Raw genomic sequence first — 115,343 nt, forward strand, 5'->3', positions numbered from 1 at the left:
GGGTGACCAGCTTGGAACGAAAGGCAGTGGTTACTTTCAACGAAATCTACACACTACAATTCAATCTTCAAAAGAAGAGCCTAAAACAGCTGTTATCGGTAAAGCCACCACGAGCAATATCAGACAATCTGAATCAGATTGAAAAGAGAAGGGCATTGAGGAAACCTACGCAGAAAGTGTTGGAAATGAAAACTCGGGAAGATGAAAAATTTATCGAATCAATTACAGAAATAATAGTCGAGATATAAAATCCAATCCTAAAACATAGTAAGGTGTTCAAAGCTAACCCGCCTAAGGCATCGCAAATAAGTGATTTCTACTAAAAAACAATGCAAATGTTAAAAAATTGATAGTCAAAACGATACGAAAAAGCAACTATCGAACACTCAAAAAACAGCAATTTTGAAGCATCTGAAAATCAAAACATTGAGAAATCAACAAGAAATTATTTTGATAAAAAAAGCCTTAAAAACGGCAACACATAAAACACAAACAGCTAACAATCAAATTGTTAGCTGTTTAAAAGTGTACCCAGGGCCGGGATCGAACCGGCACGGTTTCCCACTGGTGTTTGAGACCAGCGCGTCTACCAATTCCGCCACCTGGGCATTTCCTCGTAAGCGGGAGTGCAAATGTATGTATTAAGATTTAATTCGCAAATTTTATTTCTTCTTTTTTGCGGTTTTTTAGGCATTAATAAAACCTAGAGATCGGGCAATATTGCTAACAATAATTGGTTCAATTGTTTAGCTTTATTTTTACCCATGGTGATATCCATAGGCAAGTAGATCAAATTTTCAAGCATCAACTCGTTTTCTGTGCCAAGGATTGAATTTTCTTGGTTGAACTTTACCAAACTAGATGCCTTTGAAGTTGCATCAAACCCTTCTCCCCTTAACTTCTCTATAAATAAAGCCGGGTCTGGCACTTCGATGGGCAATACCCAGTGCGTGTGCCGTACATTGGCAGCCCCAATCAAATAGCGTTTATTCAACCCTTGCAGCAATTGTGCGGCCAATGCTTTTCTTTGCTTAATTTGGCGGCCAATATCTTGGGAGTATTTGTCATGCAACATCCACAAATTAGCAGCACAAGGCCGGTGTCTGATTTTTCTCATCAATGCTGCTCCCGGAAAGCCGCGGGTGAAGCCCGATAGCCATGCATCGAAATCTTTGTTTAAATGCCTGCACAGCCAGTAAGCTAAGCTAAAAGGTACTCTTTTGGTAAACAGCTTAATCAAAGTAGCATTTAAAATCTTCTTAAAGTAAACTTTAGCAGGCTGTACAGGCAACTGGTGATTTAAGGCAGATGCTCCGTTAAAGAGCGCCTGGTTATTAAAATGCAAAAGTGCCCCGGTAAGGGCCGTATTGGTTTTAATTAGCCCAAAGCTAAACATGCCCACATCCGCTTGCGGATTGCCGCTGTAAATACCATCATAGGCCTGCGCACAATCTTCAATCACGGTAAGCCCTCGTGCTTTGGCAATTTGTAACAAGGCTTCGATGTTCATTACCGCTCCAAACAAATGTGTTATGAGCAACAATTTTGTTTTGGGGGTAATTGCGGCCTCCATTTCGGCAACGGATATTGCCAAAGTATTTTGATCTATCTTTAAGGGAACTGCTTTTAGCCCGTGTTCAGCCATGATAGCAAACATATCCGGAATATTAATATTGGCTACCAAAATTTCGGTACCTCGCTCCAATTTCAAGGCACTTAAAAGCAAATCAAAGCCAGTACGCACAGATAAACAAGGCAAAGTTTTATCCGGAAAACGGGCTTGCTTTTTGTTTAGGCCAAGGGCATTCTCCACCACATACCATGCAGCTCTAAAAAGTTCGGGGAAACGGATATCTAACCTGCCTCTGGCAATCATTGCTTTGTTTGCAAATAAATGCTAAGATAACGACTTAGGTGAAAGGCTAAAGTTAGGCTGTAGTTTCTTCAGCTTTGAGCTTCTGATCAACCCAAAAAGGCACAAAAGGCAACAAGGAAGCAACAAAAAGCAACAGCACTTTACCAAATCCCCATTTTTTCTCTTGCCAGGCCATCACCAAACATGCTATGTAAGCCACAAACAATAAACCGTGCGCCCAGCCTACATATTTTACAGCTAAGGGCATATTGGCCCAGTATTTAAGCGGCATGGCAATAAACAATAGTACAATATAGGAAATTCCTTCGGCTAAAGCTACTTTTCTAAAAAGGTGTAATGAGGACATCTTATTTTATTGAGTTTTCCCAAAAATAATCCGATAATTTTAGTAGAACTACCTAATTTATCTTTTTGACATTATATCTACTTAGAAGATCCGTTTTATGGATTGCAGTTAAACTTTAAGTTTCAAAAACTTTATCTTTTTTAATCTCTAGGATTCTGTTGCTTTGCGGGCAAACTTTCATGAAGTAGTTTATGGTTGTTTTTGTGCATTCCGAACGGGCCAAGGCCAATTTAGCAGCCCGAAGAGATTTTGCTGAACCCCTAGCGCTTACCTGAACTCACCTTAATTTAGCCTAAAAGCTAAAATTATCCAAATACTTATAAGCAGAACCCGTATTGAGCAGTAGTACTTTATGATGTTTTTCGATCTTGTTCAACTTGAGCAAGCGTTTTAAACCCGCCAAAAGCGCTGCGCCTTCAGGTGCCACCAGCAAACCTTCCACTTTAGCCATTTCTTTAAGGTTCTCGGCAATCTCTGTTTCACTAATCCCTAAAACATCGCCGTTTGATTGGGCCAGTACCTTTAACATCATGCGTTCTGCAAAAGGCCGTGGCACGGCCAAACCATTGGCTATCGTGGCTGATCCTTCGTAGCTAGCTGCACTTTCTTGCCAACCGTTTACCGTAGCCACTAAAGGCTGGCAGTTCTCGGCTTGTATGGCAATCATTTTGGTAGGGATATTTTTTACCCAGCCCATTTGTTTCATTTCCTGAAAAGCCTTCCAAATGCCTATCAATCCTGTTCCCCCGCCTGCTGGATACAAAACCACGTCAGGGAGCTCCCAATTGAGCTGTTCGGCGATTTCATAACCTAGGGTTTTCTTTCCTTCCAAACGATAGGGCTCTTTCATGGTAGAGATATCAAAACAATTGATTTCCTGTTTAATGGCAGCTACTTTCCTGGCACAATCATGGATTAAACCATCTACCAAAATCAGCGCCGCTCCAAAAGCTAAACACTCTTTTTGAAAAGCCACAGGGGTGTGACTGGGCATTACCACTATAGCCTGCATTTGGCCCTTGGCGCAATATGCACTTAAAGCACCGCCTGCATTTCCCGCAGTGGGCACAATGCAGGTCTCTACGCCCAATTCTTTAGCTTTGGAAACGGCCATGCTCAAACCTCTAGCTTTAAATGAGCCAGTAGGATTAAAGGATTCATCTTTCAACAACAGATTTTCCAAGGATAATCGTCTAGCTAAATTAGACAAGGGTAAAATGGGGGTCCATCCTTCACCCAAACTTATCCTGTTTTGCGGATTAGCCAGTGGCAGTATTTTCGAATAACGCCACATAGACCTTTCGGCTGGCTCAATTACTTGTGCTGACGAGGTTATTTCCAGGGAATATTTAACCACAATAGGTGATGACCCGCACTGTGTGCAAAAGGTTTGCAGTTGATTTTTTGGATATTGCTGCCTACAATTGCTGCAACTCAGCACATAATCATTGGTTATAGGCATTTGGGATTTGGGATAGCATATATTTTCCATCACACTAAATTAGGGTAAAGAAAAGCCTACCGTATATCACATATTGCCATAGGATATAACTAAATGTTATAGTGGTTTTTTGCGAATTTAATAAATGCTTTATTAACGCCTAGGTTTTCATCGCCCAGCCTCTGGATGAAATAGAAATGGCGTTGGATGTTAAGCTGTTCGATGTTCAATTTAACCAGATCGCCTCTTTCCAGTACTTTTTGCACCGCAGTAAAAGGCAAGAAAGCCATACAATCATCGGCCATTACAAAATTTTTGAGTACTTCTGTTCCGCCTAACCTGATACAGATATTAAGGTCGCTGATTTTTAAATGATGTTCCTGCAAAGCAGCCCCTACCGCAGCCAGGGTACCTGATCCTCTTTCACGAATGGCTAAAGGCAAGGCCTTAAATTCTTCCAAACTATAGCTCAAACGTTTTGCCAGACAACTTCCAGGCGCACAAACGGCAACCACTTCCTCCGTAAGGAAAAACTGGCTATTGATGCCATCCATCTTGTGCTTTCCTTCTACTATTGCCAAATCAATCTCGTGGTTTAATAAGGCTATCGTTACATTTTCGGAGTTCCGGTTCACCATACTGATGTTGATTTCTGGGTGAAGTTTTCGAAAAGCCGATAATACCGAAGGGATGACATACAGTGCCACCGTTGTGCTGGCACCTAGTTTCAGATCGCCCCGCAAACTGTTTAATTGACGAAACCCTCCCACATCAAACACCATTTGACTGGCCAGGGTACTTGCAGTTTGCAGGTGCTTTTGTAAAATTAGGCCTGCTGGAGTGAGTTTTACCAAGCCTTTGTTTCTATCAAAAAGAGAAACACCGTATTGTTGCTCCAGCTTTTGTATATGTTTGCTGATGGCAGGCTGGCTGATGAACAATACCTCACTGGCCTTGGTGAAACTCAAGTGCCTGGCAACTTCTATAAAAACCAAATGATTAAAGGAAATCATACTACATCAAGCAATATGTACCAATATAACTAATTATTTATTTTAGCTAGGCTTTGTTGTAGCCGATGAAGGTATTTACTTCTGTAATGGATGTCTTTGATTTTGGCTAACTGTACAGCTTGCTGCTCGGCATCCAGTGTTTCAAATCCCTGGGTATATTGGAACAACTCCTGGTCTATTTTTTTTGCGAAATCATTAATCTGTTGCCTAATTTGCAGCATTTTTTCTGGGTCTGGATCAAACTGCAAGTCCATAACAGCTTCATTTACATCCATCATTTCCATTAAAAAAGATTGTGGCAAAGTGTAATTTTCGCCTTCGGTAATAACCTCTTTTAAGGTAAGTACATACTGCAAAACCTTTTGGGGATCTTTTAAAACTTGAAAAGCCTTGTTGTTAAGGGTAGAAAGTTCCAAAACCTCTTCTTGCTTGGCTGCACTTTCGTTGATGTAAAAATCTGGATGGTACTTTTTGCTCAGTGCATAAAACTGTTGTTTCACCACATTTTGATCTGGATGAAAGCTCACTGGCAAGCCGTAAAGTTCGAAATAAGTCATGAATTAGCTGATTGGCTAATTAGCTGATTAGCTAATTAACCTCTATTTCCCAAAAATCTTTAAAATATCGTTTCCGAAAGCAAATACCATCAAACCCAGTAGGATTACAAAGCCCACTACTTGTGCCTTTTCCATAAATTTATCGCTTAAAGGCTTGCCCTTGATCATCTCGATAATCAGAAACACCACGTGGCCACCATCTAAAGCCGGAATTGGCAATAAATTCATAAAGGCCAAAGCCATAGAAATTAGCCCTGTTAAGCGCCAGAATTTTTCCCATTCAAACTCACTGCCATATACTTTGGCAATACCAATTGGGCTACTAATGTTACGGGCGCTTACTTTACCGGTAATCATTTTCCAAATCCCTTTTGCGTTATCGCTAAAGGTGGTCCATCCTTTGTCAATACCAATAGAAAACGACTCCAAAAAGCCATAGTTAATGGTTTTTAAAGGCAGATCAAAGCGGTCAAAAATTAGTCCAACGGTACCATCGGCTGATACTTTGGGGTTAAGCATAACCTCTTCGCCTGCTCTAACTATTTTCACGTGAATGGTTTTGCCAGCATTTTTTTCTACTTCCGAGGTAAAATCATCCAAGAAACGTACTGCCTTACCATTAACGGCTAATACACTATCTCCTTTTTTAAGGCCTGCCTGGTAGGCAGGGGCTACAGCTTTTACAGTATCAGGTTTAACAAAAATGGCCTTAATCTTTCCAAACAAACCAACTTTCGGCTGAAGGTCTTGCGGAGTAACTACCGAGTCAATTTTTTTAGCCACAAATCTAGGGCTTACGAACTCTTTAATGCCATATTTGCTAATGTCGTCCAATACAGACTCGGGCACTTTAAGGTCCACTGCCTTACCATTTCTGATCACGGTAAGTTTTGTATCTCCTAATAATACTTTTGAGCTTAGCAGTTCATCAAAATAAATAAGTCTTTGGCCATTAACCGCCCACACCCTATCCCCGGTTTTTAATCCAATTTCTTTACCAATAATACCCGGGCTAACGCCATTTACCAATTTATCGTTAGGAATAAAGGTTTCGCCATATTTAAAGGTGATAATCCAGAAGATTAAGATTCCGACAATAATATTTACAATAATACCGCCAAGCATCACAATTAAGCGCTGCCAAGCTGGTTTAGATCTAAACTCCCAAGGCTGGGCGGGCTGAGCCATCTGTTCGGTATCCATAGATTCGTCTATCATACCCGAAATTTTCACATAGCCGCCTAGTGGCAGCCAACCCACCCCATATTCTGTATCGCCTACCTTGAAGCTGAATAGTTTAAATCCCCAAGCGTCAAAAAAGAGGTAAAATTTCTCTACTTTAATTCCGAAAGCTCTTGCTGCTAAAAAATGTCCTAACTCGTGTAAGATTACTAATATCGATAATCCCAGCAAAAGCTGGCCCGCCATAATCAGTCCGTCCATATTATATTGTCGTGTGTTTCTATTTTAGATGTGTTATTCTTTGTTTTGTTACCAATTGGTCCGCAAATATACGGGTAAGCTGGTCTGTTTCTAAATAATGGTTCAATGATGGCTGGGCTACAAACGTCATTTCGTTCATACACTGCTCAATCACGTCGCTCATTTCCAAAAATCCTATCTTATCTTTCAAAAATGCGTCTACTACTATTTCGTTGGCGGCATTTAAAATGCAAGGCATATTCCCCCCTTTTTGCATAGCAATGTAAGCCAGCTCAAGGTTACGAAAACTTTTTGTATCTGCCTGAGAAAATGTTAATTCAGGATATTTTAAAAAGCTAAAACGCTCAAAATCTGTTTGTAGCCTATTGGGATAGGCCAATGCGTAATGTATGGGCAGTTTCATATCCGGGACGCCCATCTGTGCCTTAATTGAACCGTCGGAAAACTGTACCATAGAGTGGATAATAGATTGTGGATGTACCACTACTTCTACCTGTTCAGGCGCTAAATTGAATAACCATTTGGCCTCAATAGCTTCCAAACCTTTGTTCATCAGTGAGGCAGAATCGATGGTGATTTTTGCGCCCATTACCCAATTTGGGTGCTTTAAGGCTTGATTTTTGGTCACCGAGGATAGATAACTCCGGTCTTTCCCTCTGAAAGGTCCGCCTGAAGCCGTAAGTAATACCTTTTCAATGGAACTGTGCTCTTCACCTACCAAACATTGGAATATGGCCGAGTGCTCCGAATCTACCGGAATGATGTTTACGCCATGTTGCTTGGCCAAATTCATCACCAATTCACCAGCCACTACCAGTGTTTCTTTATTGGCAAGGCCGATATCTTTTTTGGCCTCAATAGCGGCAATGGTTGGCTTTAAACCTACCGACCCCATTACTGCAGTAAGCACCAAATGGGTTTGCGGCAATTGGACTGCGGCCAGTAAAGCTTCTTCGCCCGCCAAAACTTTAGTGTGAGGTAAGGCTCCTTTAACTTGCTGGTATTGGGTTTCGTCGCCAATTACCACGAGTTCTGGTTTAAATTCTAATGCTTGTGCAATGAGCAAACTGGCATTCTGTTGTGCAGTAAGGGCATCAACCTTGTATAAGTTCGGATTTGCCCGCACGACTTCCAATGCTTGTGTCCCAATGGACCCTGTAGCACCTAGTATTGAGATATGTTTAAATTGCAAAATATCTTATTTCTTATTGTTTTTGTATCAATATCTAACCTTTTCAAGGTTTTTTGTCCATTTCCCCTCATCTATTCCCACCATCAAAGGGATGACATATTTATAGATTCCATGCCGTTCTGGATGCGACCCAGACTGGGTCGTACCCCACCCCAATCCCTTGAGATTCCTCGTTCCTCGGAATAACAGTTTATTTTACGTAATCCTTTAATCCTTCTGCTATTTTTCTATCGTTACTTAACCTAGGCACTTTGTTTTGTCCACCAAGCTTCCCTTCGGCTTTCATGTAATTTACAAAGGCATCTTTAGTGAGCATTCTTATTTGTAAAGGCTGGAGGATATTCCCCTCGATGAGGTCAAAATAGTAAATGTTTTTCTGTTGTAGGGCCTGATCTACCTTTAAACTAAACGCATCCAAATCATAAGGAGGCTTAGAAAACTCCACAAACCATTCGTGGTAAGGCAATTCACCAGCCGCAGGATTAACTTGAGGCGCTACGGTAAATTCAGTAATTTCTACCCCCTCTTCGTTAGCTACCGAGAGCAGGGCGTGTTCCACCTCTTCTCCAATAACGTGTTCACCAAAGGCAGAAATGAAATGCTTTATCCGTCCCGTAACTACAATTTTGTAAGGATTAAGGGAAATAAATTTCACGGTATCGCCAATACTGTAACCCCAAAGGCCGGCATTAGTATTCAAAATCAACGCATAGTTTTTATCGATTTCTACCTCTGCCAGGCTCAAACGAGTTGGCTTTTCGTTATAATATTCATCAGCAGGGATAAATTCGTAGAACATTCCAGCATCGGCCAATAGCAATAATCCTTTTTCGTTTTGACTATCTTGATAAGCAATAAAACCTTCCGAAGCTGGATAAGTTTCGATAGCCGCTACCTTTTTTCCTATGCTGGCTTCGATTTTAGCACGGTAAGGTTCAAAATTCACGCCGCCGTACACAAACAGCTCAAAGTTTCTAAAAATATCCTTAATGGCCTTGCCACCTGATTTTTCCGACAATTTATCGAAATACATCTGTACCCAGGGCGGAATGCCTGAAATGAGCCGCATATCTTCATGCATGGTTTCATCTACTATAGCTTCTACTTTTTGCTCCCAATCTTCAATGCAATTGGTTTGATAGCTTGGCATTCTGTTTTTCTGCACATAGGCGGGCACTAGATGCGCCACAATGCCCGAAAGCCGGCCTATCTTGATGCCGTGTTTCTCGGTCAATACTGGGCTTCCCTGTAAGAAAATCATTTTTCCATCTACAAATCTGGCGTTTCCAGTTTCGTGGATGTACGTTAAAAGTGCATTTCTGGCGGCTTTGATATGCTCAGGCATCGATTCCTTTGAAATAGGGATATACTTAACGCCCGAGGTTGTACCTGAGGTTTTGGCGAAATACTGCGGCTTGTTTTTCCATAAAATATCAGGCTCTCCTGCAACAACCCTTTCAATATACGGACGGAGTTCTTCGTAATCCCTTACTGGAACCCGCGCTTTAAAATCCTGATAGTTCTTGATCTCTTGAAAGTGATGATCAATGCCGAAAACGGTATGTCTGGCCTCTGCAATCAGCTTTTGCAAGGTGCGTTCCTGGGCGGCTACCGCATTAAATTTCCAAGCTTCTATGTTTTTAACTACAAAAGATGCAAATATCTTGCTCAGTGATGATTTGATTCCCATAATATCTTCCCTAACCTAAAGGCTATTTTTCTTGCTATCGCTAAACTCAAACATGTTTACGGATTTTGGCTTAAACAATATTGTGTATAATATCCGGATGCTCATCTCCCTTGTATTCGCTCATGATTTTGCGGTAAGCCACCGCAAAAAAGGCGGTAGAAAATGGCACGATCACAAATGAACTGAAAACCACCACAATAAGTGAACTGTATTGGCTGATATCATAGTCCAATAAAAGATTTACCAACCTGAAGCCCATTAAAATCACGATGTAAAAGAAGCCAAAAACAATAGCCTGTACAATCACCAAGCCCAATAAAATCATCAAGAGCTTAATGAAATTGCCCTTGGTGGTAGCTAGGCTCAATTTAATTGATTCAAATGGAGAGCTATGTTTATCAATAATGAAAAACGGGAAAAAGATGATCCTTACGAACGTGAAGAAAATACTAAGTATGGCAATGCCTACGGCTACGTTTACAATGATGACTCCCGTTTGCGAATAGCCATCAATGATGCCTTGGTTTACCATGAATTTAAGGATCATATCAAGCAGATAAAGTACGGGCATTAACAGTACTCCTACAAAGAAAATGCTGAGCCCAAAATACACGGTAGCGATCAAAAACTTGATGATTTCCGTTCTGGTAGGCAAGGTTTCAATAATCTGGATATCCGCATTCTCGGTATCCAAAAGCTTGAAGATGTACTTGATCAGGCATAGTTCGACTACGCAGTAGCTCATCATGAAGATGAAAAGCATCAATAACTTTATCCCCATATTTACTTCTTCCATAAAGAAAGCCATAAAGGTTGAGGTTGATGCCGTTAGAAAAATCAGGAAGCATAAGGTGGCAATGGAAAAGTAATTTTCTTTAGTTACTTTCCAGGCCTGCATAATTACATCCTTTACGGCAAACGTACTCTCTTTTAAATAGTTGATCATTTTGCTGTTTTTAATCATCTGGCGATAAGTATTTTGCGTTGTTGTTAATGCCAAACGCCTATCGCTTACCTCAATTTCTAAATATTACTCTTTTAACGAAATCCTGTATAAAACCTAAGCCATAGGCCGTTAACTGGATAAACGACGCAATAACACTCAAAAATGCGATTTTTATTGATTTGTTGAGCTGCCAGGCATGAAAAAATATCAACAGAAAATATAGTAGCACCAGGAAATTGCAGACATAGGCCAAAGGCAGGTAAAAAAAGTTGCAAAGTATGGTAAAACCCAATCCAAGTGTAAAAACAGCAGGAAAAAAATGTACTAACTTCAGCTCTGCCGGAAAATGTTTGTAGATGTTGATGCGTGCCCTACCAAAAAAATGTAGCTGCTTGTAAAATTGTTTAAAACTGGTACGACGTTTATGGTAAACTTTTGCTGCTGGAATAAGCCCTATTTTAAATCCGTTTTCGTGGATACGGATACTGTATTCAATGTCTTCGCCCAAACGCGTTAAGATAAAACCGCCCAGTTTTTCGTAAACTTCCCTGGAAATACCCATGTTAAAGCTACGCGGATGAAATTGGCCAATGTGCTTTTTATTGCCCCTGATTCCGCCTGTGGTAAAAGGCGAGGTCATGGCATAACTGATGGCCTTTTGCACGGGCGTGAAGCTATCGTGTGCCGCATCAGGCCCCCCAAAGGCGTCTAGTTGATGTTCATAAAGATAATCTTTTACAATCTCCAGATAATCGGATGGCACTAAGATATCCGAGTCGAAGATGATGAAATAATCACCCTTGGCACGTTCAAAGCCAAAGTTACGGGAAAAGCCCTGGCCCGAGTTTTCTTTGAAATAATACTTTACGTCAAGCTTATTTTCAAAGGAAGTAACGATATCCTTGGCATCATTTACAGAACCGTCTTCTATCACCAACACTTCAAACTGCATGTAAGTTTGTTTGCACAAGGTGGATAGCAGTTCCTTAATTTCCTGCGGCCTATTGTATAAAGGGATGATGATGGAGAAGAACATGCTTTAATTAGCTGATTTTCTAATTAGCTAATTTGCTAATTAATCTCTTTTTCAATTAAATACTGATTTCTTTCAGGGGCGTTACGGCCTACCAATTCGGCCACAAAGCCTGCCAAAAACATTTGCGATCCTACAATAATGGCCACTAATGCCAAATAAAACAAAGGCTGGTCGGTGGAGTTTCTATATGGCAGGTTATTCCAAATGAGCACCTGTTTTTCAATCATGATGTACAGTGCCATGATGATCCCCACAAAAAAGCTCAGCACGCCTAATGAGCCAAAAAAGTGCATAGGTCTTTTACCAAATTTGCCTACGAAGAAAATAGACATCAAATCTAAAAAGCCATTGATAAAGCGGCTTAGTCCAAATTTGGTTACGCCATATTTGCGGGCCCGGTGTTCAACTACCTGCTCACCAATTTTGGCAAAGCCTGCCCATTTGGCCAATACCGGAATGTAACGGTGCATTTCGCCATATACTTCTATGGTTTTCACCACGTCGTTGCGATAGGCTTTTAAACCGCAGTTAAAATCGTTCAGCTGTATGCCGCTCATTTTGCGGGTGGCAGCATTAAACAATTTGGTAGGAATTGTTTTGGTAATTGGATCGTAGCGTTTCTTTTTCCAGCCTGAAATTACATCGTAGCCTTCTTCCTTTATTTTACGGTACAGCTCGGGGATTTCATCGGGGCTATCCTGCAAATCAGCATCCATGGTGATAATGACCTCTCCTTGTGTGGCCGCAAAACCAACATTCAGCGCAGCCGACTTACCATAGTTGCGCCTGAATTTAATGGCCTTAATGCTGGCAAATTGTTGCTTCAATTCGGCAATTACCTGCCAAGAGCGGTCGGTACTACCATCATCCACAAAAACTGCTTCGTAAGAAAAATGGTGCTTTTGCATCACATCGTCTATCCACGCGATCAATTCAGGCAACGATTCTTCTTCGTTATATAAAGGTACTACTACTGATATATCCATTTTTTAGTATTGAGTGTTAGTGCCGAAGCACTAAAATTGAAAGCAAGTGCTTACAAAAAACAACGTGCAAATTTCATCAAATAAATTGAGAAAAATGCACGTTTGAATAATATTTCGAATTGGTTTAACTCCCCTCGGTGTAGGTCTCGGCTGGGTTGGCAAACGGGTTAGGGTTGCTTCGTTTAAATATCAGGGCAAAAATTAATGCGCCAATAAAGTACATGACCGCCGAAATACCAAAACCTACCACTGCCTGTCCAAAACTAGGTGTAAATTGTTGCTCCAGGTTGTCGTTGGTTTTTTCCATCGCTTTGCTTACTTCTTCGTCGCTTAGGCCAAATGATTTCATGGTGGCTTCTGATTTGGTCAATACCATTTCCTTCATTTTTTCAGGATAGCTTGGATCAATAAATTTCCCAAAAACGATATTAAAGACAAATACCAGTCCCATTGCCAAAACAAAGGTGACAAAGATTGGCCATAGGGCTTGGCCGAAAGTCCAATAACCGCCTACTTTTTTTCGCATATCGATGCAAAAGAAAATGGCAAAGGCAATTCCTATCAAAAAGCTGATAGCTGCATACCAATAAGAGCTCATGAGGTCTGGCACCAAATACCAAGTTACCAAGAACAATACAATGTTTACTGCTCCCCAAATCAGTCCATTCTTTAGGGCTTCGTTTTTAATGTTTACTGTACTCGTCATAAATTAAGTTTTAGTTATCTACTTTGGTTAAAGTTAGCAATTAAGCAATAAACAGACACATCAAATGCCTTATTGTTACTATATTTCTCTAAATCTTTATAAACCTGTTCGTTGGTAGTTGGATGGAGGAAAAAAGTCATGAAAGGCACAAACAGTTCTTTCATTTCATCAACCAGGTTTAAAATTTTCGAGTTTTCGCAAATATCCTGCACACTGCTTTCGGCCAATTGTTGGTTGCTGATCAAATCTTCGTAGATGTGATATTCATCCTGAAATTCATCCTCTTCAACCAATAGGAATTCTTTTAGGAAATCTTCCAAACCTGGCTTAATCTGTTCGTCGTGACATTCATTAATGTACAGCAGCAAATTTAACAGCTCGGTACCTCTGTCAATGGTTTCTTCTTCAATTCCTTCCCATTCCTTCGATTCCAGGTAATCTTCTTCCAACTTGGCTACGTCGCTGGTAAAGAAGTTGATCATCAATAAATCGAAATATACTTCCCTAAGTTCCTCAAATTTGGGATGTTCGTCAAAAACAGCGTCAAATTTCTCTACTTTGTCCATAAAATTGGCATCGGTTTCAAACACCTCAACCAATTGATGGCTTAGCTCTACACTGGCGGCTTTTTGTATTTCCGCAAATTTTACCAAAGAAGCTGTTAAAGCCTTTTTTACGATTTTGTTCATGGTTTCTCCATTTCCGTTGTTGCCGAGGTACAAAGCAAAGTCTCTTTTTAAGACATTACATTTTTCAGGTGGCTTGGTGCCTCGCAATAACGATTAGTATATTTTATATTGTTTATTGTTATAAACCAATCCTACCTTTCCTTTCAGCGTTGTATTGAATAAAGGCGAATTGGCCGATTTTGATTGATTGGTTTCACTATCAAAACGCCATTCTTGAGTTGGATTAAATACGGTAAAATTAGCGGTCTGTCCAACTTCAATTTGGGGCACTTCCAATTTTAATAGGGTACGGGGTGCAATGGCTAACTTATCCACAATTAAAGCGGTATCCAAGCCCGCTTGCAGGAGCAATGGCAATACCGTTTGCAGGGCAATAATTCCATAGCTGGCAATTTCGAACTCTACATTTTTAAATTCTATTTCATGCGGGCGGTGTTGGGAAGAAACGGCATCAATGGTACCATCTTTTAATCCGGCAATAAGTGCTTTGTTATCGGCTTTGCTACGTAGTGGCGGTTTTACTTTATAATTGCTGTCAAAATCGTTCAACAATTCTTCGGTAAAAACCAATTGGTGCGCAGCCACATCGCAGGTGACTTTTACGCCGTCCTTTTTAGCTTTCTTAATTAATGCCACCGCACCTGCGGTAGAAATATTGCTGATGTGAAGTGGAGCATTGTGATATTGGGCCAAGAAAATATCTCTGGACACCTGTAGTTCTTCGGCCAGGGCCGGTATCCCTTTCATGCCCAGCAAAATGGTGGTTTTGCTTTCGTTCACCTGTGCCTTTCCTGCCAGCGCTTTATTCTCGGGATGGGTAAACAGCAGTCCGTCAAATCCCAAGGCATATTGTAAGGCCCTGCTCATGAAACCGTCATCGGCAATGGCTTTACCTGCTTCGGCAAAGGCAACCGCACCTGCCTGTTTCATATCAAACATTTCGGCCAGCTCTTTTCCTTCCAAATACTGGCTAATGGCTCCAATTGGCTTTACATCAACCAAATTACCTTTTGCCCTGTTCAAGATATATGCTACCTCGCCTTTGCTTTGCACCACAGGTTTGGTATTTGGCATTATGGCAATTCCCGTAAAACCTCCGGCTGCTGCTGCTGCGGTTCCTGTATGGATATCTTCCTTGGTTTCTAACCCTGGATCGCCTAAAACGCAGTTCAAATCAAAAAAACCCGGAGACAAAATTGCTCCCTTGCCATCGTATACCTCTACTGTCCCTGAGTTTTCCAACTTACTTGCGATAGCCTTGATGATTCCTTTTTCAACACTTACATCACAAGTTTTCCCGTTAAAAACACTGTTAGGATCGGCAATGGTAATTCCCTTAATTAAGAGGTTCATGAGTTTTATATTTTATTGATAGAGTATATTTATTTATTTGTTACATCAATGTGCTGAGCTCGGTTTTTGGGTACGATAAAATCTGACCAATAATATTTCTGCCGCTATGAAAAGTAAGCTCAAAATTAGGCAAAGTTTCCATAACTCGGTTCCGTTATTTTTTTCGGCAATGGCCGAAGACAAATTTTCTTTTTTGGCATCGATAAAGTGTACTTTTTGTGCACCAAACAGCCCTTCCAATTCCGTTTGGCTGTTATACTTCATATCCGACTCTGCCCTATTGTCGTTATAAGCGGCAACAGCAATTGTGGTATCTCCATTTTTAATGGCATAAAAACCAGCTTTCTGTATCTGATCGGCAATGTAAAGCAAGGTTTTACCATTTTGATGATTTACATCGGGGATTACTTCAAAGCCGTCCCCTATCAGTTTAAGCGATTGATTTGCACCGAGTTTTACCGCAGGCACTTCGATCACATGATCTTTTCCAATGGTATAAAACAAGGGCTGATCTTTAGCGCTTTCAAAAGCGATTTTATACATTAGGGGTACAAACAGAGGGTGTTTGGCCAAATTGCCATCCTGCTCATCTAAACCCGTTGCGGCTAAAAAAACCTGTCCGGCATTAATTGGATAACGTGCCAAATAAAGTTTACCGGCCGGAAATTGCAGTAGATTTTCTTTGCTGGTCGTGCTGCGCTCGGCATACGTAAAATACCTATTTGCCAATGGCAAGTCCATGTTTTTGGGCAAGGCTTCAAATACATCCTTAAACAATGGATGTTTTAATTCTATTTGGGCAACTTTAATAGGTTCTGTAGTTAAATTTTCGACCGATGGAAGTTTTAATGCCATTAAAAAAGAAGAATAGGCTGCCTTATCGGTTTCCGTAGATGGAAAAATAACTAGCGAACCACCATTGTTCAAATAGTTTTTAAGCTCCTGGGCCAATCCGCTCGAAAGTTGGCTAATGCCATTTAAGACGATCAGGCTATAATTGGCAAAACCTGCGTAATTGATATTATTTTCGGAAACTGAACTTAACTTAAAATAGGGATCGGCATTAAAAAGTGCTTCGATGTACTTAGCGGTTTGGTTACCATTGATGCTCAGCACTTGTTGATTGGCATTTACGTTAAAGCTAAAGTTAAGTTGGTCGTCAAAAGTAAGTGGAAAGTCTTTAATGCTCAATACGCCCCGTTGCCAACCTAAATTTAAACCACTATAAGAAAGCGTATCAATAGCCGTTTCGCCCGCTTTTACGCTAATACTGCCTACTGCTTTTTGTTGATTGTTGATCAAAAGTTTAAGGGGTATATTCAGGGCATCATGATTACCGAAGTTTTTTAGCCTGACGATGATTTTTTCTGAAGTATTGGCCTGATGCACCGGCGAAAGAAACCAAACGCTATCTACCGAGATATTGGGCAGCTCGTTACCGCTGAGCTTTACCAATGCCAATTGTGTTTGTTCTTCCTTTCTTAAATCGGCTTTCCCCACAAAATTTTGTTGAAAATCAGAAATGACATAGGCAAATCTATGGCTATTTCCCGTGAAAACGCTTTGCTGCCTGTTGATTACCTGTTGCAGGTTTTTACTGGCTGGAGATATTTTTACTTCATCAATGGCCTGTAAAAATTCTTCGGCATTTAGCAATCGTTGATGCCGGCCTTCAAAATCATTGGTTAATAGCTGAAACCGATCGTTTAATGCATAGCTTTTTACAATTTCTTTTGCTCTGCGTTTAGCCTCATCCAGCAAACTTCCTTCTTTGTTTACTGCATCCATACTGTAGGAATTATCCAAATAGATGCTCACGATATTTCCATTAGCTTTATTAGCTGCAGTATTTGAACTGATGAATGGCCTGGAAAAAGCCAATACCAAAAATATGATGGCCAAAATACGTGCGGCCAAAATCAACAGGTTTTTAAGTTTTTCTCTAGACGAATTTTGTTCCTGAACTTCTTTGAGGAAAGCTACATTGCTAAAGTAAACTTTTCTGAATTTACGGAAATTGAATAAATGAATAATGACCGGAATAAGGATCGCCAAAAGTGCAAAAAGAAAGCCCGGATAGAGGAAATTCATTAAAAACCAAAGGTACAAAATTTATAAGATAAAATAAAGCGTACTTACCTCGTGGTATTTATACCTGATGTTAAAAAAACCGGTGCCTGGCCTCAACAAAAACAAAGCTAGACTGTTATGCTCATAAAAATTTTACAACAATGAAAACTCCAGTTAAAAACAAAAAAGAGCCCGATCAAAAAAACAAAAAACCCATGTTAAAAACCGAAAAACCTTTGGCCGAAAAGGATGAGGTTAAACAGGCTGAGGCCAAACAAAGAAAGAAGTGATTAATGAGATGACGTACGTTTATATCCACTGATTTAACTGCTGATTTGAGTATATAGTGATCTGCGGAAATCTGTGCAATCTGCGGGAGACAAACAACAATGATCCATTTCCCACTTACCCGCTGACATTGAAATATTCCCGTAAAAAAGAACAATCAATCAATCCACTTCAACTCCCCCATTATTTCGGCAATCGAAAACTTAGCTCCGCAAATGAACTCATCGGCAGCGCCATAATAAATGGTCAATTCATCGTCATTAATCAAATGGCCGTTGGTAAACACCACCGAGCCGAAAAAGCCGCTCAGTTCATAGCTTTCCATGGGTTCCATGATGGGACTTTCAGTACGGGCCAATACTACAGCGGGATTTTGGAGATCGAGCAGTGCGGCTCCTAAACAGTAACGATGTTGGTAATTAGCACCATGGTAAATCATCAGCCAACCCTTTGCCGTTTTAATGGGCGCCGCTCCGGCACCAACCCTGGCGCTATCCCAATGTTTGGCCCTGCTTTTAAGGACACATTGATGATTTCCCCAATGAACGCCGTCCAATGATTGGGCCAGCCAAATATAATTGCCCCCAATTTCTTTACTGGTGGGTCGGTGAAGCGCATAAAATTTCCCGTTTATTTTTTCTTCAAACAAGGCCACGTCCTTATTGTGCGGCGGAAAAATGAGGCCCAGGTAGTCAAATTGCTGCCAGTTTTTGGTGGTACGCAGCCCCACAGCTACTCCATTTTCTGAAACTGCAGTATAAGTAAGATAGTAAACATCCTCTATTTTACTTACCCTACAATCTTCGATGCCGTATCTTTCTGATGCGCCGATGCCATGTAGCTGCAAAGGCTCAGGCCTAAAGCTGATGCCATTTTCAGTGCTAAACAACCTTAGGTAAGAAATGGTTGTTAAGTAATCTAAACCTTTATAGTTAATGATACGGGCATCGGTATTGATCAAATCGGGATCGTCCAATTTAAGTTCTATTATCTCCAAAAGATTGTTGGCCATGCGCATGGGAATAAACAATTTACCTTCTTGTGGCGCAACACTTTCGGCCACCCTTACCAATAAATAAATTTTGTGCTGATAGGTAAATACGGCGGGGTTAAGCAAACAAATAACCTGAAGCTTAGCCCCACTTCCCGCTAAATCCTGCGGTTTTAATAATGGATTTTCCTGAAATCGTTTGGCAATATCCATGAAAGAACTTAAAAGTTAAAAATTTAAAATCTTTTTCATGCTCCTTTTTTGCTCAGGCTTTGCATAAGCTGTTCGTATAAATCGTCACTTACACGCTTTTCTGGCTGCATTTTTTTAACCACAGTTTTTTTGCCTTTGGCTTTGGCTTTAATAATTTTCAGCAATTCCACGGAGTATTCGTCTTTAAAGGCCGAGATATCAAAATCAGCGCTGTATTGCTTGATCAAAGCCATGCCCACCTCCAGTTCCTTAGGTTTTACGGTAGTAGCTTCCATTTCGAGGTCTTTGGTAGTTCTAATTTCCTCTTCAAAACGTATTCTGGTAATTACGATGATATTGTTTAACGGATGGATTATGCACAAATGTTCTGTACTGCGCAATACAAAACGGGCTACTCCGGCCTTCTTGGTTTTCTGCAAAGCCTTTAAAAGTAGCGCATAAGCTTTTTTGCCTTGCGGTTCGGGCTGGGTATAGTAAGAAGTTTCATAATAAATAGGATTGATCTGCGCAATGTCCACAAAACTTTCCAGTTCTATCAGTTTATTTTTTTCGGGCATGGCACTTTCAAAATCCTCGTCTTCTAAAATCACGTAATTTTCTTTAAGCAGATAGCCCTTTACAATGCGCTCAAAGGGCACTTCTTTGCCGGTTTTATCACTTACCCGTTGGTATTTGATGCGAGACAAGTCCTTACGGTCCAGCATATCCAAATCAAGGTTACTATTTTGCACTGCAGAATATAGTTTAACCGGAATATTAACCAAACCAAATCCAATAGCGCCTTTCCAAATCGATCTCATTTTTTTTAATTTATAATGATGGCAAAGTGCCTCTAGTTTTACGCTTAATAAAACGTTAGCGAGATGAAATGGTTTGTTTAAGATTTAGCCACATATGCACATATTTTAAAATCAATACATATCTGCAAAACAACGGTGTGCCCATGGCTAAAAAAAAAGCTGCTATTGTATGAGCCCGTGAAGTACCCCATAACGAATTAACGCGGCCGAATTTTTAGAACCAGTTTTGTCCAAAAGGCTTTGCCTATGTCCTTCTATTGTTCTTTTGCTCAAAAACAGTTTTTCAGACATTTCCAAATTGGTTAAACCTTCGGCAATGAGCTGTAATATTTCCAGCTCCCGCAGCGAAAAATCAACCTCATTATCAGGCATAGAAACAAGATACTGTTTACTTTGCAACAGGTTGTCCATCATGGCCATGGTAAGCTCGGCACATAGATACTTACGCCCCTGTTGTACAAACTTTACCGCAAATAGAAGTTCGTCGGCACCAATGTTTTTTAACAAATAGCCATCGCTGCCATTTTTAAAAGCTTCCATAACATATTTTTCATGATCGTGCATAGAAAGCATTACTACTTTCACGCCGGAATACTTTTCCTTCAATTCCCTCAACAACTGCATTCCGTCCATTTCTGGCATATTGATATCCACCAAAATCATATCTATGGTTTTATCGGCCATTTGCCTCAATACTTCAAAGCCATTCACCGCTTCGCCAAGCACTTGTATTTCCGGATCAGATTCAAGTAGCATTTTAATGCCGTTCCTTACAATATTATGGTCTTCTGCCAGTAGGATATTTATCATTTGTTTTTTAAAGATTTGTATTGATTAAACAAGTGGTATGCCAAAATAGATGTACCTAACCCATTAAACAAGTCCTGCGCTTCATCTGCTTCTATTTTTATAAAATCAAGTATTATTTGAACAGCCTTGGGACAAACTACTCCTGCTGTTGATGCCAAATACCTGTGCGTTGAATTGTATATTCGTTATCCGCTAATCTTCCTGGTTTCCCCATCACTTTTAAGATGTTTTCCTGCTGATATTTTTATCCAAAGCAACTTCAAAATCACCTGTTTTATCAGTATCATGAAGCGTATAGTTTTAACTTATTGTAATAAGCTAGTGTGCCAAGCTTTTGTTTTAAATATTTTGAAAACGATCCGTTGAAGGAGCAACACGCCTACAACCAAGTAGAGATAAATGTTTTAACACACACATAATCAGCAATTTTGACTCTAAATATTAAATTAATTTGATTAATTTGGCACTGCAACCTCTACCAATTTAAAATGAAAAACCTAAAGCTTAATTGCCCTGGGACTTGTCCTATTGGTCAAAAAATTCTCCTAAAATTTATCAGGAACTGCTCCAGTTTCTTTGGTCTTTTCCCACAAAGTGGATTGTTTTTTAGGCGCCAGCTCTGTTGCTTATGCCAAAAGATCAGTTGCCCACAGGCAATTTATGCGCATGTACCATTCAAACTATCCCGAGCGTCAATCATCAGCGGGGAAATCGCTTTATAAAATCAACCAAAACCTATAAAAAACATCATGCAAAAAACAAATCCCTTTATCGTTACAAACGATTCTGATACACTATTGATCTTAATAGGTGCCGCAGGCATCATATTGATCGTATTGCACCTATACCTTGCCTACCACTTGATCCGCAAATATTTTAAAAATTAATGCGATAGTTGGCACGTTGATGCACATCCTTTTTTCAAATCCATCATTTTTTATCGAACCAAATACACATAATTATGTTTTAAGAGGACAAACCCATTTTAACATGGCTGAATTTCCGGATGTTTCACAAATATTAAATGCCATTCCGCTGGCCTGCTACATGCTTGATCACCAAGCCAATTTCATCTATATCAACCAAAAAGCAGAGCAATTCTTTAAAAAAGACAAAAGTGAAATGCTGGGCAAAAACGTGTGGTCGCTATTTCCCGAATCAAAAAACAGTGCTTATTACCATGAAATTAATGAGGCAATAAATGAAAAAAAGGCTGCAACATTTGAATACGTTTCTGTATTTAGCCAAAGCTGGATCAAATTGACCATCAGCCCTGTAACCGAGGGCATAGTGGTGAGCTTTAACTGCATTGAAAAAGATAAACAACACGAAAATCTTTACCAAACCCTGGTAGAAAACACTCCCGACATTGTAACCAAATGGGACAAAAAAGTACATTTGATATATGCCAATACTGCGTTAACCAACAAAACAGGTATTTCATTAGCGCAGGCATCCGGAAAAGCGCCGCAGGAAATTTGGCCCTACGCTGATGTATCTACCTTTATTAAGAAAACCAAAAAAGTATTTAAGGATGGACATGCGCATACCCTTAATACCTCGTTTGCCACACCAAATGGAACTATTTTTTACGATATTAAACTGGTACCAGAGCTTACCCTGAACGGACAGGTAAAAAGTGTAATTGCCATAGGAAGAGACATCACTATTCTGACCAAAAACCAGGAAAACTTTAATGCCCAACTTAGGCATAAATACCGCTCTCTTTTCAATTCTATTAACCAGGGCTTTTGCATTATCGAAATGATTTGGGATCAGCAGGGCAACGCTATCGACTATCGTTTTATTGAAGCAAATCCAGCTTTTAAGGCCCAAACCGGCATCAACGACTATGAAGGGAAAACCATACTCGAGATTTGGCCACAACATGAGCCTCATTGGTTTGAGATTTATGGCAACATTGCCAAAACACAAACCTCCGCTCATCTTGAACTGCCCGCAACGCTTATCAACGGCTGGTATGAAGTAGAAGCATTTTCTATTGGCGAGCTGGGCAAAGATATGGTAGGCATATTGTTTAACGATATCAGCGAAAGAAAAAATGCGGAAGAAGTGCTCCGCAAAAATGATGAGCGACAAAGCTATCTGCTGAAACTAATGGAGAATGTGCGCTTTTTGTTACAGCCCCTCGAAATTCAGGAAGCTGCAGCCAGAACCATTGGCCAACACCTGCAGGCGGAGTACGCATTTTATGGCCACGTGGTTGATATTGACAACGTTCCACATCTACAGATAGACCGGCTTTATCAAAAAAACAAACGCAGGCCCTTTAAACCTAGCTTACATCCACTTGCTGATTTGGGCATAGAACTAGCTGAAATGAACGCTGGTAAAACTTGTATCAATTCCAATAACCCCTCTGGAAAATACAGGCCAACCAACCGTATATTCCTGCGCCAGATTTTGGACAACTGCGTTTGGGTCGCCGTTCCCCTCATTAAGAATGGCCATTTAGTAGCAGTTTTAATGGTACACCGTGTACAACCCCGTCAATGGCTAGATAGTGAAATTGTTTTGATCGAAGAAACTGCTGAACGAACCTGGGCCTACATCGAACAAAGTAAAATAGCCAATGCCCTTAGCCATTCGGAAGAGCAGCTTAGTGTTGCATTAACGGCCTCTAACATGAGCACCTTCCATTGGTTGGCTAAAAATGGCGACGTGGTGGTTTCGCCACTTTCAGCAACTATATTTGGACTAAAAGAGCACGACCTTTCCTCTAATGAAAATGAGGGTTTCAGCATGGTGCACCCCGAAGACCGCGAAAGACACCTACAAACCTTAAAAGATGCCTGTAAGCATCAAAAGGAATTTCACCATACCTATCGCATCATTAGGCCTAACGACCAAAAGATAGCCTGGATTGAGGAACGGGGCAAAGGTATTTACCACCCCATTATTGGCATTTCGGAAATCAGGGGAATCCACTGGGACATTACCTCTCAAAAAAATCAAGAAAACGATATTAAACAGGCGGAAGAAAAATATTTGGTTAAACTGGAAGAAGATGTCCACCAAAGAACCAAGGAACTTAAAGAAAGCCGTGACGAGTTAGCCGCCATTTACAACAATACCTTGATGGCCATATCGGTTTTAAAAGCTGTTAGGGACAAAAATAATCAGATCATCGACTTTAAGATTACACTTACCAATAAGGCCCTGGAACGGGAAACTGGACGTACCGATTTAATTGGTAAACGATACTTGGAAGAATATCCGGGAGTTAAAGCAGTGGGTTTGTTTGACATGATGGTGAAGGTAATGGAAACCGGAGTACCCGTTAGCACCGAATATTTCTATCCTTACGAGGATTTCAATAAATGGTATGCCTGCATGTTTGTGAAGATGGACGACAGCCTGCTAGCCACCAATTTAGATATCAGCGAGCGTAAAATTGCCGAACAGCTTTTCAATGATAACTCGGCCATGATCCAAGGGATAGCCAATTCAGCCCCGGATATGCTGTATGCCATTAATTTAGACAACATGCAGCAGTTTTATTCCAACTACCGCATTGAACAATTGGTTGAAAAAAACCAGCTGGAAATCAAGAAAATGGGTACAGATTTTTTTGAAAGATTTATCCATCCAGAAGATAAAGCTAGCTTTTATGCCAGTTTAGATGAGTTAAGAGGCAAAAATCATAAAAAAATCAAATCGCTTGTTTATCGTTTGATCGATGCACAGGGGAAAACACATTGGATCAGTTCCAAAAGTACCGTTTATATCAGGGATGACGAAGGAGAATCAACGCATGTTGTTGGGATTTCGCAGGATATCACCCAACAAAAGGCCCTAGAAGAAAAAAATATTCAATTAACCAATGAACGCCGGGAACTGGAAAAAAAACAACAAAAAGAAATTTTAAAAGCTACGCTAAATGCACAAGAGGAAGAAAGAAAACGCTTTGCCGAAAGCTTGCACAACGGCCTGGGCCAGGTGCTTTATGGCATTAAGGCCACGTTGGAGCGCATTAACTTAAATAAGGGCTCTATCAAAGATAATGCCCAGGTACTTCATCGTTCCAAAGAATTATTAGGCATGTGCATTCAGGAAAGCCGTCGTATCTCACATGAATTAATGCCTTCTATCCTAGAAGATTTTGGACTAAAAGCAGCCATTAAAGATATTTGCACGCAGTTAAAAGGCGAAACCCATTTTAACTGTACATTTTCGGGAACTGATATACCTTTAGATAAATATATCCAGCTTGCAATATACAGAATAGCGCAGGAACTGGCGCAAAATATTGTGAAGCATGCTTCGGCAAAAATAGCGCACATAGATGTTTCTATCCAAAACGGACAAGCTAATATCTTGGCGAAGGATAACGGGAGGGGCTTTGAAAAAGGTGAAAGAAAATCTAAGGGAATTGGGCTGAAAACCATCGAATCAAAAGTGAAGCTGTTAAACGGTTCTATTACAATCAATTCGGTTCCCCAGCAAACGGTAATTCATATCCAGTTTCCTATTTAGGGACATCGTGATGAACTATGCAGGCACTAAGCCACCGAAAAACTCATCGGCTTCAAAATCAATGGAGTTCCAGGGGCTATGCTTTCTTTTAATGCCCGGAATAATTTTTTCATCATCAATGCCTTTCAGGTCTGGTTGGTTTTTTGGCATTCTGTTGCCCGATTTTTGCTGATCGGATTCCTTTTTTTCGGCTTTTGGTACAGGCACAATGCCATATTGATCACCACTTTCCTGCTTGTTGGCCGCATCGGCATTTTCATAGTGCTCATTTTTTTGAGTCTGACGCTGCACCGAGCCTTGCTCCTTTTGCAGGTTATGTTTTTTTTCTTTCATCACATCTATGGTTTAAATTGATCGGCAAGCAGGCTGCCTGCCGATCAAAATTTTATCTTTCTAAGCTAATACGGTAGCTTTCCACTTCTTTCAGCGCCTCTAAAATTCCGGTACGCTGCTTTTGCAGCAAATTAACATGTTGCGCATGTGTCTCCTCGTCTTGGAGCACTGCATCGTATTTATCCAGTGCAGCTTGCTCCCCGCTTTCCACCGTCGCTAAAATCGCTTCATCTTCCTTATTGCTAAGGGCATGTTTAAAATCGACCCAAGTTTTATGCAACAAACCTAAAATACCCCCACTTTCGTTCTCGTTGCTGCCACCATGCAAAGCGATTAGGCTTTTAAGTTCGTTAGCGTAACCAATGCGCTGAGAAGCCATACGCAAAAACAGTTCTTTTAATTCCAAGCTGCTTACTACCTCGCTGGCCGACAGGTAGCCTTCCTTACCATCATCTACGATATCCAACAAGCCTTTTAAATCATCAATTAGTTTGCTCATGGTCTATCTCCTTTTTCAAGTTCTTCTTGATCTTCCTGGTTTTCTCTATCGGCATTTACATTGGGATCTTCGCCCAAAGGCTTACTACTATTGCGGGTACTGTTTTGCGAGTCGCTTTGTATTCCTGGCACAGCCGATGAAGCTTTATCATCATTATTGCCAGCTTCTCCATTGGATACATCGGCAGGCCTGCGGTCCAGAGTTTTTTCTTCAGTATCCAGTGCTCTGCTATTCACCAAATGCTGTTGGGGATCTCCTTCTTTTCCTTGTGGTTTACCCTTGTCCTTTTGGGTGGTTTGGGTAACCGATGGATCTTCCCTATGCGATTGGTTAAAATTTCTATTTTGCTCAAATTGGATTTCCATAATGATTAGATATTAAATGTTATTACTTTAGTTATACCTACCTAATCGTGCATAAGGCCAAAAAGTTCCAATTATCTTCAAATCAAGTATTTTAACTGGTAAAAGCAGTATTTAACGCAGCCTACCCTACAGCTATTTTTTTACCAATAAACAGTTTTTTCAACTTTCGATTTAGGTAATTTCCCTTGGAAACAGCTGCTTTAAATTCTTTGTAGATTTTTTCAGGCACGGGCTGATATAAATAAACATCACCTGAATTAAACACCACGGTTAAAGCTTTGTCCTGTGCCCTATAGCTGATATGTGCAATAACTGAAGAAGGCATAACATAAATTTAAACAAGTTAAAACGGCTAAGTGTTTATACGCAAGCGTTCCAAGTACCCGGCTCCCCAACTACCTGTTTTAATAATAATTAAGATAACACCTTTAGTTTTGGCTATATTTGGGTAAACACGATTAGCATGGGCAACAAAACGGATAAGAATAGGGAAGAAACGCAAAGCTTATTGGAAAAATCAAGGGCTTTACGCGAAAAATCAAAAGCTACCGAAATCAAATTGAACAAGCTAAAGGCTCAGGTTGAGGAGTTTATTCATCCAGAAAAAACTTCTGATAACTTGAAAAATACCGAATCCACCCCATCATCAGAATGATAAATTAAGCCCCAAAGTTTATTCATAACGCTCTCCTCGTAACGCTCTCCCATAACGCTCGTTTTCCTGGTCCATACCATTTTATCAAGGTTTTTTCTTGGGCACTTTTGCTCCGGCATCCCTTGCTTCCGATAAGCCTATAGCCACCGCCTGCTTTTTAGAAGTTACTTTTTTGCCGGTACCTGTTTTTAATTTACCTTCTTTCATCTCGTGCATAGCTCTTTCTACTTTTTCGCCTGCCTTTTTTGAATATTTTGCCATTTTAATACATTTTGGTTAACAGTACAAAACAATATCCGGCAAATTTGTTTTTTCGACCCTGTAAAACGGGTATTTGTACTCAAAAAAAGCAAACAAAATACGGCATTACCAAAATCCAATACTTATTTTATTAAAAAACACAAACAAAACTATTGGGCTTTCGCTTTTATAGATATTCAATTTTACTAAATATCCAATAACCCTAAATTACCAAGATAATGAAAAGTGAAAAAAATCGTAATGCTATGCCTAACGCTCATTTGCACGACCTCTTTGTTGATGAACTAAGAGATATTTTGGGCGCCGAAAAGCAACTATTGAAAGGATTAAAGCAAATGGCCGCTAAAGCCACAAATGAAAACCTAAAAGAAGCTTTTACCGCACACCATACCGAAACGGAAGAACAAATTGAAAGGCTCAAGCAAGTGTTCTCGAGCATTAACCTGAGCCCTAGAGCCAAAAAATGCAAAGCTATGGAAGGCCTCCTCCAGGAAGCTGAGGAAATTATGGACGAATTTGAGGATAACGAAGCCTTGGATGCTGCCCTAATTGCCGCAGCCCAAAAGGTGGAACATTATGAAATTGCCAGTTATGGTTGCTTAGTTACCTACGCAACTTTAATGGAGCATGAAGAAGCAAGAGAGCTGCTGGCCACCACCCTAAACCAGGAAAAAGAAACGGATAGTAAGCTTACCGACATTGCCATGTCGGAAGCCAACGTAATGGTATAAGTTTTCTGTTTGCGTCGGCGTTAACAATAAGGTAACGCCGGCTTTTTTTAAATCAGCTATTGCTACATCAAAATGATAACAATGCGCTGAAATTTAGGCTCCATTGTATAAAAACATTTGTTTAACTAAAATTTTAAGACCATGAAAAATCTCGTCTTTTTAGCGTACAGCATAGCGTTTACGGTAATGATAGCCTGTAACTCGCAACGGAAAGATGCCAAGGAACTGGCCGATAGCATTAACCAAACCAAAGACACTTCAACCGTAACCGCAGATATGATTACTGTGCGGGATAATGAGGCGGAATTTGCCACCAATGCGGCTGATGCAGGACTGGCGGAGATCAATTTGGCCAATTTAGCCATTAGCAAAACGAGCAACGAACAGATCAAGTCCTATGCCAATATGATGCTAAAAGAACACGGCGCCGCCAATGATGAACTGATGGCTTTGGCCAAAAGCAAAAACATTACACTTCCTGTTGCCATGAGCAAAGAACACCAAAAAAACAGGGACGAGCTGGATCAGAAAACAGGCGCAGATTTTGACAAAAAGTATGCGAGCTTAATGGAGGAAGACCATGTAAAAGTACTTGCCTTTATGGAGCATCAGGCCAGAAAAGGAACCGATCCAGACCTTAAAGCCTTTGCCGTAAAAATGGTACCCGTAATTAATGTCCACTTAAATGCCATCAGAAAAATTAAAGACAGCCTTAAATAGGTCACAAACCTTTTAAGCCCGTTGGTTGTTGCTTTAAAATAAAATGCAGTACCTCTCTTACAAAATAAATGACGATGAAAATAGCTTATATCAGCACCTCACTACCTCAAGAATGTGGCATTGCTACCTTTAACGCTAACTTGGCAATGGCTATTAACCAACACAACAATATTTCCAAAGACAGTTTTGTAATTGCTTTAAGTGATGCTGAGGACCTCAAAACCTACCATTATCCCAATGAGGTAAAATATATTATCAGGCAAAATAATCAAAAGGATTATTTAAGGGCCGCTAATTACATTAACACCAGCCAGGTGGATGCCTGCGTAATTGAGCACGAGTTTGGCATTTATGGTGGCGAAAGCGGTTTGTACTTACTTACTTTAATGGCAAGGCTCAACAAGCCCATCGTTACAATTTTGCACACGGTACTCAAACAGCCCAATTATATCCAACAAACCATCATCCAACAAATAGCAAAACGCTCGGCCAATATTGTGGTGATGAGCCAAAAAGCCATTGGATTTTTAACCAGTATTTACCATATACCCAAAGAAAAAATTAAATATATAGAGCATGGCGTACCTGATTTAGAACCACCTAGCCATAACCCAATTAAAGCGGCCTATCCTTTTATAGACAATAAGGTGCTGTTAACCTTTGGCTTAATTAGCAGGGGAAAAGGGTTAGAAACCGTGGTAGAGGCCCTACCTAAAATTGTAGCCAAGCATCCGAATGTGGTGTACGTGGTTTTAGGCAATACCCACCCAGGAGTAGTTAAAAGTGCTGGCGAAGAATATCGGGATAACCTAAAACGCCTGGCCAAAAAACTTGAGGTAGAGAAACATTTAGTGTTTGTGAACAAATTTGTAGACGAAAATGAGCTGCACCAGTACTTATCTGCAGCCGACGTATACATTACCCCCTACCTGAATGAAGCTCAAATTACCAGTGGCACACTTTCTTATGCCATTGGTGCCGGTGCCGCCGTAATTTCAACCCCCTATTGGCACGCCCAAGAATTATTGGCCCAAAAAAGAGGCGTGTTATTTGATTTCAAAAACAGCGATCAATTGGCACTAAGGGTAAACGAACTGTTGGAGCAGCCCGAAAAATTAGGCGAACTCAAGTATAATGCCTATCAATATGGGCTCTCGTTACGTTGGCCCAATATTGGTAAAAAATACATCAAGGTGCTTCAAAGCGCCATACTAGCCAAGGAAAAATCTATCCTAGAAAATAAAAGCATTATTGATGTAGATAGTATCCCAACCTTTAACTTAAGCCATATTCGCCGCCTAACGGATGACACGGGGATTGTACAGCATGCCAAATACGGCATTCCAAATTTAAAGGAAGGGTATTGTTTAGATGACAATGCAAGGGCCTTGATTATGGCCTTAATGGCCTTTGAACAATATAAAAGCAAGGAAGCCCTGGATTTGCTCCCCATTTATTTGAGCTATATCCAGTACATGCAAAAGGAAGATGGAAATTTCCGCAACTTTTTGAGTTTTAGCCGAAATTACCTGGATGAGGTGGGCTCCGAAGATTCATTTGGTAGAACGATATGGTCTTTAGGCTATCTGATCAATCATGCTCCAAACAATTCGTACAAAGAGTTTGCCGATGAGCTTTTCTTAAAATCGGTTCCACATTTTGCTAAACTCAAGCACCTAAGGGGAGTTGCCAATACGATGATTGGGGTGCATCACTACCTGAAAGTTAACCCTCATGATGAGCGTATTGTAAACGAGCTTAACCAATTGGCAGTTCCGTTGATTGATGCTTATTTAGATACCAAAGCAGGCGATTGGCATTGGTTTGAACAAAAACTAACCTACGACAATGCCATTTTACCTTTGGCACTGCTTTGCCATTACGAAATCAACCACAACAACCAGTCGTTAAACATTGCGCTGGAAGCTTTGGATTTCCTTACCAACAAGACCTTAGCTTTTGGATTTTTAAATCCGGTAGGCAATGATGGTTGGTTAGAGAAAAATCATCCGATGGCCTTATATGACCAACAGGCAATTGAAACCATGGCTATGGTGTTGGTTTATTTCAAGGCCTACGAAATTACCAAAAACGTGAAATACATGCACCATTTGTATCAAAGCTATCTTTGGTTTTTGGGCGAAAATAGCCTCAACCTCCCACTATACGACCACGAAACCAAAGGTTGTGCCGATGGATTGCAGCCCCATGGTGTCAACAGAAATCAGGGGGCGGAAAGTACCTTGGCCTATCTAATCTCGCACCTAGTAGTATTTAAGGCCTTGGAAATTGAATACCGTTACTTGGCGGGCAATAACCAGCTACAGGCAGACATTCTGGAAAAATAGTTTAACCTTTGCGAATATCTATTCATCCTCCATGATTTAAAAAATCGTTGAGGATGAATAATATCAGATAATTTTGCCCCCTGAACCTTTGGAGCGGCGATGATTAAACTGCCGTACCGTTGTTATGTTCTAAAATCCGTTCCAGCAAACGCTCTAAATTTACGGTAGCAAAAGAGGAACAATAATCAGACAGGCCATAGGGAATAATCAGTTCGCCATTATGGATGATAGAGCCACAGGAATACAGCACATTGGGCACGTAACCTTCGCGTTCGTCGGGGTTAGGCACCAACAATGGCTCATGCAAACGCCCAATTTCAATGGAAGGATCATTTAAATCCAATAAGCTTGCGCCCAGGCAGTACCTGCGCATAGGCCCTACGCCGTGGGTAATGATCAGCCAGCCCGCTTCTGTTTCTATAGGCGATCCGCAATTACCTATCTGTATAAATTCCCAGGCATATAGCGGCGACTGTAGTTTAACAGGCTGGTCCCACACGGTGATCCTATCCGAGTACATTAAATAATTGTTCCAGCCATCTATACGCGACATCATGGCGTATTTACCATTGATTTTTTTGGGAAACAAGGCCAAGTTTTTGTTTTGCGCTCCTTTTCCATGCAAAGGACTTACCTTAAAGTCATAAAAATCGGTGGTTTGCATTAACTTTGGAATAATGAACGAGCCATCAAATGCCGTGTAAGTGCCATAGTAAATCACGCTGCCGTCATCTTTGGTAAAACGTACGAAACGGGCATCTTCAATTCCTTTGCGTTCAAATTCAGAAATGGGAAAAATTACCCGATCGGAAATGTCAGTATCTTTAGAAAAACAGATTTCGTGATAGGTATCCGAGAGCCATAGGATACGGTCGTATTCCAACTTGCCAACATCGTCCTCCTGCTTTTCTTTGGCGTCAAGCACCAGTTTACGCAGCTGTGCATAGTCAAATTTCTCGCCCAAATTAGCATTCACGTCGGTAATCACATTCATTGAAATGCTGGCATCCGCAGCTTTTTTAAGGAAAAGACGTTTATTGTAGATGGCATTTTTTACCACTTCAGCCTCGTCAATATAGTTTCCGGCAGGCAATACGTGTATGTTATTGTGGCAATCAATGAGCGCCCTCCTAAATACCACTGATGAGATATGCCCTTCGCCAACAGCCCTAAAACTAATGATCACCCGCTTTTCACCCTCTACCAAATTGGTCTGGTCGGGATCTTCTACTATGGAGGGATTAAAAAACGCTGCCGATTCGATAGAGTATTCATGTGTAAAGTACGAGCCAATGAGGTATTTGGTAAACTCGTCCATATTTTTATAGTCGATACCCATTTCCTCAATAAGCCATTGTATTTTTTTGCAATGCTTTAAGAAAACCTTGGTAATATTCCTATGCCGCTTGGAGAATTCCTGCAATAGTGGCGAAACGATCTCAAAAACCTGCTTTTCGCTAAGGCTGGTTACTTTTTGCACAACTTCCTTGGCTCGTTCATCGCCATTGTAAAAAAATCTGGCAATTACCCTTTTGGGATCCGGATAAACCTTCACCGGTTTTCTGCTAACTGTTATCCTCATTGTAAAATTTGTTTTAAAATAAATAACAATTTTTTGGAGATTGGGTTTGATAAAAACCAATGGGCATAGCTCAAAACTAAATTAATTGCGAGTTGTTATCCTTGGAAAGAACTTGTTATGAACTCTTCCCACGTTGACTTTTATATTGTTGCCAACATTAATGGCAGCGAAAAGCATATTAAGGTGATCACACTGGAAACTACCGATGGTGTTCCTTATTATTCCTGTTATATCGGTGAAAATGAAATTACCCAACTAAGGAACGAGATTTATGGGAAATGGGAGCAGCTATGGGGCAACTTACCCCAAGAAACGGTCAATGACATCGGTGAAAAAATTCTGGAAAAAATCACTCCGCCCTAAACTAATCAACTATCTTTAAGGATACCATTCACCAAACAGTATTTAACCAGCGCGGCAGTATTGCGCACACCCGTTTTGCTTATCATCTGCAATCGATGTCCTTCTACAGTGCGTTTGCTCGTAAATAGTTTATCTGCTATCTCCAAGTTTGTATATCCGTCGGCAATGAGCTCTAATATCTCGATTTCCCGGCTCGAAAAATCAACTTTAACTTGCCGATTTTGTTTACCGCTTACCCGCACCCCCATCAAACTCCTGCTGAGCAGTTGATAGGCAAGTTCTGTACAGACGTAAAAAGAGTTATGCATCACCTGTTTTATCGAAAAAATAAGCTCTTCTTCGTTTACGCTTTTAAGCAAATACCCTTTTGCACCTACCTGTAGTGCCTGCGAAACGTATTTTTCGTGATCCAGCATCGACAGCATAATGACTTTAGTTTTAGGATAAAGCTGGTTAACTTCTTTACAAAGATCCAGGCCGTTCATTTCCGGCATGTTAATGTCCGCCAATACCAGATCTATCGGTTCTTCGGCATGTTTCATGATTTTTAGGGTTTCGATCCCATTCGCACCTTCGCCCACCACGTTAAAATCACTGTACTTCAGCAACAGCGATTTAATGCCGTCCCTTACCAAATGATGGTCATCTGCCAAAAGGATATTTATTTTTTTGAGATTATCTTGCGCCATTTAAAGGAATGTTCATTAATACTTTGGTTCCACTTTCGGGGTTGGAAAAAACTTCGAAAACGCCATTTAAGATATGCAGTCTATTGATAATACTTTTGATACCAAATCCTTTTTTTGGATCACCAAGCACGCTTTTATCCAGCCCTTTACCATTATCTGTTTGGCTGATGTACAGATCGTCGCCTTTTTGGAATACGAGCACATTGACATGGCTTGCCGAAGCATGTTTGATCGTATTGTTTACAAGCTCCTGCAAAATGCGGTAAATGATCACTTCAAGGCTTTTATCGAGGTGCAGCACCTTGATGTTGAAACTCAGGTTGAACGAAATCTGATTTGCGTCGAGCTTTCTCTCCAACATATCTTTCAATGCCGCTTCCAGGCCCATATCATTGAGCAGTACCGGGGTTAGTTCAAAGGAAATTTCGCGTACTTTTTTAATAGCGGCATTTATCAAATTCCTGCTTTCCGTTTCTGAAGAGCTTAACTTCAACTGTGCGGCAAATAGCAGCTGCCCTATCTCGTTGTGCAGATTTTCGGCAATATTTCTGCGCTCCTCCTCTTGTGCATTGATAATCGCCTCAAACAGTTGTTGCTGCTGTAAAACCTTCAGTTTCGCCTGCTCATCAAGCAGTTTCTGACGCTCCTCTACAAGCGCAATTTGTTGGGTAACATCCTGTGAAATGCCAATTATCTGTAGGGGCATCCCAAAACTGTCTCGTTTCAGTATTTTTCTTTTGGTTGAAAGCCAACGTACCTTGCCTTCAAAATCTATGATGCGGTACCTAAATTCAACCACATGATCGTTCTTGGCGGTTTTTAAATGATCAATTTCCTTAAAATAGTTGTACTGATCAGCAGGATGTATTGTTTTTTCAAAAAAACGAAGCCCCATATCATTAATTTCCTTTTTGCTCATCTTGAACAAATGATGCACGTGGGCATTGGAATAAATTTTCCGCATCTGTTGAATGTCAGTTACACAAATCATATCCGGAATTGCGTCTGCCATTTTAGAGAACACTAGGGAATCTATCTCAAAATCACTAATGAGGATATCGTCTATTTCCTGGGCCGCAGGTTCTAAATCTTTGCTTTCCTCCATAATTCACCTTTTTAGAACAATTAATCTAATATAGGATAAAAATCTATTGCTTATATGTTACTAATCCGTAACTAAACAACTATCTACACCGTTTAGGAAATAGCTCAGATCAAAAGGCTTTGCTATAAATAAATCAATGTATTGCTGATGATTACCAAATTTATTTAAAGGATATGCAGAGATTACTACGAGCGGTACCGATGGATAAAGGGATTTGATTTGACGGCAAAAGTCTTCTTGTTCTGGCATAGGAGCCACTACCTGGTCAAGCAATATTAAATCTGGATTTAATAGCTTTGTTTTGCCCAGCATTTCGGTAGAAACAAAGGTAAGTTCATATTTTTCAGGTAAAAGTGCAGCAGTTAGGATAGTTTGCATGCTATCCTCATCTTCAAAAATCAATAGTTTAGGTTTTTCCGAAATATCGGTAGATAGGTAGGCCATATTAGGTAATTTCATCGAGCATCGTACCAGTGTCGGCCATGGCAAGCTGCTCTTCTTCTTGTTGTTTATGGTGTATAATAATTTTTAATAGGTTAACCACTTTTTGCTGGCCCAGTTCCATGGCCTGCGCCAAAAGGGAGGTATAGGCAGTTACCTGGTATTGTTGTACCTGCTGCATGCCTACAATTAATCCCGCATCGCGGATAAAGCTTAGGCGCGGAGTAACATCAATAATATCATAGCATTCTTCAATCAAAACTTCCATGTCCTGGTTTTCCGCAGCAAAAACATTCACTCTTAGCGCTTCAAAACAACTTTCCAATCTGTGTAGATGCTCTTTTCCGTCCTTTTGAAACTTGTCTAACAATTCCAGCAAATCCTCGTTGCCTACAGCCAATTGCAAAATGGGCAATACGGTTAGCCATTGCCTTTCGGCATGGTACACGAGCTGTAAGCTTTCAATCAAAGATTTACCTCTTAAATCTTCTTTGTTGAGCGTTTTCTCTTTTGAAGTATTAGACTGAATTACATTAACCATAACTAACTCATTAAAAATCAAAGAATAACCACCTCACTAAATGATGATTTACAACAACTAATATCCGATAACATATTTATCTGCCCAAAGCGATTTATACTCGAAAACAACGTATAAATACCTATTTTAAAACCCCATTTTTTCAGTAGCAAAATCATAAACAATTATCGTTGGCATAGTGTTTTGATCATGATGAATATTACGGAATTAACTTTAAAAGAACTGGCATCTTATTGTGCCCACAAGCAGCTGTCCATAGGAGTAGCGGAAAGTGTAACTGCAGGTTACCTGCAATTTGTATTAAGTCAGATGCCAGATGCGATGCATATTTTCAACGGTGGAGTTACGGCCTACAATATTGGACAAAAAGTAAAACACCTGGGCGTTGATTACACTCAAGGCATGCGATGCAATTGTGTTTCGGAAATTACGGCCCAAACGATGGCCGTTAATGCCTGCAGGCTTCTAAACAGCAGGATGGGCATCGCAATTACGGGCTACGCAAGTCCGGTACCAGAAGAAGGGATTACGGATTTACATGCCTATATGGCCATAGCTATAGATGGTAAGATTTCGCACACGCACAAGTTGTACAGCAAAGAAACTTCAGCTGCCCAAGCACAGCAAGATTATGTGCAGCAGGTTATGGCAGAAATGCTTTTACATCTACAACGGCTTAACCGTTAAATGGTTAACCGCCCTCCAGTTACCGGTAAAACTGCTCCTGAAACAAAGCTCGCATCGGCGGAAGCCAAAAAAAGAAAGGCTGGTGCAATTTCTACGGGCTGCCCCGGGCGCTCCATTGCCGTGTTTTGGCCAAAGGTTTTCACATTAAACTTTGTAGCTGGGATTAAGGGTGTCCAAACTGGCCCCGGAGCTACGGCATTCACCCTAATCCCCTTCCCTTGTTTCAACAAAATCTGGCTTAGGTTGGAAGTAAAGTTGATGACCGCACTTTTAGTGGCCGAATAGGGCAACAGATCTTCAGAAGGTTCAAAAGCGGTTACAGAAGTGGTATTGATGATGCTGCTTCCCTTAGGCATATAAGGTATTGCGGCCTTACAAAGGTAAAAGATGGCTTTTACATTGGTATCAAAAGTGAAGCACCATTCCTCATCGGGAATATCTTCAATTTTTTCTCTGCTAATATGAAAAGCCGCATTGTTAACCAATACGTCTATGTGCCCAAATTCTTGTACTGCCTTAGCTACAATGGCCTTACATTGCGCTTCCTTGCTAATGTCACCTTTCATCAAAACTGCAGTCCTGCCCGCTTCCCTAATGTATTGCGCTGTGGTTTCCGCATCTTCATCTTCTACATCGGCCAAGTAGCTGATCAGCACATCGGCCCCCTCTCTGGCAAAGGCAATGGCTACTGCCCTGCCAATTCCCGAATCGCCGCCGGTAACGATTACTTTTTTATCCTTAAAACGTCCGTAGCCAATATAGCTATCTTCACCGTGATCTGCTTTGGGCTTCATTTGGCTTTCTGTTCCCGGATGTTCTTGTTTAGGGGTATTAAATGGTGGTTTAGGAAACAGTGTTTTAGGGTCTTTATTTTCGTTATTCTTGTTCATTTCAGTCCTTATAATGATATAAGGCTGAACGATTGACACGGAGAAATGTTCGCAGGTTTTTACTTTAGCGCAGAAATACCTAAAGTACATTGCGTATTTATACGGCAAAAAAAAGCCGCAAACGTTTGGGTTTGCGGCTTTTTTGTTTTTTTAGGCCAAATTAGTTGGTTGCCTTTACAAAGTTCATGACTACGTAGGCAACTTTACCACCGTATTCAATGGGCGATTTGATAGTCATCGTGTTATCATTAGCACTGCTTAAAACTAAGCGGTAACCTTCGGTAACATTTTTGGCTTTCTCTCCTTCGTACAATTTTTTGAATTGGAAAGTTTCATCAGCGGTACTTACCGACCAGAAAATGTTTTGGGTTTTGGCACCACAGCTTGCACTGCTTGGCAAACTGTAACTTCCGTTACCACTATTGGTTAATCTCCATGAACTTCCCACAAAGCATTTGTAGGAACTTTCTCCCAAAAATGATCTTACGGCTACATCAGGAATACCTTCAAAGGTAATGTTGTTCAGCATCCAGTTACCTGTTACATTTCCCCTACGTACTGCTGGGGCACCAGTGGTGGTTTTTGGAGAGCAGCTTTCTAACACCACCAACGATGTTAAGCATAAAGCGATAGCTAAAATTAATTTTTTCATCTGTTTATTTTTTATTTTCCATTTTAACAGAGCGATGGCTGGTTTTTTCACCCCGTCTTCGTCTATGTATAATTTTCGTGAAGCATTAAACATAAATCCTGCCAAAAATAAACTATCTAAAACATTTCAGCTACATTTGTTTATTAACTTATTAACCTTCCATTTTTATGAAAGCCGAAACCACTGCTATACACGCATCTGACCTCGTAAAATCAACTACGGGCGATGTAACCATGCCCATCCACCTTTCCACTACCTATTACAGGGGCGAAGATGGTGGCTATCCAGGTGGTCACATGTATAGTAGAGTGAGCAATCCAAGCCGCTCCGCTTTGGAAAAGGTCATTAGCGAATTGGAAGGCGGTGCAGATACCTGTGCTTTTTCTTCCGGAAATACTGCAGGCATGGCTGTTTTTCAAGCTTTAAAGCCTGGCAGCCACATTATCGCCCCCGATGATATGTACTGGGGCTTTAAAAAGCAATTATTGACCATTTTTGCAGATACGCTAAGCTTTGATTTTATTGATTTAACAGAAATAGACAAAGTAGAAGGCTATGTAAAGGCCAATACCGTTTTGATATGGGCCGAAACTCCTTCCAACCCTTTACTGAAGGTATCTGACATTGAAGCCTTAAGCAACATAGCCAAACAGCACCAGCTAATTTTTGTGGTGGACAGTACTTTTGCCTCTCCTATTTTACAAAATCCTATTGCCCTAGGGGCAGATATCGTAATGCACTCTACCACCAAATATATTGGCGGGCACAGTGATGTTTTAGGAGGTTCGCTTACGTTTGCGACCAAAGATGAGTTTTGGGAGAAAATTAAAAACATACAGGAAACAGGTGGCGCCGTGCCTTCGCCTTTTGATTGTTTCCTATTGCTAAGAAGCATCAAAACCTTGGCTTACCGAATTAAAGGACATTGCGAAAATGCTGAGAAACTGGCCGACTACCTAAATAAGCACCCAAAAGTAGAAGCTGTTTTTTATCCGGGTTTGCCTTCGCACCCTCAGCATGAAATTGTGAAAAAGCAAATGCGGGGCTTTGGCGGGATGCTTTCTATTTTAACCAAAGGTGATGCAGAAAACGCCCGAAAAGTAGTGAACAGCGTAAATATTTTTACACAAGCCACCAGTTTGGGCGGTGTAGAAAGTTTGATTGAGCACCGTGCTTCGGTAGAAGGTCCTACCACTAAAACACCACAGAATTTAATCCGTATTTCCGTTGGTTTGGAACATATCGATGATTTAATTGCCGATATGGAACAGGCATTGGGTTAGGAAAGTCCAAAGTAAAGAGTTGAAAGTGAAAAGTTGAAAGTTGTAATAGCTACCATAACCGTCATTTCGACCTTGTGGAGAAATCTAACGACTTGTCATTGTGGAGTAGAATCTGAAGTGAAACGCAGCGAAAATAGAATTGAAAAACCAACAAGTTAAATCTAACGATATACATTAAACAACCGCTAGATTTCTCGTCGTTTCTCGTCGAAATGACGAAAGGCATTATACCAGACTTACGAAGTTTTAGAAACTTCGTAAGTCTCAATTCCGATATCCTTCATTGCGAAGCGCAAACAGACTCGACTTTTCGGGAGAGAAATCTCATGAAGTAGAATGAAAATCAACGAATTTAAATCTAGCAATATGCCCTAAATAATTGCTAGATTTCTACGCAAGGTCGAAATGACGAAATAATCATCATTAAAAATTACCCAAACAAATCACTGCTCAAATACCGGTCTCCCCTGTCGCAAGTAATAAAAACGATGAGCCCGCTTTCCAATTCCTCCGCCAATTGCAAGGCACAATGTAAGGCACCGCCGCTACTCATGCCAGCAAATATTCCTTCCTTACGAGCCAAAGCTCTTGCCGCAAGGGTGGCATCGTGCTGCGAAACATCCATAATCCGATCCACACGTTCAGGCTCATAAATTTTTGGTAAATATTCAATGGGCCAACGGCGTATTCCAGGAATAGAAGATTCTTCGGTAGGCTGACAACCCACAATTTGAATATCAGAATTCTTTTCTTTCAAGTACCTCGAGTTACCCATAATACTGCCGGTAGTTCCCATACTGCTTACAAAATGGGTGATTTTCCCTTCGGTATCGTTCCAAATTTCAGGGCCGGTGGTTTTATAATGCGCTAAATAATTATCAGGATTGGCAAACTGGTTCAGTAAAAAGTAGCCCGACTGTGTACCTTTTTCCTCTGCATAATCTCTACAAACTTCTATCGATTCCAGCAAAGTTACTTTAGCCCCAAAGGCCTCCATGGTTAGTGTACGCTCGCGGGTTGAACTTGCAGGCATCACCAATTCGATATCGATACCATAAATAGAAGCAATCATGGCCAAGGCTATTCCCGTATTGCCGCTGGTTGCTTCAATTAGTTTGGTGTTTTTATCTACCTCTCCTCTTTCCATCGCACTGCGAATCATGTTCAGCGCAGCCCTATCCTTCACACTGCCACCAGGATTATTTCCTTCCAGCTTGGCATAAATTTTAACATTAGGATTGGTATTCAAATACCTGATTTCTGCCAAGGGCGTATTTCCAATGCAATCTATAATGGTTTTCATATCTATATTTAAAATTCGTTATGCTGACCACGAAGTAGCTGCGAAGCAAATTTATTTTCAGCATCAGCTAAACAGCCCCTGAAACGAGTTCAGGTTGACGAGCAGTAAGTGATTATTCTTTTTTACTTTCCTTAATTTTAACTTCCGCCTGGTGGTATACTGTCGACCCTTCGGGCACACTTTTCGTTAGCCAAACGTTACCGCCAATCACACTATGGTCGCCAATGATAGTTTCGCCACCCAAAATAGTTGCTCCCGAGTAAATGATCACATGGTTTCCGATCGTAGGATGTCTTTTAAAATTAGCCTTTGTTTTATCTACACTTAATGCGCCCAGAGTTACACCCTGGTATAATTTCACATGATTTCCGATCACGGTAGTTTCTCCAATCACCAAACCAGTACCATGGTCAATGTACAGGTACTCGCCAATTTGAGCTGCTGGATGAATATCTATTCCCGTGGTGGTATGCGCATATTCTGTAATGATACGTGGGATATGCGGCACATCCAACAAATGCAGTTCATGCGCAAAGCGATACATGGCAATGGCAAAAAAACCTGGATAGCACCTAATGATCTCAAACTCGCTTTTTGCCGCGGGATCACCTTCCACAATAGAAATTAAATCGGTGTTCAACTTTCTATATACTTCTGGCAATACCTCAAAAAAAGCATCTGATATTTCCTTGTACTGATTTTTATTACAAGCTTTTGTTGATTTTAAAATCAGTTGCAGTTCTTCCTTCAATTCAAAGAAAATACCTTTCAGCACCTCCTGATTATAGTTAGTGGATGCGCCCCGCTCCGGAAAAATCAAATTCAACAATGATTGTGCCCAATTGGCAATGGTCTGATTAGAGGGCACTACCTGTTGTTGATTTTGGCGTTGTATAATGCTATTTAGAAATTCAGTATTCAAAATTCAGAAATATATAGTAAGTCCACAAAGTTACTATACTTTGTATCACATTCAAGTTTTCTACTGTCAAACAACTGCCAAAATAAAAAACATACGCAAATAATGTACTGAAAGTCAAAACTATAAATATTTTTCAAAATTTTATTTTGCATAAAAAGAAAAAACACCCTACATTTGAAACATTATTTGGAGCACCAAATAAAAGTCAATCACCTGTTAGGTTATTGATTTATAAAGAAGTGGCGAGAGACTGGCTCAATGACCCACTGGCAACCCTCAAAAAGAGAAGGTGCCAATTCCTGACCAAAATGCATGGTGCATTTTGGAGATATAAATTAATAAGATGAAACTAATTAATTCTATCCCAGTAAGCAACTTAGTATCCGAGCAGGTCGGCAAAAACATGTTTTGTAATACCATTATTGGCAATTATTGTAACATGCCATCGATTTGTATGTGCCATGGCATGTACCAATCATAAAATCTTCCATTTTGTAATTCTTTAACAACTCGGAAGGCCCTAAGAAATTAGGGTACGCACATCAGTATATGCAGCAGGCCACTTTCTGCTAACAAGCCCCATTTATTCATCATTCAAAATCGTAAAACAACATGTCATCACATAAATTCGAAACACTACAAATACACGCAGGACAAGAAATAGACCCCGCAACTGGTTCAAGGGCAGTACCTTTATACCAAACCACTTCTTATGGGTTTAAAAACTCGGAACATGGCGCTAATCTTTTTGCCTTAAAAGAGTTTGGGAACATCTACACCCGTATCATGAACCCTACTACCGATGTTTTTGAAAAACGCATTGCCGCATTGGAAGGTGGTGTAGCAGCACTTGCCGTAGCATCAGGACAAGCAGCACAATTCATCGCCCTAAATAACATTTTACAGGCAGGCGATAACTTTATTTCGTCTAACCACTTATACGGCGGTTCATACAACCAATTCAAGGTAGCTTTTAAACGTTTAGGCATTACCGTAAAATTTGCCGATGCGGATAATGTCTCAGATTTTGAAGCTAAAATTGACGAAAATACCAAAGCCATTTATGTAGAAACCATTGGCAACCCGTCATTCAGCATCATTGATTTTGACCAGATTGCGGCCATTGCCAAAAAACACGACCTTCCTTTAATTGTAGACAATACCTTTGGTGCTGCTGGTTACCTGTTCAAACCTTTGGAACATGGGGCCAATGTAGTGGTTGAATCGGCTACCAAGTGGATTGGCGGACACGGCACCAGCATTGGTGGGGTAATTGTTGACGGCGGTAACTACAATTGGGGCAATGGCAAATTCACTCAATTTACCGAACCATCTGAAGGCTATCATGGCCTGGTGTTCAATGACGTTTTTGGACAAAACGGTCCATTTGGCAATATACAGTTTATCATTAGAGCCCGTGTTGAAGGGTTAAGAGATTTTGGCCCATCGCAATCGCCTTTCAACTCATTCTTGTTATTGCAAGGTCTGGAAACCCTATCACTAAGGGTTCAACGCCACGTAGAAAATGCACTGGCATTAGCAAAATGGTTAGAAAGCCATCCAGCGGTTACCAAGGTAAATTACCCTGGTTTGGAAAGCAGCCCTTATCATGCTAATGCAAAAAAATATTTATCCAATGGCTTTGGTGCCGTACTGAGCTTTGAGGTAAAAGGCGTGAAAGAAAATGCCACCAAAGTAGTTGACAACTTAAAACTGGTAAGCCATTTGGCCAACGTGGGCGATGCAAAAACGCTGATTATCCAGCCCTCTGCAACCACCCACCAACAATTAAGCGATGCCGAGCAATTAGCTGCTGGAGTTACACCAAACCTGTTAAGAGTTTCGGTAGGTATTGAACACATCGACGATATTAAGGCTGATTTTGAACAGGCTTTAAACGCTCTTGCTTCCTTGAACTAACAACCACAACACAACCACAACAACCCAACAATGAGTAATTCGTTAACCTATAAATACCCCAAGATATTCAAGCTCGAAAGTGGAAAAAAGCTTCGCAATTTGGAAATTGCCTACCAAACCTACGGTACGCTAAACGCCAATAAGGACAACGTGATTTGGGCGTGCCATGCTTTAACAGCCAATGCTGATGTTTTAGATTGGTGGAAGGGCCTTTTTGGGGCCAAAGATTTATTTAACCCAGAGGAGCATTTTATTGTATGCGCAAATATTTTGGGCTCTAATTATGGTACGACCAACCCCTTGAGCATTAATCCAACCACAGGACAGCCTTATTACTTGGCTTTCCCTGAGTTCACCATCAGAGACTTGGCCGCCATACATCAATTACTGGCCGACCATTTGGGCATCAAACAGGTAAAAACCTTAATTGGTGGCTCATTAGGTGGCCAACAAGCTTTGGAATGGTCTATTTTAGGAAAAACCGAAATCGAGAATCTGATTTTGGTAGCGACCAATGCGGCACATTCTCCGTGGGGAATTGCCTTTAACGAAAGTCAGCGCTTGGCCATTGCTACCGACAGGACATTCTTTGCCAACAAGCCCGATGGAGGTTTAAAGGGTTTGAAAACTGCCAGAAGCATTGCCTTATTATCGTACAGAACTTACGAGGCCTACAACGAAACTCAATTGGAAAGTGTGAACGATAAAGTGGGTGATTTCAGGGCTTCCTCCTATCAAAACTATCAGGGAGAAAAACTTTGCAAGCGCTTTAACGCCTACAGTTACTGGTATTTGAGCAAAGCGATGGATAGCCACAATGTGGGCCGTGGCAGAAAAAGCATTGTAGATGCCCTTAAGTTGGTAAAAGCAAATACTTTGGTGGTAGGTATCGAAAACGACATCCTCTTCCCTATTACCGAGCAACAGTTTTTGGCTCAACACATTGCTGATGCTCAGTTCAGCAGCATTAAATGTGCTTATGGCCACGACGGATTTTTAATAGAAACCGATAAGTTGACCAACATTATTGGACATTTTTTAAAGGAGCGTAAAAACAAAAAAATAATTAAACTACAACACATCGCCTAGCGAAGAGCGTGAAGAGCGTTGAGCGAAGAGCGTTGAGCAATACATCTCGATACGCTATACGCCTATCACAACACTAATTAAAAACAAGAAAAAATAAAATCGGTGAAATCCCTTCATCATTTTAATCATCAATAAAACATGAGCAAAAAACTTAAAATAGGATTATTTGGATTTGGTGTGGTTGGACAAGGTCTACATGACATCATCAAGTCGCAAAACCTAAACTTGGAAATCGTAAAAATAGCCATCAAAAACCCTGAAAAGAAAAGGACTTTAGATGCGCATTTGTTCACCACTTCGCACGATGAAATACTGGACAATCCAGAAATCAATACCATTGTAGAACTGATTGACGATGCCGATGCGGCCTATCAAATCACCAAAAAAGCACTTAGCAGTGGAAAGCATGTAGTATCTGCCAATAAAAAAATGATTGCAAACCACTTAGAAGAGTTGGTACACCTACAAGAAGAGCACGGTACTTCGCTACTTTACGAAGGGGCGGTATGTGGCAGTATTCCAATCATCAGAAACTTAGAAGAATATTACGACAATGAGTTGTTGCACGGCATTAGCGGTATCTTCAACGGCTCGTCAAACTACATTCTTTCTAAAATATTTAACGAAGGGGCAAGCTATGATGCGGCTTTGAAAGAAGCACAGGATTTAGGCTTTGCAGAAACCAACCCTATTTTAGACGTGGGCGGTTACGATCCTAAGTTTAAGCTGACCATTGCTACCGCACACGCTTACGGGCTTTTCATCAATCCTGATAAGATATTGAACATCGGTATCCAAAACCTGGCCGATGCCGATATCCAGTACGCAAAAGAGAAGAACTACAAGATCAAATTGGTACCTACCACCAGAAAAATCAGCACCAAACAGGTCATTACCTTCGTATTGCCAAAGTTTGTAAAAAGTGACGACTTCCTTTACAACGTAGAGAATGAGTACAACGGCGTTACCGTACAAGCGGCATTTGCCGACAAGCAGTTCTTCTTTGGCAAAGGTGCTGGAGGTCATCCAACAGGTGCGGCCGTACTTTCGGACATTGCTGCCTTGCGTTACGACTATCGCTACGAGTACAAAAAATACCACCAAAAAAATGGCTTAATACATACCGATAAAGTAAGCTTAGAGGTTTACCTGCGCTACCAACACGAGTACACCGTAGAAAAACTCCAGGTTGAGAACATCTCTGAGCGCTTTTCCCGTCACGACTATAAATATGTGATCGGCAACGTAAGCCTAAAAAGCCTACTGGAAAACAAAGATTTACTTGTAAAAAAAGACGTTTTTATTGCTCAAACCGGAAGAATCACCTACAGCGAGCAAGACATTAAAGCTATTGCCGAAGAAGAAATACTTGTGAATTAAATTTTTATATTGTTTTGTTTTGATGGTAAAACGCCCAGATGGATGTCTGGGCTTTTACTTTTTAGGGCATTTGTTTTTTTTCCCTTAGCTTGAATCTCTTTTTTTGAAGAGCAGTAACACTGCTCCTATTTCCCGAAAGTCTGGCTGTTCGTTACAACTCCTCGCCTGCGTTACACTTGGCTGTGGGGTTTTCACTTCCATCCAGTCTATTTAACTTATTGTAGTGCATTAACCGCCATGCAAATACAATAAAACCTGTGCGTCATTTCGACCGCAGTGAAACGAGTGGAGAAATCTTTAGACAATCCACTAAATATAGCCAAAGATTTCTCCACTACGGTCGAAATGACGCAATGATGAGCGTAACTACCAAATAAAAAACAAAAAGCTCCGCAAGTTTACCCTGCGGAGCTTTTTGTATAATGGTCAATACCCGTTTAAGACACTTCTCTGTTGATGTCCCAATTCTCTAAATAATCAGCTACACGGCGAACGAATGATCCGCCCAGCGCACCATCTACCACCCTATGGTCATAGGATAAAGATAGGAACATCATGTGCCTGATCGCAATCACATCGCCATGTTCCGTTTCCAAAACAGCGGGCTTCTTTTTAATGGCTCCCACGGCCAAAATAGCCACCTGCGGTTGGTTAATGATTGGCGTACCCATTACATTGCCAAATGAGCCAACGTTAGTTAAGGTAAAAGTACCATTTTGCGTTTCGTCTGGTTTTAGCTTCGAAGCACGAGCTCTATTGGCCAAATCATTTACCGCTTTGGTTAAACCTACCAAGTTCAATTGATCAGCATTTTTAATTACGGGAACAATTAAATTACCCGAAGGTAAAGCTGCAGCCATACCAATATTAATATCTTTTTTCTTGATAATCTGTGTACCATTTACAGACACATTGATCATTGGAAAATCTTTGATTGCTCTAGCCACGGCTTCCACAAAAATTGGAGTGAAAGTAATTTTCTCGTTTTCGCGTTGTTCGAAAATCTTTTTCACTTTATTGCGCCACAACACCAAATTGGTCACATCAGCCTCCACAAATGAAGTAACGTGCGGCGAAGTATGCTTACTCATCACCATATGATCGGAAATAAGCTTGCGCATCCTGTCCATTTCTATAATTTCGTCGCCACCACTTACGCTTGCAGCTGTTGGAGCAGGTTTTGCTATTTTTTCTTCTTGAACAGGAGCTTCCTTTACTGAAACAATGGTTTCAACTGTTGTGGTAGCACCACCTTTTTTGGCTTTGATGTAATTCAGAAGGTCTTCTTTGGTCAAACGCCCATCAGCACCAGAACCTTTAATGGTATCTAATTCTTCCAATGAAACTCCCTCCTCTTTGGCAATATTCTTCACCAAAGGAGAATAGAACCTATCAGATGCTTTAAAATCAATATTGGCAGCAACTGGTTGACTTTCAGTAGGCAATTGGCTAATACCAGGAATGGTAGTTTCAGCAGCAACTTTTAGTTCTGGTTCGGACTGTGCTGTTTCTACTTTTTCTGATCCTGCATTGGCACCTTCTGTTTCTATGATCGCAATCACAGCACCAACTTGCACCACGTCATCTACTTTAAAAAAGTGCTCTACCAATTTTCCTTCCACCGGAGAAGGTACTTCAGAGTCAACCTTATCAGTAGCAATTTCTAAAATGGTGTCATCTAAATTGATATGGTCGCCAGGTTGCTTAGTCCATTTAATTATGGTTGCTTCGGCGACACTTTCACCCATTTTCGGTAATAACAATTCGTATCGGGCCATATTTTTATAAGTTTATGTAATTTGGTTTGCGCCAAAAATACGTTTTTTAATGCTTTACATTCAAATCTTGTTTCAACTGTAAAAACAGCATCATTAAAGCTGCCATTGCTGAGCGTTCAATATTTTGGAAGCGCTGGCTGGCGAATTTAAACATTTTAGTTTTTACTTCAGTTTTACTGGCAACGGCAATCCAAACGGTACCTACTGGTTTTTCCGGCGTACCACCGTCAGGTCCTGCTATTCCAGTAATAGCCACCGCATAATCAGTCTTAAAGTTCTTTACTGCGCCCTGGGCCATTTCTTTAGCGGTTTGTTCACTTACTGCTCCAAAGGCGGCTAAAGTAGCTCCACTTACACCCAACACCAATTGCTTTAAATCGTTTGAATAAGTTACCGCTCCACCTTGAAAAACCGAAGAAGAACCTGGATGTTGCGTAAATAAATGGGAAACATACCCTCCGGTACAGCTCTCGGCTAGTGAAAGGGTCAAATGATGCTTGTCCATCAAATCGAGGACGGCTTTTTCAAAGGGCAGGTCTTCGGTAAGCACCACATATTTTCCAAGCCGTTCAACAATTTGTTTCGTGTAAAATGCAACATCCGTAAGTATCTGCGCTTGGTTGGCGCCTGATGCGCTCAGCCTTAACCTCACTTGACCTAGCTTAGGCAAATAAGCTAACTTGATGTAATGGGGCAAGGCGTGTTCAATATCCGAAATTTGTTCGGCCAAAAACGATTCGCCCAAGCCGGCCGTTAAAATACTCTGGTGAAAAATAAACGGCATCTTAAATCGCTCCTTGATACGGGGAATGATTTCATCTGCCATCAGATATTTCATTTCGAAAGGTACGCCAGGCATTGAAACAATAATTTTTTCCTGGTGCTCAAACCACATACAAGGAGCAGTACCATTTTTGTTCTTGATTACGGTACAGCCGTTGGGCACTTCGGCCTGTTTTATATTGGCCTCAATCATTGGCCTATTGAGCTTTACAAAAAAGTCTTTTACATGTGCAAGCGTATCTTCATCAAGGCGTAAAGGCATATGGAAATACTTTGCGAGCGTTAGCTTGGTCACGTCGTCCTTGGTAGGTCCTAGGCCGCCTGTAATCAAAATAATATCGGCACGATTTTGCGCTTGGTCCAAAGCCTTAACAATATGTTCCGCTTCATCAGAAATAGAAGTAATTTGCTTTACGGTTACTCCAATTTTGTTCAGCTCTGCGGCCATCCATGCCGAATTGGTATCTACAATTTGACCGATGAGAATTTCATCGCCTATGGTTATAATTTCTGCTAACATATTTCAAATGAGTAAATGACTGAATTTTGAATAATTAAACAGCAACTTTCATTTCCTGTTGTTCCCTGTACTGCGCTACTCCTAATATCTTGTCCAGAATCCTTTGCGCTTGCTTAGCTTCAAATCCTGTAATACCGAAGCTCGCACCCTGATATCAATGGAATAACTTTGATAGGCACCAAAAGGAATCCAGCTTGCGCTCAGGTCCCAGCAGTGCAAATCTCTATAAATAGAAAATGAGGTTTGGGACAAATTCTTGGCCTTAAAATCGTAACCCGAAGTATATTGGATTTTCCACTTTGGCGTAAGGTTAAAATCGCCGCTAAAGTTTAGGGTATTGGTCACGTTCCTACTTTCGGGCCTACCCAGCGGATTGCTATAATTAAAACTATAGGCAAATGAAAAATTCCAAGGAATGTTAAAATCAACAAAGGCATTGGGGTCCCTACTCACCGCATTTAGCGCATCTATCTGCTCCTGCGTTCTGGTTGCCGGTGCAGTTTGATTATTGAGCTTGTCTAAATTTTCATTCCGCTTTTTGAAAGCTTCGGGGTTTAAACTGTAATCAAAAGAAAAACTAAAGTTGGTTAAGCGTGGAAGTTTGCCGTCTTTCCACACGTATCGGTCAATTTCCTGGTATGAGTAGGTTGTAATAGCATTGCTTCCTGTTCCCGAAGTGTAAGGCACCAAACCCACAACATATGGGCTAAATGAACCATTAAAGTTGATCCCGAGCTTTTCAGTGAATTGCGAACGGCCGCTGAAGCCAATATTGGACATTTTTTTATTCGCCCTAAAAAGATCGTAACTGGCATTGAAGGAAAGTCCCTGCAAAATAGCCAATTTACGTTCACCTGTACCTGTGGTATCTTTACGGTTTCTTACTTTCAGTTCCACGTTGTTGTCCATGGCAAAGTTAATGCTCCCACTTCGATATTGCGGTGGCCCGCCATTCATAAAAACGGAGTATAAAAGGGGATTTCCAAATTCGTCCTTTACCACTTCTTTTGTATTTTCGCTCTTTCCAGGTCGGATATCGTCCGTGTAAAACTCGGCCACTTTATAATAGCCATATTTTTTGTCAGCAAAGCCCGGGGCATAACTAAAGCCAATGCTAGGTGTCATCACGTGGCGCATAGCCCTAATACTACCGTTGCCGCTGAACTGCTTAATTCCGTAAATTTTGGTTGTCATGGAAGTGCTTAAGCTGTATTGCGCCCCTCTTTTAAAACCGTTGATCGTATCCTGACGAATTTCATAGCCTGTTCCCGTAGCAGTGCGGATATATCTATTTTCCAAGGTTTTAAAATCCCACTTTTCGCTATAGTTCATGCTCGATGAAAAGTTCAGATATTTAAACAATGTAAATGGTAAACTAATGGGAATGTTGTGCGAAACACTATTGGTAAAACTATTTAAACCGCTTTTTGAAAACAGAACGTCTTCGGTAGTGCTTACCCTGTTGTAGGCCGTCATGCTATAGCCTACGGTAAGCTTTTGATACCACTTAGCCTCGCCAACCCTTTTTTTAGAATCAAACGGACTGATGGTAGACATATTTAGGCTCACATCTGGCAAGGTTAAACTAATATTGCTTGTTTCTCCCTGTGTTTGTTGATTATGGGTTAAGGCCGAAGTAAAGTTGAATAACCCATTGCCAAAAACCTTTCCGTAAGCGATACTGGAGCTCATGTTGTTTTGTAGAAACCTGTTGGGATCATAAGTACCATTACCCGCAGTTACGGCGTTATGCCTACTAGAACCCGCGTTTACCGAAGCACTAAAAGTTGTACCTGGTTTCGCATTTGCGGCCTGGCTGTGGGTCCAGCCAATCATAACGGTTTTTACCGGGGTGTATTCTGGCGTTCCCTCCAAACCATTACGGGTGCTGGAGTAGGTTAAATTGATATTTCCGGTGTACTTGTAGCGTTTGGTATAATTGGATACTAAATTAAGATCGTAAGAGCCATTAGTGTAAACGTTTGAGATCAAACGAGCATCCATATAATCGTTAAAGGCCATATAATAACCACCACCCAATAAAGAAAAACCTTTGGTGGCATCTTCTCCGGGGGTTGGCAAAATAAATCCGGATGCTTTTTTATTTGGCTTAGGGAAAAAAGCAAAAGGCAAGCCCAATGGCATGGGTATATCCTCAAACTTCATGTAAACGGGGCCGGTAATGATGTGTTTTTCGGTTGCAATACCTTTGGTAATAAAAATACCAAAATGCGGATGAGGGAGGTTACAGGTACTATAGGTGGTGCCATGAACATGAAACTCGTTGTCGGGCTGCATTTTTGTTTTCCCTCCGGAAAAAAATCCGCCTTCCTGTTCCGTAAAAACCCCATGCACTACCCCATTTTTAACATTAAGGTTGTATGTCAATGAATCGGCCATGGATGAACCTTGGCCTTCTGTTTTAAATATCGGACGGCCATAATATTTTCCCTTATCATTGGTACTTCCCCTAGCAAAAACAATCTTGCTTTTATTATCAAAGCGAATAAAATCTGCATCTAATTCCAACCCTTCATATTTTACACGAGCGCCCCCGTACAGATATTGAATTTCGTTATCTCGATCTACCACGGCCGAGTCCTTTGCATAATATTCCAGCTTCGAATCAAGACTACTTTTTCGCATCACCTTTTTGGTAGTGTCTCTTTTTGACGTATCGATCTGCTGAGGTTTAGTTTGAAATAAAAACGTAGATGTTGATGCAAAAACTTTAGTATCAGCCGATATGGCCAACAACACTAAAAAAAATGAGAAAATGAGTGTCTGTAAAAGTTTCAAATTTGTGCCCGAATGTTTATTTTGCAATAATCTTTACCACAAAACGTTCAAAATTAATGAAAAATATACCATTGAACAGCGCAAAAGGAATATTGATCCTACTATTTTCGATTTTATCATTATTAAATATTGATAATCAATTATTTGCGCAACAATATAAAATTAAAACAATTGTATTAGATGCGGGCCACGGCGGGAAAGATGGCTCAACCAGAGGCAACTATTCTACAGAAAAAGATGTGGCCCTTAAAACGGCTTTGCGTTTAGGCAAGCTCATTGAAGAGAACCTGAAAGACGTTAAGGTGGTTTATACCCGCACGGAAGACGTTTTTATCCCACTTTACGAACGAATAGGTTTGGCAAATGAAGTAAAAGCAGATCTTTTTATCTCTATCCATTGTAACGATATGCCGGTTTACCCCCAACGCTACATTAGTGGCTATACCCGCAAAAAAGGCAAAAAAGTCCCTATTTATAAAACCCGATATTCAAAAAGTACTTCTACAAGAGGTACAGAAACATTTGTATCGGGCAGTGGCAGGATAGATGAACAGGATGAGGCTATTAAAAGGGAAAATGCCGCAATATTTTTGGAGGAAAACTATAAGGAAAACTATGAAGGTTTTGATACCAATGATCCTGAAAGTGCCATTATCCTATCTTTAATGAAAAACACCTTTAGAACACAAAGTTTAAAATTTGCCAAATATATTCAAGACCAATATGTGGCCGTTGGACGAATCAATAGAGGCGTACAAGAAAAAAGCTTGGCGGTTTTAGCCAGAGCGGGCATGCCCGCGGTACTTACGGAAATTGGATTTATTTCCAACCCAAATGAAGAAGATTACATGAACTCTGAAGCTGGACAGGCAGAGATCGCCAATTGCCTATTAAAAGCCATTCAAGCCTATAAATCTAGCGTAGAAATTTAAATTTTGTACTTTTGCAGAAAACACAACTAAATGCAAGCAAAAAAAGTCTTTTTATTCCTATTTTCTTTACTGTTCATTTTCTCATTTTTTAATGCAAATGCCCAAGGATATAAAATAAAGACCATTGTAATTGATGCTGGTCACGGTGGCGTTAAACCAGGAGCTAAAGGCTCTTTTTCGTGGGAAAAAGATGTGGCCCTAAAAGTGGCGTTAAAATTGGGTGCCAAACTTCAGGAAGAACTCCCTCATATCAAGATTATACAAACCCGCAAAACCGATGTAGATGTAGATTGGTACCGCAGAGCCGAAATTGCCAACGATGCTAAGGCCGACCTATTCATTTCCATCCACTGTAACTCTATGCCAAAGGGCAACAACTATACAAAAGGTACGGAAACTTTTGTGGGAGCTTACCGCCGTATCAATGAAATGGATGCCGGGCTAAAGGAAAACGAGGAGATCATGAAGGACAAGAACTACAAAAAGCAGGGTGCCTACGATCCCACCGACCCAGAGGAAGTCATCTTATTATCACTTTATAAATCACTTTACCGTTCAAAAAGCTTAGCTTTGGCTAGTTATATCCAAAAAAATTATACCGAAGTAAACAAAAGAGTGAACAGAGGTGTTAAAGAGCAAGGATTACTGATTTTACAAAGGGCTGCAATGCCGTCGGTATTAACTGAAATTGGCTTTATCTCTAATCCTGAGGAAGAAAAATACATCAACTCTGAAGAAGGACAGGCAGAAATAGTAACCGCCATTGTAAATGCTGTTAAACAATATAAAAAAGAAGTAGAGAACTAAATAAACCAAAAACAAGTGAAACACTGCCGGTGCAGGCAAATGCCAAAGCATTGTTTTACTACCACTAAAAATCGCTACAACATCAATGAAAATAAAGAACGAAACCAAAGTAGGCATTTTAGCGGCATTTGCCATTGCCCTGCTTATTATAGGCTACAACTTTTTAAAAGGAAACAGCATATTTTCTAGCGAGACCATTCTTTATGCCAAATATTCACATGTAGATGGTTTAACCGTATCAAAACCCGTATTGATCAATGGTTATCAGATTGGACGTGTAGCCGCATTGGAACTACAAACAGATGCCACGATCCAGGCTACCTTAAAAATCAATGGAAAATATGAAATCCCCAAAAACACCATCGCTCGTTTAGAAGGCACCGATCTTTTGGGCAGTAAAGCCATTGTTTTAACGCTTGGCAACGATAAAAACTATGCACAGGATGGCGATTTTTTACAAACTAATGTAGAAAAGGGCTTGATGGAAACTTTCCAACCGGTACAAAAGAAAGCCGAGCTCATTATTACCAAAATGGATTCGATCCTTTCTAGTATCAATACTATCTTAAATCCCAACCTTCAGAAAAACATCGATCGTAGTTTTACAAGTATTGCGGGTACTTTAAGCTCTTTAGAATCTACCTCTAAAAAAGTTGACGCTTTGGTAGGTTCAGAAAGTTCTAAGCTTTCTTCTATCTTATCAAATGTGGAAGCTATTACCGCAAACTTTAAAAACAACGGAGCTAGAATTGATGCGGTAATGAAAAATCTAAATACCATGACCGACAAGGTAGCGGCCTTGAATTTTGAGCAGACCGTAAATAATGCCAACAGGGCAATGGCCGATTTGCAGGGCATGATCAACGATATGAAAAATGGTAAAGGTACCTTGGGTGCTTTGCTAAATGACAGGCAGATGTACGACAACCTGACCAATGCTTCTAAAAATTTAGACGCTCTGATGATTGACCTAAAAGCCAATCCTAAGCGTTACGTACATTTCTCGATATTTGGTGGCGGAAACAAGAAAGATAAATAGCACAAATCAGAACCTCTATACAACAGGCGAAGAATTTTTATAATTCTTCGCTTTTTTTATGCCTAATCACCTTATCGGTATGCCGTTTTACTTCAAGGCGAAAGACCAAGGCATTACAAAGTATAGATTTGTTGCAGACCTACCAAGTTTTTAAAATTTCGTAAGTCTTACTTTTCGCATATTGCCAGATTTAGTTTCGTTGAGCTTTGGTTTTCGGCTCTGCTCCAAACGATGATGGATCAGATCATTTCCCTATATTTCAAAAGTCCTACCTTCTGTAGCCAGCACTGTGTTTTCGAAACCAGCCTGTGCCTCCTCCAGCAAACCTTCCAATGTTTTATATCTTGAAGAAAAATGGCCAATCAATAATTTTTTGGCACCTACCTTTTGGGCAATTTCGGCTGCTTGTTGTGCGGTAGTGTGATGGGTTTCCAAAGCACGTTCCAGCATATCATGCATAAAAGTAGCTTCGTGGTAAAGTGTATCGGCACCTTTAATCTGCTCAAAATAGCGCTCGTCGTACATTGTATCCGAGCAGTAGCAATATACTTTAGGGGTGGCAGAGTCTACGGTGTAATCCAAATAGTTTATTTTTCTACCGTTTGGCAAATCAACATCCAAACTGCGTTTCAGCATGGTGTAATATTCTACAGGAACGGCATCCTGTTCCAATTTCTCAACAATTAGCTTCCTTAAGCGTTTCTTTTCGGTAAACTTAAAACCTGTGCAAGGGATACGATGGTTCAGTATAATTGTTTCCACAACGATATCATTATTTCTAAATATCACTTCGGGTTTAGAAGGATCTATAGCATAGAAATTGATCTGATAGCGCAAATGTGTATCAGAATGGAGAAACTGCAAGTCTAAAATTTCCTTTAAGGGAGCGGGAGCAAATAAATGCAGTGGCTTTGTGCGGCCATTTAAATGCAGGCTAGACAATAGTCCTACCAAACCAAAAAAGTGGTCGCCGTGTAAATGGCTAATAAAAATAAAATCAATTTTAGAAGCTTTGAAACCATAGCGTATCAACTGTTGCTGAGTACCCTCACCGCAATCAATCAAATAAAAACGTTCGTTGCAATTTAGTAATTGCGCTGTTGGATTTCGGTTGTAAATTGGTGTGGCCGAACTGCTCCCTAAGATCGTTACTTCAAATTTCATCAATAAATTTACCCTTTGTCTACTCCGCCGCGAAGCTCTTTTTCGATCTCTTCCATAAAAATGAGATCGGTTGCTTCGTCTAGCTTATTAACAAACGTAACAGACTGATGAAGGTTTGACATTTGAATAATTTGTGCAATATTTTTATTAACCCCACATACAATAAAAAGGCCATCGGCAGCTTTGCAAAGCCTATCACCGGCTAATAGGGCGCTTAAATCCTGCGCATCATTACATTCTTTAACGGCTGATAAATCCAATACAATATTGTGGTAGCCCTCTGTATTTAGAAGAACAAATTCCGATTTTAAAGCGGGGGTATTGTCATTAGTGAATTTCGGCTCCTCTAATTTCAACACTACATATTTCTCGTGCTTATCTACACTAAATTTCATATTTTTTTGTTTTTTGATGGTTTGGTTTTTCGGTTGGTTAGTTGTTTAGAAGCCAAGCCTAAAACTTGCATCGTAGCACTTATTACCCTAAATCTATAGGTTCAATAATTTCTCGATAGCCGCTTTGGTATTTGCTTCTATTCTATTTAAAATATCTGAAGAAGGGCTTTTTACAAATTTTTCTCCAGTGATTTGCTCATAAAGTTCAATATAGCGTTCTGAAATGGATTCTACAATTTCTTCGGTCATAGTTGGTACTATTTGCCCATCTTTACCCTGAAAGCCGTTCTCTATTAACCACTTACGCACAAACTCTTTAGACAGCTGTTTTTGGGCTTCATTGTTAGCCTGTCTTTCGGCATAACCTTCGGCATAAAAGTAGCGGGACGAATCTGGTGTATGGATTTCATCGATCAAATAAATATCGTCTCCAACTTTACCAAATTCATATTTAGTATCCACCAAAATCAGGCCTCTTTCAGCGGCCATTTCAACGCCCCTTTGGTATAAGGCACGCGTATATTTTTCCAATTTCTCATAATCTGCCAAAGAGACGATGCCTTTGGCCAAAATATCTTCTCTGGAAATATCCTCATCGTGGCCTACAGCGGCTTTGGTGGTTGGCGTGATGATGGGCTCTGGAAGTTGATCGTTTTCCTTTAACCCTTCGGACAAAGCAACACCACAAACTTGGCGCTTACCTAATGCGTATTCGCGTGCGGCGTGGCCGGCCAAGTATCCTCTAATCACCATTTCTACCTTAAAGGGTTCGCAAATGCGGCCAATAGTCACCATTTCATCTGGCGCAGCCAAAACCCAATTAGGAACGATATCTTTAGTTGCCGACAAAAATTTAGCAGCAATTTGGTTCAGCACCTGGCCTTTGTATGGAATTGCTTCGGGCAAAACTACGTCAAATGCCGAAATTCTATCGGTAACTACCATAGCCAGTAATTGGTTATCAATGGTATATACATCGCGTACTTTGCCTTTATAAAAACTACTTTGTTTTGGGAAAGTAAATTGGGTTTCTTTTACTGCTTTCATGAGGGCATAAAAATAGTAAAAAAGTCGGGAAAGTCCGAAAGTTGGAAAGCTAACTGGCGCTAAAATATAAAGTCCGAAGACAGCATTAAAAAATTCATCTTCGGACCCATTTCAAAAATATGCTACTGCTAGCGGTTATCCACCAGCCATGAACAACTATCCCTACTGAATATCTCCGTAAGCTTTCAGGATTTGTTTTACCAATTTATGGCGCACTACATCTTCGCCGCTCAGGTAAATAATATCTATCCCTTTAATATCTCCAAGTATGCGCAGGGCATTTTGTAATCCTGATTGAGCTTTTTTAGGGAGGTCAATTTGGGTAACATCGCCGGTAACGATAAACTTAGCGGTTGGGCCCATACGGGTCAGGAACATTTTCAGCTGTAAATCTGTAGAGTTTTGTGCTTCATCTAAAATCACAAAGCAGTTATCCAATGTACGGCCACGCATAAAAGCCAAAGGAGCTACTTCGATGGTTCTGTTTTCCAAGTATATCTTCAATTTTTCTGGCGGGATCATGTCATCCAAAGCATCGTATAAAGGGCGTAAATAAGGATCTACTTTTTCTTTCAGGTCGCCGGGCAAAAAGCCTAAGCTCTCCCCTGCCTCCACTGCGGGCCTGGTTAAAATGATACGCTTAATTTCCTTATTTTTCAGTGCTCTTACCGCTAGCGCTACAGCGGTGTAGGTTTTACCTGTTCCTGCCGGACCAATAGCAAATAGCACATCGTTTTTATTAATGCTATCCACCATTTTGCGCTGGTTGGCCGTACGGGCTTTCACCATTAGGCCATGATTGCCATATACAATTACCTCGCCACTGCTTACAGGAGTACTGCTTGAGGTTTCCGTAGTGTTTTCGGTATTTTTTTTGGCTCCTAATATTCCATCTACATCGTTGCTCGTTAAAGTGCCAAATTTATCCAAATGAGCCACCAGGGCGTTGATCTTTTGTTCAAACAGCTTAAGTTCAGCTTCGTCGCCTAAAGCTTTCACCTCATTGCCCCTAGCTACAATCTTCAGCTTTGGAAAAGCCGCTTTTATTTGCTCGTAGTGTTCATTATTAGCCCCCCAGAATTGTATCTGATCGGTAGTTTCCAGTATCAATTTTATTTCGCTCAAAATATTGTTTTTTTAGTTGCGCCCTGTGTAATTCGATTTAAAAATTGAATATTTGTAGGCAATTTGCCTATACGCAAGAATAAGCATAAATATTTAATTTTTAATGGCTATAATCACATTAACGACAGATTTGGGTTCGAAGGATTTTTATCAGGCTGCGCTTAAAGGCAGTATCCTGAATATCTTCCCAAGCGTTAATATTATAGACATTACCCACGAAGTACCGGCTTTCAATATTTCCTATGCGGCTTTTGTGCTTAAAAATGCCTATATCTATTTCCCAAAAAATACGGTTCACCTAATTGGTATCGATTCGGTATTTAACGAAAACACGAAGTATATCGCCCTGCGCTATAAAGACCATTATTTTGTAGGTGCCGATAATGGTATTTTCTCGCTACTTTTTGAGGAAAAACCTGATGAACTGGTGGAACTGAACATTATGCAGGATTTGAAATTTTTGCATTTCCCGTTAGTGGATATCTTGGTGAAAGCTGCAGTGCATTTGGCAAAGGGCGGAAAGCTAAAAGAAATTGGCATTGCTGCTGATGATATTGAACAAAGGATGTTGCTACATCCGGTTATTGAACGTGACATTATCAGGGGCAGTGTAATTTTTATAGACAGGTTCAGCAATGTGATTACCAACATTACCAAAGATCTGTTTACCAAGGTACAACGCAATAGAGATTTTACGCTATATTTCCGGAAAAGCGAAACCATTACCCAGTTGAGTTGGCACTATAACGAAGTTCCAGAAGGCGAAAAACTGTGCCTATTTGGGATCAGCAACCATTTGGAAATTGCCATCAACAAAGGTAAGGCAAGTGGGCTGCTGGGCCTGCACCTCAATGATATTGTGCGGGTCGAATTCCATCCTTAAACCAATCTTTTTATGATCACCAGACTTGTTAAATTGGAGTTTTCTGAATCATTCGTTGAAAACTTCAAATGGCTATTTACGCAGGTTAACACCAAAATTTCCAGCTTTGAAGGTTGTGTGGGAGTAGATTTGCTACAGCACGAAACCGACAAGAATGTGTTTTTCACCATCAGCAAATGGCAAAATGCCGATGCGCTTGAAAACTATAGGCAATCTGATTTGTTCAAACATACATGGGCACAAGTTAAGCCTCACTTTGTAAAAAAAGCTGAGGCATGGAGTTTGTTAGATACGATGTAAAGTTTTAACTATGATTAGAAAAGCCATTTTTTTTACGCTCTTTATTGGAACTTTTACGGGCGTAGCTTTTGCGCAGGACAGTTCTGCTTATGAACTGCAACGTAATAAAATTAACACCTTGCTGGCCGAACGAAGTGCTCGCTTTGGCCAGTATGAGGAAAGTTTGAATGCCCGCACAGGAATTTTTGGTTTCCAAACCAAAAGGGATATCAAAAATTCCAATGAGATTTTAAGGCAAATTGCCATCAACGACAATAATATATTCACTGAACTAAAGGTGCTGTTGGATTATAAAGACTTACAATTCCAGGAAGTAAAATCGAACGTAGACCATAGCCAAGTGCGTATTGACAGCTACAAGAAAACCATTAGGGATTTGCAGGTAAAGAATGATGAATTGCTGGAATACAACCAGAAAATCAGTAAAAACATGAATTATCTGCAACTTTTTCTGGGCCTTTTTGTTGTGATATCGATCGTATTGTGTTTGATCATTTACAGAAAAAACAAACTGATGAGGTCAAAGGAGCCTCAAAGTGGCATTAAAGTTTTATGACATGAAAAGAGCGTTTTTTAAGGCACTGGTTAAATTGAACAAACTGGTGCTTCCATCTTATTACCAAAAAGACCCAATGAGGCTGAGCACCTTTCAAAAGGCTGTGCTGGGTTTTAGATATTGGGCTTTGACAAATTCCATGGAATAAGCACTTTCGTGATTTCGACCTTGTGAAGAAATCTTAAAGCGCTACGAAGTAAAATCTTTCGCCATATTCAAAGATTTCTCCGCTCGCTACGCTACGGTCGAAATGACGGGCTATGAACGCAACTACGTCATTGCGAGGCACGAAGCAATCCTAAAGCGAAATTAAACAATGTTGTTCTAAGAGATTGCTTCGTGCCTCGCAATGACGCATTATTAACGGCAATGGCAGTCCAAACATAAAACGCCCAAGATTTAAATCCTGGGCGTTTTATAGGATGCAGTTATTTGAAATTAACCTTTAAAATGATCGATGATCAAATTAGCCAATTCAGTACCGATACGCTCTTGTGCTTCGTTGGTTGAAGCTCCAATGTGAGGAGTTAACGAAATTTTAGGGTGCGACAAAATTTCTGCTGCTGGTGTTGGCTCGTTGTCAAAAACATCCAAACCTGCAAAAGAAACCTTACCCGAGTTTAAAGCCTCAATTAAAGCCGCTTCGTCAATGGTTCCTCCGCGTGAACAGTTTATCACACCTACGCCATTTTTCATGGCAGCAAATTCAGCGGCACCTAAAATTGGCTGATCAGCAAATGGCGTATGCAAAGAGATAAAATCACTATTGGCAATCACCTCTTCTAAGCTTACCGTAGTTACCGGAATTTCAACCTTGATTCCCAAAGTTAGGTTCAACGTAATGTTGCCACTGAAAGGGAATAAATCATAAGCTAGTACATTCATGCCCAAACCTAAAGCTACCGCTGCAGTTTCTCTTCCAATTCTACCAAAACCAATAATACCGATCGTTTTGCCTCTCAATTCAACGCCTTTAGCATAAGCTTTTTTCAAATCGTTGAATTTGGTACTTCCTTCTACAGGCATTTTACGGTTAGCATCTTGCAAGAAACGTACCCCCGTAAACAAGTGAGAAAATACCAACTCGGCAACAGATAACGATGAAGCAGCTGGTGTATTTACCACTGTTATTCCTTTTGATCTGGCGTATTCTACATCGATATTATCCATACCAACCCCACCTCTACCTATTAATTTAAGGTTAGGGCAAGCATCAATCAGTTCTTTTCTAACTTTGGTAGCGCTTCTAACGGTTAAGCCATCGTAATTTTGCAATGCCGCTACCAATTGGTCTTGGGGTACGGTTTGGGTATCAACGGTAAACCCAGCATCTTCTAATAATTTTTTTCCTATCGGATCTATGCCATCATTGGCAAGTATTCTAGCCATCTTTTATTTTTTGTGTTTTTCTTCGAAACTTTGCATTAAATCAATTAGCGCGTGCACGCTGGTAATTGGCAGGGCATTGTACATAGATGCTCTGAAACCACCTACGCTCCTATGTCCTTTTAGGCCCTCAAAACCATTTTCATCCGCATACTTAGCGAAAGGCTTTTCCAACTCAGGGTCTTCCATTACAAAGCAAATGTTCATGCGTGAGCGGTCTTCTACGGCGCAAGTACCCTTAAATAAAGAGTTCCTGTCAATTTCAGCATACAAAGCTTTTGCCTTTGCAATGTTTTCTTTTTCAATTTCGGCAATGCCGCCCTTAGATTTTAACCAACGCAAGTTTAACATTGCGGTATAGATGGAAAATACGGGTGGGGTATTGTACATTGAGCCACCATCCACGTGAGATCTGTAATCCAACATTGAAGGGATAGCCCTGTCTGTTTTGCCTAAAATCTCATCTTTAACAATTACTACGGTTAATCCGGCAGGGCCGATATTTTTTTGTGCCCCAGCATAGATCAAATCATATTTGGATACATCAATTACACGGCTCATAATATCCGACGACATATCGCAAACTACCGGCACCTTGCTTGTTGGTAAATCAAACAGCTCGGTCCCGTAAATAGTATTGTTAGAGGTGTAGTGAAAATAGGCACTGTCTGCCGGAATTTCGAAACCCTTAGGGATAAAGGTATAATTGGAATCTTTTGAGGATGCTACAACATTGGCCTTACCGAAATATTTAACTTCTTTGATTGCTTTGCTTGCCCAAACCCCCGAATCTAAATAGGCGGCACTTTTGCCCTCAGGCAATAAGTTCATGGGCACCATTGAAAATTGTAGGCTCGCTCCTCCTTGCAACAACAGTACGGAATATCCCGAAGGAACATTTAAAAGCTCCTTTACCAATCTAACGGTCTCTTCAACCACTGCCTCAAATTCGGGCGAACGGTGGGAGATTTCCAGGATTGATAAACCGTCTTTAAAATCAAGTACTGCGCTAGAAGCTTGCTTAAAAACTTCTTGCGGTAAAATACAAGGACCAGCTCCAAAATTATGTCTCATTTTTTCTGTTTTTTATTGCTCGTAAAATTAACATTTTGACACTAATTATTTAGGTTTTTTATCAACCAAATAATCAACATGACAAACGTTTGAGAAAACGACAAAAATATTGCTAGTATATTAACCTAAAGTGGTAGCATATTAACCTCTGCTAACTTCCTTTTATCTTAAAGATCAGCTTAAAATTCAACTGCCTGCCAGTTAAATAATTAGGAATGGCATAATTCACATTATTTACATCCTTTAGCCACAAATACGACACCGTATTATTGATATTCAACAAGTTGAACACTTCTACGTAGGCCATAACAGCTTGGAAGTATCTACGCAAAAACTGTGGCTTTCTTTTCGCACTTGCATCCAAAAAGTCATTAGAAAAGCCAATATCAACCCTACGGTAAGCAGGAATGCTAAAATCGTCGGTATAAGTTTTAATTTGAGGAGCACCAATAGGCAAGCGAGAACCGTACAGCAAATTAAGGTGTACTTTGTAGGTAGGACTTTTGAATAATCTATCCTGAAAAAACATGGAAAAATTTACTTTCTGGTCGGTTGGTCTTTTCAAATAGCCAGGATAAATGGTTTGGTTTTGCCCATTGGCATCTTTGGCAACATAGCTATCGTTAATCACATCTTGGTTAGCGCTTAAGATTGAAACCCTAAAAAAGGACATCAAATCCTTGACCAACTCGCCACCTAATGAAAAATCTGCGCCATAAGTATGCCCTTTGGCTACGCTTTCCGCCAAATATTTGATTCTTACGTTATCGATCGTGTAGGGAATCATCCTGTCGGCGTATTTATAGTAAAGCTCTGAGGTAAATTTCAACCGAGTTCCCAATCCATTGAAAGCAAAATCATAGCCTGCCGACATATTATAGGAGCGCTGTGCTTTTTGGTCGAGATTTAACGCACCGTCCAATCCTCTGATACTACGGTAGCTGGGTGCCTGGCGGTAAACACCCGCTGTAAATCGCCAAAGCTTATGTTCATCCGGGCGGTACAACATCAATAACCTAGGACTTAGCAATAATTCGCTACTTAAATCATTATAACTTGCTCGCAAACCAAATTGCACATCTGTTTTTGGAGAAATAGCGTAGCTGTTTTGCAAGTATCCAGAAATGGTATTGATTTTTAAATGATTATTGGTAAAAACAGCATCTTCAAATGTAAAGGAATTGGTATTTGCTGGTAAAATATAGCCGGCAGAATCCAGATAGCTGTATTCATTGATCTGATCTGTGTATTTTGCCTGTTCAAACCGTGCTCCATAGGTAAAATTATGCTTACCCACACGTTGTTCTACCTTAAGTTCAGTGCTTGCCGTACTGGATTTTAGGGTATTTCTAGCGTAGCTATAATGATTACCCAAGCCTCTGTTTTTACGGATTGGGCCAAAGCCGCCACCAGCATAATTGTTATCCACCTCTTCAAAAACATAGTTGCCATCAATATCAAAGCGTTCTCTTTCTTTAATCTCGAAATAGCTATTGATCCACTTGACAGATACATCCTTATCAGGGCTGAACAAAGCCGTTACTGCACCTCCGTAAGTATAATAATCATCAACTTCTTGTCCCTCGTAGTCTACTTTTAAACGCATTGGCGTACTGATGGTGCCAAACTGCGTTTCCCTGCTTTCCGGAATAAGTTTAAAGCTTCCAGAGTTAAAATTGAGCAAGGTATTGATGCTAAACTTTTGATTGAAATTATATTGATAAAGGCCTTGGAAATCATTAAAGCTAGGCCGATAGCTACCTTTTTGATCCTGCGTTCCCAATACATTCCGGTTATCTTTCCGCCTAAGGCCAAACAGCAAATGGCTATTTTTAAAATTGGCTTTTGCCGTGGCCGAAAACCCCATCAGGCCTGCGGTAAGCACATATTCGTTACTGTCGGGCTTATCATATCTCACATCCAATACTGAGGAAAGTTTATCGTTATATCTGGCATTAAAACCACCTGCGGAAAAGCTTGCCCTGCTCACAAAGTCAGGATTGATGAAACTTAATCCCTCCTGTTGCCCATTCCTGATTAAAATAGGCCTGTTAATTTCGATATCATTTACGTAAATCAGGTTTTCGTCGAAGTTACCACCACGCACACTGTACTGCGAACTCAGCTCGTTGTTGGTAGAAACTCCTGGCAGGGTCTTCAAAATGGCTTCAAAGTTCATGGAAACCGTAGGCAAACTTGCCAAATCAGCAACATTAATACTTTGCGCATTGTTCAGTTGATTTTGTTTGCCCGTAATTTTAACGCCTTTAAGCTCTTTTACGTCAGGCTTTAGGAAAACATCTCTGGTCAGCTGCGCCCCTTTTTGCGCATTGAATTTTATGGTTTCGGTTTGATGACCCACCAATTTAAACCGTAAACTGAAATTAGACAAGCGTGATTGGATCGTATATTTCCCGTGCTCATCACTAATGGCACTGCCTGATAGTCCCACTAACGTTATCGTCACCTTTGGCAAAGGCTGGTTTTTCTCGTCGTAAACCACACCGCTAACCGTAACCAACAATTGTGCATTGGCGCAAAGCGATAACAAAACCAAACATAAAAGGAAAAGCGTTTTCTTGCCCATTAATTAGATGTGCTGAATAGAAGTCTGTACATTTTTAAGCTCGGCTATCATTTGCGCAGGATTTGGCGCTGCGAAAACAGCATTGCCAGCTACAAAAACATTGGCACCAGCTTCAATTAACGAAGCGATATTTTGAATGCCCACGCCGCCATCAACTTCGATATATAGATTTGGGTTGATTTGCTGCGACATTTGTTTCAGCTCCCTTACCTTATTTAACGTTTGGGGAATAAAAGCTTGTCCACCAAAACCCGGATTTACCGACATGACCAAGGCCAAATCAATATCCTGTAAAATATCTTTTAAAAAACTTACCGGCGTATGAGGATTTAAAGCCACTCCCGCTTTACAGCCTACGGATTTAATTAACTGGATGGTACGATGTAAATGGGTGCAAGCTTCATAATGTACCGTAATAACATCAGCTCCAGCCTTAGCAAAGTCAGTAATGTACCTATCTGGATCTATAATCATTAAATGCACATCAAAAGGCTTTTTAGCATATTTCTTTGCTGCTGTAATAACTGGAAAACCAAAGGAAATATTGGGTACGAAAACGCCATCCATTACATCTACATGGAACCAATCTGCTTCGCTTTGGTTAATCATTTCTACATCACGTTGCAGGTTGGCAAAATCAGCCGATAAAATGGAAGGGGCAATTAAGTGTTTCATTTAGTTATTTGTATCTCTTAGTTTCTTAATATTTTCTAATGCTATCACATCAATCTGATCCTTTGGCCTATTAGATGCTTTTTTTGCCTCAATTAACTGATTAATATGTAAAAATGGAATCTCTAGATCATAAATCGTTGCAATAGATGCATAGGATAAGCTTTTGTCAAATCCATATGCTTCCAATCCTTTCACAAAGGTCATGATGTCCATCCTCAAATGGTTATCCAAATGAAAATCAGTCCAACCTGGAATAAACTCAATAGTTTCAAGCAACTCAAAATCTCCCAATCCGTATTCTATAAAAGCTTTTCTTAATTTTTTTCTGTTTTCTAGGTCATCTTTAATCCAAACATCAATATCTTCTGTTGTTCGATGAAAGCCATGAAGATTAGTCGCAACACCACCTATCATTATAAACTTCACTTTATTTTCGATAAGTGCTCGCCATATTTTTAATATTTCATCGTCAAAAACATCCATAGTTAATCCATTTTTTTATGGAGTATCTTGGCCGATTTTAGCATCATATTTAACTTCATCAACCTTGTCATTGCATGAAAACGCTCTGTATACGAACTGGACAAAGCCTTACGCAGTAAATCCTCCTCAGCCTTTTTATAAGCTACCTGAGGCTCTTCTACTTTATTTTGCTTACCGTTCAATTTCATCAAATGCAAGTTACAAATTCTTTTATAATACCACTTATCCCAAACAAAAAACCCTTCCAGTAAAACTGAAAGGGTTGATATTCTTGTCCTCTTTTCCGACTTGCGGACTTTCGGATCATTGTTATCCTTGTGGGGCAGCAGGTGCCGACTCAGGTTTTGGTGGACGAGGCAATAAAACCTTACGAGAAAGTTTCATTTTGCCTTGCTTGTCGATATCCAGCAATTTCACCTCAATGATATCACCTTCTTTAAGTACACCGTCCATGGTTTCTAAACGTTTCCAATCAATTTCAGAAATGTGCAACAAACCATCTTTACCTGGCATAATTTCTACAAATGCACCGAAAGGCATGATAGATTTTACCTTACCAGTGTAAACCTCGCCAATTTCTGGCTTAGCAGCAATGGCACGGATACGGCCAACAGCAGCGTCAATAGCGGCTTTATTATCGGCAAATACCTCTACAATACCTTTACCGTCAACTTCTTCGATAGAGATAGAAGCACCTGTTTCACGTTGCATTTCTTGGATAATTTTACCACCTGGGCCAATTACCGCACCAATAAATTCTTTATCAATGGTTAATGAAACGATACGTGGAGCATGTGGTTTCATGTCTGCTGCAGGCTCGCTGATGGTTTTGTTCATTTCGCCTAAAATATGCAAACGACCATCTTTAGCTTGCAACAATGCTTTCGTCAACACTTCGTATGAAAGGCCGTTGATTTTCAAGTCCATTTGGCAAGCTACGATACCATTTTTAGTACCTGTAACTTTAAAGTCCATATCGCCCAAGTGGTCTTCGTCACCTAGGATATCCGATAAGATGGCATATTTACCCGTTTTTTCATCAGTAATTAATCCCATGGCAATACCAGATACTGGCGCTTTGATTTTGATACCGGCATCCATTAACGCTAAGGTACCCGCACAAACCGTTGCCATGGAAGAAGAACCGTTTGATTCTAAAATATCTGATACAATACGGATCGTGTAAGGATTATCGGCACCTGTAGGCAATACTTTCTTTAGTGAGCGCATGGCCAAGTTACCGTGGCCCACCTCTCTGCGGCCAACACCTCTGTTCGGGCGAACCTCGCCAGTTGAGAAACCAGGGAAGTTGTAATGCAACAAGAATTTGTTGTAGCCATTGATGAAAGCACCATCAATCATTTGCTCATCATCTTTGCTACCTAGGGTAACAGACGTTAAGGATTGGGTTTCGCCACGCGTAAATACCGAAGAACCGTGCGCTGCAGGCAAATAACCTACCTCGCTCCAAATTGGACGGATTTGAGTAGTGGTACGGCCATCTAAACGGATACCTTCATTTAACAACAAGTTGCGTACCGCATCATACTTCACATCATGGAAATAATGTTTAGCCAACGCTTTGGTTAAATCTTCTGTATCTTCAGGGAAAGCATCTAAAATTTCGTTGATGATGGCTGTAAAACCTTCAGAACGCTCGTCTTTACCTAACCCAGATTTAGCAATGGCATAAACCCTGTCATAGGTTTCGGCATAGATTCTTTCTTTCAAAGCCTCATCATGATCTTCGTGGTTATACTCACGTTTTACGGTTTTACCAGTAGCCTCGGTTAATTCCAACTGAACAGCACACTGAACTTTGATGGCGTCATGGGCAAATCTCAAAGCTTCAACCATTTCCTCCTCTTGGATTTCATCGGCTTCACCTTCTACCATCACGATATCGTTGGCAGAACCAGCAACCACAAACTCCAAGGTGGCTCTTTCCAAATCGCTTAAATAAGGGTTAATCACCAACTTACCATCAATTTTAGCTACACGAACCTCGGAAATAGGACCGTTGAATGGAATATCAGATACTGCTAAAGCTGCAGAAGCTGCTAAACCTGCCAAACAATCTGGCATGATATTTTTATCCGCCGAAATCAAAGAGATCATCACCTGTGTATCAGCATGATAATCATCAGGGAACAACGGACGTAAAGCTCTGTCCACTAAACGAGAGATCAACACTTCGTAGTCAGACAATTTAGCCTCACGACGTAAGAAACCTCCCGGAATACGGCCAGTAGCCGCATATTTTTCTTGATAATCTACCGATAACGGCAAAAAATCTGTGCCTGGTTTAGCACCTACAGTTGATACTACTGTTGCCAACAACATGGTATCGCCCATTTTAACAACTACGGATCCATCGGCTTGTTTGGCCAACTTACCTGTCTCAATTTCTACAATTCTTCCATCGCCCAAATCGAACGATTTTTTTATTACATTCATTTACAAATTGTTGTGACCTGTTTTTCCTCTTTCGAACAGATCGAGTTTATATTTATTTTTCGAGTATTAAACTAAAAAAAGCCACTCTAAAAGAATGGCTTTTACTTGATAAAAGCTTTTATTTAATGATATCTCTAAGCGATAAAGCTTTGATGATAGCACGGTAGCGCTCAATATCTTTTTTGTAAAGATAAGCCAAAATACCACGACGCTTACCTACTAATTTTTGTAGAGCTAATTGCGTTGAAAAATCTTTACGATTTTTTTTCAAGTGCTCTGTTAAGTGGGCAATACGATAAGTGAATAATGCTACTTGACCTTCTGCAGAACCTGTGTTAGTTGCTGCACCGCCGTGTTGATTAAAGATTTCGGCTTTCTTTTCTGAACTTAAATACATTACCTGAATAATATTAAAGTGTTTTTAAAATTAATTAATTGCGTGCAAAGATAAAGTATTTTTCTGATTAGAAAAACTCTTAAATCGTTTAATTGTCAAATTGTTTGACCGGTTAATGGCGGAGCAGGCCAATGGTTTCGCTGGTGTTTTATTTTTGAAAGTGAACGCTACCAACACTGGGCAAATGTGGCCCTGCTATCCGTTGCAATCTTTTTGCCTCTTCCGGCCATTGCAAGGTACGGAGCAATTTCAGGCAAAAAGTATTTTCACTCCTATCAGGCTTATTTAACAACGCTTGCAGGTTTTAAACGGCTAGCCCCCTTTTAACTACCTAAAGGCAATGAACACATCAAATTAAACCTGCTAGGTTTTGCGCTATTGCTTTTGGCACGGCGGGCACATGGCTTTTCCAGAAGTATTACGGGTGTTGGTGGGCTAAACCTTATTGAAGCGGCAGCTCCAAGGCGAGTTTACGAGCTTTGGACTATAGCGGAAAGAAGGGCTTTCGGGAAATAGCTGTACGGCAATTGATTTTCAGGAAAAAGTACTGGTCAACCCCGTAACGTGGCAAGGCATTGCACAACCTTGCCAATCGGAAAAATCCAACGCAAAAAATCATTGTGATCTGCGGGCACACCACAATTAACGAGATCCTTTGCTGCTCTCAGGACGACAAGAACAAAGCGCCAGCCCAATTAACCCGCCATCAAATCATCTAACCAAAAATATACCTGCTATTTTTAAACAGTTTTTTGGAACTGCCTTCCCAATTATTTGGCGGCATGGTTAAGTTCTTATTGTTTTCGTAAGCTTTGGGCTTGGTGTATAAAAAAACAACTACCACGGTAATGGCCGCAACCACTACATACACTTTTCTTTTGATATTCCTTTTGCGCCCCCAAGTAAAAAAGCTTAGCGGAAACAGCCACAAAAAAGTGGTTAAAAAAAGCGCAGCAAAAAATTCGACATATTTTTCTCTGTAGAGGTAAATGGGAAGGACCTCGAGCAGCAATACCCCAAAATAGCTAAGTATGATCCAAATTATTTTTTTTCTGTTGAGCTCGCCAAACACCCCCAGGTTAACCAAAATGACATTGACGAAAAAAGGATTTAACAGGGCAAATATAACAAAAACACCTGCCGCTCCTCCTACACCACCTCCTACCATAAAGAATGAAATATGCTAAAGTTAGTTATTATTGCTTTTGAGGCTGATATCTGTACAAAGTTGTGCTAGCAGAAGAATTTTCATCCTCATAAAGGGTGATGGAATCATCGCCTAAAACAAAATACCCCGGAATATTGGGAGCATCATAAAAAAATCTTCTTTCTTTATGCTGAATCTTAATTTTTAATGGCACCACCCTATCAGGCATCCCTTTTTTTATACTTACAAAAGTAGCGGCACTATCACTTACGCCATATATTTCATATTTGGCTTCGGCGTGGGTATGCACAACCTCCATCAAAAGTTTTTTTCTATCAAAACCTTTCGCTTTAAGTAAGCCCAATTCTTCTGCTGGGACAAATGTTGTCCAAACTTCTCTAAATTCAACACAAACGCCATCCTTGTCTTTCATATTACATCCCCGTTCATTGCTCTTATAACTCACCGATACCCAGCAGATATCCAAACTCATTCCGGGCTGATAGAAGTAGAAGGTAGCATTTTCGACCTTTTTCGCTTCCTTCCTCAATGTTCTGGCAATTTCAATTACACTATCCGGCGATATAATTTTTGAAAGCAATACACTGTTATAGCTATCCTCTCCACTGATTTGAGAAGAGATTACCTCATACCCATTTTTTTCCATGGGGCTTTTGCACATCGCTAGAGCGAGTGCTGAAAATAAAATGATGCAAACGAACTTATTCATACGCTAACATACAATTTAATCAATCATCTATCAAATAAACGCCATGCCGAATGAAATATCTGTGCATAAATCAAATCCCCCAAAACAACTTCCAGGTATCGTCGTTATAAAAACGGATTGTACAAAAAACTATACATTTCACAAAAAATAATATATTCGCAGTACAAACACCCAATACAGATATGGCAAAACTGCTCATAATTGATGATGAAAGAGCGATCAGGAGCACTCTTCGCGAAATACTAGAATACGAGAACTACGAGGTTGACGATATAGACAACGGCATTGATGGCCTGGAAATGATCAAAAAGAACGATTACAATTTGGTTCTTTGCGACATTAAGATGAACAAAATGGATGGCATGGAAGTGTTGGAAACTGCACTTGGCCTAAAGCCCGACCTGCCATTTATCATGATTTCTGGGCACGGAACTGTAGAGACCGCCGTAGAAGCTAGCAAAAAAGGTGCGTTTGATTTTATTTCCAAACCACCTGACTTAAATCGTTTGCTGATTACCGTACGCAACGGCTTGGACCGCGGCTCTTTGGTGACCGAAACCAAGGTGCTGAAAAGAAAGGTTAGTAAAACCCGCGACATCCTGGGCAACTCGGACACCATTGGAAAAATCAAGGAAACCATTGAACGTGTAGCCCCTACCGAAGCGAGGGTATTGATTACCGGGGCCAATGGTAGTGGTAAAGAACTGGTTGCCCGTTGGCTGCACGAAAAATCAAACCGCTCTGACGGCCAATTGATAGAGGTAAACTGCGCTGCAATCCCTTCAGAGTTAATTGAAAGTGAACTTTTTGGACACGAAAAAGGTTCTTTTACTTCGGCAGTGAAACAACGTATCGGCAAATTTGAATTGGCCAATGGCGGCACCCTGTTCCTAGACGAAATTGGCGACATGAGCATGTCGGCACAGGCAAAGGTGCTACGTGCCTTGCAGGAACATAAAATTACCCGTGTTGGCGGCGAAAAGGAAATTGACGTAAACGTAAGAATTGTGGCCGCTACCAACAAAGATCTTTTAAAAGAAATTGAAGAAGGTAATTTCAGGATGGACTTGTACCATCGCCTCAACGTAATCAACATCCACGTACCCCATTTAACCGAGCGTACCGACGATATCCCCGTAATTGCCCAAAGCTTTTTAGAAGAAATTTGTGGCGAGTACGGCATGCCCGCCAAAAAAATTACAGATGGCGCCATGGATGCCCTTAAAAGACTGCCATGGACAGGTAACGTACGTGAACTACGCAATATGATTGAGCGTTTGATTATCCTGAGCGACAAAACCATTACCGAACAGGATGTAGTGGCCTTTGCCAACCCTAGCGGAGGTACCAATGTTGGTGCCGGCCACTCAGGCGGCAATAGCGGCAACCAGGGCAGCAGCTTTAATTATGATAGTTTCAGCAATTTCCAAGAATATAAAGACTTTGCAGAGAAAGAGTACATCAAGTTCAAGCTGGAAAAAAACAACTGGAACGTATCCAAAACGGCCGACGATATTGATATCCAACGCAGCCATCTTTACAGTAAAATTGAAAAGTTTGGACTGAAAAGAGCAGAATAACAAAACAAAGCGGAGCCCACAAGCCCCGCTTTGTTTTTTATAGCCCCTAAACCTCATCATTAAATAGCTTTACAGCCAACAAAGCTGATATCGAAAGAAGAAAAGCACAAATACTTTAAAACTTTATTTACTAATATTTTTACTATATTTGCTAAATATATTAGTAAAATAACATGCAAAAAACCCTTCATAAAACGATCATTGAACGCCTTCAGCGACAAATTCTCGATTTAGAGGGCTATAAAGCAAATCCAAAACAGCAACAGCAGAAACTTGGTTTTGCACATATCGAAAAGCATTTTCCCAATCAAGTTTTTCCTACGGGCACTATCCATGAGTTTATCAGTATCCAGCCAGAGCATGTGGCCAGCACCAGCGCTTTCATCATGGGCTTGCTGGCTAAGCTAAACACCCATCAGGGCATTTATGTATGGATTGGAAAACAACGCCAACTATTTCCCCCTGGACTAAACTATTTTGGTATTCCGGCCCATCAAATTATCTTCATTAACCTTGCAAAGCCAAAAGATATCCTTTGGGCTACCGAAGAAGCCCTTAAATGCCAAAGTTTGAACGGCGTTATTAGTGAGCTGGAAGCCATTACCTTTGCCCAATCTCAACGTTTACAGCTCACGGTAGAAAAAAGCAAAGTGACTGGCTTTATACTGCGCACCCAAACCGGACCTATCCATGCCACGGCCTGTGCCGCCAGATGGCAAATTAGCCCAATAACAAGCCATAACACAGAACAGCTCCCAGGCGTTGGTTTTGCCAATTGGAAGGTACAACTGCTCAAAGTGCGCAATGGCAACACAGCAAGCTTTAACATTGCATGGTATAATGGGCAGTTCCAAACTATCAACAATACTGTTTCACCAGCCTTTATACCCCATGCTGTTGGTTCATGAACAAGCGTTATGTTTCCATATGGTTTCCGCATTTGGTAGCCGACCAAATGGCTATTCAGCAAAAGGAACTGAATGGGCAGCCCTATGTCCTAGTGGCACAAGAGCACAATAAGCAAATGGTTATGGCGCTTAGCCATCAAGCTAAAAAGCTAGGTTTAAAACCAAATATGCCTTTGGCCGATGCCAGAATTGCCCTACCCGCTTTACAGGCTTTCAAATATCAACCTATGCGGCAGCAAAAGTTGCTAAAAATGCTAGCCGAATGGTTTATTCGCTACAGCCCCAATATAGCCCTAGCTCAGCCAGATGGCATATTTTTAGAGGTTGCTGGCTGTACCCATCTATGGAAAGGCGAGATGCCTTACCTACAAGAAATTAGTGCCAGGCTAAAGAAAGCAGGCTATCACTTTAAAATAGCCATGGCCGATACCCTGGGCGCAGCTTGGGCCCTTACCCATTACGGACAAAACCAAATTGTTGGCAAGGGCCAACAGTTACAGGCTTTGCTCTCTTTGCCTGCCAAAGCCTTACGCTTGGAAGAAGACACCATACAGCGCTTGGCCAAACTGGGCTTCCACCATATCGAAAGTTTTATACACATTGCGCCCTCTACGCTTCGAAGGCGTTTTGGCGAGCAAATCAATTGGCGTATTGGGCAGGCCCTAGGGCATTGGCCCGAGGCATTTGAAGCCATTTCTGAACCTCATACCTACCAAGAAAGGTTACATTGCATTGAACCCATACAAACGGCCAAAGGCATTGAAATTGCTTTGGAGAACTTGCTGGAAAAGTTATGCAGGGTTTTAGAAAAAGACGATGTAGGATTTAGAAATGCAACCTTAAAATGTTATCGCCTTGATGGCAAACTACAACAGATCAGTATTGGCACCAACCAGCCTTCTATCCATGTCAGGCATCTTTTCAAATTGTTCGAGCTCAAGATCAAACAAATTGAACCTGATTTGGGCATTGAACTATTCCTGATGCAGGCCACCAAGGTAGAAACACTGCCTAAACAACAGGAAGCACTATGGCAAATCCAGGAACAGCAAAATCTTTCGGAAATATCGGAACTGCTAGACCGTATCAGCATCAAGGCCGGAAAAAATGCCATCAGAAGGTATCTGCCCCAGGAGCACCATTGGCCTGAACATAGTGTAACCCCCGTAAATGACCTGCAACAGCAGCCAACAAGCCAATGGCCAAGCCATAAACTTAGGCCTACGGTATTACTTAACCAACCAGAGCCTATACAGGTAAGTGCGCCCATTCCCGATTATCCGCCCATGAACTTCACCTACAGGGGCCAGCTGCACCGTATCACTAAAGCCGATGGGCCTGAAAGAATTGAGCGTGAGTGGTGGTTAAACGAAGGAAAGCACCGCGATTATTACTATGTAGAAGATGAAAAAGGGCAACGTTACTGGCTGTTCAGGCTGGGCCACTACCATAGCAAAATTGCCGCACAATGGTTTATTCATGGATTTTTTGCCTAACCGATGTACGTAGAACTACAAACCACCAGCAATTTCAGTTTTTTGCGCGGCGCTTCACACCCCGAAGAACTGGTAGCCCAAGCAGCCCAACTGGGCTATCTTAAAATAGCCATTACCGATAGGAACAGCTTGGCTGGCATTGTACGTGCCCATGTTGCCGCCAGAAAATATCCCATCAAGATTATCCCTGCCTGTAGGTTAGATTTATTGGATGGCCCTTCGTTATTGGCCTACCCTATCAATAAAAGCGGCTATAGCCAGTTATCAGCGCTGCTGAGCTTGGGAAACAGCCGTGCCGAAAAAGGTGCGTGCCACCTGTACCAAGCTGATGTTTGGCTGCACAGGCACAACCTTCTTTTTGTGGCCATTGCCCCTGCACAGCTCCAAAAAAATTTCGAAATAGACCCTAATTTTAAGGCACAGCTACAGCAATACCAAGAAGCTTTGGGCCAACAGCTTTACCTGGCCATTAACCGCAACTACACCGGTTCAGACCAAAAAAGGATGTTCCGCCTGGCACAATTGGCACAACAGCTCAGCATCCCCTTGGTAGCTACCAATGATGTACATTACCACGAGCCCCAACGTCGGCAGTTGCAGGACATCCTTACCTGTGTAAGAGAAAAATGCACCGTTTACACCGCAGGCTACCAATTACATGAAAATGCCGAACGGCACCTGAAACCTATAGCAGAAATGCAACGTTTGTTCAGGACCTACCCACAGGCCATTGATAATGCACTGGCCATTGCCGAAAAGTGCCAGTTTTCGTTAGATGAACTTAAATACGTGTATCCCGAGGAGCTCACCTCCGAAGGCAGGACCCCACAGGAAGAATTGGTACATCTAACTTGGCAGGGCGCCCAACAAAAGTTTGGCAACAATATTTCCCAAAAAATTATAGATACCATTAACTACGAACTGGATTTTGTAGCCCGAAAAAACTATGCATCCTATTTCCTTACCGTACACGATTTTGTGCGTTTTGCCCGCAGCCGCCAGATCCTTTGCCAGGGAAGAGGTTCGGCGGCCAACTCGGTCATTTGTTTCTGCTTGGGCATCACCTCTGTAAATCCTACGGAAATTAACCTGCTTTTTGCCCGTTTCATGTCTGATGCCCGTAACGAACCACCTGATATTGATGTTGATTTTGAGCATGAACGCCGGGAAGAAGTGATGCAGTACATCTATGAAAAATATGGCCGGGATCGTGCAGCTATTGTAGCCACTGTTACCCAACTGCACAGCAAAGGAGCCGTTAGAGATGTGGGCAAAGCCATGGGACTATCGGCAGATACGCTCAACATCCTTTCAGCAACGGTAAGCAGCCATTACGATGAAGGTTTTGACCGTGAACGTTTGATTGCCCACGGCCTTAATCCAGAAGATCCCCTGCTAAAAAAAACCTTGGAGCTTACGGCGCAAATGGTAGGTTTTCCGAGGCAGCTGGGACAGCACACAGGTGGTTTTATCATTACGCAAGGCAAATTGACCGACTTATGCCCCACCCTTAATGCCCGAATGGAAAACCGCACCTGCATTGAGTGGAACAAAGATGATATTGAGGCTTTAGGTTTTTTAAAGGTTGATGTATTGGCACTGGGAATGCTCACGTGCATCCGAAAGGCTTTTACTTTAACCAAAAAACATTACCATAAGGATTACAACCTGCACAATATCCCTCATGAAGAAGGCAATGAAGTTTATCAGATGATTAGCAAAGCCGATACCTTGGGCGTATTCCAGATCGAAAGCAGAGCCCAAATGTCGATGCTGCCCAGGTTAAAACCCATGAAGTTTTATGACTTGGTGATTGAAGTGGCCATTGTTCGTCCGGGACCGATACAGGGAGACATGGTACATCCTTATTTAAGAAGAAGGAATAAAGAGGAAGAGGTAGAATATCCATCAGAAGAACTTAAAGAAATATTGGGAAAAACATGTGGCGTACCTCTTTTTCAGGAGCAAGCCATGGAGGTTGCCATTGTTGCCGCAGGTTTTACGCCCACAGAAGCTGATGAGCTACGCCGAAGCATGGCCACTTTTAAAGCCGTGGGAAAGGTAACCAACTTTAAGCAAAAACTTATTGATGGGATGATAGCAAGAAAATACGAGCCCGCATTTGCCGAACGTCTTTTTAAGCAAATTGAAGGTTTTGGCGGCTATGGTTTTCCCGAAAGCCATGCAGCAAGCTTTGCCTTATTGGTGTACATTTCCAGCTACCTCAAATGTATTTATCCTGATGTGTTTGCCACAGCCCTGCTCAATAGCATGCCCATGGGCTTTTACCAGCCCGCACAAATTGTGATTGATGCCCAAAAGCACGGAGTAACGGTTTTGCCTATCGATATCAATTATTCAGCATGGGACAATACACTGGAAGACAAAATTGGCAACTTTTATGCTATTAGATTGGGCTTTAGGCAAGCCAAGGGCCTCATGGAAGAGGAAATGAATTTTTTGGTAGCCCGCCGCCAATCGGGCTATAAAAGTTTGGCCGCCCTACGTGATCTGGGCATCCACCAAAGCACGCTCGAAAAACTGGCAGATGCCGATGCTTTTAGGAGCATGAACATGGATCGCAGAACTGCCCTATGGCATATTAGCGCCCTGCATGACAGGCCCATAGCCTTATTTGAGGGCAAAGCCGATCATGGCCAATACGAAACCCAGATTTCTTTACCGCTAATGCCAACTTCGGAGCATGTGGTGCATGACTATGCCCATGTGGGGCTTTCGCTCAAAGCGCATCCGCTTAGCTTTATCCGCAAAGAACTCGACATGCTTAAAGTAAGCAGTACCCAAACCGCTAACGAGGCGCAAAACGGGCAACAACTAAAATTAGCAGGGCTGATTTTGGTACGGCAACGGCCAGGCACCGCCAGTGGGATTTGTTTCATTACCATTGAAGATGAAACAGGCACCGCCAACCTTGTAGTTTACCAAAAGCTCTTTAACCAATATCGCAAGGAAATTTTAGGAGCTAAACTACTGATGGTAGAAGGCAAAGTGCAACGAGAAGGACAGGTAGTGCATATTGTGGTGCAACGCTGTCATAATTACAATGGCCTATTACAACAATTACATGGCAGCAAAACCCGCAATATTCCGCCTACTATGGGCGAAAAGGCTTTCCATGATGGAAGAAATTTCAAGTAGCATAGCGCAGCGGAATATCGCAGTTCTCTTTTTAGGCATACCAGTGTAACTAAAGATTGCCCCTACAAAAAAGTTTAGCTATATTTAGGCTGGACCTCCATAAAAACTGAACATGAAAAGTTATGCCTTTGATGCTGCCATAGCCATTATTGGAATTAACCCCTATATTGAGGTGCCCCAAGCGGTTTTAACCAAAATTTTTGAACAGGCTGGCAAAAACAAGGGATATATCCCTGTTACAGGAACCATTAACGATATCACCTATCAACAAACCCTAGTGAAGTACAGCGGCCTGTGGCGACTGTATATCAATACCAATATGCTCAAAAACTCTCCAAAGCGCATTGGCGAAACCATACAGGCCACCATTCAGTATGACCCTTCGGATAGGACCATAACGGTACATCCCAAACTGATGCAGGCGTTGGCCAATAACCCAAAGGCTCATGCGGTGTTCGATGGGCTTAGTCCCTCGATGCAAAAGGAAATAGTGCGGTATATTGCCAATTTAAGAACCGAGGAAAGTATCTATCGAAACATTGATAAGGCTATTGATTTTTTGTTGGGCAAGGGCTCATTTATTGGCAGAAAACAAGTGCTAAAACAATAGTTTCAAAAAACAATTTTGCCGGTACGCAACACTGCTAAAGCATGCAGACATGCTAAAGCTAAAATACGTTAAGAAAAATCTAGATTTCCAGCTTGAGCTTATCTTCGCGGTTTATGATGTCTGCAATACTGGTTTCGCCCAAAATTTTAAGCGTGGCATCCCTTACATCAATAAAGGCACTTCTTATGCCACAGGTTACTTCGTCGGTACATTCATCACATTTGTGATAAAAATTCAAACTGGCACAGGGCAACATGGCTACAGGGCCATCGGTTAAACGAAGGATCTGTACCAAGTAAATATCTTCTGGTTTTTTATTGAGGCTATAGCCACCGCCCGCTCCTTTTTTACTATAAAGGAAGCCTGCATTGCGCAAGTCCAACAAAATCTGCTCTAAAAATTTTTTTGGGATGCGCTCTTCCTCTGCAATTTTTGAAATTTGCATAGGCGGCAGGTTCATGTTCTTACCCAGCGCAACTAGCGCTTTTATGGCATACTTGGTCTTTTTAGAAAGCATGGACAAATGTAGTAATTTTTTACTTAGCTAGTTATTCGGCAAATTGGTTCGTTAATGCATCCCAAGCGTTTACTGTTCGTAATTATCTGGTATCCGCTCCTTTTTTGCCGCTTCAATATACAGTTTTATTTGGTTAACGCTTGCCTTTAAGTTTTGTTTAATTTCATGTTCCCAAAAACGCATTACCACATAGCCCAAACACTGTAACGCCTGGTTAACAAACCTGTCCCGCTGCATATTGCGTTCTATTTTAGGGATCCAAAACTGCTGGTTGGTTTTGGGTTTTCGTTTTTGCCACTCGTAACCGTGCCAAAAATCGCCATCCACAAAAATAACCAGTTGGTATTTTTCCATTACCAAATCTGGCCGTCCTGGCAGGTCCTTACGATGGATACGGAAGCGGATATTTTCCTTCCACAATGCCTTTCTCAGTAAAAGCTCGGGTTTGCTATTGCTTCCGCTAATTTTAGCCATGATTTTACTACGCTGCCTGGTGGTATAAAAACCAGCACTTTCTTCAAAGCGGGGCACTTTAATAGGATCTTCCTCAGTGATATAGAACTTGGGCTTTTTTCTCATCCAATTACAAAAATAAGGTTAAATCATTTACCAATCATCAAAACCAGGCGGCTACTGGTCTTCATTTTAATGCCAACCATCGCTTTTTACGGGCTGGACCCAACCTATTTATTCATATTTACACCTATACCTCGCTACTTTTTGTTTTGTTATTGTATTTTTACCTGTATTCAAATGGCCGCAACGTTAAAAAAAATTGTCGAAAATAAAATTGTCAAACACAATATCAAGTACACCGTAATCGGTATCAGTGTAGGGATATGTATTAGCCTTTTAATTTCCATGGTAAGCAAAAATGGCATTTCGATCAGGCAAACTTTCTTTAACATCCTTTTTAGTGTATTTATCAGCTTAGCTATTTCAAACATCTTTTCGTTTTTCCAAAAGCATAGCAACAAGTTTACCCGCAACTTCTGGCAGCTTATCCTGCTGTATTACGCATGCAATTTAATAGGCATGTTTGTGGGCATTGAGCTATGTTATTTTATCATTTCCTTATTTTACGATATTTCCTACGAGCCCTTTAACCATGTACAGGACTATAAATCTATCTCAGTAATTGTTTTCATTGTGGGCACCATTATGTTGCTTTATCATTTGCAGCAGCGCAATGCGGAGAATGCATTGAAGGCAAAAGAGGCCGATCTGATCAGAAGTAACCAGCTTAAGACCCAGGCTGAATTACAGGCGCTGCAATCTAAAATAAACCCCCATTTCCTTTATAATGCGCTAAATGCCATTACCAGCTTAATTCACGAAGACCCCGACAAGGCCGAGGACATGACCATTAAGCTTTCTAAACTGTTCAGATACAGTATTAATTCGCAGCAACAGAACTATTGTACGCTGAACGAGGAAATAGATATTTTAAATACCTATTTAGCCATTGAAAGAGTGCGTTTTGGAAACCGGATCAATTTTAACATTGAGATAGATGAAAGCATTGCTTTTATTGATTTCCCGAGATTTTTGCTGCAACCATTGGTTGAAAACGCCTTGAAACACGGCCTAAAAGACACTTTTGAGCATGGCCTACTTGAGGTAAAGATAGCACCCAAAAACAATAAACTAGAGATTTTGGTGATGGATAATGGCGTTCCTTTTCCCGATGAACTGGTGGCTGGCTACGGCCTCCAAAGTACTTTCGACAAACTTGCCCTACTTTATCCAAACCTGCACGATATTGAACTCATTAACCAGCCACTAAAACAGATCAGAATTTCAATCCCTTTAAGCGTATGAACTGGAAAACCATTATTATCGAAGATGAGCAATTGGCAAGACAAAGACTAAAAAGGCTTTTGGCAAATTATCAGGAGGTTGAGATTATCGCAGAAGCAGAGAATGGCTTAGAAGGGCTTGAACTGATTAACCAACATCAAGCTGATTTAGTATTTCTGGACATTGAAATGCCCATTTTGAATGGTTTTGAAATGCTGGCCAAACTTACCCACCATCAGCCCAAAGTAGTATTTACCACCGCTTATGACCAGTATGCCATTAAGGCTTTTGATGAAGGCTCCATTGACTACCTGCTTAAGCCCATTGAGCTGGAACGCTTGGACAAGACCATCCTTAAGTTAAAGCAAACCAATTTGGCCAAACCTGTAATGGCTTTAGATGATTTATTACAACAGATTAAGGGCAAAAGCGTACAAAAAACGCTCACGGTAAAGCTTGGAGATCGTATCCTGCTGATCAAAATAGAAGAAATTATACATATACAGGCTGAAGACAAGTACGTTTTTCTTTATACTGCCGATGGTAAAAAGCACCTTACCGACTATACGCTCTCGGTTTTAGAAGCCAAGCTTCCCGACGATTTTATCCGCATTCACCGCAGCGACATCATTAACACTAATTATATTACCGAAATTAGAAGGGGCTTTAATGGTGCGCTCATTTTCGTGATGAGCAATCAATCGAAGGTGAGCTCCAGCAGATCCAATAGTGAAGTGTTGCGGGCCCGTTTTGGCATTTAAAGGTATTGCAGCAATTGCATAGCGTGCAGATTTGATACGTTGCATAAGTTTGCTCCCCACCAAAGGCACATCGACAAATAACTTACAGGCGGCATTGGCACCAGAGCCTTCTTAATTTAAAAGCTTAAAGGTTTGTCACTCGTAGTACACCATTTCATCCCTTAAATTAAGTGTATTTACCTGTTTTTATATTTTATTGACAAATTTGTAAAAGCTTTGTTACTTTTGTTTAACCAAACCAATAACTTGCTACACTTCCTAACATACCGAACACCCGATAAATTCTTAAACGCCTTTGATGCATACGCCGCAGATGGCAATTTAAGGTCTGTAAAAATCATCAGTTCATTAATATTGGTTGTTAGCGGAATTTCCAGGGTTTTGGTTTTTCTTTTTTACGAGGAAGCCATTAAAATACAGGGATATGACCAGCTCTCCATCAATAATTGGTTTCAGCTTGCTTTTTGCGCAGTTTTTTTTGGCATAAGCGCTTACCTTACACCTAAGCAGTTATCTCTTCGCCACAAAAAAATCATTGTATTGGCATTTGTGGCTTTATTTCTGACCTCATCTTTCAATATCAGTTACATTATTTCATTGCACAATACCAAAAATACCCTGTTTGTATTTTTGGTAGGCATTGTTACGGCCAGTCTATTTTTTGCCATCGAATATCAACAGATGAAACTTCTAGTGGTTTATATCATTGCGCTATATTTTTCGGCCACGCAGTTTTCTGAGCTTGACAACCAGCAAAAAATTATCAACTTTATGGCTGGTATTATCCTTGGTATAGTTTTGCTAAGTTTTTCGAGGTATAGCTATTATTTCAAATCTTCGCATTTTGTGAAGATTAAGGAACTGGAACAAAAAAACATCGAAATTGCTCATTTAAATAACCAAAGAGGCGAAATACTTTCGTTTGTGGCCCACGATTTAAGGGCTCCGTTAAACAATATCGAAGCACTTAGCCAGATGATGCTGTTGGAAAAAGGGGATGACGGGGAAGCAAAAATGATTTACAGCTCTGCACTGCAGGCTAAAAACATCATCAACGATTTGATTGAAGCGGTAAGGGCCAACCAGCCCGAATTGCAGAAAGAAACCTTTGACTTAAATCCCTATCTCCAAAAGATCGTTTATAAATGGGAAACCAATACTAACAGGAAAATTATTTTTAGCCAAGCCACCGAACGTTTAAGGCTAAGTGCAAACGCCTCCAAACTGGAACGCGTAATTGACAACCTGATTAGCAATGCCCTCAAATTTTCTGCGGTAGACAAGGAAATTAATGTATTGGCAAGCAAAGTAAAAAACAAAGCTTTAATTAGCGTAAAAGATTATGGCATTGGCATACCTCCCGAGTTGCAATCGCATATTTTCGAACAGTTCTCCAAAGCTGGCAGGAAAGGGCTGCGAGGAGAGAAATCTATTGGATTGGGCCTGCATATTTCATATAAAATTATTGAACAGCATCAGGGCGAACTTTTGGTAAGCAGCGTAGAAAACCAAGGCACCACCTTTACCATTCAACTGCCATTGGTCTAATCATCGTCCTCAACTTTTCCCATAAACAGATCTTTACTAAAGTTCACCAAAAAAAGTTCCTTTTTAGCTCTGGTTACAGCCGTATATAACCAACGTAAAAAATCAAGATCAACCATGTCTTCAGTTAAAAAGCCTTGATCTACAAAAACGGCATCCCATTGCCCGCCCTGCGCTTTATGGCAAGTAACGGCATAGGCAAATTTAATTTGCAGGGCATTATAATAGGGATCTTGCTTGATGGCCTGCAAACGTTCCTTCTTGTTCGTAATATGTTCATAGTCCAACAACAGCCCCTCATATAATCTTTTACTGGCTTCGTAGGGCAAATTAGGGCTTTCAATCTGCAACGTGTCAAGCAATACTTTACAGGTTATACTGCCCACGTCGGGAAAATCTACCAGTTCCAATTGCACCTCCGCAAAGCGAAAACCATGTCTTTCTTCCTCCCTACGCACCCTAATTACTTTGGCCATATCGCCATTGGCAATAAAAGATGTCTCGTTATCATCTGGCAGCCAAAAATAATTGTTGCGTACCACCATCACATAATCTCCACCACTTAGTTCCTCATCTCTATACAGCAAACGGGCCCTAATTTGGTTGTTGTAAATATTGGCCGATTTATTGGACCTACATACCACCAAAGTGTTTTCAAGTTCGTATTTGCCATAGGCATACTCAAGGCCTTCCACAAATTTCAAACCCGTCATCCGGAAGATATCCTTATAGCCTTTAGTGATAAATTTTGGCCATTTAGGTTGATCATCGTAGGTGTTCAGCAGTTTTCTGAGCATGGTTGCATTAGCCAAAATCCCCGATTTCTTCTCCTGTCTAACAACTTCGGTTAATTCAACGGCAGTTACGCTAAGGTGAAAGTTATTGCTTAAATAAGTGGGGTTTAAAGCTGGGCTATCCGTACTACCTACAGGCGGAAGCTGAGCGGTATCGCCCACAAACAACAAGAAACAATTTTTAGGTTTGCCCTCTGGCGAAGGTTGAAAAACAAATTGCAGCAAATCACCTAAAAAAGTCGAAGCCCGCTGCGCATTCCACTCGTCGGCAATCATAGAAGCCTCATCCACAATAAAAACGCTGTTTTGTGCCAAATTAGGAGCCAGTTGAAAAACCAGGTCCATATCCATTGCTGCCTTTTTACGATAGATTTTTTTATGAATGGTGAGCGCTTTTTGTCCGGTATAATTGCTCATTACCTTAGCTGCCCTGCCCGTGGGCGCCAGCAGTATAGGCCTTAAACCAAACTTGGGCAAAGCTTTCACCAATGCCGCTACCGAAGTAGTTTTACCCGTTCCGGCGTAGCCCTTTAGTACAAAACAAGCCTCGGAGTTTGGCGTACTCAAAAAACCAGCCACTTGCCTGCAAAATTGCAACTGCTCTTTGGTAGGTGCAAACGGATAGGATTGTGCAATGAGCTGGGCTTTGTCCATTTGGCAAAGATGCAAAATATGCCACAGATGCACGGGTTTTAATCCTATTTAAAACATCGTTTTTGGCCAGCCCGCTGAAAAAGCCCAATTAATCAAAACAATTTTATCGCTATAAATAAAAACATCTGGCTATCTGAGGCAATAAAAATCCATTTTTAAAAAAAAGAACTATTTTTGTTGATACATGAACAATAATAGCATTTTACTCATTGATCCAAACTTTGAACCTGCAAACAGTACTAATTTGAATTTGTTGGTTAAAATAGGTGCCGACACCTTCTCGTATGCCATTATTGACCTCGAGAAAAACTTTGTTCATGCGGTTTACGATGAGCAGGAATGTGAAAATGGCTATGAAAAACTGAATGAAAGGTTAAAAAACGACAGCTATCTGCAACTTGCCTATAAACAGGTTACCGTGGCCACCCATACCAACAATATCGTTTTTGTACCCCAAGAGCTGTTTAACGAAAACAACATCGCCGTTTACACCAAATATTTCGAAGAAACCGACTCTCCTGCCGTATACGTACAACCTTCTGCACAACAAAAATTCAGCGCCGTATTTTCACTGCCTTTATTTGCCGAAAAAACAATTAATGAGCAATGGAAAACCGCTACCAGACTGTACCTGAATGCCGGATTGATCGAATTAGCTGACCAACTTAACCGCGATACGGTACTCCTTGATTTTACGGTAGGTTCTTTCCAGTTCATCTATCTTAAAAACCAAAAAGCAACCTTTACACAGAGTTACCAGTTTGAAGATCTCGAGGAGCTTACCTATTTTATACTACTCATTATCAATCAGTTGAAAATAAATACCGAAAATACCGAGCTTAAAGCTTGTGGTATTATACATGATGGCGACGAGAAATGGAAACTCCTTAAACAGTATTTCAAGCAAATTGATCTGTTAACGATACAGAGCCGTTTGGATACCAATATCCTTGATGATATGCCTTCACATTATTACACTGGCCTACTTGCTTTACAACAATGCGTGTAGTTGGCGGTAAATTAAAGGGCCTACAGTTTCATGCCCCAGCAAAACTTCCCGTAAGGCCTACCACCGATATGGCCAAAGAAGCCTTGTTTAACATTTTGCTGAACAGCTATGATTTTGATGAATGCCAGGTGCTCGATCTTTTTACCGGGACGGGCAATATCAGCATTGAATTTGCCTCACGCGAGGTGAAAAGCATTACCGCTGTAGATAAACACCCCGGCTGCGTAGCTTGGCTTAAAACAGTGAAAGACAAACACCAGTTAGCGATCGATATCAGAAAGGCGGATGCTTTTAAGTTTTTAGAACAAACTTCTGAGCGGTACGACATTATTTTTGCAGATCCTCCCTATGATTTGCCCCACATTCCCCTGTTACCCCAGTTGGTTGCCAAACATCAATTATTAAAAGAAAAAGGGGTTTTGGTGGTTGAACATCCTTCGATGCTAAAATTAGACCAACAACCTGGTTACGTAGAAACTCGTAAATATGGTTACTCTTCCTTTAGTTTTTTCAAAGAGATAAAAGGACAAGAATAAAAGAGCAAGGACTTAGTCAAAACCTTAGTGCTCTTGCAGTTTATCTTTATTCCTTATTCTTTGTTCCTTTATCCTTTTCAACTATCTTTGAACATGAAAATTGCGTTATTTCCAGGATCATTTGATCCTATTACCATTGCCCACGTGGATATTTTAAAGCGTTCGTTGCCACTATTTGATAAAATTGTGGTGGGTATTGGACTAAATAGCGCCAAGCAAAGTTTTCTTTCTGCCGAAAAAAGAGAGGAAATTGTAAAAAGCATTTTTGCCAACGACAAGCATGTGGAAGTACAGCTATACCAGGGATTAACCATTGATTTTTGCAAGAAAATTAATGCTACCTACATGGTAAGGGGTATTCGTTCAGCTTCAGATTTTGAATATGAACGAGCCATTGCTCAAATCAACAAAAGCATGATGCCCGAGGTAGAAACCATCATCCTGTTGAGCCGTCCTGAATATTCGGCCATTAGTTCAACTATTGTGCGGGATATTTTACGAAATAATGGCGATGTAAGCCAGTTTGTTCCTAAAGCAGCCCTAAACTTTCTATAATCCCAAAAAACAATTAAAAAAACGGTAACACAAACAGCTAAAAAATAATTTTTCCATTTTATACTTTTTCTTGTAACGTTTATGGATAATGCCTACTAATGGTTTAAATTAAAATCTTAAACACCATGAAATCATTAGTAAAAAACATTGTCGCCAAAACTGTAAAGTTCGCCTTATTATCTGCCATAGCTATTGCACCAATTAACCGTGCTTTTAGTCAAAAAAATAAACCTAATTCCCTACTTTGGAAAATTGAAGGCAATGGACTACAAAAACCTTCCTATCTTTTTGGTACTAACCATATACTTTGTGAAGGCGATTACAGCATGCCTAAAAAGGTAAAGGACGCCATGGAAACGACCGAACAAAGTTACTTGGAAATCAATCTAGCCGATCCTAATGTAGGCAAGGAAATGCAAAAGCACATGTTCACTACCCAGCCGCTAAGCACCTTGGTTAATCAAAAAGATTCACTTTTCATCGACTCGATATTACAAACCAAGCTTAAAACCAAATTTAAGCAGGTAGAAAACCTGAAACCGTTAATCATTGTGAGCTCGTTGATGCAAACTTCGTTACCATGCAAAGTAATTAGCTTAGAAAGCGAAATCATTAAAGCAAACAAAGCAGCCAACAAAGAAATAAAGGGCTTATCAAGCATTGAAGAACAATATTCGTTTTTAGAAAAGATTTTTAAACCAACAGATTTGGTGCCTTTCCTAAAAATGTTGGATAACGACCAATTAAAGAATAGCTTTAATGAGTTAAAAACGGCCTATTTAGCCGAAGACCTTAAAAAAGTAGATGAATTGATGGCTTCGTTTTATACTGCTGACCCTGAAGGTTACCGCAACCTATTGCCTGTACGCAATCAGTTGTGGGCCAACAGGATGCCTGCAATAGCTAAAGAAAAACCAACATTTTTTGCGGTAGGCTGTGGACATTTGCAAGGCAAAGAAGGCATTATAGATTTATTGCGCGCTAAAGGATTTAAAGTAACGCCTGTATTTAACTAAAAACAGCTGCGCTTAAAAGAAATCAAACCAATGCTTGATATCCAAAAAATATTCCTGCAGCAAATCAACGAGAACAAAGGTATTATCCATAAAGTAGCTAAAATGTACATGGATAATCCTTTGGATCAAGAAGACCTGTTCCAAGAAATTGTAATGCAGCTTTGGAAAGCTTATCCCTCTTTTAAGGGTACAAGTAAATTTTCTACTTGGATGTATCGGGTAGCTTTAAATACCGCCATCGTTTTCTTTAAAAAAGACCACAGAAAAGTAGATAAGGTTTCTTTAAACGAACAGGTTGAGATTGCCGATTTTAGCGATAGCCACGAAAAGGAAGAGAAACTGGCCTACCTGTACAAGGCGGTACAAGAACTCAACCAAATTGAAAAAGCGCTGATATTCCTGTTTCTGGAAAACCAATCGCATAAAGAAATTGCACAAAACCTGGGTATTACCGAAATAAATGCCCGAGTTAAGCTAAACAGAACTAAAGAAAAATTACAACAGATCATTAAAAAGAACGGCTATGAATTTTGACCAATTAAAAGACGAGTGGAACAATAATAGCGCTCAGCATCAAGAAGTATCCGAAGATATGCTAAAGATCAAGGAAGCACGAACGCCCATTGATAAAATTAGGAAACAGATGAAACAGGAATTTTTGATACAGGTATTTTCACTAGCGCTGGCAGCATTTGTGCCCCAGATATTCGACTTCTCTATATCGCTAAAATCTACCTATCTGATTTTTTACGGCGTTGTGGTGGCTTTTTGCACCTATTACTTCTATAAGTTTTATACGTTTTACAAACACTCCTATGATTTAAGCATAGATAGCAGAAAAAACCTGTTATGGTTTTACTACGAGATGAAACTTAACATTGAATTGTATAAGGCCTTAACCTACATCATCGGTTTTATTATGCTCTCTTTTTGTGCCACGGCGCTGTTTTTAACCAAAAATGATTTATTGCAAAGAATTTTAGAGAAGCTGTCGTTGGTTTACCTAGCATTAAATGCCTTTATCGCTATTTTAATTATTGGAGTGATTACCGAACTTTGGGCCCGGTTTTACTACGGCAAATACATTAAAGAAATCAAAGTAATTATTGATAGCCTTGACGAAGAATAAGAGTTCTAGATCTGAGCATCAAAGTAGCTTTTCATTTTTTAAAACATCTATAATTAAAGGATAGGTGTTTTTTATTTTGGCCTTAATTTCATACGGAGCTACCCAAACTGCTTCGGTAATGCCCTCTTCTACCTGAGGAACCAATTTAGGACTTCCCTTTACCGTCATGTGGTACCAGTTGGTTCTTTTTAAGATCAGCTCGCTACCCATTTCGTACACATGATAGGTTTTGCATATCCTTTTGTTGCGCTGTGCAATGCAAACCCCACATTCTTCTTCAACTTCTCTTACTGCAGCAACTTTCATTTTTTCACCTTTTTCTACCTTTCCTTTAGGTAAATCCCACTTTTTATTACGAAAAATAAAAAGAAATTCGCCCTTGGCGTTATTTACCAAACCGCCAGCAGCTTTAACAATGGTTAAATCTTTCTTGATCTTTCTAAAGGCAGCTTGAGGGCTCTTGGTCAGCAGCAGGTAATGTTTTTGCTTACTACTCTTAAGGTTTTTATAGAAGGATCTAAAATCAAACCCCTCTGCTTCAATTTGTTGTATTTTATCAATTTGAGACGGAAGTTCATGAGTTATAAACAAAGTGTTATCGTTAATATAAATTCTGTATTTTTGCGCCATGTACAATAAAAGTGATATTGAATTAAAAGTAGCTGAATTTTTGTTACAAATTAAAGCAATTAAATTACAACCTGCTAATCCATTTACTTGGGCCTCGGGCTGGAAATCGCCCATCTACTGTGATAACCGCATAACTTTATCTCACCCGGCAGTAAGAACTTACATCCGCCAAAAACTAGCCCAACTGATCCAAGAAGAATATGGTGCAGTTGATGTAATTGCTGGTGTAGCTACAGCCGGCATTCCACAAGGTGTTTTGGTTGCCCAAGAGCTGGGCTTGCCTTTCATTTATGTAAGGTCAAAAGCTAAAGAGCACGGTACCGGCAGCTTAATTGAGGGAGAAATTGTAGAAGGACAACGCGTGGTTGTTATTGAAGATTTGATTTCGACCGGCAAAAGCAGTTTGCAAGCCGTTGAAGCGTTACGTAGTGCAGGCCTCTCGGTAGCAGGCTTAGTGGCCATTTTTACCTACGGTTTTAACCAAGCTGATGAAAACTTTGCTGCCGCAAAGTGCAGGTACTCTACCCTTTCTAACTACAAAGCACTGATTGACTATGCTGCCGAACATGGTTTTATCGCTAAATCAGAAATTGAGTTTTTGAACAAATGGCGTGAAAACCCCGCTGAGTGGGGAGTTTAAGAGTGTCAACACATAAAACCTATATATCATGACAATCATTGAAAGTAGCACCGAAATTAATTTACCTGTAGCACAGGTTTATCAGTTTCTTGCTGATTTAAATAACCATCAACAATTGATGCCAGAAAACATCTACAACTGGTCTTCAACTGTTGACACAGCAAGTTTCACCATCCAGAACATGGCTAAATTGGCCATTCACATTTCTGAAAGGGTTGAAAACGAGAAATTAGTAGCGGTTCCTACAGAAAAACCACCTTTTGATTTATCATTGCAGTGGTCAGTTACCGATAACGGAAACGGCACCACTTCGGCAAGACACCTCATCTCCGCGGATCTGAATATGATGATGAAGATGTTGGCATCAGGCCCATTGCAAAAACTGGCAGACTACCAGACAAAAAAACTCAAAGAAATTTTGGGATAACACTCAAAGGAAGCGCAAAAAGCTTCCTTTTTTTATGCAATAAATATTGGGTTACATAGTGTTCCTAACATCTATCAACGCATCATCAATGGCGTTAAATATTCTGTGAGCCACTCACATTAACCTTAATTGATAGCAGATATCTATGGTTAATTTTTTCCCTTCAGTGTCCAATCAGCGCATAGCAAATTCCATAGCAATAGGAAAATGCGCAAGCTATTTCACTTTTAATTTCATTCGCTTCATTAGAAAATAGAAACCCACGGCAGTAAATAGCATTAACAAACCCGTTGCCATCCATAAAACATTAAAGCCATAGTTGGCCGCCACCTTAGTTCCCAAAAAAGGGGCAAAAATTAATCCAGCAGAAAGCGACAGGGAATTTAAGCCCATATAAGCGCCCCTATTTTTGATATTTGAACGCTGCAAGGTTACAGTGGCCATAAAAGGCATTGCTAAAATCTCGGCAATGCACAAAATAAACATAGAAACATACAGTAGCCAAATTCCCTCTGTAATCAATAACGAAGCAAAAGCCAATCCGCAACAAAAAACACCAATGATAATCGCATTTGCAGCGGTGGTCCTCCGTTCGGCAATGTGCACAATCAGCATCTCCAAACTAAATACCACCACCCCACTGTAGGCCAAAATAACACCAATACTTTTTTCGTTAAGATGATAAACCTCTTTATAATACAACGGTAGCGAGCTTAATAGCTGAAAAAAACAGATGGCAAATAAGATACTTAAAAAAGTGAACACCAAAAAAGGTGCATCCCTATAAGGCGATTGATACTTAATTTGTTGGTCTGCTAAATCGGTTCTTTCTTTGATCTCGCCTTTCTTATTCCTGAAATAAACAAAAAATATTACTGCTGCCAATGTTGCCGCAATAGCATTTCCATAAAACAGTAGGTTATATGAAATAGCCGCCAATAAACCTCCCAGCGCCGGACCAATGGAAAAACCAAGGTTCAAAGCCATTCTGTTTAGCGTGAAGCTCCTCACTACATTTTCGGGCCTGGAGTAATAGGCTAAAGAAACGGAGTTTGCAGGCCGTAAAATATCACTTACAATACTTAAAGCCAAAATGCCCCCAGCCAAGGAAGTTACCGTAGTTAACTCGGGCAATAATATAAATAACGGAATTACCCCAGTTAAACTGAACAACTGAACTTTAAAATGGCCAAATTTATCGGTTAGCCAGCCACCAAGCGACGAACCGATTACCGAGCCAATGCCAAAACAACTGAGCAACATGCCCGCATTTTCCAAAGAAAAACCCAAATGCTTTACCATGTACACTCCTAAAAAGGGTACTACCATGGCTCCGCTTCTATTCACCAACATTACTAAGGCCAACATCCATGCAGGTGTAGACAGGCCTTGGTAAACTTTAAAATAATCTTTTATATAGGCTTTCATTTGTGGTGCAAAGATAGGTTTTTAGTAGCTAGGAGTTAGGGATTAGTGGCTAGTAATTAACTAGCGGTTTAATGGAATTTGTGTGTCTGCACAAGTTAGCGGTAAATTATTTATTTTCTATCGCAGATTGCGATGATGTAACCGCAGATTTGAATAGCAACTCCATTTGGTCATTGAGTATTGTCCCTAACCACTAATCCCTAGCGCCAAACCTGCCATTATTTCACTACAAAACACTAAAAATCAGCCATTTATTCAGCAAAATATTTTTAATCACGACAAAATTTCCGATTTAAAAAATCAATTAGGGATGGCATTTGTTTTGAGCTTAGTGATACTACTGCCACTGGTAGCGTCCAACTTAAATATAAAGATGTTATTGGCGGTAAAAGAAAAAAGGAAAAACAGAAAATATGAACTTCAACAATTTTACAATAAAAGCCCAAGAGGCTGTACAAAAAGCCTCTGAAATTGCACAAGGCAACCAGCAGCAGGCCATTGAAACAGCACATTTGTTAAAAGGCTTGCTAACCGTTGATGAAAATGTAATTTCTTATGTACTCAAAAAACTAAACGTTAACCTCAATACCCTAAACCAAAAGCTTGATGAGGACATTGCCAAATTCCCCAAAGTAAGCGGCAGCAATATCTATCTATCTTCTAATGCCAATACCGCGCTACAAAAAGCGCAAACTTTTTTAAAAGAGTTTAAAGACGAATTTGTTTCGGTAGAGCATGTATTGCTAGGTATTTTAGCCACCAATGATGCTACCGCAAAATTGCTTAAAGATCAAGGTGTAAATGAAAAAGACCTTAAAAAAGCCATCACCGAACTACGTGGTGATAACCGTGTAACAGATCAAAATGCCGAGGCAACCTATCAGGCATTGAACAAATACGCCCGTAACTTAAACGAATATGCCGAGAGCGGCAAACTTGACCCGGTAATTGGCCGCGACGAAGAGATTAGACGCGTGATCCAAATCCTTTCCCGTAGGACCAAAAACAACCCAATTTTAATAGGTGAGCCTGGCGTAGGTAAAACGGCCATCGCCGAAGGTATCGCTTTTAGGATTATTAAAGGTGACGTACCCGAAAACCTAAAATCTAAAGTTGTTTATTCCTTGGATATGGGTGCGCTGATTGCTGGCGCCAAATATAAAGGCGAATTTGAGGAACGCTTGAAAGCCGTAGTTAAAGAGGTTACGCAAAGCGATGGCGACATCATCCTTTTTATTGACGAGATACACACCCTGGTAGGCGCAGGCGGTGGCGAAGGAGCCATGGATGCTGCCAACATTTTGAAACCTGCCCTAGCCCGTGGCGAATTAAGAGCCATTGGTGCTACAACACTGGATGAATATCAGAAATATTTGGAAAAGGATAAGGCTTTAGAGCGCCGTTTCCAAAAAGTAATGGTAGAGGAACCCGACACACAAGATGCCATTTCTATTTTACGCGGCTTAAAAGAGCGCTACGAAACTCACCACAAAGTACGTATTAAAGACGAAGCCATTATTGCCGCCGTTGAAATGAGCCAGCGCTACATTTCAGACCGCTTTTTACCAGATAAGGCCATTGACCTAATGGATGAGGCAGCATCAAAATTACGGATGGAAATGGACAGCGTACCTGAAAACGTAGATGCCCTGGAACGTGAAATCATGCGGTTGGAAATTGAACGTGAAGCCATCAAGCGTGAAAAAGACGATAAAAAAGTTAAAGAACTGAGCGAAGAGATTGCCAATTTATCCGCAGAGCGAGATGAGTTTAAAGCAAAGTGGCAAGGCGAAAAAGATTTGGTAGAGGCTGTTAATGCCGAAATTGAGCAAATTGAAGCTTATAAATTAGAAGCAGAGCAGGCAGAACGTGCAGGAGACTACGGTAAGGTAGCTGAATTGCGCTACGGCAAAATCAAGGAAGCACAGGATAAAGTGGAAAAACTGAAAGCAGATTTGGCCAGCCGCCAAGACCAAAGTCGTATGCTGAAAGAGGAAGTAACCGCTGATGATATTGCCGGCGTAGTAGGCCGTTGGACAGGCATCCCCGTAACTAAATTGGTATCAAGCGAACGTGAAAAACTACTGCACTTGGAAGAAGAACTGCACAAGCGTGTAGCTGGACAGGAGGAAGCCATTGAAGCCATTTCTGATGCCATACGTCGTTCACGTGCAGGCTTACAAGACAAACGCAAACCCATTGGTTCTTTCATTTTCTTAGGTACCACAGGTGTAGGTAAAACCGAACTGGCCAAGGCCTTAGCAGAGTTCTTGTTTAATGATGAGAATGCCATGACCAGAATTGACATGAGCGAATACCAGGAACGCCACGCCGTAAGCCGTTTAATTGGTGCGCCTCCGGGATATGTAGGTTATGACGAAGGCGGGCAATTAACTGAGGCAGTACGCAGAAAACCTTATTCAGTAGTATTATTGGACGAAATTGAGAAAGCGCATCCCGATGTTTTCAATATCCTACTGCAGGTGTTAGACGACGGCAGATTGACCGACAATAAAGGCCGTGTGGTGAATTTTAAAAATACCATCATCATCATGACTTCTAATATTGGTTCTCATTTAATCCAAGATAATTTTAAAAATCTGGATGACGAAAACAGAGACAGCGTGATTGCAAAAACGAAGAACGAACTGTTTGAACTATTGAAACAAACCATTCGCCCCGAGTTTTTAAATAGGATTGACGAACTAATTATGTTTACTCCGTTGAACAGAAACGAAATCAGGGATATCGTAACCCTACAATTTAAACAGGTACAGCATACCTTGGCCGAAATGGGCATTACCATGGAAGCCAGTACAGAAGCTTTAGACTGGCTTGCCGAGTTGGGATACGACCCTCAGTTTGGTGCACGTCCGTTGAAACGTGTGATCCAGAAACGAATCTTGAACGAATTGTCTAAAGAGATTTTAGCGGGTAAAGTGGATAAGGACAGTAAAATCAAATTAGATATGTTTGACCATCAGTTTGTATTCCTTAACGAGGATAAATAATATTCGTAAAATCTATCATATATCAAAAAAGACAGGCCAAGCCTGTCTTTTTTTTATGACAACTATCTGCCAAAAAATGTCAAATAGACAAATCCAAAATCCCTCAAAATATCACTCAATTGTCAGCAAAGGGCACTTTTGTCAAAAAAATCTAATATCGATATTTTCCTATATGGCTTCAAAATATTATTAATCAATCGATTAATTAAATAACCGCATTTTGGCACTACTGACATTTTTTCAAAGCGGAACAAAAGTTGAAAAGAGCGTGTCAGATGGTCACAAGATCATCGTAAACATAACACATATAAAAATGAAAAAAGTTCTATTATCGTTATTAGCTGTAGCAGCTTTAACATTTGGTGCAAAAGCACAAACAGAAAAAGGTAAAATCATTCTTGGTGGTAATGTAGGTTTCAACAGTACTAAAGTGGATGGCGCTCCTAAAGCTGATGTTAACTTTAGTGTAGTTCCAAGTGTTGGATATTTTGTAGGCAACAACTTTGCAGTAGGTACTGGTGTTGGATACGAGTACGATAAATCAGTAAGCAACAGCAACCAACGCGAATCTTTTGTAGTAGCTCCTTTTGGTCGTTACTACGTTAACCTAACTGAGCAGTTCAAGTTCTTCGGACATTTGTCGGTTCCTATGGCTTTTGGCACTCAAAAAGACGTAAATGCTAACGGTGATACTGGTGCTAAAGAAGCTACTACTACCGCTATTGGCGTAAACTTGGCTCCAGGTTTCGCTTTCTTCCCTACTAAGAAAATCGGGATTGAGTTTTCAGTAAATGGTTTAGGTTACAATAATTTATCTGTAAAATCAGAAGCTACCGGCGCTAAGCTAAAAACCAACAGCTTCGGTTTAGATGGAAATACTTTTGCCCCTAAATTGGGTGTACAGTTCCACTTTTAATTTGAGCTAGTTACTTATGAAAGGCCGCCCATTCGGTGGCTTTTTTTTTGCAGTTTACTTGCATATTTACCACTGTTGGCACATTTTTCGTCATTTCGACCGCAGCGGAGATATCTAAATACTCCTTAAGCTTATTAACATTGAATTAGCTAAACCAGAATGAAATGTCTTCCGCCAGGTCTCTCCTAACGTAGAGATGACGGAGTTAAAAATTTACACGCTGAACAAATAATAATTTTCTGCCAAAACCCTATTGTTTATTGGTTGTTATGTAAATAGTTCAACAATGTTATATTTGCGTTTATGAAAAAAATTATTGTAGTTGACGATGATGAAGAAGTACTAGATACTATTGAGCTCGTTTTGGAAATTGGTGGCTATGAGGTTGAGCCGCTTAGTGATGCTGAAGGTTTACATGAAACCATTGAGGGATTTAGTCCCGATTTAATTATATTGGATATTGTACTGGGGAAAATTGACGGCCGTACGCTTTGCAACGAGATTAAAACTAATCCTAAGACCAAACATATTCCTATTTTAATGATGTCTGGCCTTTACAAAGCCGAAGAGATTAATGTTTTGGCAACGCCACCCGACGATTTTATGCCCAAACCTTTTAAAATGGATGTGCTTTTGGAGAAAATCGAAAATCTGATCAGTAAAAAAGCGATCAGGCAAAACATCAATTAATTATTTTTCTTCTTTTGGACCACGTTTGTAGATCACCAATCCGTTTAGGAAGTTTCTTAAAATTTGGTCACCGCATTTCTTAAAGTTGGGGTGATCTTCTTTTCTAAAGATATCGCCCAATTCACTTTTTGTGACATTGAAATTTACCAATTTGCAGATGGCCATAATATCGTCTGTAGTGAGTGACAGGGCCACTCTTAATTTTTTCATTACTTCGTTGTTGCTCATATTACCTTTTTAATCAGTTCATTAGGAATTAGGAATCAGGGGCTAGGACCTAGTAATTAGTAAAATAGCCTATTTCCTAACCACTAGCTACTAGTCCCTAGCCACTACCTGGCTATTTCTACTTTTATTTTCTTGCCTTTCATTTTCTCGGCAGAGAGTTTCTTTACTAACTTTTGTGCTAAGTTACGCTTTACGGCGGCATAAGTACTTAAATCTTTTACTTCTATTAAGCCTATGTCGGCTTTATTTAGTCCACCTATTTTGATAAGAAAACCCACGATATCTATTTTATTGATTTTCTGCTTTTTGCCGGCCGCAAAGTAAATGGTTTGCCATTCACTATCCGGAGGGATTGGATAATTTCCATTGAGCTCTTCTTTTTCAATATCGTTATCGAGGTAAGGAAATTCTTCATCGTTAGCAAAAATAAGGTAGGCCGTACCTTTTGCTTTCATCCTGGCGGTACGTCCATTACGATGCGTAAAGGCCTCCTTGGTAAGTGGTAATTGGTAATGGATAATGTATTCCACTTCCGGAATATCCAATCCACGGGCAGCCAAATCAGTAGTGATTAAAATTTTCACGCTGCCATTTCTAAATTTAAGCAAGGCCCGCTCCCTATCGTCCTGCTCCATTCCTCCGTGGAAAATATCGTGCACCAAATCTTCATCAATCAGTAAGTCGCTAATTCTATCTACAGTTTCCCGGTGATTACAGAAAATAAGCATAGAATGGTCGCCAATTTTACAGATCAGCTTGAATAAAGCTTCTAGCTTCTCTTCGGCAAGCGTATCAATTCTTTTTAAGGTTAAATCAGGCACCACTTCCTGCTGGCCCAAATAGTTAATGGTTTGATGTTCCTTAATTCCTGTAAAATCAGGCAAGTCATCCATTTTAGTGGCCGAAGTTAAGATACGTTGCTTTAGCCCGCGCAAGCAGCCGATAATGAAAGACATCTCTTGAGTGAAACCAAATTCCAACGATTTATCAAATTCATCCAACACCAAAGTGTTGATGGTACTTTCGTCAAAATTGTTTTCGCGTAGGTGAAAGGCTATACGTCCAGGGGTACCAATTAATACCGCTGGAGCTTCAATTAAGTTGTTACGTTCTATTTTAACGGAATGGCCTCCGTAACAGCAAATGACTTTATAACCGGTGGCCATTTGCTTAAAAACCTGCTCAATTTGCAAGCCGAGCTCTCTTGATGGCACCATGATTAAACATTGTACGCCTTTTTGCCCTTCCCTTAAATTGTGGAGTACCGGAATAAGAAAAGCCAGTGTTTTTCCAGAACCAGTAGGTGCTAAAACGACCAGATCGCTACCAGTATCAGCTTTTAGCTTTACTTCTTCTTGTAGTGGATTGAGCTTTTGGATATTAAGGTTAGCGAGTAGCTTTTGCAGATTCATGGCACAAAGTTAACAGTTTTCACTCAGCAGTTTCTAGCTGATAACCACAAAGACTCAAAGAACACAAAGAAACTTGATGTGATATTATCATTTGTAGGCAGCTGAAAAAGACAATCAATTCATCAAATAAATTGTTAAACGTTTACCTATTTACAAGCGTCATTCGTTAGCCCAAAATCAAAAACGAATATAACTTGTTGATAAACAACAAAATGTTAGCAAATAAACAACATATAATTAAAGGAATTTTAACAATAAGCCCTTAATTTTAGGAAACCTGATTTTAGGTTGCTTTATCTTTATTACAATAACTTATGACCTGGAAGAAATTTAGTGGCGAAGTTATTCATTCGTCAATCTTAGCTGAGGTAGAAAAAGCAATTCTCCGCGAAACCGAAAATGGCTTCAAATTAAAAGTCTGCATTGGCACAGATTCTCAAGTAAAAGGCAGTTACACCGATTTTGCCACGGTAATTGTACTGTTAAGGGAACATCATGGTGGCTTTATGTACATTTCCCAAGAGAAAACCACCCAAAAAATGGGAATTAAGGAAAGAATGCTGCTGGAAGTACAAAAATCAATCGAAACAGCCTATTCTATCTGCGATTTACTGGACATTTATGATGTAGATTTGGAGGTACATGCTGATATCAACACCAATCCATCTTTTAAATCCAACAAAGCACTAAACGAAGCCATGGGTTATATTTTGAGCATGGGCTTTATTTTTAAAGCTAAACCCGAAGCTTTTGCCAGCTCTACTTGTGCAGACAAGATGGTACATTAACAGTTTGCGCTCAGCAGTTTACAGTTGCACGCCAAGCATGTTGGAAACCAGCTATTGAAAACTGGCAACTGAATTACCATGTTTTAGTAATCACTTTCTTTTCGGGAGGCTGAGGAGCCGGTACTGTTTTATGAAGCAAATGATCCTTTAGGCGTGCAGCAAATGCTGTAGCATATTTTGAAGTTTGCAGTCGATAATCTTCCCATTGCTCAACGTTCCATTTTTTGGGATCTGTTTCAAGCGGGATACCCACCGTAGTGCTTGGCACAAAATTGCCGTATCTGTCTTTTTGATAGGGAAAAAACTCAAAGTCGCTTAACCAAAAACGATACTTCCCGCCATTGGTTTCAAAATAAAATCGATAAGCTATTTCACCAGAAGGGTGCGACAGCATTGCGGCGCCTTTTCTGATGACCAGCTTACCACTGGCAACCAATTGTTTGCCGCTCGCTAAAACAACAGGTTTAAGCTTTTGCTTTTGAATAAACTGCTGTACTCTTATTTGCAGGGTATCTTGCGGAATCGCTGTATTTACGACCTCATAATAGAGGTATTTCCCTGTTTCGTCTTTGGGCAATTGAGCTGTTTCTTGTGCACCCAACAGCATTGAAAAACCCAGCAACAACACTAACAACGGTACTATTTTCATAAAATATGCTTTAAAGAATGAAGCGTCCCGAAAATCCGGGACGCTTTCTGGTTGTGATTAGCTTATCGTAAAGGCTAAAAGCTATAAACTGCGGCTAATGAAAATTGCGCTGCAGATTTATTTAATGTGGTTCCATCACTTTTAACAAAGCCTTGGCTAAAATCCTTATCGTTATCAAAACGCACTTCCGGGATAAAGGTTAAACCTCCAGATTTGATATTGCCTGATAGCGTGAATGAGGTTACACTGGCACTTGGCCCACCTGAAATTCCCTTATAGTTAAAGTATTCGGCCCTTAAACCTAAAGCTACGGATGGAGTAAAAGCATATTGCGGATAAAGCGCTACGCCCGAATAACCAAATTTATCATCGCCAGCACTCAAATCGGCGGCATTTAAACCAATCTTTACCTTGTCGGTAATTTGATAAGCAGTGGTCAAATCAATTACAGTGCTGTAATTGCCATAGCCATCCAAGCCATGCAAACCATTGATATAGGCGGTCCAGCCTTTCACTGGCGAAATCATTAACTGGCCTCCCAAGCTAGATACTCCACGGGAAGCACGGTATTGGTTCCACTCGTTAAACAAACCTACCATGAGGCTCACTTTATCAGAAAAAGCATAGGTTCCTTTGATCCCTGCATTTTGGAATGGGCCAGAACCGAATAAATAAGAAGTTGAATAGTTAAAGTTAGCGGCAGGTGAAATCACCTCGTAACCGATAAAAGTCCCCATATAACCTGCTGTCATACTAAATTTATCGGTGAAAGCATAGTTCACATATAAATTTTGGATATTGAAACCATTAGCCGTTGGATCATATCCACCAGCAGCATCGGGTATTGATTCATACTGGCCCCTGGGACCGAAAGAAAGTTCACCTACAAAAGAGGCCTTCCCGGTTGTTTTTTTAAGGGCCAAATCTATCATTCCAAGGGAAACAGAATTTTGTTCGCCCGCAAAATAGGTTTTGATATTGCCAGACTTGTTGAAATCATATTTATAATAGGTATCTACCGAACCTGATATTTCAAGTGGAGAAGCTTTTTCTTGTGCAACAGCTACGGTTGCGGTAGTTAATAATAAAAGGGATAATGCAGCTATATTTTTTTTCATCTTGTTTATCATTTTTATTTAAAAAGTGATGAAGCAATATGATCTTTCACTGTCTGAAAAACCATGATAGTTCATTTTTTTAAAGAGTTAAATAATTGATTATATCTCCTATAGGTAGAAGATTATCATATAGCATAGTGCAAAATTTAATCAAAGCAGTCCCACCCAACTCCAAACTAGGAGCCGTATTCAAAAAATTGTTCTGTTTAAGGAAATGTTCATCCAAGCATTTCCAGGCTTCTAATCTCCCCAGCCTGTGTTTATAGCAGACCGGGGAGACAGAAATTATACATCAAAACAATTTAACATCATGATTTTTAACTTAGCCTAAGCGGGGAAATGGAATTAGTTATTAGGGACTTCCTGTCCAGATACGATTAGCGTTCCTTGCGTGTATTTCTCATTATGCTGAGAAGCATCCAAGCCTTCTTCTTCTTCATCAGCGCTTACACGGATTGGAAGAATCAAATTGATTACTTTAAAGATGGCAAAAGACACCACAAAGCTGAACACTACCACCAATAACATTCCTTTCAGTTGGATAAAGAAAAACTCGGGATTACCGTAAAGCAAGCCATCAACCCCTGCACCGTTTACCGTTTTAGTAGCAAATACGCCTGTTAAAAGCATTCCTACAATACCGCCTACACCATGACAAGGAAATACATCCAAGGTATCGTCTAAGGCTGTTTTTTGTTTCCAAGAAACCACCAAATTAGATACAATGGCAGCAAATACACCGATAAATATGCTAGAAGGAATGCTTACAAAGCCAGCACCCGGGGTAATGGCTACCAAACCTACTACTGCCCCAATACAAAAACCTAAAACTGATGGTTTTTTACCTCTGGCGGCATCAAAGAACATCCAAGACAAACCTGCCGAACCGGCGGCCACGTTGGTAGTTACAAAGGCCGACACTGCCAAGGCATTTGCGCCCAAGGCCGAACCTGCGTTGAAACCGAACCAACCGAACCAAAGTAAGCCCGTACCAATTAATACGTAAGGAATATTTGCTGGTGGCACCTCTTTGTGCTCTAAATGTGATCTTCTGCGTTTTAGCACCAAAGCACCAGCCAAAGCCGCCATACCTGCAGAAATATGCACTACGGTACCTCCCGCAAAGTCGAGCACGCCCATTTTAAACAAGATACCTTCTGAATGCCAAGTCCAATGTGCCAATGGCGAATAAACAAGAATGGCAAAAAGCACAATAAACAGGATATACGAAGTAAATCGGATACGCTCTGCGACTGCTCCTACCACCAAACCAGGTGTAATAATGGCAAACATACATTGGAAAATAGCGAACAGCGACAAAGGAATAGTACCCCACGCTGGTCCAGAATTTACCCCCTGAAAGAAGAAAAAGGTTTTAGGGTTACCAATTAAACCACCAATGGAATCGCCAAAAGCTAAGCTAAAGCCTACGATTACCCAAAGTACAGAAATGATGCCTGCGGCCACCACACTTTTAATCATGGTTGACAATACATTTTTGCGATGCACCATTCCACCATAGAAAAAAGCCAAACCTGGAGTCATTAAAAACACCAATGCCGAGGCGATCAAAACAAAAGCAATGTCTGGCGCACTGTACTTTCCGTCATCAAAGTTTGTTAATGGCTTAATAAATAATGCGGCAACTGCAACTAACATTAAAATTGCGAAGGGTGCCCACTGTTTAAATAAAACTTTACTCATAATTTAAATTTTAGTGTTTGATTTCAAACCTAAATTATAAATAAGATTCCAATTTTCATTACAATTTTTACATTTTTTTAATAAATTTTTAATTTTAATTCAAATAAAACAACAAAAAAGCAATAAAATATCATACAAAATCAAAAAACAAACAAATCAAAACATAAAAACAACAGCAAAACACCAGTTAAATTCAAAAAACAAACACAAAAACATATTTAAAAACCTAAAACACACAAAAAAACATACATAAAATCAGAAAAACATATTTAACTTATACATACCACCTAAAAAAACACACATCAAAGCTGATACTGAAATAAATTTGCTTCGCAGCCACTTCGTGGTCAGCATGACGAACCGCTCATTTGGCGTCACCCTGAATTTATTTCAGGGTCGGCAAAACAAAGCCGACATCTTGCCCTAAAAACCAACTAAACCATAATCGAACTCAAGTCTATAGACAGCCCCTCCCATTACCCTACAAAGAATGGATCATTAGAAAACATAAAATATCCGTCCAATAACCTGAGTTCGATTATTAAAAGCACTAAACAGACCGTTAAAGCTGATGCTGAAATAAATTTGCTTCGCAGCTACTTCGTGGTCAGCATGACGAACCGCTCATTTGGCGTCACCCTGAATTTATTTCAGGGTCAGCAAAACAAGAAAAGACTTATACAACTATAAATCAATATAATAATAATCGAACTCAGGTCAATAAAATGGATTGAAAGAAATTACTGCAGGAAATTAGAAAAATTAGATTTCTTGATAGGCTGAACCTTGGACAACGCCCCTACGCTCTATCTCTTTATCAATATAAGATTGTATTGACGATTTTTTGATGCCCCAGTTTGGCGCAATTAGCAAATCCCAATCGGAAATACCAAACAGCCGCTGAATTACAATATCTGGACGTAACAATGGGATTAATTCGCAAAGCAAATCGGTATATTCCTCTAAACTGAATAGCTTAAATGGATTTTTTTTGTACTTAACGCCCATAATAGAGCCTTCTACAATATGCAAATGATGGAATTTCACAAACTTAATTTGCGGAAACCTGTTGATTTCATGAATATAGCCATGCATCATCTCCCTGGTTTCCCATGGAAAACCGAAAATAGTATGCACGCAGAGGTTAAGCTTGGTGTTCTCTAACAACTTCACGGCTTCTACAAACTCCCCATGGCTACAGCCCCTATTGATCTGGTCCAATGTTTCATCATAAATGGATTCCATTCCCATTTCCAAATCTACATCATATCTATCGGTATAACTTTCCAATAGCGCTACCTTTTCGGCATCAATGCAGTCAGGACGTGTACCCACTGCAAACCCCACTACCTCTTCTTTGTTGATTGAAAGGGCTTCATCATACATCATTTTTAAATAATGCGTTGGAGCGTAAGTATTGGTATTGGGCTGGAAATAAACGATGAACTTTTCGGCACGGTAAGAGTTACGTGCTCTTTGCATTCCCTCTACCAACTGTTCTTTAATGGTTGGAAGTTTACGGGAAAGTTCAGGCGTAAACGAATCTACATTACAATAGGTGCAGCCGCCGTAGCCTTTGCTACCGTCGCGATTTGGGCAGGTAAAGCCGCCATCAACAATCACTTTAAACACCCGCTGACCGTTGTAGTGCTCGCGTAAATAGGTTCCGTAGTTGTTATAACCCTTTATGCCCGAATCCAATGCTGTTCCCATTGGGGCAAAAATACAGAAAATAGATTTTAGATTTACGATTTTAGATTTACGATTTTGAAAGGCAAGGCTTTTGGGGTAAGGTTAACGCAAAGAAAGGAAGGAGTTTCGCAAAGAACGCAAAGCCCCTCGTTGCCGCAAAAACCTCGTAAGCTTAGCCACTTTTGGGGTAAGGTTAACGCAAAGAAAGAAGAAGTTTCGCAAAGAACGCAAAGCCCCTCGTTGCCGGAAAAACCTACGAGGTTTAATTTAAACAACATAGAGATCCCTCGAAACTCGGGATGACAAATCGCCTCCAAACACAAAGGGAGCATCACTCATGACACTCCCTTTGTTTTATCTTAGCTAAGCCCTAATTGTTAACGGCTTCTTTTTTTCTGTTAATTAACAAATAAATAGGAAGGCCAAGCAACACAATAATGAGCCCAGGCCATGTATATTGTTGTTTATAAATCAATAACAAAACACAGAAAGCGGCACCAATTAACAGATAAACAATAGGTGTAATTGGGTACAACCATGTTTTGTAAGGTCTTTCCAAATCAGGTTTCTTTATCCTTAAATAAATCACTCCAAATACGGTAATCATATAAAAAACCACAATCACAAAAGAAATCATATCCAAAAGGTTTCCGTATTGACCGCTTAAGCACAACACCGCAGCCCAAATTCCCTGCATCCATAGCGATTTTGCAGGCACGCCATTTTTATTATTGTGCAATGCCGCTTTAAAAAACATGCCATCTTTTGCCATGGTTTGAAAAACCCTTGCGCCTGCCAGTACAATCCCGTTTACGCAACCAAAAGTAGAAATCATTACCAACACCGCCATTACGATGGTACCAATGCCGCTTCCAAAAATCTGTTCAGAAACCACAACTGCTACCCTATCATTGGGGGCAAAAGCAATGCCCTCTCTATTCAAGGCATTGAGGTACACAAAATTCACCAATAAATAAAGGATCATTACCGCAGTAGTACCCAAAACCATTGAACGCACCACGTTTTTCTTAGGATTTTCAATTTCCCCCGAAACAAAGGTTACATTTTCCCAGGCTACACTTGAAAATACTGAACCCACCATAGCCGCCGCTATACCGCCCAAAATGGCCATTCCCGACATGGACTCCCATCCAGATTTCAGGAAGTTTCCGCTGGGATCTGTTTTGAGGTTGTTAAAAGCTCCCCATCCATAGCTCATATTCTCGGTCCAAAAATTGCTTTTTATCAAAAGGAACCCCAGAACAATCAGGCCAATTAAAGCCACAATTTTAGATCCGGTAAATACATTTTGCAACAGCTTGCCTCCTTCTACGCCCTTAGTATTGATATAAGTTAGCAAGAGGATCACGAAAATTGCCAAAATCTGTATCCAAGTAATTTTATAGCCACCGCTTTGAAAAATCGGGGCCGCATCGTTTAATGCTGGAATTAGATAAGCTGTAAATTTGCCAAAGGCTACCGCTACGGCAGCAATAGTTCCCGTTTGAATTACCGCAAACAAGCCCCAACCATAAAGGAAGCCCATCATTTTACCAAAGGTTTCCTTTAAATAGGTGTACTGCCCTCCTGCTTTAGGGAACATTGAAGAAAGCTCACCGTAAGAAATTGCAGCGGCCACTGTCATTACCCCAGTGATTACCCAAACCACAATTAGCCAGTAACCCGAGCCAAGATTTCGCATGATGTCGGCACTTACGATAAAAATACCGCTACCGATCATTGAACCCATTACCAGCATTGCGCCGTCAAAAAGCCCTAGTTTTCGTTTAGAAGAGACTTCCTCTTGTTGATTATCCATTTGTTTAGTTTAGTTTTTTGGTTATTGTTAGCTAAGATAGAAAAAGAGATGAATAAATTGATTTCACAACCACAGATACGCAGATATAAATTTGTTTTAGGCTACAAAAAAAATCGAGACTGCAATCTGTGCGTTTGTGGCAAAAATTTCAATAGCTAGTAAAAATATATTGACACCCAATAGTTTTTTTATTTACCTTGTGTATTGAATATCAACTAAACAACTAAATATAAATTTAAACTATGGATTTTTTACAAAACAATCTTATTTATGCTGTTCCTCTACTTGGCTTAGTAGGCATTTTGGTAATGGCGGTAAAAAGCGCCTGGGTAAACAAGCAAGATGCTGGTGATGCAAATATGCAAGAATTAGCCGGTTATATTGCAGATGGCGCTATGGCCTTCTTGAGAGCAGAATGGAAAATTCTGAGCATTTTCGCCATATTGGCAGCATCGCTCCTCGCCTATTCAGGAACCGTTACCGAAGTAAATGGTAAAGCAATTCATTCCAGCTGGATCATTTCTATTGCCTTTATTATTGGCGCCGTATTTTCTGCTACCGCAGGATACATTGGAATGAAAGTAGCAACCAAGGCCAACGTTAGAACCACACAAGCGGCCAGAAAAAGCTTAAAACAAGCACTTAAAGTAAGTTTCACCGGAGGCACGGTTATGGGCTTAGGCGTTGCGGGCTTAGCGGTGTTAGGTTTAGGTGGCTTATTCATCGTTTTCCTAAAGTATTTTAACGTAATAAACGCCAATAGCCACGAAATGAAAACGGCCATTGAAGTACTGACCGGATTTTCTCTAGGTGCCGAGTCCATTGCGCTGTTTGCGCGTGTAGGTGGTGGTATTTACACCAAAGCTGCCGATGTTGGTGCCGACTTGGTGGGTAAAGTAGAAGCAGGCATTCCCGAGGATGATGTGCGCAACCCTGCCACCATTGCCGACAACGTAGGCGATAACGTGGGTGACGTAGCGGGCATGGGTGCCGATTTATTTGGTTCTTATGTAGCTACCATTTTAGCAACCATGGTATTGGGACAAGAAATTACGGTTACAGATAATTTCGGTGGCATGTCGCCTATTTTATTGCCAATGGTCATTTGCGGTTTAGGTATCCTATTCTCTATCATTGGTACCTGGTTTGTAACTATTAAAGACGAAAAATCTAACGTACAAAACGCCCTTAACTTAGGCAACTGGTCGTCCATTATCATTACCGGTATTGCTTCTTTCTTTTTAGTGAAATGGATGTTGCCTGAAACCTTAAACTTACGTGGTTACGAGTTTTCGAGCATCAACGTATTTTACGCCATTGTAGTAGGCTTAGTAGTGGGTACCATCATGAGTATCGTTACCGAATACTACACCGCAATGGGCAAAGGACCTGTTAATTCAATCATCCAACAATCTTCAACAGGCCATGCTACCAATATTATTGCAGGCCTTTCTGTAGGAATGAAATCTACGGTAGTTCCAATTTTGGTATTGGCGGGTGGTATTATGGCTTCTTACCATTTTGCAGGTTTATATGGTGTGGCTATTGCGGCCGCAGGTATGATGGCTACTACAGCCATGCAATTGGCCATTGATGCCTTTGGGCCAATTGCCGATAATGCTGGCGGTATTGCCGAAATGAGCCAATTGCCTCCAGAAGTTCGTGAACGTACCGATAATTTAGATGCTGTGGGCAACACTACTGCTGCTACAGGAAAAGGCTTTGCCATTGCTTCGGCAGCGCTAACTTCCCTGGCTTTATTCGCTGCTTTTGTGGGTATTGCAGGCATTTCGGCCATCGACATTTACAAAGCGCCCGTTTTAGCTGGTTTGTTTGTTGGCGGGATGATCCCATTTGTGTTTTCTGCATTGTGTATCCAAGCCGTAGGTAAAGCCGCCATGGATATGGTACAGGAGGTTCGTCGCCAGTTTAGGGAAATCCCAGGCATTATGGAGTACAAAGCAAAACCTGAGTACGAAAAATGTGTGGCCATTTCTACACAGGCTTCTATCAGAGAAATGCTGATGCCTGGTGCCATTGCCTTAATCACCCCTGTAATTGTAGGCTTTTTATTTGGCCCCGAAGTTTTAGGCGGTTTGTTAGCGGGCGTAACCGTATCGGGTGTGTTAATGGGCATTTTCCAATCTAACGCTGGTGGCGCTTGGGACAATGCTAAAAAATCTTTCGAAAAAGGTGTAGAAATCAATGGCGAGATGTACTACAAAAAATCAGAACCACACAAATCGTCGGTAACTGGTGATACCGTTGGTGATCCATTCAAAGATACTTCGGGCCCATCAATGAATATCTTGATCAAGTTAATGTCGATTGTTTCCTTGGTAATTGCCCCATACATTGCCATCAGCGCATCAGACGCTGCCAACAGCACCGGAATGGAAGTTAAGAAAGAAATTCGTGTACAAAAAAGTGTTGATTCGCTTGGTAACGAAACTATCGACACTTTGGTAAACGAAACCGATACAGTGATCAAAAACTAAAATGTTACTAAATAAGAGGGATTTTGCAAAAAATCCCTTTTTCATTTGTAGATATTTTTTTTTAGGTTTGGTCCGTTAATTTTTAAATCAACAAACTAACTAATCAACTAATTATTAATTTATGAATTTAAGAAAGCCTATTGATGTACTTGTTGCCGAATCGGCAGAAAGTGGCGAAGGCACTCTCAAACGTACCTTAAGCAACAAGAGCCTTGTTGCGCTGGGTATTGGAGCAATTATTGGAGCAGGTTTATTCTCTTTAACAGGTATAGCTGCTGCAGAACATGCCGGACCCGCTGTAACATTATCATTCGTATTGGCTGCCGTAGGCTGTGCTTTTGCGGGATTATGTTATGCTGAATTTGCGTCGATGATACCTGTTGCAGGTAGCGCCTACACCTATTCTTATGCAACCATGGGCGAATTTATGGCCTGGATCATTGGCTGGGATTTAGTGCTGGAATATGCACTGGGTGCCGCTACGGTAGGGGTATCTTGGTCTGGATATTTCAATAAGCTTTTGCATGAATTTGGCTTAGAGTTACCGCTCTATTTAACCAAATCATTTGCCGAGGTTGAGGGCGGAGGTATCAACTTACCCGCCATTGTTATCGTTTCATTGCTTTCTTTATTATTGTTGCGTGGCACAAAAGAGTCGGCAAGCCTTAACAACTTCCTGGTAATTGTAAAGGTGAGCGTCGTGATTTTGTTCATCGCCTTGGGATGGAAATTTATCAATCCTGAAAACCACACGCCTTACATTCCTAAAAACACTGGTGTTTATGGCGAATTTGGTATTTCTGGTATTGCTGCTGGCGCTGCATTGGTATTTTTTGCGTTCATTGGTTTCGATGCCGTTTCCACTGCTGCACAAGAAGCTAAAAACCCACAAAAAGGGATGCCTGTTGGTATCTTAGGCTCGCTGGCGGTATGTACCATTTTATACGTTTTATTTGCTCACGTAATGACCGGCCTGGTTCCTTTTGAAATTTTCAAAGGCGACGCTTCTCCTGCGGCCACAGCCTTTAAAGTAACGGGTTACAGTTGGTTACAAATGGGTTTAATCATTGCTATTTTAGCAGGTTACACCTCGGTAATCTTGGTTATGTTAATGGGTCAATCAAGGGTATTCTACACCATGTCTAAAGATGGTTTGTTGCCAAAATTCTTTGGCAGTATCCACGCCAAATATAGAACTCCTTACAAAACCAACTTGTTTTTCATGGTATTTGTGAGCTTGTTTGCAGGCTTTGTTCCGGTTACCGATTTGGGCCACATGGTTTCCATCGGTACTTTATTTGCCTTCTCTTTGGTATGTATTGGTGTAATGATCTTACGTAAAACCGATCCCGACAGAGCGCGTCCGTTTAGAACCCCTTTAGTGCCACTGGTACCTATTTTGGGAATCTTGGTGTGCGTGTATCTAATGTACTCGCTACCTTTTGAAGCTTGGATCAGGTTAGCGATCTGGATGGCTTTGGGCGTTGCGATCTACTTCTTCTACGGCAAGAAAAACTCTGTCCTTAGAAAAAGAAACGAACAAGGACTTTAATCTATAAAGACTTTACATATAGAAGCCCCGTACATACGGGGCTTTTTTTATGCCCTATAATTAATTAGCAAAGGTACTCCCTTCACTATCGGATACTCCAGTCCTGCTTTCGCTCATAGTCCTCGCTCGCTAATGTTCGCTAACGCTCTCAAAGCTCACTGTGGGCTAATCCGCTCAATCAGGTTTATAAAACTAAAAGCTCTGCACGGTACTAACCCCCTCATTCTTAACAAAAAATTAATCTTCAAAATTCCAATTTATGTATTTTTTTCCCTAACATTAAGGACACACAAATTGAAATCTTATATTATGAAAAAACAATTTTTAACCGCTATTGCGGTTACCTTGTGCCTTTATGGCCATGCCCAAACAGAAAAAGGCAAAGTAGTGATTGGCGGAAGCATAGGCTTCGGTTCAACAAATCACAAAGCGAACTCGGAACAAAAAGTAACTTCTTTTAACTTAGGTCCATCCACTGGCTTTTTCGTAGGAAAGAATGCTTTATTAGGTATCGAATTAAGATATTCTTACGAGAAAAGAAATCCTATTAAAGTAATTACGGCCGCAAATGGCACATTCATCACTAATGAAATTGGAGGAGATAAAACCCATAATTACCTCATTAATCCTTTTTTCAGGTACTATTTAGATTTGCACGAGAAGATCAAACTGTTTGGGCAAGTAAATGCAGGTGTAATGTTAGGTAACACCAAAGAAATTATACCCATTGGTCCTTACAGCAGAGATGGAAAAACAACCAGCTATTTAGCGGGCATTCAACCAGGCATTGCTATTTTCCCCCATAAAAACATCGCTATTGAATTAAAGGTTGGGTTATTCAACTATTTTAATCAAAAGTTTAGCGGCACGGATACAGATGCTAATGATTACCGCATTCATCAATTTTCTTTTGGAAGCGATTTAAATCAGCCAAGATTAGGTATTAACTTCCATTTTTAATATTCATTACTTACACGCTTCTTTTTAGAGGCTTTAACCATCCTTCGTTACACGCTGTTTGTAACGAAGGATTTTTATTTTTCAAGCTAGCTCGCAGTTACTCCAACTTCAGTTCTAAATCGTCTTCTTCACTTTTTTATTCTCCCAATTTTCTTCAATTTTGTTGTATTCATATTTATGCCACCCGAGAAAAGAAAAGCCCCCATCCGAAAAGTAAATCCAAGACCATCCACTCCAAGGAAAAAGAAAGGTAAACCTTTTCCAATGGCTTTAAAAGTGGCCATTGCAGGCTTATTGCTTATTCTGCTATCTCCATTTTATTATGGCTACATTCTAAGTGGCTTTGTATCTGCCTGGCGCTGGGTGAAAGATTATGGGCAGGACCCCAATTACAGAACCTACCATAGCTTCAACATCAAAATACCCAAAAAGCATAGCGTGCATGGTATTGATGTTTCTTATTATCAGGGCAAAATTGACTGGCCTATGGTAAAAAAAATGAAAGAGGATGAGGTGAAGATCAGTTTTGCATTTATTAAAGCTACCGAAGGGCTTTTACTGGTTGACCCTTATTTTAAACGTAACTGGCGAGAGGCGCCCAAAGCAGGTTTAATGTGTGGCGCTTATCATTTCTTCAGACCCAAAAAAGATGGAAAAGCCCAAGCTAAATTCTTTTTGCAGGTAGTGAACATCGAGAAAGGCGACTTACCTCCTGTGGTAGATATCGAAAGTTTGGATGGCATTAGCCCTGCTAAAATGCGATTGGAGCTTTCAGATTTCATCAACTATGTGGAAATGAAGACCAAGGTAAAACCGATTATTTATACAGGCCTAAAATTTTATAAAGATTACCTGGCTGGCGAATTTGAGGAATACCCCCTTTGGATTGCACACTATTACCAGCCTAAGTTGAACCTGGATAAAAAGCTCTGGAAATTTTGGCAACATTCCGACAAGGCTAAAATTAATGGTATTGGCCACGTGGTAGATTTTAATGCCTTTAATGGAGATAGTACGCAATTGGCCAACATGCTGGTGAAATAGCTCAGCGCTAATTATACATCGGCATTACTGCCTTTACAAAAAAAACCTTTTCAACGCAAAAAAACATCTCTCTTTACCCCTCTTACAACTTTACGGAATTAACTGTATTTCAGAATATTAACATTATTTCTTAACTTGATTTTTATTTACTTAAAACATTTAAACTATGACTAAGAAAAATCAAATTTCGGCAGAAATTACTGCTGCACAGACTACCGCCGTAATGGAAAACATCAACAGTATTAACGAGACCCTAAAACATGCGCTGACCATCAACCTCACCAACGATGATAGGTTGCACATGTTAAAAATGGGCGACAAAACGCTAGCGTTTGTGCAAAAGGCATTGGAATATGCTGTACAAAACCAAACCCTGTGCCCAGTATTCCTAGACTTATCAGAAGCCCAAAAAGACTACAGCCTGGCTGCAGGTTTACAAGCGATCAAACAAAAAGTAGCTGCCTTGTTAAGAGCCATAGAAGATGCTGAAATGGTAGCCGGCGGCGAAGCCTACGATGCCGCGCTCATTTTCTATAACTCTGTAAAAGGAGCCGCAAGGTCTAACATTGCAGGTTCGCAGGCCATTGAAGACGATTTAAAGCTCCGTTTTCCAGGCAGAAGGAAAAGCACCTTGCCTACAGTGTAGTAGTTTAGCACAAAAGGGTCGACAATGTTTGACCCTTTTGTATCTGAGCCCTTTGTAGCTCCATTAATCCCCCACTAAGGTTCAACATTCCTTCTCTAAGCTTCTATAATGCTTGCCAAAGGTTCGGCTTAGGTGCTTTGAGAAGCAATTTGCACTTCATACAAGAAAAGTTTTCTTCTCCGAGAAGCAATATTGCTCCTTAAAGAAGCAAACTTGAAGCTTTTAGGAGAAATTTGCACAGATAACAAGAAACATTTCCTTCTCCGAGAAGCAATATTGCCCATTGAAGCCTCTCTTTGGATTGTTTTATAAGCAATATTGCTTGTTTAACAAGCAATTTCCTTTGTTTAAGCTATTGGTTATTGACATTTTTGAGCACCTAATACGCTTTAATTTCAACCATTAAGGCATTAAGAGACATTAAGTTTTGCTGGATGTTAATTACCTTCATTTCTTAATGTTTCATTTTTTTAGATATAACCCGAACAAAAAATCCCCAGCAACCTAAGCCACTGGGGATTTCTCTATCTCTAATTTCTTAATTCTTTCGTTCTACTTCCCTATCCATCTCCGTCATGTTCACGTTGGTTGACTGGGAGAAATCGTCCAAAAGATAGTTATTGAAATAATCAGCCAAGCGCCAGAACATGTATTCGGTCATATCGCCAAAACCATGACGTTGACCAGGCACAATGATAAAATCGAAACGTTTACCTGCTTTAATTAGTGCATTAGCTACCCTGATACTTCCCGCCGGGTGTACATTATTGTCAATATCGCCATGCATCAACAACAAATGTCCTTTTAGGTTTTTAGCCAAATCTGGGTTTTTATCAATCGAATATTTGAAAGAAGTATCCCCTTTTAGGGAAACGATTTCTTTCACCCCGTGGTGTTTTTCGCTCCACCAACGGTTGTAAATACTGTTATCGTGGTTACCCGCCGCAGAAACCGCTACTTTAAAGAAATCTGGATATACCAACATGGCAGCAGTTGACATAAAACCACCTCCTGAGTGTCCGGTGATTCCCACTTTATTGACATCAATAAACGGATATCGATCTGCTAATTGTTCTATCGTTGCTTTTTTATCAGCCAAACCGTAATCACGTAAGTTTCCGTAGCCATAAGTATGGTACCATTTTGAACGTGCCGGGTGACCGCCTCTATTGCCTACGGTTACTACCACATAGCCCAATTGCGCCAAACGATCCATTCTGTCCATGCTGCGACCAAAGGATTTGTTTACCGCCTCGGTTTGTGGGCCTGGATACACATACTCAATTACCGGGTATTTTCTGGTTGGATCAAAGTTGAAAGGCTTGTACATTACCCCGTACAAATCGGTTACGCCATCGTCGGCTTTTACTTTAAAAGGTTCAGGAAATTTATACCCCGCAGCCATCAGCAAAGATAAATCAGTGGTTTCCAACTCCATCACTTTGTTACCGTTGTGGTCATACAAAGTAGATTTTGGGGCGGTGTTTACCCTTGAATAATTGTCTACAAAGTAACGGCCGGCATCGTTCATGCTCGAAGCGTGGTCAAAATCGCCAGCGTTTAACAATTTCAATCCCGAACCGTCAAAATTTACACGGTACAAATGGTAATAGTAGGGGTCTTCTTTAGCTTCACGACCATTGGCCGTAAAATAAAGCACCCTAGCTTTCTCGTCGATGTTTACAATATCCTCGCAGTGGAAAGAGCCTTTAGTGATTTGGTTTTTCAGTTTACCATTCTCGTCAAACAGGTAAAAATGTCCCCAACCATCACGCTCACTCCAATGGATCAGTTCCTTACCGCCATTCACCAAACCTGGGCGTTGTACTTCCACATAGGTATTGAAACGCTCTTCAATTAATGGTTTTACGGTACCAGTGGCCACATCTACCACGCAAACATCAATACGTTTTAAATCGCGACTGGTGCGGCCCAGGTAAAATTTCCCATTGTCACCCAACCAAACTGCCGGACGGAACTCGTTATCTCTGTCCGCGTTTAACGCCGGCTTGCTGTAAGTATTTAAACTTTGGTCTTTAAAAGCTGCAACGTTTAATTTTTTACTGGTTTTTTGGGCGAAATTGAACAACCAAACCTCATCTTGCGGTGCTTCGGGCTCGCCTGGCATTTGGTATTTGTAGGTTTCTAAGGTTGGGCGGCCAGCACTCACGCTATTAATTACCCAAAGGTCTTTAACTTTTCTGCTATCAGAACGTTGTATCACAAAGTATTTCGAATCTGGCGACCAAAGCACAAAGGCCCTTCTGCGCTTTTTATCGTTCTTAATAATTTCTTCGTTGTTCTCGCCGCTACCGTCGCTTCCAAAAGCATAAGATTTCACCCCATCTTTTGTTAATTGATGCTCTACAATGGTACTATCCTCCTCATTTTTTAGGGCCTTTTGATAATTGGCTTTGTCCATCCAAAACAGGTTGTAATTACGGGTGAAGATGATGGCAGACGAATCTGGCGCTACCGCTCCCCAATTTGGTTTTGCCTTAGCTCTTTTAAAGTTTTTAATTTCTGTCAGCTTTTCGGTAGCCAGTTCATATTGAAACTTAAAGATTTTCTTCTGCATGGAGTCGGCAGCCTTTTTGTCCTTTCTGTCGGGCTTCACTTCGTCGATAGTACTTTTTATCTCAAAGGTTAAGGCTTT

General features: G+C 40.6%; 107 protein-coding genes, 1 tRNA gene and 1 riboswitch (1 of these 109 running past the window's edge). Of the genes, 45 read left to right on the forward strand and 63 right to left on the reverse strand.

Annotated features, from left to right (window positions below; translation table 11 throughout):
• Positions 1-248: hypothetical protein (locus DUT71_RS10105; RefSeq protein ID WP_162796020.1), on the forward strand; the 248-nt coding region annotated here is incomplete at its 5' end.
• 280 nt (positions 249-528) lie between these two features.
• Here the strand turns inward: DUT71_RS10105 and DUT71_RS10110 are convergent.
• From DUT71_RS10110 to DUT71_RS10185, 16 genes are all read right to left on the reverse strand, one after another.
• Positions 529-608, reverse strand: a tRNA-Leu gene (locus tag DUT71_RS10110).
• 95 nt (positions 609-703) lie between these two features.
• Positions 704-1,876: an aminotransferase class V-fold PLP-dependent enzyme gene (locus DUT71_RS10115; protein WP_113662425.1), complete on the reverse strand. Its 1,173-nt coding sequence runs from the start codon at positions 1,874-1,876 to the stop codon at positions 704-706.
• Between the two features lie 52 nt (positions 1,877-1,928).
• The gene (locus tag DUT71_RS10120; RefSeq protein WP_113662426.1) at positions 1,929-2,222 is read right to left on the reverse strand and encodes a DUF3817 domain-containing protein; all 294 of its coding nucleotides are present in this window, start codon (positions 2,220-2,222) and stop codon (positions 1,929-1,931) included.
• Between the two features lie 292 nt (positions 2,223-2,514).
• Entirely contained in the window at positions 2,515-3,684 is a 1,170-nt protein-coding gene (locus DUT71_RS10125) for a threonine synthase (protein WP_113662694.1), read from the reverse strand.
• An 89-nt stretch (positions 3,685-3,773) separates the two neighbouring features.
• Positions 3,774-4,676, reverse strand: coding sequence for a LysR family transcriptional regulator (locus tag DUT71_RS10130; RefSeq protein WP_113662427.1), 903 nt, complete (start codon positions 4,674-4,676; stop codon positions 3,774-3,776).
• Between the two features lie 29 nt (positions 4,677-4,705).
• Positions 4,706-5,233, reverse strand: a complete 528-nt coding sequence (locus DUT71_RS10135; RefSeq protein WP_113662428.1) for an iron-sulfur cluster co-chaperone HscB C-terminal domain-containing protein — start codon at positions 5,231-5,233, stop codon at positions 4,706-4,708.
• 42 nt (positions 5,234-5,275) lie between these two features.
• On the reverse strand, positions 5,276-6,676 hold the full coding sequence (gene rseP, locus DUT71_RS10140) for an RIP metalloprotease RseP (RefSeq protein WP_113662429.1): 1,401 nt from the start codon (positions 6,674-6,676) through the stop codon (positions 5,276-5,278).
• 19 nt (positions 6,677-6,695) lie between these two features.
• Positions 6,696-7,868 (reverse strand): 1-deoxy-D-xylulose-5-phosphate reductoisomerase, encoded by a 1,173-nt coding sequence (locus tag DUT71_RS10145; protein WP_113662430.1) that lies wholly within the window; start codon positions 7,866-7,868, stop codon positions 6,696-6,698.
• Positions 7,869-8,058: 190 nt separating this feature from the next.
• Positions 8,059-9,558: a GH3 auxin-responsive promoter family protein gene (locus DUT71_RS10150; protein ID WP_113662431.1), complete on the reverse strand. Its 1,500-nt coding sequence runs from the start codon at positions 9,556-9,558 to the stop codon at positions 8,059-8,061.
• Positions 9,559-9,628: 70 nt separating this feature from the next.
• Positions 9,629-10,504 carry a hypothetical protein gene (locus DUT71_RS10155; protein WP_113662695.1) on the reverse strand — a complete coding sequence of 292 codons (876 nt, stop codon included), beginning with the start codon at positions 10,502-10,504 and terminating at the stop codon, positions 9,629-9,631.
• Positions 10,505-10,574: 70 nt separating this feature from the next.
• Positions 10,575-11,540 (reverse strand): glycosyltransferase, encoded by a 966-nt coding sequence (locus DUT71_RS10160; protein ID WP_113662432.1) that lies wholly within the window; start codon positions 11,538-11,540, stop codon positions 10,575-10,577.
• A gap of 35 nt (positions 11,541-11,575) precedes the next feature.
• Positions 11,576-12,526, reverse strand: coding sequence for a glycosyltransferase family 2 protein (locus tag DUT71_RS10165; protein WP_113662433.1), 951 nt, complete (start codon positions 12,524-12,526; stop codon positions 11,576-11,578).
• A gap of 124 nt (positions 12,527-12,650) precedes the next feature.
• Positions 12,651-13,232, reverse strand: a complete 582-nt coding sequence (locus tag DUT71_RS10170) for a DUF4199 domain-containing protein (RefSeq protein ID WP_113662434.1) — start codon at positions 13,230-13,232, stop codon at positions 12,651-12,653.
• 14 nt (positions 13,233-13,246) lie between these two features.
• Entirely contained in the window at positions 13,247-13,921 is a 675-nt protein-coding gene (locus DUT71_RS10175; RefSeq protein WP_113662696.1) for a hypothetical protein, read from the reverse strand.
• A 93-nt stretch (positions 13,922-14,014) separates the two neighbouring features.
• Positions 14,015-15,274 (reverse strand): dihydroorotase, encoded by a 1,260-nt coding sequence (locus tag DUT71_RS10180; protein ID WP_113662435.1) that lies wholly within the window; start codon positions 15,272-15,274, stop codon positions 14,015-14,017.
• Positions 15,275-15,319: 45 nt separating this feature from the next.
• Positions 15,320-17,365 carry a vWA domain-containing protein gene (locus DUT71_RS10185; RefSeq protein WP_113662436.1) on the reverse strand — a complete coding sequence of 682 codons (2,046 nt, stop codon included), beginning with the start codon at positions 17,363-17,365 and terminating at the stop codon, positions 15,320-15,322.
• Positions 17,366-17,505: 140 nt separating this feature from the next.
• Here DUT71_RS10185 and DUT71_RS20530 point away from each other — a divergent pair, with 140 nt between their 5' ends.
• Positions 17,506-17,634, forward strand: a complete 129-nt coding sequence (locus DUT71_RS20530; RefSeq protein WP_262510633.1) for a hypothetical protein — start codon at positions 17,506-17,508, stop codon at positions 17,632-17,634.
• Positions 17,635-17,789: 155 nt separating this feature from the next.
• Here the strand turns inward: DUT71_RS20530 and DUT71_RS10190 are convergent, their stop codons facing one another.
• From DUT71_RS10190 to DUT71_RS10200, 3 genes are all read right to left on the reverse strand, one after another.
• Positions 17,790-18,836 (reverse strand): glycoside hydrolase family 130 protein, encoded by a 1,047-nt coding sequence (locus tag DUT71_RS10190; RefSeq protein ID WP_113662437.1) that lies wholly within the window; start codon positions 18,834-18,836, stop codon positions 17,790-17,792.
• Between the two features lie 35 nt (positions 18,837-18,871).
• The gene (gene ku, locus DUT71_RS10195; RefSeq protein WP_113662438.1) at positions 18,872-19,636 is read right to left on the reverse strand and encodes a non-homologous end joining protein Ku; all 765 of its coding nucleotides are present in this window, start codon (positions 19,634-19,636) and stop codon (positions 18,872-18,874) included.
• A 162-nt stretch (positions 19,637-19,798) separates the two neighbouring features.
• On the reverse strand, positions 19,799-20,446 hold the full coding sequence (locus DUT71_RS10200; protein WP_113662439.1) for a response regulator transcription factor: 648 nt from the start codon (positions 20,444-20,446) through the stop codon (positions 19,799-19,801).
• Positions 20,447-21,195: 749 nt separating this feature from the next.
• On the opposite strand from DUT71_RS10200, the gene DUT71_RS20200 reads away from it, so the two are divergent.
• Positions 21,196-21,333 (forward strand): hypothetical protein, encoded by a 138-nt coding sequence (locus DUT71_RS20200; RefSeq protein ID WP_162796021.1) that lies wholly within the window; start codon positions 21,196-21,198, stop codon positions 21,331-21,333.
• A gap of 103 nt (positions 21,334-21,436) precedes the next feature.
• Entirely contained in the window at positions 21,437-24,943 is a 3,507-nt protein-coding gene (locus tag DUT71_RS10205) for a PAS domain S-box protein (protein ID WP_162796022.1), read from the forward strand.
• A 15-nt stretch (positions 24,944-24,958) separates the two neighbouring features.
• Here DUT71_RS10205 and DUT71_RS10210 read toward each other — a convergent pair whose 3' ends face one another.
• The 4 genes from DUT71_RS10210 to DUT71_RS10225 form a co-directional block, all read right to left on the reverse strand.
• The gene (locus tag DUT71_RS10210; RefSeq protein WP_113662441.1) at positions 24,959-25,276 is read right to left on the reverse strand and encodes a hypothetical protein; all 318 of its coding nucleotides are present in this window, start codon (positions 25,274-25,276) and stop codon (positions 24,959-24,961) included.
• A 52-nt stretch (positions 25,277-25,328) separates the two neighbouring features.
• On the reverse strand, positions 25,329-25,775 hold the full coding sequence (locus tag DUT71_RS10215) for a ferritin-like domain-containing protein (protein WP_113662442.1): 447 nt from the start codon (positions 25,773-25,775) through the stop codon (positions 25,329-25,331).
• A complete protein-coding gene (locus DUT71_RS10220) occupies positions 25,772-26,140 on the reverse strand; it encodes a hypothetical protein (RefSeq protein WP_113662443.1) in 369 nt (122 codons plus the stop codon). Before DUT71_RS10220 ends, DUT71_RS10215 begins: the two co-directional genes overlap by 4 nt.
• 121 nt (positions 26,141-26,261) lie before the next feature.
• Positions 26,262-26,465, reverse strand: a complete 204-nt coding sequence (locus DUT71_RS10225) for a KTSC domain-containing protein (protein WP_113662444.1) — start codon at positions 26,463-26,465, stop codon at positions 26,262-26,264.
• 138 nt (positions 26,466-26,603) lie between these two features.
• Here DUT71_RS10225 and DUT71_RS10230 point away from each other — a divergent pair, with 138 nt between their 5' ends.
• A complete protein-coding gene (locus tag DUT71_RS10230) occupies positions 26,604-26,795 on the forward strand; it encodes a hypothetical protein (protein ID WP_113662445.1) in 192 nt (63 codons plus the stop codon).
• A gap of 84 nt (positions 26,796-26,879) precedes the next feature.
• Here DUT71_RS10230 and DUT71_RS20380 read toward each other — a convergent pair whose 3' ends face one another.
• Positions 26,880-27,056: a DUF6496 domain-containing protein gene (locus DUT71_RS20380; protein WP_205313912.1), complete on the reverse strand. Its 177-nt coding sequence runs from the start codon at positions 27,054-27,056 to the stop codon at positions 26,880-26,882.
• Positions 27,057-27,274: 218 nt separating this feature from the next.
• On the opposite strand from DUT71_RS20380, the gene DUT71_RS10235 reads away from it, so the two are divergent.
• The 3 genes from DUT71_RS10235 to DUT71_RS10245 all read left to right on the forward strand — a co-directional run bounded on the left by DUT71_RS10235 (position 27,275) and on the right by DUT71_RS10245 (position 30,855).
• Positions 27,275-27,787: a ferritin-like domain-containing protein gene (locus tag DUT71_RS10235; RefSeq protein ID WP_240186901.1), complete on the forward strand. Its 513-nt coding sequence runs from the start codon at positions 27,275-27,277 to the stop codon at positions 27,785-27,787.
• 141 nt (positions 27,788-27,928) lie between these two features.
• Positions 27,929-28,507, forward strand: coding sequence for a DUF4142 domain-containing protein (locus DUT71_RS10240; RefSeq protein ID WP_113662447.1), 579 nt, complete (start codon positions 27,929-27,931; stop codon positions 28,505-28,507).
• A 74-nt stretch (positions 28,508-28,581) separates the two neighbouring features.
• Entirely contained in the window at positions 28,582-30,855 is a 2,274-nt protein-coding gene (locus DUT71_RS10245) for a glycosyltransferase family 4 protein (RefSeq protein ID WP_113662697.1), read from the forward strand.
• A 103-nt stretch (positions 30,856-30,958) separates the two neighbouring features.
• Here the strand turns inward: DUT71_RS10245 and DUT71_RS10250 are convergent, their stop codons facing one another.
• On the reverse strand, positions 30,959-32,437 hold the full coding sequence (locus DUT71_RS10250; RefSeq protein WP_113662698.1) for a glycoside hydrolase family 130 protein: 1,479 nt from the start codon (positions 32,435-32,437) through the stop codon (positions 30,959-30,961).
• A 117-nt stretch (positions 32,438-32,554) separates the two neighbouring features.
• Here DUT71_RS10250 and DUT71_RS10255 point away from each other — a divergent pair, with 117 nt between their 5' ends.
• Entirely contained in the window at positions 32,555-32,800 is a 246-nt protein-coding gene (locus tag DUT71_RS10255; protein WP_113662448.1) for a hypothetical protein, read from the forward strand.
• Between the two features lie 5 nt (positions 32,801-32,805).
• Here the strand turns inward: DUT71_RS10255 and DUT71_RS10260 are convergent, their stop codons facing one another.
• Genes DUT71_RS10260 through DUT71_RS10275 form a run of 4 tightly spaced genes read right to left on the reverse strand, consistent with a single transcriptional unit; the run spans position 32,806 to position 35,576 of the window.
• Positions 32,806-33,489 (reverse strand): response regulator transcription factor, encoded by a 684-nt coding sequence (locus tag DUT71_RS10260; RefSeq protein WP_113662449.1) that lies wholly within the window; start codon positions 33,487-33,489, stop codon positions 32,806-32,808.
• Positions 33,476-34,594, reverse strand: coding sequence for a PAS domain-containing sensor histidine kinase (locus tag DUT71_RS10265; protein ID WP_113662450.1), 1,119 nt, complete (start codon positions 34,592-34,594; stop codon positions 33,476-33,478). The genes DUT71_RS10260 and DUT71_RS10265 overlap by 14 nt, the downstream gene beginning before the upstream one ends.
• A gap of 60 nt (positions 34,595-34,654) precedes the next feature.
• Positions 34,655-35,053 carry a DNA-binding transcriptional response regulator gene (locus DUT71_RS10270; RefSeq protein ID WP_113662451.1) on the reverse strand — a complete coding sequence of 133 codons (399 nt, stop codon included), beginning with the start codon at positions 35,051-35,053 and terminating at the stop codon, positions 34,655-34,657.
• Complete coding sequence (locus DUT71_RS10275; protein WP_113662452.1) at positions 35,040-35,576, reverse strand: YciE/YciF ferroxidase family protein; 537 nt, start codon at positions 35,574-35,576, stop codon at positions 35,040-35,042. The genes DUT71_RS10270 and DUT71_RS10275 overlap by 14 nt, the downstream gene beginning before the upstream one ends.
• Before the next feature lie 189 nt (positions 35,577-35,765).
• Between DUT71_RS10275 and DUT71_RS10280 the strand changes: the two genes are divergently transcribed.
• Positions 35,766-36,263, forward strand: coding sequence for a CinA family protein (locus tag DUT71_RS10280; protein ID WP_113662453.1), 498 nt, complete (start codon positions 35,766-35,768; stop codon positions 36,261-36,263).
• On the opposite strand, the gene DUT71_RS10285 is transcribed toward DUT71_RS10280, so the two are convergent.
• Complete coding sequence (locus tag DUT71_RS10285; protein WP_113662699.1) at positions 36,260-37,153, reverse strand: SDR family oxidoreductase; 894 nt, start codon at positions 37,151-37,153, stop codon at positions 36,260-36,262. The two genes, DUT71_RS10280 and DUT71_RS10285, sit on opposite strands and share 4 nt — an antisense overlap.
• Before the next feature lie 160 nt (positions 37,154-37,313).
• A complete protein-coding gene (locus tag DUT71_RS10290; protein WP_113662700.1) occupies positions 37,314-37,805 on the reverse strand; it encodes a lipocalin family protein in 492 nt (163 codons plus the stop codon).
• 167 nt (positions 37,806-37,972) lie between these two features.
• Here DUT71_RS10290 and DUT71_RS10295 point away from each other — a divergent pair, with 167 nt between their 5' ends.
• Entirely contained in the window at positions 37,973-39,088 is a 1,116-nt protein-coding gene (locus tag DUT71_RS10295; RefSeq protein WP_113662454.1) for a trans-sulfuration enzyme family protein, read from the forward strand.
• Between the two features lie 430 nt (positions 39,089-39,518).
• Here the strand turns inward: DUT71_RS10295 and cysM are convergent, their stop codons facing one another.
• Together cysM and epsC are read right to left on the reverse strand one after the other, a co-directional pair.
• Positions 39,519-40,391, reverse strand: a complete 873-nt coding sequence (gene cysM / locus DUT71_RS10300; RefSeq protein WP_113662455.1) for a cysteine synthase CysM — start codon at positions 40,389-40,391, stop codon at positions 39,519-39,521.
• 112 nt (positions 40,392-40,503) lie between these two features.
• The gene (gene epsC / locus DUT71_RS10305; RefSeq protein ID WP_113662456.1) at positions 40,504-41,313 is read right to left on the reverse strand and encodes a serine O-acetyltransferase EpsC; all 810 of its coding nucleotides are present in this window, start codon (positions 41,311-41,313) and stop codon (positions 40,504-40,506) included.
• A 226-nt stretch (positions 41,314-41,539) separates the two neighbouring features.
• Positions 41,540-41,650, forward strand: a riboswitch (SAM riboswitch).
• A gap of 275 nt (positions 41,651-41,925) precedes the next feature.
• Here epsC and DUT71_RS10310 point away from each other — a divergent pair.
• The 3 genes from DUT71_RS10310 to DUT71_RS10320 all read left to right on the forward strand — a co-directional run bounded on the left by DUT71_RS10310 (position 41,926) and on the right by DUT71_RS10320 (position 45,702).
• A complete protein-coding gene (locus DUT71_RS10310) occupies positions 41,926-43,233 on the forward strand; it encodes an O-acetylhomoserine aminocarboxypropyltransferase/cysteine synthase family protein (RefSeq protein ID WP_113662457.1) in 1,308 nt (435 codons plus the stop codon).
• Positions 43,234-43,263: 30 nt separating this feature from the next.
• Positions 43,264-44,322 (forward strand): homoserine O-acetyltransferase family protein, encoded by a 1,059-nt coding sequence (locus DUT71_RS10315; RefSeq protein WP_113662458.1) that lies wholly within the window; start codon positions 43,264-43,266, stop codon positions 44,320-44,322.
• Positions 44,323-44,460: 138 nt separating this feature from the next.
• Positions 44,461-45,702, forward strand: coding sequence for a homoserine dehydrogenase (locus tag DUT71_RS10320; protein WP_113662459.1), 1,242 nt, complete (start codon positions 44,461-44,463; stop codon positions 45,700-45,702).
• 437 nt (positions 45,703-46,139) lie between these two features.
• Here DUT71_RS10320 and DUT71_RS10325 read toward each other — a convergent pair whose 3' ends face one another.
• The 3 genes from DUT71_RS10325 to DUT71_RS10335 all read right to left on the reverse strand — a co-directional run bounded on the left by DUT71_RS10325 (position 46,140) and on the right by DUT71_RS10335 (position 51,582).
• Positions 46,140-47,480, reverse strand: coding sequence for a dihydrolipoamide acetyltransferase family protein (locus tag DUT71_RS10325; RefSeq protein ID WP_113662460.1), 1,341 nt, complete (start codon positions 47,478-47,480; stop codon positions 46,140-46,142).
• A 46-nt stretch (positions 47,481-47,526) separates the two neighbouring features.
• Positions 47,527-48,783 (reverse strand): competence/damage-inducible protein A, encoded by a 1,257-nt coding sequence (locus DUT71_RS10330; RefSeq protein WP_113662461.1) that lies wholly within the window; start codon positions 48,781-48,783, stop codon positions 47,527-47,529.
• A gap of 81 nt (positions 48,784-48,864) precedes the next feature.
• The gene (locus DUT71_RS10335; RefSeq protein ID WP_113662701.1) at positions 48,865-51,582 is read right to left on the reverse strand and encodes a putative LPS assembly protein LptD; all 2,718 of its coding nucleotides are present in this window, start codon (positions 51,580-51,582) and stop codon (positions 48,865-48,867) included.
• A gap of 56 nt (positions 51,583-51,638) precedes the next feature.
• Here DUT71_RS10335 and DUT71_RS10340 point away from each other — a divergent pair, with 56 nt between their 5' ends.
• From DUT71_RS10340 to DUT71_RS10350, 3 genes are all read left to right on the forward strand, one after another.
• A complete protein-coding gene (locus tag DUT71_RS10340) occupies positions 51,639-52,514 on the forward strand; it encodes an N-acetylmuramoyl-L-alanine amidase family protein (protein ID WP_113662462.1) in 876 nt (291 codons plus the stop codon).
• A 30-nt stretch (positions 52,515-52,544) separates the two neighbouring features.
• Positions 52,545-53,321, forward strand: coding sequence for an N-acetylmuramoyl-L-alanine amidase family protein (locus DUT71_RS10345; protein ID WP_113662463.1), 777 nt, complete (start codon positions 52,545-52,547; stop codon positions 53,319-53,321).
• An 85-nt stretch (positions 53,322-53,406) separates the two neighbouring features.
• Positions 53,407-54,360: an MlaD family protein gene (locus DUT71_RS10350; RefSeq protein ID WP_113662464.1), complete on the forward strand. Its 954-nt coding sequence runs from the start codon at positions 53,407-53,409 to the stop codon at positions 54,358-54,360.
• Positions 54,361-54,612: 252 nt separating this feature from the next.
• Here the strand turns inward: DUT71_RS10350 and DUT71_RS10355 are convergent, their stop codons facing one another.
• The 4 genes from DUT71_RS10355 to DUT71_RS10370 form a co-directional block, all read right to left on the reverse strand.
• On the reverse strand, positions 54,613-55,524 hold the full coding sequence (locus DUT71_RS10355) for a ribonuclease Z (RefSeq protein WP_113662465.1): 912 nt from the start codon (positions 55,522-55,524) through the stop codon (positions 54,613-54,615).
• A gap of 8 nt (positions 55,525-55,532) precedes the next feature.
• The gene (locus DUT71_RS10360; protein ID WP_113662466.1) at positions 55,533-55,919 is read right to left on the reverse strand and encodes an STAS domain-containing protein; all 387 of its coding nucleotides are present in this window, start codon (positions 55,917-55,919) and stop codon (positions 55,533-55,535) included.
• A gap of 93 nt (positions 55,920-56,012) precedes the next feature.
• Positions 56,013-56,966: a phosphoribosylaminoimidazolesuccinocarboxamide synthase gene (locus DUT71_RS10365; RefSeq protein WP_113662467.1), complete on the reverse strand. Its 954-nt coding sequence runs from the start codon at positions 56,964-56,966 to the stop codon at positions 56,013-56,015.
• A 162-nt stretch (positions 56,967-57,128) separates the two neighbouring features.
• Positions 57,129-58,091, reverse strand: a complete 963-nt coding sequence (locus DUT71_RS10370) for a PhoH family protein (RefSeq protein ID WP_113662468.1) — start codon at positions 58,089-58,091, stop codon at positions 57,129-57,131.
• Between the two features lie 103 nt (positions 58,092-58,194).
• On the opposite strand from DUT71_RS10370, the gene DUT71_RS10375 reads away from it, so the two are divergent.
• Genes DUT71_RS10375 through DUT71_RS10385 form a run of 3 tightly spaced genes read left to right on the forward strand, consistent with a single transcriptional unit; the run spans position 58,195 to position 59,830 of the window.
• A complete protein-coding gene (locus DUT71_RS10375; protein ID WP_113662469.1) occupies positions 58,195-58,974 on the forward strand; it encodes an SAM hydrolase/SAM-dependent halogenase family protein in 780 nt (259 codons plus the stop codon).
• Positions 58,975-58,986: 12 nt separating this feature from the next.
• On the forward strand, positions 58,987-59,274 hold the full coding sequence (locus tag DUT71_RS10380) for a putative quinol monooxygenase (protein WP_113662470.1): 288 nt from the start codon (positions 58,987-58,989) through the stop codon (positions 59,272-59,274).
• Between the two features lie 10 nt (positions 59,275-59,284).
• Positions 59,285-59,830, forward strand: coding sequence for a hypothetical protein (locus DUT71_RS10385; protein ID WP_113662471.1), 546 nt, complete (start codon positions 59,285-59,287; stop codon positions 59,828-59,830).
• Between the two features lie 438 nt (positions 59,831-60,268).
• On the opposite strand, the gene DUT71_RS10390 is transcribed toward DUT71_RS10385, so the two are convergent.
• The 10 genes from DUT71_RS10390 to DUT71_RS10435 all read right to left on the reverse strand — a co-directional run bounded on the left by DUT71_RS10390 (position 60,269) and on the right by DUT71_RS10435 (position 70,766).
• Positions 60,269-61,219, reverse strand: a complete 951-nt coding sequence (locus tag DUT71_RS10390; protein WP_113662472.1) for a D-2-hydroxyacid dehydrogenase — start codon at positions 61,217-61,219, stop codon at positions 60,269-60,271.
• Positions 61,220-61,222: 3 nt separating this feature from the next.
• Positions 61,223-62,290 carry a 3-phosphoserine/phosphohydroxythreonine transaminase gene (serC, locus tag DUT71_RS10395; protein ID WP_113662473.1) on the reverse strand — a complete coding sequence of 356 codons (1,068 nt, stop codon included), beginning with the start codon at positions 62,288-62,290 and terminating at the stop codon, positions 61,223-61,225.
• Between the two features lie 151 nt (positions 62,291-62,441).
• Positions 62,442-64,877, reverse strand: a complete 2,436-nt coding sequence (locus tag DUT71_RS10400) for a TonB-dependent receptor (RefSeq protein WP_113662474.1) — start codon at positions 64,875-64,877, stop codon at positions 62,442-62,444.
• Positions 64,878-64,880: 3 nt separating this feature from the next.
• On the reverse strand, positions 64,881-65,552 hold the full coding sequence (gene rpe / locus DUT71_RS10405; protein ID WP_113662475.1) for a ribulose-phosphate 3-epimerase: 672 nt from the start codon (positions 65,550-65,552) through the stop codon (positions 64,881-64,883).
• Positions 65,553-66,035, reverse strand: coding sequence for a DUF6036 family nucleotidyltransferase (locus tag DUT71_RS10410; protein ID WP_113662476.1), 483 nt, complete (start codon positions 66,033-66,035; stop codon positions 65,553-65,555). It abuts the gene before it with no gap.
• A gap of 2 nt (positions 66,036-66,037) precedes the next feature.
• Entirely contained in the window at positions 66,038-66,223 is a 186-nt protein-coding gene (locus tag DUT71_RS10415) for a hypothetical protein (protein WP_113662477.1), read from the reverse strand.
• Positions 66,224-66,344: 121 nt separating this feature from the next.
• A complete protein-coding gene (gene pnp, locus DUT71_RS10420) occupies positions 66,345-68,492 on the reverse strand; it encodes a polyribonucleotide nucleotidyltransferase (protein WP_113662478.1) in 2,148 nt (715 codons plus the stop codon).
• Positions 68,493-68,610: 118 nt separating this feature from the next.
• A complete protein-coding gene (gene rpsO, locus DUT71_RS10425) occupies positions 68,611-68,889 on the reverse strand; it encodes a 30S ribosomal protein S15 (RefSeq protein WP_113662479.1) in 279 nt (92 codons plus the stop codon).
• Between the two features lie 715 nt (positions 68,890-69,604).
• Entirely contained in the window at positions 69,605-70,057 is a 453-nt protein-coding gene (locus tag DUT71_RS10430; RefSeq protein ID WP_113662480.1) for a hypothetical protein, read from the reverse strand.
• Positions 70,058-70,085: 28 nt separating this feature from the next.
• The gene (locus DUT71_RS10435) at positions 70,086-70,766 is read right to left on the reverse strand and encodes a hypothetical protein (protein ID WP_162796023.1); all 681 of its coding nucleotides are present in this window, start codon (positions 70,764-70,766) and stop codon (positions 70,086-70,088) included.
• Between the two features lie 182 nt (positions 70,767-70,948).
• On the opposite strand from DUT71_RS10435, the gene DUT71_RS10440 reads away from it, so the two are divergent.
• The 5 genes from DUT71_RS10440 (at position 70,949) to DUT71_RS10460 (ending at position 78,519) form a co-directional block, all read left to right on the forward strand.
• Positions 70,949-72,346: a sigma-54-dependent transcriptional regulator gene (locus tag DUT71_RS10440; RefSeq protein ID WP_113662482.1), complete on the forward strand. Its 1,398-nt coding sequence runs from the start codon at positions 70,949-70,951 to the stop codon at positions 72,344-72,346.
• Positions 72,347-72,519: 173 nt separating this feature from the next.
• Positions 72,520-73,254: an ImuA family protein gene (locus tag DUT71_RS10445; RefSeq protein ID WP_113662483.1), complete on the forward strand. Its 735-nt coding sequence runs from the start codon at positions 72,520-72,522 to the stop codon at positions 73,252-73,254.
• Entirely contained in the window at positions 73,251-74,750 is a 1,500-nt protein-coding gene (locus DUT71_RS10450) for a Y-family DNA polymerase (protein ID WP_113662484.1), read from the forward strand. The genes DUT71_RS10445 and DUT71_RS10450 overlap by 4 nt, the downstream gene beginning before the upstream one ends.
• Positions 74,751-74,753: 3 nt before the next feature.
• Positions 74,754-77,909, forward strand: coding sequence for an error-prone DNA polymerase (locus DUT71_RS10455; RefSeq protein WP_113662485.1), 3,156 nt, complete (start codon positions 74,754-74,756; stop codon positions 77,907-77,909).
• 112 nt (positions 77,910-78,021) lie between these two features.
• Complete coding sequence (locus DUT71_RS10460) at positions 78,022-78,519, forward strand: YdeI/OmpD-associated family protein (RefSeq protein ID WP_113662486.1); 498 nt, start codon at positions 78,022-78,024, stop codon at positions 78,517-78,519.
• Between the two features lie 79 nt (positions 78,520-78,598).
• On the opposite strand, the gene DUT71_RS10465 is transcribed toward DUT71_RS10460, so the two are convergent.
• Together DUT71_RS10465 and DUT71_RS10470 are read right to left on the reverse strand one after the other, a co-directional pair.
• A complete protein-coding gene (locus tag DUT71_RS10465) occupies positions 78,599-79,036 on the reverse strand; it encodes an RrF2 family transcriptional regulator (protein ID WP_113662487.1) in 438 nt (145 codons plus the stop codon).
• Between the two features lie 69 nt (positions 79,037-79,105).
• Positions 79,106-79,615, reverse strand: a complete 510-nt coding sequence (locus DUT71_RS10470) for a very short patch repair endonuclease (RefSeq protein ID WP_113662488.1) — start codon at positions 79,613-79,615, stop codon at positions 79,106-79,108.
• Between the two features lie 174 nt (positions 79,616-79,789).
• On the opposite strand from DUT71_RS10470, the gene DUT71_RS10475 reads away from it, so the two are divergent.
• The 3 genes from DUT71_RS10475 (at position 79,790) to DUT71_RS10485 (ending at position 83,145) form a co-directional block, all read left to right on the forward strand.
• Entirely contained in the window at positions 79,790-80,857 is a 1,068-nt protein-coding gene (locus tag DUT71_RS10475; RefSeq protein WP_162796024.1) for a sensor histidine kinase, read from the forward strand.
• Positions 80,854-81,597, forward strand: coding sequence for a LytR/AlgR family response regulator transcription factor (locus tag DUT71_RS10480; RefSeq protein ID WP_113662490.1), 744 nt, complete (start codon positions 80,854-80,856; stop codon positions 81,595-81,597). The genes DUT71_RS10475 and DUT71_RS10480 overlap by 4 nt, the downstream gene beginning before the upstream one ends.
• A gap of 246 nt (positions 81,598-81,843) precedes the next feature.
• Positions 81,844-83,145, forward strand: a complete 1,302-nt coding sequence (locus DUT71_RS10485; RefSeq protein ID WP_162796025.1) for a sensor histidine kinase — start codon at positions 81,844-81,846, stop codon at positions 83,143-83,145.
• Here DUT71_RS10485 and DUT71_RS10490 read toward each other — a convergent pair.
• Positions 83,142-84,590: an ATP-dependent DNA helicase gene (locus DUT71_RS10490; RefSeq protein WP_113662492.1), complete on the reverse strand. Its 1,449-nt coding sequence runs from the start codon at positions 84,588-84,590 to the stop codon at positions 83,142-83,144. The genes DUT71_RS10485 and DUT71_RS10490 overlap by 4 nt on opposite strands.
• 184 nt (positions 84,591-84,774) lie before the next feature.
• Here DUT71_RS10490 and DUT71_RS10495 point away from each other — a divergent pair, with 184 nt between their 5' ends.
• From DUT71_RS10495 to DUT71_RS10520, 6 genes are all read left to right on the forward strand, one after another.
• Positions 84,775-85,599 (forward strand): DUF3822 family protein, encoded by an 825-nt coding sequence (locus tag DUT71_RS10495; protein WP_113662493.1) that lies wholly within the window; start codon positions 84,775-84,777, stop codon positions 85,597-85,599.
• On the forward strand, positions 85,590-86,135 hold the full coding sequence (locus DUT71_RS10500) for an RsmD family RNA methyltransferase (RefSeq protein ID WP_113662494.1): 546 nt from the start codon (positions 85,590-85,592) through the stop codon (positions 86,133-86,135). Before DUT71_RS10495 ends, DUT71_RS10500 begins: the two co-directional genes overlap by 10 nt.
• A gap of 93 nt (positions 86,136-86,228) precedes the next feature.
• The gene (gene coaD / locus DUT71_RS10505) at positions 86,229-86,690 is read left to right on the forward strand and encodes a pantetheine-phosphate adenylyltransferase (protein WP_113662495.1); all 462 of its coding nucleotides are present in this window, start codon (positions 86,229-86,231) and stop codon (positions 86,688-86,690) included.
• Between the two features lie 125 nt (positions 86,691-86,815).
• On the forward strand, positions 86,816-87,706 hold the full coding sequence (locus DUT71_RS10510) for a TraB/GumN family protein (protein WP_113662496.1): 891 nt from the start codon (positions 86,816-86,818) through the stop codon (positions 87,704-87,706).
• Between the two features lie 30 nt (positions 87,707-87,736).
• Positions 87,737-88,240: an RNA polymerase sigma factor gene (locus DUT71_RS10515; protein WP_113662497.1), complete on the forward strand. Its 504-nt coding sequence runs from the start codon at positions 87,737-87,739 to the stop codon at positions 88,238-88,240.
• A complete protein-coding gene (locus DUT71_RS10520) occupies positions 88,230-88,835 on the forward strand; it encodes a hypothetical protein (RefSeq protein WP_113662498.1) in 606 nt (201 codons plus the stop codon). Before DUT71_RS10515 ends, DUT71_RS10520 begins: the two co-directional genes overlap by 11 nt.
• A gap of 18 nt (positions 88,836-88,853) precedes the next feature.
• Here the strand turns inward: DUT71_RS10520 and DUT71_RS10525 are convergent, their stop codons facing one another.
• On the reverse strand, positions 88,854-89,465 hold the full coding sequence (locus DUT71_RS10525) for an NUDIX hydrolase (protein WP_113662499.1): 612 nt from the start codon (positions 89,463-89,465) through the stop codon (positions 88,854-88,856).
• Here DUT71_RS10525 and pyrE point away from each other — a divergent pair.
• Both pyrE and DUT71_RS10535 read left to right on the forward strand, forming a co-directional pair.
• A complete protein-coding gene (gene pyrE / locus DUT71_RS10530; protein ID WP_113662500.1) occupies positions 89,464-90,105 on the forward strand; it encodes an orotate phosphoribosyltransferase in 642 nt (213 codons plus the stop codon). The two genes, DUT71_RS10525 and pyrE, sit on opposite strands and share 2 nt — an antisense overlap.
• A gap of 28 nt (positions 90,106-90,133) precedes the next feature.
• Positions 90,134-90,532 carry an SRPBCC family protein gene (locus DUT71_RS10535; RefSeq protein ID WP_113662501.1) on the forward strand — a complete coding sequence of 133 codons (399 nt, stop codon included), beginning with the start codon at positions 90,134-90,136 and terminating at the stop codon, positions 90,530-90,532.
• 216 nt (positions 90,533-90,748) lie between these two features.
• Here the strand turns inward: DUT71_RS10535 and DUT71_RS10540 are convergent, their stop codons facing one another.
• Positions 90,749-91,960: an MFS transporter gene (locus tag DUT71_RS10540; protein WP_113662502.1), complete on the reverse strand. Its 1,212-nt coding sequence runs from the start codon at positions 91,958-91,960 to the stop codon at positions 90,749-90,751.
• 413 nt (positions 91,961-92,373) lie between these two features.
• Here DUT71_RS10540 and clpB point away from each other — a divergent pair, with 413 nt between their 5' ends.
• The 3 genes from clpB (at position 92,374) to DUT71_RS10555 (ending at position 96,577) form a co-directional block, all read left to right on the forward strand.
• The gene (clpB, locus tag DUT71_RS10545) at positions 92,374-94,971 is read left to right on the forward strand and encodes an ATP-dependent chaperone ClpB (RefSeq protein ID WP_113662503.1); all 2,598 of its coding nucleotides are present in this window, start codon (positions 92,374-92,376) and stop codon (positions 94,969-94,971) included.
• A gap of 313 nt (positions 94,972-95,284) precedes the next feature.
• Entirely contained in the window at positions 95,285-95,887 is a 603-nt protein-coding gene (locus tag DUT71_RS10550) for an outer membrane beta-barrel protein (protein ID WP_113662504.1), read from the forward strand.
• 303 nt (positions 95,888-96,190) lie between these two features.
• Complete coding sequence (locus tag DUT71_RS10555; protein ID WP_113662505.1) at positions 96,191-96,577, forward strand: response regulator transcription factor; 387 nt, start codon at positions 96,191-96,193, stop codon at positions 96,575-96,577.
• Here DUT71_RS10555 and DUT71_RS10560 read toward each other — a convergent pair whose 3' ends face one another.
• A complete protein-coding gene (locus DUT71_RS10560; RefSeq protein WP_113662506.1) occupies positions 96,578-96,805 on the reverse strand; it encodes a DUF1456 family protein in 228 nt (75 codons plus the stop codon).
• Between the two features lie 104 nt (positions 96,806-96,909).
• Positions 96,910-98,217, reverse strand: coding sequence for a DEAD/DEAH box helicase (locus DUT71_RS10565; RefSeq protein ID WP_113662507.1), 1,308 nt, complete (start codon positions 98,215-98,217; stop codon positions 96,910-96,912).
• Between the two features lie 314 nt (positions 98,218-98,531).
• Here DUT71_RS10565 and DUT71_RS10570 point away from each other — a divergent pair, with 314 nt between their 5' ends.
• The gene (locus tag DUT71_RS10570) at positions 98,532-99,005 is read left to right on the forward strand and encodes a ribonuclease H-like YkuK family protein (protein ID WP_113645590.1); all 474 of its coding nucleotides are present in this window, start codon (positions 98,532-98,534) and stop codon (positions 99,003-99,005) included.
• Positions 99,006-99,078: 73 nt separating this feature from the next.
• On the opposite strand, the gene DUT71_RS10575 is transcribed toward DUT71_RS10570, so the two are convergent.
• The 5 genes from DUT71_RS10575 to DUT71_RS10600 form a co-directional block, all read right to left on the reverse strand.
• Positions 99,079-99,654, reverse strand: coding sequence for a hypothetical protein (locus DUT71_RS10575; RefSeq protein ID WP_113662508.1), 576 nt, complete (start codon positions 99,652-99,654; stop codon positions 99,079-99,081).
• A 74-nt stretch (positions 99,655-99,728) separates the two neighbouring features.
• Positions 99,729-100,772, reverse strand: a complete 1,044-nt coding sequence (locus tag DUT71_RS10580) for a porin (protein ID WP_113662509.1) — start codon at positions 100,770-100,772, stop codon at positions 99,729-99,731.
• 345 nt (positions 100,773-101,117) lie between these two features.
• On the reverse strand, positions 101,118-102,476 hold the full coding sequence (locus tag DUT71_RS10585; RefSeq protein ID WP_113662510.1) for an ammonium transporter: 1,359 nt from the start codon (positions 102,474-102,476) through the stop codon (positions 101,118-101,120).
• A gap of 762 nt (positions 102,477-103,238) precedes the next feature.
• Positions 103,239-104,189 carry a TIGR01212 family radical SAM protein gene (locus DUT71_RS10590; protein WP_113662511.1) on the reverse strand — a complete coding sequence of 317 codons (951 nt, stop codon included), beginning with the start codon at positions 104,187-104,189 and terminating at the stop codon, positions 103,239-103,241.
• Between the two features lie 349 nt (positions 104,190-104,538).
• Positions 104,539-105,987, reverse strand: coding sequence for an APC family permease (locus DUT71_RS10600; protein ID WP_113662513.1), 1,449 nt, complete (start codon positions 105,985-105,987; stop codon positions 104,539-104,541).
• 242 nt (positions 105,988-106,229) lie between these two features.
• On the opposite strand from DUT71_RS10600, the gene DUT71_RS10605 reads away from it, so the two are divergent.
• The 5 genes from DUT71_RS10605 (at position 106,230) to DUT71_RS10625 (ending at position 112,687) form a co-directional block, all read left to right on the forward strand.
• Positions 106,230-108,485 (forward strand): sodium-translocating pyrophosphatase, encoded by a 2,256-nt coding sequence (locus DUT71_RS10605; protein ID WP_113662514.1) that lies wholly within the window; start codon positions 106,230-106,232, stop codon positions 108,483-108,485.
• A 121-nt stretch (positions 108,486-108,606) separates the two neighbouring features.
• Entirely contained in the window at positions 108,607-110,037 is a 1,431-nt protein-coding gene (locus DUT71_RS10610; protein ID WP_113662515.1) for an amino acid permease, read from the forward strand.
• A gap of 309 nt (positions 110,038-110,346) precedes the next feature.
• The gene (locus tag DUT71_RS10615; protein ID WP_162796026.1) at positions 110,347-110,997 is read left to right on the forward strand and encodes an outer membrane beta-barrel protein; all 651 of its coding nucleotides are present in this window, start codon (positions 110,347-110,349) and stop codon (positions 110,995-110,997) included.
• Positions 110,998-111,261: 264 nt separating this feature from the next.
• Positions 111,262-112,041 (forward strand): glycoside hydrolase family 25 protein, encoded by a 780-nt coding sequence (locus DUT71_RS10620; protein ID WP_240186902.1) that lies wholly within the window; start codon positions 111,262-111,264, stop codon positions 112,039-112,041.
• A gap of 166 nt (positions 112,042-112,207) precedes the next feature.
• Positions 112,208-112,687, forward strand: coding sequence for a hypothetical protein (locus DUT71_RS10625; RefSeq protein ID WP_113662518.1), 480 nt, complete (start codon positions 112,208-112,210; stop codon positions 112,685-112,687).
• Between the two features lie 538 nt (positions 112,688-113,225).
• On the opposite strand, the gene DUT71_RS10630 is transcribed toward DUT71_RS10625, so the two are convergent.
• Positions 113,226-115,343 carry the 3' portion of a S9 family peptidase gene (locus DUT71_RS10630; protein WP_113662519.1) on the reverse strand. 387 nt of this gene lie beyond the right edge of the window, so 2,118 of the gene's 2,505 nt are visible here — the last part of the coding sequence; the start codon falls outside the window, past its right edge — the gene reads right to left on this strand; its stop codon occupies positions 113,226-113,228.

It is taken from the genome of Pedobacter nanyangensis (assembly GCF_003313505.1).
Taxonomy (GTDB): domain Bacteria; phylum Bacteroidota; class Bacteroidia; order Sphingobacteriales; family Sphingobacteriaceae; genus Pedobacter; species Pedobacter nanyangensis.

Bases quoted from the DNA above. Each gene is read 5' to 3' on its own strand.
- DUT71_RS10170 (WP_113662434.1), bottom strand. From the start codon at position 13,232: ATGACGAGTACAGTAAACATTAAAAACGAAGCCCTAAAGAATGGACTG.
- DUT71_RS10130 (WP_113662427.1), bottom strand. From the start codon at position 4,676: ATGATTTCCTTTAATCATTTGGTTTTTATAGAAGTTGCCAGGCACTTG.
- DUT71_RS10445 (WP_113662483.1), top strand. From the start codon at position 72,520: ATGCAAAAAACCCTTCATAAAACGATCATTGAACGCCTTCAGCGACAA.
- DUT71_RS10155 (WP_113662695.1), bottom strand. From the start codon at position 10,504: ATGATCAACTATTTAAAAGAGAGTACGTTTGCCGTAAAGGATGTAATT.
- DUT71_RS10565 (WP_113662507.1), bottom strand. From the start codon at position 98,217: ATGAATCTGCAAAAGCTACTCGCTAACCTTAATATCCAAAAGCTCAAT.
- DUT71_RS10225 (WP_113662444.1), bottom strand. From the start codon at position 26,465: ATGCCTTCTTCAGTTATTGCACATATCAGCTATAGGGCACAGGACAAA.
- DUT71_RS10125 (WP_113662694.1), bottom strand. From the start codon at position 3,684: ATGCCTATAACCAATGATTATGTGCTGAGTTGCAGCAATTGTAGGCAG.
- DUT71_RS10540 (WP_113662502.1), bottom strand. From the start codon at position 91,960: ATGAAAGCCTATATAAAAGATTATTTTAAAGTTTACCAAGGCCTGTCT.
- DUT71_RS10600 (WP_113662513.1), bottom strand. From the start codon at position 105,987: ATGGATAATCAACAAGAGGAAGTCTCTTCTAAACGAAAACTAGGGCTT.
- DUT71_RS10510 (WP_113662496.1), top strand. From the start codon at position 86,816: ATGAAATCATTAGTAAAAAACATTGTCGCCAAAACTGTAAAGTTCGCC.
- DUT71_RS10330 (WP_113662461.1), bottom strand. From the start codon at position 48,783: ATGTTAGCAGAAATTATAACCATAGGCGATGAAATTCTCATCGGTCAA.
- DUT71_RS20380 (WP_205313912.1), bottom strand. From the start codon at position 27,056: ATGGCAAAATATTCAAAAAAGGCAGGCGAAAAAGTAGAAAGAGCTATG.
- DUT71_RS10455 (WP_113662485.1), top strand. From the start codon at position 74,754: ATGTACGTAGAACTACAAACCACCAGCAATTTCAGTTTTTTGCGCGGC.
- DUT71_RS10400 (WP_113662474.1), bottom strand. From the start codon at position 64,877: ATGGGCAAGAAAACGCTTTTCCTTTTATGTTTGGTTTTGTTATCGCTT.
- DUT71_RS10230 (WP_113662445.1), top strand. From the start codon at position 26,604: ATGGGCAACAAAACGGATAAGAATAGGGAAGAAACGCAAAGCTTATTG.
- rpe (WP_113662475.1), bottom strand. From the start codon at position 65,552: ATGAAACACTTAATTGCCCCTTCCATTTTATCGGCTGATTTTGCCAAC.
- serC (WP_113662473.1), bottom strand. From the start codon at position 62,290: ATGAGACATAATTTTGGAGCTGGTCCTTGTATTTTACCGCAAGAAGTT.
- cysM (WP_113662455.1), bottom strand. From the start codon at position 40,391: ATGAAAACCATTATAGATTGCATTGGAAATACGCCCTTGGCAGAAATC.
- DUT71_RS10340 (WP_113662462.1), top strand. From the start codon at position 51,639: ATGAAAAATATACCATTGAACAGCGCAAAAGGAATATTGATCCTACTA.
- DUT71_RS10315 (WP_113662458.1), top strand. From the start codon at position 43,264: ATGAGTAATTCGTTAACCTATAAATACCCCAAGATATTCAAGCTCGAA.
- DUT71_RS10210 (WP_113662441.1), bottom strand. From the start codon at position 25,276: ATGAAAGAAAAAAAACATAACCTGCAAAAGGAGCAAGGCTCGGTGCAG.
- DUT71_RS10570 (WP_113645590.1), top strand. From the start codon at position 98,532: ATGACCTGGAAGAAATTTAGTGGCGAAGTTATTCATTCGTCAATCTTA.
- DUT71_RS10285 (WP_113662699.1), bottom strand. From the start codon at position 37,153: ATGAACAAGAATAACGAAAATAAAGACCCTAAAACACTGTTTCCTAAA.
- DUT71_RS10610 (WP_113662515.1), top strand. From the start codon at position 108,607: ATGAATTTAAGAAAGCCTATTGATGTACTTGTTGCCGAATCGGCAGAA.
- DUT71_RS10135 (WP_113662428.1), bottom strand. From the start codon at position 5,233: ATGACTTATTTCGAACTTTACGGCTTGCCAGTGAGCTTTCATCCAGAT.
- DUT71_RS10240 (WP_113662447.1), top strand. From the start codon at position 27,929: ATGAAAAATCTCGTCTTTTTAGCGTACAGCATAGCGTTTACGGTAATG.
- DUT71_RS10625 (WP_113662518.1), top strand. From the start codon at position 112,208: ATGACTAAGAAAAATCAAATTTCGGCAGAAATTACTGCTGCACAGACT.
- DUT71_RS10275 (WP_113662452.1), bottom strand. From the start codon at position 35,576: ATGGTTAATGTAATTCAGTCTAATACTTCAAAAGAGAAAACGCTCAAC.
- DUT71_RS10325 (WP_113662460.1), bottom strand. From the start codon at position 47,480: ATGGCCCGATACGAATTGTTATTACCGAAAATGGGTGAAAGTGTCGCC.
- DUT71_RS10215 (WP_113662442.1), bottom strand. From the start codon at position 25,775: ATGAGCAAACTAATTGATGATTTAAAAGGCTTGTTGGATATCGTAGAT.
- DUT71_RS10120 (WP_113662426.1), bottom strand. From the start codon at position 2,222: ATGTCCTCATTACACCTTTTTAGAAAAGTAGCTTTAGCCGAAGGAATT.
- DUT71_RS10605 (WP_113662514.1), top strand. From the start codon at position 106,230: ATGGATTTTTTACAAAACAATCTTATTTATGCTGTTCCTCTACTTGGC.
- DUT71_RS10430 (WP_113662480.1), bottom strand. From the start codon at position 70,057: ATGGTAGGAGGTGGTGTAGGAGGAGCGGCAGGTGTTTTTGTTATATTT.
- DUT71_RS10345 (WP_113662463.1), top strand. From the start codon at position 52,545: ATGCAAGCAAAAAAAGTCTTTTTATTCCTATTTTCTTTACTGTTCATT.
- DUT71_RS10550 (WP_113662504.1), top strand. From the start codon at position 95,285: ATGAAAAAAGTTCTATTATCGTTATTAGCTGTAGCAGCTTTAACATTT.
- pnp (WP_113662478.1), bottom strand. From the start codon at position 68,492: ATGAATGTAATAAAAAAATCGTTCGATTTGGGCGATGGAAGAATTGTA.
- DUT71_RS10490 (WP_113662492.1), bottom strand. From the start codon at position 84,590: ATGGACAAAGCCCAGCTCATTGCACAATCCTATCCGTTTGCACCTACC.
- DUT71_RS10585 (WP_113662510.1), bottom strand. From the start codon at position 102,476: ATGAGTAAAGTTTTATTTAAACAGTGGGCACCCTTCGCAATTTTAATG.
- DUT71_RS10290 (WP_113662700.1), bottom strand. From the start codon at position 37,805: ATGAAAAAATTAATTTTAGCTATCGCTTTATGCTTAACATCGTTGGTG.
- DUT71_RS10460 (WP_113662486.1), top strand. From the start codon at position 78,022: ATGAAAAGTTATGCCTTTGATGCTGCCATAGCCATTATTGGAATTAAC.
- DUT71_RS10520 (WP_113662498.1), top strand. From the start codon at position 88,230: ATGAATTTTGACCAATTAAAAGACGAGTGGAACAATAATAGCGCTCAG.
- DUT71_RS10265 (WP_113662450.1), bottom strand. From the start codon at position 34,594: ATGGAGGAAAGCAAAGATTTAGAACCTGCGGCCCAGGAAATAGACGAT.
- DUT71_RS10180 (WP_113662435.1), bottom strand. From the start codon at position 15,274: ATGAACCTCTTAATTAAGGGAATTACCATTGCCGATCCTAACAGTGTT.
- DUT71_RS10355 (WP_113662465.1), bottom strand. From the start codon at position 55,524: ATGAAATTTGAAGTAACGATCTTAGGGAGCAGTTCGGCCACACCAATT.
- DUT71_RS10175 (WP_113662696.1), bottom strand. From the start codon at position 13,921: ATGAACAAAATCGTAAAAAAGGCTTTAACAGCTTCTTTGGTAAAATTT.
- DUT71_RS10385 (WP_113662471.1), top strand. From the start codon at position 59,285: ATGATTAGAAAAGCCATTTTTTTTACGCTCTTTATTGGAACTTTTACG.
- DUT71_RS10465 (WP_113662487.1), bottom strand. From the start codon at position 79,036: ATGCTTTCTAAAAAGACCAAGTATGCCATAAAAGCGCTAGTTGCGCTG.
- DUT71_RS10380 (WP_113662470.1), top strand. From the start codon at position 58,987: ATGATCACCAGACTTGTTAAATTGGAGTTTTCTGAATCATTCGTTGAA.
- pyrE (WP_113662500.1), top strand. From the start codon at position 89,464: ATGTACAATAAAAGTGATATTGAATTAAAAGTAGCTGAATTTTTGTTA.
- DUT71_RS10410 (WP_113662476.1), bottom strand. From the start codon at position 66,035: ATGGATGTTTTTGACGATGAAATATTAAAAATATGGCGAGCACTTATC.
- DUT71_RS10365 (WP_113662467.1), bottom strand. From the start codon at position 56,966: ATGAAAGCAGTAAAAGAAACCCAATTTACTTTCCCAAAACAAAGTAGT.
- rseP (WP_113662429.1), bottom strand. From the start codon at position 6,676: ATGGACGGACTGATTATGGCGGGCCAGCTTTTGCTGGGATTATCGATA.
- DUT71_RS10435 (WP_162796023.1), bottom strand. From the start codon at position 70,766: ATGAATAAGTTCGTTTGCATCATTTTATTTTCAGCACTCGCTCTAGCG.
- DUT71_RS10360 (WP_113662466.1), bottom strand. From the start codon at position 55,919: ATGAAATTTAGTGTAGATAAGCACGAGAAATATGTAGTGTTGAAATTA.
- DUT71_RS10440 (WP_113662482.1), top strand. From the start codon at position 70,949: ATGGCAAAACTGCTCATAATTGATGATGAAAGAGCGATCAGGAGCACT.
- DUT71_RS10260 (WP_113662449.1), bottom strand. From the start codon at position 33,489: ATGGCGCAAGATAATCTCAAAAAAATAAATATCCTTTTGGCAGATGAC.
- DUT71_RS10535 (WP_113662501.1), top strand. From the start codon at position 90,134: ATGACAATCATTGAAAGTAGCACCGAAATTAATTTACCTGTAGCACAG.
- DUT71_RS10375 (WP_113662469.1), top strand. From the start codon at position 58,195: ATGGCTATAATCACATTAACGACAGATTTGGGTTCGAAGGATTTTTAT.
- DUT71_RS20200 (WP_162796021.1), top strand. From the start codon at position 21,196: ATGCAAAAAACAAATCCCTTTATCGTTACAAACGATTCTGATACACTA.
- rpsO (WP_113662479.1), bottom strand. From the start codon at position 68,889: ATGTATTTAAGTTCAGAAAAGAAAGCCGAAATCTTTAATCAACACGGC.
- DUT71_RS10115 (WP_113662425.1), bottom strand. From the start codon at position 1,876: ATGATTGCCAGAGGCAGGTTAGATATCCGTTTCCCCGAACTTTTTAGA.
- DUT71_RS10500 (WP_113662494.1), top strand. From the start codon at position 85,590: ATGCGTGTAGTTGGCGGTAAATTAAAGGGCCTACAGTTTCATGCCCCA.
- DUT71_RS10320 (WP_113662459.1), top strand. From the start codon at position 44,461: ATGAGCAAAAAACTTAAAATAGGATTATTTGGATTTGGTGTGGTTGGA.
- DUT71_RS10165 (WP_113662433.1), bottom strand. From the start codon at position 12,526: ATGGATATATCAGTAGTAGTACCTTTATATAACGAAGAAGAATCGTTG.
- DUT71_RS10470 (WP_113662488.1), bottom strand. From the start codon at position 79,615: ATGAGAAAAAAGCCCAAGTTCTATATCACTGAGGAAGATCCTATTAAA.
- coaD (WP_113662495.1), top strand. From the start codon at position 86,229: ATGAAAATTGCGTTATTTCCAGGATCATTTGATCCTATTACCATTGCC.
- DUT71_RS10295 (WP_113662454.1), top strand. From the start codon at position 37,973: ATGAAAGCCGAAACCACTGCTATACACGCATCTGACCTCGTAAAATCA.
- DUT71_RS20530 (WP_262510633.1), top strand. From the start codon at position 17,506: ATGAAAACTCCAGTTAAAAACAAAAAAGAGCCCGATCAAAAAAACAAA.
- DUT71_RS10415 (WP_113662477.1), bottom strand. From the start codon at position 66,223: ATGAAATTGAACGGTAAGCAAAATAAAGTAGAAGAGCCTCAGGTAGCT.
- DUT71_RS10250 (WP_113662698.1), bottom strand. From the start codon at position 32,437: ATGAGGATAACAGTTAGCAGAAAACCGGTGAAGGTTTATCCGGATCCC.
- DUT71_RS10245 (WP_113662697.1), top strand. From the start codon at position 28,582: ATGAAAATAGCTTATATCAGCACCTCACTACCTCAAGAATGTGGCATT.
- DUT71_RS10560 (WP_113662506.1), bottom strand. From the start codon at position 96,805: ATGAGCAACAACGAAGTAATGAAAAAATTAAGAGTGGCCCTGTCACTC.
- DUT71_RS10150 (WP_113662431.1), bottom strand. From the start codon at position 9,558: ATGGGAATCAAATCATCACTGAGCAAGATATTTGCATCTTTTGTAGTT.
- DUT71_RS10280 (WP_113662453.1), top strand. From the start codon at position 35,766: ATGATGAATATTACGGAATTAACTTTAAAAGAACTGGCATCTTATTGT.
- DUT71_RS10205 (WP_162796022.1), top strand. From the start codon at position 21,437: ATGGCTGAATTTCCGGATGTTTCACAAATATTAAATGCCATTCCGCTG.
- DUT71_RS10615 (WP_162796026.1), top strand. From the start codon at position 110,347: ATGAAAAAACAATTTTTAACCGCTATTGCGGTTACCTTGTGCCTTTAT.
- DUT71_RS10450 (WP_113662484.1), top strand. From the start codon at position 73,251: ATGAACAAGCGTTATGTTTCCATATGGTTTCCGCATTTGGTAGCCGAC.
- DUT71_RS10200 (WP_113662439.1), bottom strand. From the start codon at position 20,446: ATGATAAATATCCTACTGGCAGAAGACCATAATATTGTAAGGAACGGC.
- DUT71_RS10475 (WP_162796024.1), top strand. From the start codon at position 79,790: ATGGCCGCAACGTTAAAAAAAATTGTCGAAAATAAAATTGTCAAACAC.
- DUT71_RS10495 (WP_113662493.1), top strand. From the start codon at position 84,775: ATGAACAATAATAGCATTTTACTCATTGATCCAAACTTTGAACCTGCA.
- clpB (WP_113662503.1), top strand. From the start codon at position 92,374: ATGAACTTCAACAATTTTACAATAAAAGCCCAAGAGGCTGTACAAAAA.
- DUT71_RS10310 (WP_113662457.1), top strand. From the start codon at position 41,926: ATGTCATCACATAAATTCGAAACACTACAAATACACGCAGGACAAGAA.
- DUT71_RS10270 (WP_113662451.1), bottom strand. From the start codon at position 35,053: ATGAAATTACCTAATATGGCCTACCTATCTACCGATATTTCGGAAAAA.
- DUT71_RS10160 (WP_113662432.1), bottom strand. From the start codon at position 11,540: ATGTTCTTCTCCATCATCATCCCTTTATACAATAGGCCGCAGGAAATT.
- DUT71_RS10590 (WP_113662511.1), bottom strand. From the start codon at position 104,189: ATGGGAACAGCATTGGATTCGGGCATAAAGGGTTATAACAACTACGGA.
- DUT71_RS10220 (WP_113662443.1), bottom strand. From the start codon at position 26,140: ATGGAAATCCAATTTGAGCAAAATAGAAATTTTAACCAATCGCATAGG.
- DUT71_RS10255 (WP_113662448.1), top strand. From the start codon at position 32,555: ATGAACTCTTCCCACGTTGACTTTTATATTGTTGCCAACATTAATGGC.
- DUT71_RS10185 (WP_113662436.1), bottom strand. From the start codon at position 17,365: ATGAATTTCCTCTATCCGGGCTTTCTTTTTGCACTTTTGGCGATCCTT.
- DUT71_RS10555 (WP_113662505.1), top strand. From the start codon at position 96,191: ATGAAAAAAATTATTGTAGTTGACGATGATGAAGAAGTACTAGATACT.
- DUT71_RS10235 (WP_240186901.1), top strand. From the start codon at position 27,275: ATGAAAAGTGAAAAAAATCGTAATGCTATGCCTAACGCTCATTTGCAC.
- DUT71_RS10620 (WP_240186902.1), top strand. From the start codon at position 111,262: ATGGCTTTAAAAGTGGCCATTGCAGGCTTATTGCTTATTCTGCTATCT.
- DUT71_RS10390 (WP_113662472.1), bottom strand. From the start codon at position 61,219: ATGGCTAGAATACTTGCCAATGATGGCATAGATCCGATAGGAAAAAAA.
- DUT71_RS10580 (WP_113662509.1), bottom strand. From the start codon at position 100,772: ATGAAAAAAAATATAGCTGCATTATCCCTTTTATTATTAACTACCGCA.
- ku (WP_113662438.1), bottom strand. From the start codon at position 19,636: ATGAGATCGATTTGGAAAGGCGCTATTGGATTTGGTTTGGTTAATATT.
- DUT71_RS10525 (WP_113662499.1), bottom strand. From the start codon at position 89,465: ATGGCGCAAAAATACAGAATTTATATTAACGATAACACTTTGTTTATA.
- DUT71_RS10515 (WP_113662497.1), top strand. From the start codon at position 87,737: ATGCTTGATATCCAAAAAATATTCCTGCAGCAAATCAACGAGAACAAA.
- DUT71_RS10575 (WP_113662508.1), bottom strand. From the start codon at position 99,654: ATGAAAATAGTACCGTTGTTAGTGTTGTTGCTGGGTTTTTCAATGCTG.
- DUT71_RS10350 (WP_113662464.1), top strand. From the start codon at position 53,407: ATGAAAATAAAGAACGAAACCAAAGTAGGCATTTTAGCGGCATTTGCC.
- DUT71_RS10480 (WP_113662490.1), top strand. From the start codon at position 80,854: ATGAACTGGAAAACCATTATTATCGAAGATGAGCAATTGGCAAGACAA.
- DUT71_RS10190 (WP_113662437.1), bottom strand. From the start codon at position 18,836: ATGGATATTGCCAAACGATTTCAGGAAAATCCATTATTAAAACCGCAG.